Source organism: Cellulomonas cellasea, from assembly GCF_030372105.1.
Taxonomy (GTDB): Bacteria; Actinomycetota; Actinomycetes; order Actinomycetales; family Cellulomonadaceae; genus Cellulomonas_A; species Cellulomonas_A cellasea_A.
Genome location: NZ_JAUDBQ010000012.1, coordinates 1 through 113,442 on the forward strand (window position 1 = coordinate 1; position 113,442 = coordinate 113,442).

Here is a 113,442-nt window from a genome sequence, read left to right on the forward strand (position 1 = left end):
GCATGAGGGCCACGCACGCACGTCAGCCGCGCGCGAGCTGGAACCCCGCCCGCCGCGCCGCCCACATCACCGTGCGAACGCGGTTGCTCGGCGCGGTGGTGGGGCTCGCCGGGCTCACCGTGCTGATCGCCGGCGCGGCCGCCTACGCCCTGCAGATCCAGAGCACCGACGCGCGCATCGACAAATCACTGAGCCGCGCCGTGGAGGTGCTGCGCATCACGGCAGACGAGGGGCCGAACCCCGACCAGGGGTCGAAGGCCAGGTTCACCTCGGTCGACGACGTGCTCGAGAAGGCCGTGCAGATGCGCGGCCTCACCGAGAACGAGGGAGTGATCGCCCTCATCGACGGCGAGCCGCGCTGGTTCGCCTCCCGCCCGGTGGTGCTGCGGCTCGAGGACGACCTCGAGCTGCTCGACCTGCTGCGCGAGCTGCCCACCGACGAGGACGTCGAGCTGCGCACCGTGCGCACCACCATGACGGAGTACCGGATGGTCGCGGTGCCCGTCATGGTCGGCGGCGACCCGTCCACCGGGCTGTTCGTCGTGGCTGTCGACCGTGGCGACGAGCTGGCCAGCCTCGGCTCGACGTACTTCACGTACGCCACGATCGCCCTGGGGTCGCTCGCGGTGATCGCCGCCGTGGCCTGGTTCGTGGTGGGGCGGCTGCTGAGCCCTGTCCGGCTGCTGCGCGACGCGGCGCGCAGGATCACCGAGTCCGACCTGTCCGAGCGCATCCCCGTCTCCGGATCCGACGACCTGTCCGACCTCGCCGCCACCGTGAACGCGATGCTCGACCGGCTGGAGAACGCGTTCGGCTCCCAGCGCGAGCTGCTCGACGACGTGGGCCACGAGCTGCGCACGCCGTTGACGATCGTGCGGGGGCACCTCGAGCTCATCAACGCGCGCGACCCGGAGGACGTGCGGGCCGTGCAGTCGCTCGCCCTGGACGAGCTGGACCGGATGCACCGGCTGGTCGACGACCTCATGACGCTGGCCACAGCCGATCGGCCCGACTTCGTGCGGCCGGCGCCCACGGACATCGGGCGGCTCACTGACGACGTGCTGGACAAGGCGCGCAGCCTGGGCGACCGCCAGTGGCAGATCACCGCGCGGGCTGACGTGATGCTCATGGTGGACTCGCAGCGCATCACGCAGGCCTGGCTGCAGCTCATCGCCAATGCCGTCTCGGTCTCCGCCCCCGGCACCCGCATCCGGATCGGCAGCGAGCTGCACGCGGGGCGGGTGCGGCTGTGGGTGCACGACCAGGGCCCGGGGGTGGCGCCCGAGGAGGAGCAGCGGATCTTCGAGCGGTTCCACCGTGGGCGGGCCGACCGCTCCGGGCGCCGCTCCGAGGGCGCCGGCCTGGGCCTGCCGATCGTCGCGGCCATCGCCGCAGCCCACCGCGGGCGGGTGCGCCTCGAGCGGTGGCCCGCGCACGCCGGGCCCGGCTCGGTGTTCCTGCTCGACCTGCCCGCCATCCCCTATGTCGACACCGCGCGCCTGGGGCGCCCCGAGCTCGTGGAGCACAGATGACGCAGATCCTCATCGCCGAGGACGAGGAGCGGATCGCCGCGTTCCTCGCCAAGGGCCTGCACGCCGAGGGGTTCGTGACCAGCACCGTGGCGACCGGCCGGGAGGCCCTCGCGCACGCCCGCACCGGCGAGTACGCGCTGCTGGTGCTGGACCTCGGCCTGGCCGACATGGACGGCCTGGACGTGCTGCAGGAGCTGCGGGCCAGCGGTGAGACGGTGCCCGTGATCATCCTCACGGCGCGCAGCTCCGTGACGGACACCGTCACCGGCCTCGAGTCCGGCGCCGACGACTACATGGCGAAGCCGTTCCGGTTCGAGGAGCTCCTGGCCCGGGTGCGGCTACGGCTGCGCGCGCCGCAGCCCGCCGGCGAGGCCACCACCCTGACCCACGGCCCCCTGCAACTGGACCTGCGGACTCGGCGGATGAAGGTGGCCGGCCACGAGATCGACCTGTCGGCCCGCGAGTTCGCCCTCGCGGAGACATTCCTGCGCCACCCCGGACATGTCCTCAGCCGCGAGCAGCTCCTCTCACAGGTGTGGGGCTACGACTTCGACCCCGGATCGAATGTCGTCGACGTGTACGTGCGGTACCTGCGCAAGAAGCTCGGGGCCGCGCACTTCGACACCGTGCGCGGCGTCGGCTACCGGCTGGTCGACGCGACAGCGACCCGGCCGACGTCGCAGGGCCGTCACGTCGCCCCCCAATGACCCCGCCCCACGCTCAGTTGGTCACGAACCACGTCCGCGAGCGCTGGGCGTAGGGCAGATCGGCGGATCGTGGTGGCGCCAGGTCGACCATCCGGCCGGATGAGGGGGGCGGGGTGCTCCCCCGGCCGACGTGCGTGCCGATGACTCCCCCGGCAGGCCAGCTCGCGGAGCGCTCCGGCGCGGCGGGCCCGCGCGGGCTGGAGCGGGCCAGCTCCGCGGCGGCGAATCCGCCCAGCACCCCCAGGGCGAGCGACGCCCCCGCCCCGAACGCCACCCATCCGTAGGATGCTCGATCTGCCCGCGACGCCATGCGACTCCCACCCTCACCGCAGCCCATCTCCGACGCCGGTGACCGGCACGAGGACGGGCGGACCTGACAACGCCAGGTTGAGGCTTGCCGGGGAGCCTGTCAGGAGATCTGCGTGAGAGTGCTCTCACACTCGTCTTTGGCACACTGGTCGGGTGCGCGACCTGGACCGGCTCCCCAAGGCCCACCTGCACCTGCACTTCACCGGCTCGATGCGCCTGGAGACGTTGCGGGACCTTGCCATCGGCTACGGCGTGCGGCTGCCCTCGGCGCTGCTCGACGGCGACCCGCTGATGGTGCCCGCCAACGAGCGCGGCTGGTTCCGCTTCCAGCGGCTGTACGACGCGGCGCGAGCCTGCGTGCGCGGCGAGGCGGACATGCGGCGCCTCCTCACCGAGGCAGTCGCCGACGACGCCGCCGAGGGGTCGCGCCGGCTGGAGATCCAGGTCGACCCGACGTCCTACGCGCCCTTCGTCGGCGGCCTCACCCCCGCCCTCGAGATCGTGCTCGACGCGGCCCGCTCAGCCGGGCAGGAGCACGGCGTGGAGGTCGGCGTCGTCGTGGCGGCCTCCCGCATGCGGCACCCCCTGGAGGCGCGCACCCTCGCACGGCTCGCCGCGCTGCACGCGGGCGACGGGCCAGGCGAGGTCATCGGGTTCGGGCTGAGCAACGACGAGCGCCGCGGGGACACCTCCGAGTTCGGGCCGGCCTTCGAGATCGCCCGACGCGCCGGGCTCGCGCTCGTGCCCCATGGCGGCGAGCTGCTGGGGCCCGCCCACGTGGACGCGGTCCTGGACCACCTGGCGCCGGACCGCCTGGGCCACGGCGTCCGCTCAGCCGAGGACCCCGCCGTGCTCTCCCGCGTCGTGGACAGCGGGGTGGCGCTCGAGGTGTGCCCGACGTCGAACGTGTCCCTCGGCGTCTACCCCGACCAGTCCCAGGTGCCGCTGCGCGCCCTGGTGGACGCCGGCGCCACCGTCGCCCTGGGCGCCGACGACCCGCTGCTCTTCGGCGCGCGGCTCACGGCTCAGTACGAGGCGGCGCGCACCGTGCACGGGTTCACCGACGCGGAGCTCGCCGAGTTGGCGAAGTCGTCCATCCGGGCGAGCCGGGCCTCCGAGCAGACGCGGGCGCGGCTGCTCGGCGAGGTGGACGCGTGGCTGGCCGAGCCTGATCCGGCTGCCACAGCGACCGACGACGGCCGCTGACCGCCCCTGCCGCCACTTTCGGGGGCGCTGCCGCCGCGCGCGACCGGCCAGGTCAGAGCGCGACGCCGACCAGCACGGGCTCCGGCTCGAGGGTCACGCCGAATCGCTCGCGGACGCCGTCACGCACCTCCCGGGCCAACGCCACCAGGTCGGCCGCAGTGGCCCCACCCCGGTTGGTCAGCGCGAGGGTGTGCTTGGTGGACAGCGCGGCGGGGCCGGGGAGCCCATGTCCGCGGTGGAAGCCCGCCTTCTCGATGAGCCATGCCGCGCTCACCTTGACCCGGTCCTCCCCGGCCGGGTAGCGCGGGGCCTCCTCGGGAAGCAGGAGCGCCTCGTCGCGGCTCAGCACGGGGTTGGTGAAGAACGAGCCGGCGCTGCGCGTGTCCGGGTCCGCGGCGTCCAGGACCATGCCCTTGCGTCCGCGCAGCCCCAGCACGGCGGCGCGCGCGTCCGCCAGGGGGACACGGTCGCCCACGGCCACGTCGAGGGCCGCGGCGAGCTCCCCGTAGGCGATCGGCGCGGAGAGGTCGCCGGGCTTGAGCTGGAAGGTCACGTCGAGGACGACGTAGCGGGGCGTCGGGTACCACGGCGAGCGGTCGTCCCCCGGGGTGAGGCGCATCGACCGCTTGAGCACCGAGGTGCGGTAGCCGAAGCCCAGGTCCGCCAGGGGGAAGGTCCGCACGCGGGCGCGCTCGCGGTCGAAGGCCCGCACCAGCGCGATCGTCTGGGCGACCTCCTGGCCGTAGGCCCCGACGTTCTGCACCGGGGTGGCGCCCGCAGAGCCGGGGATGCCAGAGAGCGCCTCGAGGCCGACGAGCCGCCGTTCGACCGTGTGCGCGACCACGTCGTCCCAGCGGGCGCCCGCGGGCGCGGTCAGGGTGGTCCCGGCGCAGGCGGACTCATCGGGGGTGGTGACAGCCGTCCGGAGGTCGCGCACGACGACACCGTCGAACCCCTCGTCCGAGACGAGCAGGTTCGACCCGCCGCCCAGCACCAGCACCGGCTCCCCGGCGGCGTCGGCCTCCCGCACCGTCGAGATGAGCTCGGCCTCGTCGGAGGCCTCGACATACCGCCCCACCGGTCCGCCGACCCGCAGGGTGGTGAGTTGGGCGAGGGCCGGGGTCTCGGTGGAGGTCGTCACGTCACCAGGCTAGTTCCCCGATGCTGGGCGGTCGCTCCCGGCGTCCGGTGACGAGCCTGTCGCATCCTGCGCCGTGGGCGGGCGCACGGCGTGCAGCACGAACAGCCCGACCAGCACCGGGACAGCGATCGCCAGCAGCGCGTGCCGGTACCCGACCAGGCCGGCGAGCAGCCCGAGCACCGGCGGCCCCGCGAGGAACGCGGAGTACCCGATGGTGGCCACCACGCTGACCCGGCCCGCGGCGTGGGCCGGGTCGTCGCTCGCCGCGCTCATCCCGACGGGGAAGCCGAGCGCCGCGCCCATCCCCCACAGCACGATGCCGATCAGCGCGAGCCACAGCATGCCCGTCGGGGCCAGGGTGAAGATCCCCAGCCCGACGAGGGACAACAGCGCGCACAGGCGCAACGTGGCGACCCGTCCGTACCGGTCGAGGAGGGGTGTGCCGAAGAACCGCATGGCCGTCATGGCCGTGACGAAGACGCCGAAGGCCATGGCCCCGATCGCGTCAGTGGTGCCGAACCCGTCGACGACAGCCAGTGCGACCCAGTCGTTCGCGGAGCCCTCGGTGAGTGCTGCGGCGAGCACCACGAGCCCGATCAGCAGGGTGCGCGGCTCGAGCCAGCTCCCGAAGGCGCGCCGCGCGCGGCTCGGCGCCTCCACGGCGGTGGCCGGGTCCGCGCCCGTGGTGTCGCCCTGCCGCGCGGAGTCCGCTGCGCCGACCTCGCGCTCGGGCAGGAACCGGCGCACAGCGAGCGCCACCCCGATGCTCGACGCGAGCACGGCGACGGGGATGTGCACGCCCACGGGCACGCCCAGCCCGGCGGCCACGGCGGCCAGGCCGGCCCCGACGGCCGTGCCGATCGAGAACCCCGCGTGGTACCGCGGCATCACGGTGTGGCCGAGCTTCTGCTCGACGGCCGCGCCCTCCAGGTTCATCGACGCGTCCCACGTCCCCGTGCCCACCCCGAAGACCACGGCGCCGGAGGCCACCACGAGCACCACCCCGCCGGTGACCCCCACTGCCGCGAGGGCCAGACCGACGGCGTTGACCAGCGCGAACGTCAGCACGGTGCGCCGGGCGCCGAGCCGTGTCACCACCATCCCGGACAGTGGCAGCGCGATGAGCGAGCCGATGGCGCCCACCAGCAGCAGGGCGCCCATCTGCTCAGGGCTCAGGCCCAGCGCGTCACGGACCGCGGGCAGCCTCGACGCCCAGCTCGAGAAGTTGAACCCGTTCAGCGCGAAGACCACGAACACCGCGGCGGAGGCTGCGCGCAGCCGGGGATCGTCCGTCCGTCTGGCGGTCATGTCTGCGACTCCTCTGTCGTAGTGCGGGCTCTGCGGTGGTGCGGGCTCATGCGGCCGCGCCTGTGGTGCTGGGGGCCGATGCGGTCAGGGACGTTCCGCGCAGCCCACGGCGGCGGGCTCGCGGGCCAGGTCGGGGGTGACGCCAAGAGGGAGAGCGGCCCCGTCGGCGGACCTCGCCATCGGGACGCCGGGGGTCGGCACTGAGCCCGGGGCGTCCGCGTGCAGGCTAGCCGCACCCGGGGCGCGCACCGCGGAGGGCGTGAGCGTGGCGGATGGCGTGCGCGCGTCGGAGGGCGCGAGCGCGTCGGAAGGCGCGAGCGGCGCCACGCGGCGGGACAGCGCGATGCTCACCACCATCGCCACCGCGATGAGGGTCAGGGCGCGGCGGGCGCCCATGGAGTCGGCGGCGAGGCCCAGCAGCGGCGGCGCGGCGATCGACGCCACCGAGGAGAACGCCGAGACGACGGCGACCCGGCCTGCGGCGAGCATCGGGTCGTCCGACGCGGCGGCGATGCCCAGGGGCACAGCCAGCGCCGCGCCGAATCCCCAGGCGGCCACGCCGATCGCGGCAGTCTCGAGGGTGGGCGCGAAGCCGAACAGCAGCAGCCCCGCGAGCGACACGCAGCCGGAGACGCGCAGCACCGGCACCCGCCCGAGCCGGTCGATGAGCCGGGTGCCCAGCAGCCGCACAGCCGTCATCGCGCCGACGAACAGCCCGAAGACCACGGCGCCGACGGCCTCGGTCTGGTCGAAGCCGTCCACCACCGCCAGCGCCAGCCAGTCGTTGGCCGATCCCTCGGACAGCGCGGCGGCCATGATGACGACGCCGATCAGGAGGGTGCGGGGCTCGCGCCACGCGTCCAGTGCCGAGCCGATCGCGCGCCTGCGCGCCGGGGCCGGGTGGCCGGCGGGCTCGGGCAGCACCTCTGCGGCCACGACGCGTGCGGGCGACGGCTCGAGCACCGCATGCGGCAGCGAGGCGAGCCGCCAGGCGGTGCCGATCGCGGCAGTGACGATGAACTGGCCGAGGATCGGCACGGCCAGGCTCGAGGCGAGGGCGCCGATCAGCGAGCCCAGCACCGCGCCGATGGAGAAGGCCGCGTGGAACTGCGGCAGCACGGTGCGGCCCATGCGCCGCTCGACGGCGGCGGTCTCCACGTTGAGGGGGACGTTGCCGAGGGCGAAGGAGACGCCGTTGAGGAAGATGCCCGCGGCCAGCAGCGGCACCGACCCGACGGTGGGCCCGACGCCGATGAGCACGTAGGCCGCGGCGAACCCGACGGTGGACAGCAGCAGGGAGACGCGGCCGCCGAACCGCGTGACGATGATGCCGGAGACGGTGGCGGTGGCCAGCGCCCCGACGGAGCCGGCCAGCAGCACGAGTCCGAGCTGCCCGGCGGTGAGGTCGAGCGCGTCGCGCACGGCGGGGATGCGGGCGAGCCAGCTCGAGAACATCAGGCCGTTGAGGGTGAACAGCCCGAGCAGCGCCAGGCGGGTGCGCGCGAGTGCGCGGCTGCCGTGGGCCTCGTGGTCGACGGCGGGGGACGCGGCGCGCGCGCCTCGGACTCGCGGGTTGCGCACAGCTCACTCCAGGTCGGTGGCGCGGTGATGACGAATCGATTCGACCACAGCGGACGGCGACGTGTCGAATCGATTTGATCGGCGCATCCGCGCGACCGGTACGCTGACTGTCCGAGACCTCCCACGCAGCGCCCGCCCAGGCCTGCCGCATGCCATCCGAAGGACGGTGAACTCCCCTGTCGAGCGATCGCCCGACCCTTGCCGACGTCGCCGCGGCCGCCGGAGTGTCGGTGTCCACCGCGTCGCTCGCGTTCTCCGGCGCCGGGCCCATCGCGGCCGCCACCCGGGAGCGAGTCATCCGCGCCGCCGAGGAGCTCGACTACGCGGGGCCGAACCCCCTGGGACGCCAACTGCGCAGCGGCAAGTCCGGCATCGTCGGCGTCGTGGTCGGCGACGCGCTGCGCCGCTCGTTCCGCGACCCGGTCTCGGTGCAGATGCTCGACGGGCTCGTGCGCACCCTCGAGCCGCTGGGCCTCGGCGTGCTGCTGATCCCCGACTCGGGCGGAGCCGAGCAGCGCGGCGTCGACCCGTTGGTGGAGACCGCCGCCATGGACGTCGCCGCGATCATCTGGGGCGGCACCGTGGAGAACCCGAACCTCATGGCCCTGCGCCGCCGCGGCATCCCCACCGTGGTGGTCGAGGGCCAGGCCGTCGACGACGTGGCAGCGATCGGCATCGACGACCAGGCCGGCACCGCCGAGCTCGGGCGGCACCTGCTGGAGCTCGGCCACCGGCGCATCGCCACCGTGACCCTCCCCTTCAACGAGTTCGGCCGCGCCGGGCTCGTCGACGAGCGGCGCAGCGCAGAGCTGTCCTGGGAGATCACCCGGCGGCGCATCCAGGGCGTCCGCGACGCCGGCATCGAGCCCGTCGCCGTCTGGGAGTCCCCCGCCTCACTCGTCGAGCACGGGACGGACGCCGGCCGCGCGCTGCTCAGCGGGCCCGATCGGCCCACGGCGATCCTCGCCCAGTCCGACCTGCTGGCCTCAGGCGTCGTGCTCGCCGCCCGCGAGCTCGGGCTGCGCGTGCCCGAGGACGTCTCCGTCGCCGGCTTCGACGGGCTGGACCTGCCCTGGCTCGCCCCCGACCAACTCACCAGCGTGGTCCAGCCACTCGCCGAGAAGGGCGCGGCAGTGGGCCACGCCATCGAGGCGCTGCTCGAGGGCAGGGTGCCCCCGCCGGTGATGCTGCCCGTGTCCTTGCGGCTCGGCACCACGACGGGGCCCCCGCCCGCCTGATCCCGCCCGCGTAGCCCGGGCTGGGCCCGGCGCCCCCGCTGGCGCCGGGCCCGCCGGTCAGCTCAGCCCGGCCCGCACGAACGGGTTGGCCCCGCGCGAGGCCATGACGTGCCAGGACGTGGCGCCCACGTGCTGCACCTGGAAGTAGCCGAAGCCGAAGCCCGTGTCGATCAGGCTCGACGCCGCGACCACGCCGCCGCCCGCAGGCAGCGGCGCCCCGCCCAGGTGCTGCCCGCCGCCGAGCGCCTGCTGGGCGACGCGCACCTGCTCGATCAGGCCCTGCGCGCGAGCCCGGTCCGAGCGGCCGCCACGGTCGGCGAACGCCGTCGCGAGCTGTGCGGTCCCCTCGAGCCACACGCCCTGGGGGTGCACCTGGATGTCGTTGTAGCGGGCCGTCGACACCAGGCTCGCCGAGCTGAACGTCACGCCCGACACCGCGGCGCCCGCCGGCATCTGGGAGGTCGCGGGACCCGCCACGTCGCGTGCGGCCAATGTGCTCGCCGCCCAGTCGAGCGCCTTGGCGTACCGCTTCTCCCGTAGGGCCAGCCAGCTCCACGTCTGCGGGTCGAGCGGCAACGGCGCCCGGTTGATCTCCGTGCCGTCATTCGTGCCCGTGTAGAAGTACCCGCCCGCGGGCTCCCACATACGGTCCACGAAGGCCCGGGCCACCTTGGCCGACTCCCGCCACCGGCGCCCGGCGCCTGCCTGGTGGAGCAGCGTGAAGAACGCCGTGACGTCGATGTTGTGCTCGGTGGAGCCGTTCGGGATCGACTCGTCGGCGCCGTTGACGCCGAAGGTGTAGCCGCCCAGCGGGAACGCGGACGTGGTGCGGTCGACGATCCACTCGGCGATCCGCACGGCGCCGTCCAGATGGCGGCGGTCGCGGGTGCGCTCATAGAGCTGCGCCAGGGCGATGCCGGGCCACGCCATGTCGCCCACGGCCGTGCCGAGGAACCCGAACTGCCAGCCGACATTCGCGGCGCCGTCGGCCCGGACCAGCCCGTCGGGCTGCGGCGACCCGTCGTAGAACGTGTACGGGCCCACGTTGTACGCCTGCCGCAGCCTCCCGTCGGCGAAGTCCGGGTCGTGCTCTTGGGCGAACAGCAGGCCGTCGCCCAGCGCCAGCGCATGCGGGTCGACTCCGCGCCGGGCGCTGAGCAGCGCGCAGATGGCCAGCGCGTTGTCGTAGACGAACGCGGTGCTGAACAGGCCGAGCTCGTCGGCGTAGGACTGCGCGAGCCGGGGGCCGGTGTTCACCGCGGGATAGGCGTCGGCGGCGGACCGCAGGAATCCCAGGGCCGCGCTCTCGCTGCCCCGAGAGCCATGACCGGAGCCGAGGGGACGCGGACTGCCCGGCGTTGCCGCCGTCGCGGAGGACGCCGCGGCGGCGCCGAGCCAGACAGCCGCGGCGCCGGCGCTGGTGGCCGCGAGGAAGCCCCTGCGGCTGAGGGAACGCCCTGCGCCGGCGAACGGGCGCGTGGCGGACGGTGTGACTGTGGATGGTGACGCTGTGGACGGTGACGCTGTGGGTGACATGGCCGCTCCCCTGTCCTGGTCGCGTCGTTGCGACCTGCCGCATCGTCGCGGCTTGGCGACACGGTAGCGATGTCAGGAGGAATCCGACAGATCGGACGCACCGTGTCGCGGAGCTTCGCGGTTCGCGACGCGCGGGCGGGAGCCGCGTGCGGGCGGGCTCCGTGTGGGCGGGCTCAGCCCAGGCGGACGACTGCCTGCGCCTTGCCGAGGACGCGCGCGCCCTCGCAGGTCACAGTGAGGTCGACGCGCGCTGTCCCGGCCTCGGGGTCCAGGCTGCCGATGGCGGCGGTGACCTCGACGGTCGCGGCGCCGGGATCGGGCACCGGGACCGGCCGGGTGAAGCGCACCTGGTAGTCGATGACAGCCGCCGGGTCACCGGCCCAGTCCTCGACCACGCCGACGGCCGCGCCCATCGTCCACATGCCATGCGCGATGACGCCGGGCAGGCCGACCTCTGTCGCGAAGCGGTCGTTCCAGTGGATCGGGTTGAAGTCGCCGCTGGCTGCCGCGTACCGCACGAGGCGGGCGCGGTCGACGGTGAGGGCCCGCTTGCCGACGACCTGGCCGACTTCGAGGTCGGCGAGCGTCGGGCGGGGGGCGCTCATGCGTCCTCCCCGCGCACGGCCAGCGTGGACCGCACCGTCGCGACGGGCTCGTTCGCCTCGGTCGCGATCTCGGCGCGGGTGCTGACCATCGACAGCCCGGCGCGCTCGGTGATCGCGTCGACATGCAGGACCGTGACGAGACGGTCTCCCGCATGGATCGGGCGGTGGTGCGTGAACCGCTGCTCGGCGTGGACCACGCGACTGAAGTCGATCCCGGCTGCCGGGTCCTGGATCAGCTGCGCCTCGGCGCGCTGCGCGACGAGCACCGCGAACGTCACCGGTGCGATGACGTCGGGATGCCCGAGCGCACGCGCGGCCGAGGCGTCAGTGTGTGCTGGGTGGGCCGCGCCCACCGACTCAGCGAACTCGCGGATCTTCTCCCGCCCGACCTCGTAGAAGGCGTTCGGCGGGTACTCGCGTCCGATGAACTCGGTGTTGACGGCCACAGGCGCTGAGATCAGCGGGTCTCGCGGTGCACCGTGTGACGACCGTCACGCGGGCAGAACTTCTTCATCTCCAGGCGGTCGGGGTCGTTCCGACGGTTCTTCTTGGTGATGTAGTTCCGCTCCTTGCACTCGGTGCAGGCGAGCGTGATCTTCGGGCGAACGTCAGAGCTCTTGCTGGCCATGGTCTTGCCACCTCTCGCGCCGCCGGGGCGCTGCGTACGGGTTGCGCACGTCGCCGGCCGACGTGCGTGTGTGTCCTGTTGGTAGCGGGGGCGGGACTCGAACCCGCGACACCACGATTATGAGCCGTGTGCTCTAACCACCTGAGCTACCCCGCCATCTATCGGTGATCCGGGGGTTGTGCGGCGGACGAACCGTCGCACAACCCCCGGACACCAACAGAGCCCCGAAAGGGAATCGAACCCTTGACCTTCTCCTTACCATGGAGACGCTCTGCCGACTGAGCTATCGGGGCAGCGCGTGCAAGGCTACAACGTCTGGGGCCCTGCAGTGAAATCGGGGCCCGGCGCCGCGAAACCATGGGCCAGAACGGCTTCCAGATCCCGAGACGCGCATGGCCCAGGTGGGTGATCTGCACGCGTGAGACCGCACGGATCCTGCCCGGGGGTCTCGCCCTCTGGGCCCGCCTACGCCAGAGTACGTCCGTGCCCACAGACGACGACCTCCGCGTGGAGATCATGGATGCGGACGTGCGCGCCGCCAAGCAGGACTGGCTGGCCGCACGCGACAGCGGCGCGCCGACGTCCATCGTCGACGCGACGTTCTGGCTGTACACGCGCCTGATGTCGACCCAGGCCCAACAGATCGCCGACGCGTTCCGCAAGGCGCGCGACTGTTCCTGACCTGGCCGGCCCGCCCAGTCGAGCCCACCGCCACCTAAACGTTTCGCATCGTCGCGAGCCTCAGGGACCGCGTGCCAGCATCCCCGGCATGCCTACCCGACGGCGCTCTGCGCCCGCTGCCGCCCTCGCCCTGCTGTGCGCCCTCACGGCCCTCACCGGCTGCACCAGCGCCGCCGAGACGGTCGAGCCTCCCCCGACGCTCGAATGGCCGGAGGCGCTCGCGCTGGGCGCCGACACACCCGACCCGTTCTGGGTCGTGTGGACCGCCGTCGCCGAGCAGGGCGACGCGGCAGTCGACGCGCTCCAGCCGTCCATCGACGAGCTCGGCGCGGCCGGGTACACGGTCGAGGCCTGGGACCCCAGCTGCCAGTCCGGCGCCGAGGAGCAGCTCGCCGCGCTCACCGGGTTCACCGATGTGGTGGCCGTGGGCGTCCCCTTCGCCTCGGAGCAGGACGCCGGCGTCTTCGACACGCTGTTCGAGGGATCGGTGGTGTCCGTCACCCCCGGCGCCTACACCTGCGCGAGCTGACAGCCCCCTCGCCGTCCCACCCGCACCCAGACGCACGAACGGGCGCCCTCTCCGAAGAGAGGGCGCCCGTTCACGTGTGGCGGGTGAGGGATTCGAACCCCCGTAGGCGTTGCCAGCTGATTTACAGTCAGCCCCCTTTGGCCACTCGGGTAACCCGCCAGGGTCGCATCGCCGCGAACGGCGTGCGGATGGAAGGATAGCAACGAATCCGGGGTGCTCATGCATCGTGCCCGCGGATGTCCATCGGATCACGGCGCCCACCAGCGCGCCGGCAGGGAGGGAACCATGGCGAGCGAGTCCTCGTTCGACGTCGTCAGCAAGGTCGACCGGCAGGAGGTCGACAACGCGCTCAACCAGGCCGCCAAGGAGGTCTCGCAGCGCTACGACTTCAAGAACGTCGGCGCGTCGATCGCCTGGAGCGGCGACAAGATCGTGATGATCGCGAACTCCGAGGAGCGCGTGCTCGCGATCCTCGACGTGCTCCAGACCAAGCTGATCAAGCGGGGGATCTCCCTCAAGGCGATCGACACCGGCGAGGGGACCCCGAAGGCGTCGGGTCGCGAGTACCGGCTCGAGGCGAGCCTCAAGGAGGGCCTCGACAGCGAGACCGCCAAGAAGATCGGCAAGCTCATCCGCGACGAGGGCCCCAAGGGTGTGAAGTCGCAGATCACCGGCGACGAGGTGCGCGTCACGGCCAAGAGCCGCGACGACCTGCAGGAGGTCATCGCCATGCTCAAGGCGGCCGACCTGGACGCGGCGCTGCAGTTCACGAACTACCGCTGACGCGACGCGCGACCAGCAGCGCCCCGGTGTGGACCACACCGGGGCGCTGTGTCGTCTCCAGGGCGTTGTCTCTGGGGCGCCCCTCAGGCGACGGGAACGGCGTCTTCGGCGTCGGCGTCGGCGCTGGCCTCGGCGTCAACGTCTGCGTCAGCGACTGACGTGAAGCGGGCCAGGGCGAAGGCGCCCAGGTCCACCCCCGGCACGTCGGGCTCCTCGCCCAGCGCCAGGGCGGCGAGCACCTGCCCGATGCCCGGCGTGAACTTGAACCCGTGGCCGGAGAAGCCCGCCCCGACCACCACCGGCCCGGCCTTGTCGAGCAGGAACCGCTCGTCGGGGGTGGTCGTGTACGTGCAGCTGATCGGCTCGGGGGCGTCCGCGTCGAGGCCGGGGAACCAGTCCCGCACGTAGTCGCGCAGGTCGGCGAGCCGGCCGGGCTCGGCGGCGAAGTCCCGCTCGTCGGGGTCGACCACCGGGCCCGTGCCGTGGTGGCCGACCTTCACCCCCACGCCGGGCGTGTGATGGCCGTAGACGCCGCGCACCGGGTACCCGGGATCGGCGCCGAGGTCGCCGCGCGCCGCCGCGTGGCCGGCCGGGTCCACGTGGTGGATGAAGCTGGGCCAGCCGTCGTCGGCGACGTGCGCCTCGTCGAGCACGGGGAAGTGCGCGGGCTGCTCCTGCGTGACGACCAGCTCGGGGAGCGCCTCGAAGCCGGGCACGTCGGCGAGCAGGCCCGCCGACCAGGCGCCGACGGTCACCACGGCAGTGCGGGCGCGGAGCTCCTCGATGACCGGCTCGCCCTGCTGGTCGGAGGTGGCGACCTGGAGCAGCACGCCGTCCTCGACGACGTCGAGGGACAGCACCTGGGCGCCATGCCGCACCTGCGCGCCGTGGCGGGCGGCCTCGGACTGCAGGGCGGCGACGGTGCGGTCCGCGTGGGCCCGCCCGGCGACGGGCTGCACGATGGCGCGATCGTCGAACCGGATGCCCGGCCACAGGGTCTGCGCCTCGAGGCCCGTCATGTACTCGAAGGGGACGTCGCAGTCCTCCAGGGTCTGCGCGAGGTCCCGCAGCGCGAGCACCGGCCCGTGGTCGACGCAGCCGTTCAGGGTGAGGAGCTGCTCGCCGGACTCCTCCTGCAGCACGTCCCACCAGCGGTGCGCGTGCTGGGCGAGCCGCACGTGGTTCGGGTCCGCGTAGCCGAGCCGGAAGATGCGGCCGGCGCCGTGGGAGGCGCCGCGCACATGCCCTGGCGCGAACCGCTCCACCAGCGTGACCTGGACGCCGCGCCGCGCGAGCGCCCAGGCCGTCGCCGAGCCCATCGCCCCGCCGCCGATGACGACGACCTCCACCTGCTGCCCCTGGGTCCCCATGCTGTCCACCTCTGGTCGCCGGCCGTGTGCCGTCCGACACCGTATCGGCGGGCGGGGAGCGCGCCGAGGGGCGGTTCACCCACAGGACAGCACGGCCGAGTACGCCCGAGGCGCTGTGGGTGGGCCGACGCCAAAAGTGCGCCGATCAGTGCGGGGGCAGCCCGGACATCCGCTGCAGCCGCGCGATCCGCTCCGTCATCGGCGGGTGGGTCTGGAAGAGGCGGCCCACACCAGCGCCGCGGAACGGGTTGGCGATCATCAGGTGGGAGACGTCGACGAGCTCGCGGTCCTGCGGCAGCGGGCGCGCCTGAGTGCCGGCCTCGAGCTTGCGCAGCGCGGAGGCGAGGGCGAGCGGGTCGCCGGTGAGACGGGCGCCGTCCTCGTCGGCGTCGTACTCGCGCGTGCGGCTGATGGCGAGCTGGATGAGCGTCGCCGCCACCGGCGCCAGCAGGGCCGTGGCCAGCACCGCGAGCGGGTTCCCGCCGCGCTCACGGTCGCCGCCACCGCCGAAGATCAGCATGACCTGGGCCGCCGACGTGATCACGCCGGCGACGGCCGCGGCGACGGACGACGTGAGGATGTCGCGGTTGTAGACGTGCATGAGCTCATGGCCCAGCACGCCCCGCAGCTCGCGCTCGTCGAGGATGTGCAGGATCCCCTCGGTGCAGCAGACCGCCGCGTTGCGCGGGTTGCGGCCGGTGGCGAACGCGTTGGGCGCGGCGGTCGGTGACACGTACAGCCGGGGCATGGGCTGGCGCGCGGCGGTGGAGAGCTCGCGGACGATGCGGTACATCGCCGGCTGCTCGAGCTCGCTGACCGGGCGGGCGTGCATCGCCTTGATCGCGATCTTGTCGGAGTTCCAGTAGGAGTACGCCGTCATGACGACCCCGAAGAACGCGAACAGCCAGATGTAGCGCCCGCTGCCCACCAACGCGCCGATGCCGAGCAGGACCGCCCACAGCACGCCGAACAGAGCCGCCGTCTTCAGGCCGTTGAAATGTTGGTGCCCCATCGGGATGAACCTCCTAGTCGTACCTCGGACAACGCCCAATCGAGCCGTGTGGTTCCCCTACTCTGAGCGCGCCCCACCCCATCTTCGAGGAGCTTCCCTGTGCGTACGAGCCGCGTCCTTGCCTTGGCAGCCCTGAGCGCCCTGGCGCTCGCGGCCTGTGCCCCCGCCGACGAGACCCCCGCGGAGGCGGCCGACGGCGCCCTCGCGACGGTCACCGCCGGGAAGCTCACCATCGGCACGTCCGACCCCGGCTACGGGCCGTGGATCATCGACAACGACCCGTCGAACGGCGAGGGCTTCGAGTCGGCGGTGGCCTACGCCGTCGCCGCCGAGCTCGGCTTCGACGCCGCGGACGTCGTGTGGACGCCCGCCAGCTTCGAGCAGATCATCGCCCCGGGCGCCAAGAGCTTCGACTTCGCGATCAACCAGGTCTCGATCAGCGACGAGCGCCGCGCCAACCTCGACCTGTCGCCGAGCTACTACGACACGGCGCAGGCAGTCGTCGCGCTCGAGGGCAACGCCGCCGCGAAGGCCACGACGGTCGCCGAGCTGGCCGGCCTGCGGATCGGCGCGATGGTCGGGACCACCAGCCTCACGGTCGCTGCCGACGCGATCGCGCCCACCACCGACGTCGCGGTCTTCAACGACAACGACCAGGCCAAGCAGGCGCTCTCCGCGGGGCTCGTCGACGCGATCGTCGTCGACCTGCCCACCGCGCTGTACATCACCGGGGTCGAGCTCGAGGACGGCGTGCTCGTGGGCCAGCTCCCCGCCGGCGACGACCCCGACCAGTTCGGCCTGGTGCTCGACCAGGGCTCATCGCTGACCAGCGCGGTGTCGGCGGCCGTCGACGCGCTGCGGGCCGACGGGACCCTCGCCAAGCTCGAGGCCGAGTGGCTCACCGACGCGGCCGGCGCGCCGGTCCTGCGGTAGTGGTCGACGCGCCGCCCACGGCAGGCTGGGCGCCCTCGGCCGTCCAGCGTGAGCGCCTCGCCTACCGGCGGGCCCGTGGGCGGCGCTCCACGCTGGTGGCGCTCGTCTCGACGCTCGCCTGCGCGGCGGTGGCCTGGCTCGCGCTGACCAGCGCCCCCGGATGGCCGCGGGTGCGCGCGTCGTTCTTCGACCCCGAGGTCGCGCTCGAGTCGCTGCCCCGGGTGCTGGAGGGCCTGTGGCTCAACGTGCGCGTCATGGCGGTGTGCGCCGTGGTCATCGTCATCGTGGCCCTCGCGCTGGCGCTGGCCCGGACCCTGCGCGGCCCGGCCTTCCTGCCGCTGCGGATCGCCGCCACGGCGTATGTGGACGTGTTCCGCGGGCTGCCGCTGCTGCTGGTGCTGCTGCTCGTCGGATTCGGCGTGCCCGGGCTGCGACTGCAGGGCATCCCCGCGTCGGCGGTGGTGCTCGGCGGAGCCGCGCTGGTGCTGACCTACTCGGCGTACGTCGCGGAGGTCTTCCGCGCCGGCATCGAGTCGGTGCACCCGTCGCAGGTCGCCGCCGCCCGGGCCCTGGGGCTCACACGCGGCCAGGCGCTGCGGCACGTCGTGCTCCCCCAGGCCGTGCGGCGCGTCATCCCGCCGCTGCTCAACGACCTCGTCGCCCTGTCGAAGGACTCCGGGCTCATCTCGATCCTCGGCGCCGTGGACGCGGTGCGCGCCGCGCAGATCCAGACGGCGACGCACGCCAACTTCACGCCCTACGTCGTCGCCGGAGTGCTGTTCGTGCTGCTGACCATCCCGCTGACCCGGTTCACCGACGCCCTCGCGCGGCGCAGCGGCTGGCTCGGCGCCCAGGGCGCCCTCGCCGGCGCGGGGCCGCTGCGATGACCGGGCTGACGCGCGCGGCCGAGCCCGTGGCAGCCGGTCCCGCATCGGAGCCCGAGGGTGGCTCCCGCGCGCTGCTGCGGGTGCGCGGCGTGCGGAAGGCCTTCGGCGAGCACGTCGTGCTCGACGACTTGGACCTCGACGTGCACGCGCACCAGGTGGTGGTGCTCGTGGGCGCCTCGGGCTCCGGCAAGTCGACGCTGCTGCGCTGCGTGAACCTGCTCGAGGAGGTCGACGACGGTGTGATCGAGGTCGAGGGCCGCGACGTCACCGACCCCCGGGCGGACGCGGACGCCATCCGGGCCCGGATCGGCACCGTCTTCCAGGCCTACAACCTCTTCCCGCACCTGCGCGTGCTCGACAACGTGACGCTCGCGCTGCGCCTCGTGCACCGCATGCCACGGCCCGACGCCGACCAGCGCGCGCTGGCGATGCTCGAGCGGGTCGGCCTCGCCGACAAGGCCCGCGCGTTCCCCGACCAGCTCTCGGGCGGGCAGCAGCAGCGCGTCGCGATCGCCCGCGCGCTCGTGGCCCAGCCCGCGCTGATGCTGCTCGACGAGGTGACCAGCGCACTCGACCCCGAGCTCGTGGGCGAGGTGCTCGACCTGCTCGGCGAGCTCAAGGACGAGGGCACCACGATGCTCGTCGCCACCCATGAGATGGCCTTCGCGCGGCACGTGGCCGACGAGGTGGTGTTCCTCCACGAGGGGCGGGTTCATGAGCAGGGCCCGCCCGAGCAGGTGCTCGACGACCCGCGCGAGGCGCGCACCCGGGAGTTCCTGCGGAGGTTCCGCGAACGCGACGGGCGGATCTGACAGCCAGTTCTGAGAACCGGCTCCGACATGCGACAGGGCCGCCGGGGAGATCCCCGGCGGCCCTGCTCGTGAGCCGTCAGCCGTCAGGCGTCAGCCGTCAGGCGGTGCGGCGGCGGTGCACCAGCACGAGCGCCCCGAGCCCCAGCAGCAGCGCGGCGACGAGCGCGAGCCCCGCGGCGACGGCGCCGGTGACCGGCAGCGAGCCGACAGTCACCTGGGCGGAGTCACTGGCCAGGACCTCGGACGACGACGGGTCGCCGCCGTCCGTCCAGCCCACCGACGCGGTGTTGACCACCGCGCCCGACGCGCCGGGGGTCGGGCAATTGGCGCCCGGTTCCTGACGGGATGTCGGAAACCCTGGCGTCAGCCCTGCGGGCGCACCGTGCCCAACGCGATCTGGACCATCTCCTCGCGCGGGACGACCTTGATCCGCTCGCGCCCATGCGGCTCGCCGAGGGCGCGCTCGAACGCGTCGAGCTGCTCCCAGCCGGACCACTCGATGGGCTGCACGCCACGCGCGACGAGGAAGTCGACAATCGCCTGCGGGTCGCGCTCCGCCGCGGTGACGAACTCCTCCGAGGGGCTCTCGACGCCGCCCGCGTCCTCGACGAGGTGCCGGATGGTCTCCGAGGCGTCCGACTTGGTGTGGCCGATGAGGCCGACCGGCCCGCGCTTGATCCACCCAGTGGCGTAGACGCCGGGGACGGGCTCGCCGTCCACGTCCACGACCCGGCCCTCGCGGTTCGGGATGACCCCGCCGACCTCGTCGAACGGGATGTCCACCAGCGGGGAGCCGAAGTAGCCCACCGCGCGGTAGACCGCCTGCACCGGCCAGTCGTGCGTCACGCCCGTGCCGGTGACGTTGCCGTCGCCATTGAGCGCGGTGCGCTCGGTGCGCAGGCCGACGACCTTGCCGTCCTCGCCGAGCACCTCCACCGGCTTGTGCAGGAAGTGCAGGTGGATGCGCCGGCTCGCGGTGAACTCCTCCGGCTCCTTGAGCGTCCAGTCTGTGAGGGTCTTGACGACCTGCTTGGTCTGGTTCGAGGAGTGGATCGCGGCCATCGAGCCCTCGTCGAACTCGAAGTCCTCCGGGTACACGATGACGTCCACGTCCGGCACATGGCCCAGCTCGCGCAGCTCCAGCGGGGAGAACTTCACCTGGGCGGGGCCACGACGCGCGAAGACGTGCACGTCGGTGACCGGGGACGCCTTGAGGCCCTCGTAGACGTTCTCCGGGATCTCGGTGGGCAGCAGGTCGTCGGCGTGCTTGGCGAGCACGCGCGCCACGTCGAGCGCGACGTTGCCGGCGCCCAGCACCGCGACCTCGCGGGCCTCCAACGGCCACGTGCGCGGGGCGTCCGGGTGCCCGTCGTACCAGGACACGAAGTCCGCGGCGCCGAACGAGCCGTCCAGGTCGATGCCGGGGATCGCCAGCGACGCGTCACGGATCGAGCCGGTGGAGAAGATCACCGCGTCGTAGAACTGGCGCATGTCCTCGAGCTTGAGGTCCACGCCGTACTCCACGTTCGCGAGCAGCCGGATGTCGCCACGCTCGAGCACCTTGTGCAGGGCCACGATGATCTGCTTGATCCGCGGGTGGTCGGGGGCCACGCCGTAGCGGACGAGCCCGAACGGCGCGGGCAGCCGCTCGAAGAGGTCGATGCTCACATCGAGCCCGGTCTTCGAGAGGATGTCGGCCGCGTAGATGCCGGCGGGGCCGGCTCCGACGATGGCCACACGCAGGGGTCGGTTCGTGCTCACGGGACGCGGGTGCCTTCCGGTCGAGGAGCCCACGCAGCGGGGTGCTCGGCGGGGGCGCCCTCGGACGAGTCCGCTGGCACGCCGCGCGGCAGGCTGCCGGGCGCGATGATGCCCGGCCAGTGTACGGCGGCTACCAAGGGCAGCCTGAGTTGGGGGCCACGATGCGGACAGATCGGACACATCCGCGCGGCGCGGCGGCTGGACGCATCGCACGTCCGCCCACCCCCGGGACGTAGGTTCAGCAGGTGACCACCGACTCCCCCGCCGCCAAGCCTGCCGCCAGCGGCTCGGACCCCGGCGCCCTCGACCGGGTGGGCCTCGCCACCGGCCTCAGCGCGTACGTGCTTTGGGGGATGCTGCCGCTGTACTTCCCGCTGCTGCAGCCCGCCGGGGCCGTGGAGATCATCGGGCACCGCATCATCTGGTCGCTCGGCTTCTGTGTGCTGCTCCTCGCCGTGACCCGCGGCTGGCGGCCGTTCGCCACCACGCTGCGCTCCCGGCGCACCCTGGGCCTGCTGGTCATCGCAGCCGTCGTGCTCGCCATCAACTGGCTCGTCTTCGTGTACGGGGTGCTCTCCGACCAGGTCGTCGACGCCGCGCTCGGGTACTTCATCAACCCGCTCGTCACCGTCGCCCTGGCGGTGCTCGTGCTGCATGAGCGGCTACGCCCCGCGCAGTGGGCGGCCGTCGGGATCGGCGCCGGCGCCGTGGTGGTCATCACCGTCGGATCGGGCCGGCTGCCGTGGATCGCCCTCGCCCTCGCCGGGTCCTTCGGCCTCTACGGGCTGCTGAAGAACCGGGTGGGCCGCACCGTCAGCGCCGTGTCAGGCCTCGCCGTCGAGACCCTCGTGCTGGCGCCCGTCGCCCTCGGCTACCTCATGGTGCTCGAAGTCTCCGGGAACGGGACGTTCCTGTCGGAGGGCGGCTGGCATGTCGTCGCCCTCGTCGCCTCGGGCGTCATCACCGCCGTCCCGCTGCTGCTGTTCGGCTCCGCGGCGCGCCGCCTCCCGCTGAGCATCGTCGGGATGATGCAGTACCTCGCGCCTGTGATGCAGCTCGCCATCGGTGTCGTGGTGTTCCGCGAGGCGATGCCCCCGGCCCGGTGGTGGGGGTTCAGCCTGGTGTGGCTCGCGCTCATCGTGCTGAGCGTCGACGGCCTGCGCGCGCGGCGGTCCCACATCCGGCCACGGCCCGCCGTCGCCGACGATGCGGCGATCGCGGAGCCCATCGCCGGGGAGCCCGCCAGCGCGGAGCCCCTCACCAGCGAGGCGCCAGGCGGCGGGCCGACCGGCCCGTCCGTCACGGCTGCGGAGCGTCCACCACGACCACAGTGACGTTGTCCCGCCCTCCGGCGGCCACCGCGGCGGCCACCAGCGCCTCCGCGGCATCCTGGGGGTGCGGCCGTGAGCGCAGCAGGCCCGCGATCATCGCGTCGTCCAGCTCGCCCGTCAGCCCGTCGGAGCAGACCAGCATCCGGTCCCCCGGCTCCACCGGCAGCAGCAGGTAGTCGGCCGCGAGCGACGAGGCCGCGCTCAACGACCGGGTCACCACATGCCGGCGGGCGTGGTGCGCGGCCTCGGCCGGCGAGATGTGGCCCGCGTCGACCAGCTCCTGCACCTCCGAGTGGTCCACGCTGAGCTGCTGCAGCACGTCGCCCTGCAACCGGTACGTGCGCGAGTCGCCAAGGTTCACCATGAGCCAGTGCGGCACACCGTCCCGCGAGGTGAGGACCACCCCGGAGATGGTGGTGCCCGGGCTGCGGCCCAGCGTCGGCGGCAGCGCCTGCAGCAGCGACCGCGCCGCCTCGAGCCGGCGCTGCACATCCGGCTCCCGCACGTCCTGCGCGGTGACCAGCCGGCGCACGGCGCTCACCGCCGCGGCGCTCGCCACCTCGCCGGCCGCATGGCCGCCCATCCCGTCGGCGACCATGAAGACCGGGGGCTCGGCCACGAAGCTGTCCTCGTTGGACGCCCGACGGGTGCCGATGTCCGTCGCGGCGCCCCACACGGGCTGGGAGCTCATCGGGCCTCCACCCGGAAGGAGCGCTCACCGAAGCGCACCGACCACCCCGGGCCGATGTGCGCGCGGTCGCCCGCCGGGAGGGCGGACAGCGAGCCGTCTGGCGCCATGAGCACCGTCCCGTTCGTCGAGCCCCGGTCGATGAGCCACAGGCCCGAGGGCTCGGGGCCGAACACCAAGTGCAGCTTGGAGATGGACCGTGACGGGTCGTCGATGGCGACGGCATGGGCCAACGGCGCGGCGTGCGCGTCCGCGGGCCCCCTGCCCACGGCGCCGTCACCGACCACGTCCACCCGCTCGCCGGTGTCGAAGACGAGCCGCACCGCGACGGCCGACGGGGTGGGCACGGGGGCGGGCTCGAAGACGGGGGCGAGTGCGGGGCCGGGCGCGGACGCGGACACGGGCACCGGACTCGGCGCGGACGCGGACACAGTCACTGGACCCGGCGCGGACGCGGGGACGGGCGACGGGCTCGGCCGATCCGACGCGGGAGTAGCCGACGCGGGAGCGGCTGGCGCGGGAGCAGCCGACGCGGGAGCGACCGACGCATGAGCCGGTGCGGGCCGCACGAAGACCGCGGGCGCGGCAGCCGTGCCCCGCCGCGTGACCGGCGCGGACGTCGAGCGCCGCAGCACCAGCGTCCCCGCGGCCTGGTCGTGCCAGCCACGCTGGGCGGGGCCCCGGTCCCAGGCGCCGGAGCCGGCCACGACGTACGCGCCGACACCGAAGACCAGGCCGCCGAGGCCGACGACCACGTTCCGCAGCAGCACCCGGCCCACGCCCGCGGGGAGGCCGGTGTCCGACGAGACGGTGCGGATGCCCAGCAGCAGGTTGCCGAGGGTCATCCCCGTCCGCGCCTCCGCGATCCACTGCGTGATCGCCACGACGCCCCCGAGCGCGAGGGCGATGAGCGGCGGGGCCAGGATGGCGAGGCCCTCCTGCGGCCCGATCACGACTCCGGCGAGGACGAGCCCGCCAAAGGCCACGGACCCGGCGGCGAGTTGGTCGACCAGCAGGGCGACGACGCGGGGCCCGATGGCGGCCACCTGGTCCGGCGGCACGGCGACGACTCCGCCCCGGGGCGCCGGCGAGACCTGCGGCGACGGTGCCGTGTCCGAAGGCGGTGCCGTGTCCGAAGGCGGGGCCGTGTCCGGGGACGGCGCCGCGCCGGGGAGGCCAGCACCGGTCGAGTGGCCAGTGCCTGGCGGGCGGAGCTCTGCGGTCATCGTCAGTCCCGTCCGTCAGCCCGTGGGCATCTTCAGGAGGCGCGGTCCACGAGGGACTCCGCGAACGACACGAGGGCGTCCTTGACCGGCCCGGCGGGCAGCGGGGCCAGCTCGGCCACGGCAGCCCGGACCAGCGCGATCGCCCGCGCGCGCGTCTCGTCCACCACCGGGTGGCCGCGCAGCCCCGCGACGGCCCGTGCGAGGTCGTCGTCCGAGGACAGGTCGGAGTCGAGCAGCTCCACGAGCTCGCGCTCGGCGTCGGTCCCCTCGGGGGATGCGGCACGGCGGCGCAGCAGCAGCGCGGGCATCGTCGGCACGTGCTCGCGCAGGTCCGTGCCGGGCGTCTTGCCGGTGACGCTCGCGTCGGAGGTGAGGTCGATGACGTCGTCGGCGAGCTGGAAGGCGACGCCGACCTTCTCCCCGAAGCTGGTGACGATCTGGACGACGTCCGGGCGGCAGCCGGCGAACATCGCGCCGAACCGCGCGGAGGTGGCGACCAGCGAGGCGGTCTTGTCGGCCAGCACCTGCAGGTAGAACTCCACCGGGTCGTCGCCGGGGCGCGGCCCCACGGTCTCGTGGAGCTGGCCCAGGCACAGGCGCTCGAAGGTCGTGGCCTGGATCCGCACGGCCTCCGGCCCGAGCCCGGCGACCATCACCGAGGCGCGCGCGAACAGCAGGTCGCCGGTGAGGATGGCCACCTGGTTGCCCCACACCTCATGCGCCGCCGGGGCTCCGCGCCGCACGGGCGCGGAGTCCATGACGTCGTCGTGGTAGAGCGAGGCCAGGTGCGTGAGCTCGACGACGACGGCCGCGTCGAGCACCTCGCGCCGCTCGCCATCGCCGAGCTGGGCGGCGAGCAGCGTCAGCAGCGGCCGCAGCCGCTTGCCGCCCGCGTTGACGAGGTGCCGCGAGGCGTCGTCAGCGAGCGTGTCGGCGTGGCTGACAGCGTCGCGCAGCCGCTCCTCGACGAGCGAGAGCCGCCCCGTCAACAGGTCGGCCAACGCCGGATCGGTCAGCGGGAGGGAGGTTGCAGAGCTCACGGGATGAACTTAGCCGCCTCGGCCACCAGATCGAGAACCGAGGACGGAAGCACGCCGAGCGCGATGGTGATCAGGGCGCATGCCCCGACCGCCACGGCGGTGAGCCCCTGGGCGGACACGACGGTGGTGGTGGAGGTGACGGGCTTGCCGTCGCCGTCCTCCTCGGAGCCCGCCGGAGCCGTGAAGAACATCAGCACGATGATCCGCACGTAGAAGAACACGGCTGCGGCGGAGGCGAGCACGCCGATGAGGGCGAGCGGCCAGGCGCCCGCGGCGACAGCCGACGAGAACACCGTGAACTTCCCGATGAAGCCGGCCGTCAGCGGGATGCCCGCGAACGACAGCAGGAACAGCGTGAAGGTCAGCGCCGTCCACGGGTGGGTGCGGCCGAGGCCCGCCCACTGGGACAGGTGCGTGGCCTCGCCGATGACGACACCGCCGTCGGCGCTGGCGTCGGCGCCGGCCTCGGAGCCCTCGACCGTCGAGCCCTCGCCCGCGGCGACCGCGACCGCCACTGGGGCGACGCTCCGCTCACGGACCAGCGAGACGATGCCGAAGGCGCCCACCGTGGCCGCGCCGTAGGCGATCAGGTAGAACAGGACGCCCGCGATGCCCTCGGAGTTGAGCGCGATCACACCGGTCAGCACGAACCCGGCGTGCGCGATCGAGGAGTAGGCCAACACGCGCTTCATGTCCGTCTGGACGATCGCGACGACGGTGCCCACGACCATCGTGAGGATGGCGACGGCCCACATGCCCGCCTCCAGGTCCCACTGCAGGCCGGGCAGCACCACGTAGAAGACGCGCAGCAGGGCGCCGAAGGCGGCGATCTTGGTGCCCGCGGCCATGAACCCGGTGATGGGCGTCGGGGCGCCCTGGTAGACGTCGGGCGTCCACTGCTGGAACGGGACGGCGCCGACCTTGAACAGCAGGCCGACCAGCACCAGCACGGCGCCCACGATGAGCAGGCCGTCGAGCCCGGCGACGGTCTGCGTGGCGGCGGCGATGTCCGAGTAGCGCAGCGAGCCGGAGAACCCGTAGAGCAGCGCGATGCCGAACAGCAGCAGCGCGGAGGCGAAGGACCCCAGCAGGAAGTACTTCATCGACGCCTCCTGGCTCAGCAGGCGGCGGCGGCGCGCCAGCCCGGTGAGCAGGTACAGCGGCAGCGAGAGCACCTCGAGGGCCACGAACAGCGTGAGCAGGTCGCCGGTGGCGGGGAAGATCAGCATGCCGCCGGTGGCGAAGAGCATCAGCGGGTAGACCTCGGTCTGCTGCAGGCCCTTGCGCAGGGCCACCTCTTCGTAGTCGGAGCCGGGGATCGCGGAGGCCTGGGGCGCGAACGCGTCCTCCCCCGAGCGGGTCCGGTCGGCGACGACGAGGAAGGACAGCAGCGCGAAGATCGCGATGGTGCCCTGCATGACCACCGTGGGGCCGTCGACGATGACCGCGCCGCCCAGCACCACAGTGCCGCCGGTGGCGCGGACGTCCGCCCAGAGCACCGCGGCGGCGATGAGCGCCCCCGCGGTCGCCAGAAGCGACAGCGTGAGCTGCGCCTGGCGGCGGTGCTGCCGTGGCGCGAAGGCCTCGACGAGCACGCCGATGACGGCAGCGCCGAGCACGAGGAGGATCGGGGTCAGCTGCGACCAGGCGATCTCCGGTGCGATGAAGGCCGCGTTCACTTGTCAGTCCCCTCAGTCGCCGCGTCGTTGACCAGCACAGTCGACGGCACGTCCTCAATCCCTACCTGGTCGAGCGTGATCTGGGCCGGCTCGTTGACGAACTCGAGCGCGGGCGCGGGGTAGAAGCCGATCACGAGCATGATCGCGATCAGCGGCCCCACGGCCCACTTCTCACGCCCGGACAGGTCCGGCATCGTCTCGAGGCCGTCCTTGACGGGGCCGGTGAAGATCCGCTGGTAGGTCAGCAGGATGTACAGCGCGGCGAGCACCACGGCGAACGCTGACACCACGGCCGCCGGGCGGTCCCGGGCGAAGGTGCCGATCAGCACCATGAACTCGCTGATGAACGTCGACAGGCCGGGCAGTGACAGCGCCGACAGGCCCGCCACCAGGAACGTCCCGGCGAGCACCGGCACGACCTTCTGCAGGCCGCCGAAGTCGGAGACCTTCCGCGAGCCACGCCGCGAGATCAGGTAACCGGCGAGCAGGAACAGCGCGCCGGTGGAGAGCCCGTGGTTGACCATGTAGAACGACGAGCCCGCGACGCTCATCGACGTGAAGGCGAAGATGCCCAGCACGATGAGGCCGAAGTGCGAGACCGACGTGTAGGCGATGAGCCGCATCAGGTCCTGCTGCGCGATGGCCAGCAGCGCGCCGTACAGGATCGAGATGACTGCCAGCACGATGACCACCGGGGCCGCCCACTGCGCCGCGTTCGGGAACAGCGGCAGGCACAGCGTGAGCATCCCGAAGGTGCCGACCTTGTCGAGCACGCCGACCAGCAGCACCGAGGTGCCCGCGGGGGCCTGCTCGGCGGCGTCGGGCAGCCAGGTGTGCACCGGGAACATCGGCGCCTTGATGGCGAATGCCAGGAAGAACGCGACGAACAGCCAGCGCTCGGTGTCCGTCGACAGGTCGAGGCCCACGAGGTTCTCGGTGAGGAAGCCCTGCGGGCCGCCGGGGCCCTCGAGGAAGAGCACGATGACGCCCACGAGCATCACCAGGCCGCCCGCGAGCGAGAACAGCAGGAACTTCACGGCCGCGTAGCGCCGCCGCACCCCGCCGAACTGCCCGATCAGGAAGTAGACCGGGATGAGCATGGCCTCGAACAGCACGTAGAACAGGAAGACGTCACGCGCCGCGAACACCGCGACCATGAACACCTGCGTGAGCAGGATCAGGGCCATGTAGTGCCGGAGCTGGTTGGTGACGACGTCCTTGGTGCTGCCCTGCTCGTTCCAGGCCGCGAGCAGCACCAACGGCACGAGGACGACCGAGAGCAGGACGAGGAGCAGCCCCACCCCGTCGACGCCCACCGCGTAGCTGACCCCCAGGGCGGGGATCCACGAGTGGGTCTCGACGAGCTGGTGCACGCCGGCCTGGGCCGTGTCGAAGGACACGACCGCGCCGACGGCGAGGAGGACCTCAGCGAGGGAGAAGCCGAGCGCGACCGGCCGCACAAGGCGAAGGCGCGTGGCAGGGAGGGCCCACACCGCTGCGGCTCCGAGGAGCGGCAGGACGATGAGGGCTGTGAGCCAGGGGAATCCGGAGGACATCGACGCTGCTCTCTCTCAGATCCGGGGGGCCATGACGGCGACGACGAGGACGACGAGCCCGATGAGCATCATGGCGGCGTACTGCCGCACGAAGCCCGTCTGCAGCTTGCGGATGACGTCGCCGCTGCGGACCACCAACCGGGCCAGGCCCGAGAACCCGCCGTCCACGACCTGGCGGTCGAGGTAGACGAGCGAACGGGTCAGGTGCTGGCCGGGCTCGACCAGCAGCGCGTCGTTGACCGCGTCCTGGTACAGGTCCGCGCGTGCCGCGCGGGTGAGCGCCGAGCCAGGCGGTGGGGTGATGGGCACAGGGGATGCGGCGTACTGGCGCCATGCGAGCACCAGGCCGACCACGACGAACAGCATCGTGAGGGTGATGATCAGCCACACCGGCAGCACCGGCGCGTCATGCGTGACATGCCCGGTGACGGGCTCCAGCCATGTCTGGAAGCCGCCGACGACCAGCAGGCCACCGAGGGCGACCGAGCCGATCGCGAGCACGATCATCGGCACCGTCATCAGGCGCGGCGACTCGTGCGGGTGCTGCTCGCCGCCGTCGGCCTTCGGGGCCCAGCGGCGCTTGCCCTCGAAGGTCATGAAGAACATCCGCGACATGTAGAACGCGGTGATGCCCGCGCCGATCAGCGTCACGGCGCCGAACACCCAGGCGCGCCACTCGGCGCCGTCCACGGGCACGAACGCCGCCTCGATGATCCGGTCCTTGCTGAAGTACCCGGAGAACGGCGGGATGCCGAGGATCGCGAGCCAGCCGAGGCCGAACGTGACCCAGGTGATCCGCATGTAGCGGGCCAGGCCGCCGAACCGGCGCATGTCGACCTGGTCGTCCATGCCGTGCATCACGGATCCGGCGCCCAGGAACATGCCGGCCTTGAAGAAGCCGTGCGTGACCAGGTGGAAGATCGCCAGCGCGTAGCCGATCGGGCCGAGGCCCGCCGCGAGGATCATGTAGCCGATCTGCGACATGGTCGACGCCGCGAGGGCCTTCTTCATGTCGTCCTTGGCGCAGCCGACGATCGCCCCGAAGAGCAGCGTGATCGCGCCGATGATGACCACGACCAGGCGGGCGTCTGGGGCGCCGTCGTAGATCACGCCGGAGCGGACCACGAGGTAGACGCCCGCGGTGACCATCGTCGCCGCGTGGATCAGGGCGGAGACGGGCGTGGGGCCCGCCATCGCGTCGCCGAGCCAGGACTGCAGGGGGAACTGCGCCGACTTGCCGCACGCCGCGACGAGGAGCACGAGGCCCATCGCCGTGAGCGTCGCGGTGGACGCGCCGGGGACCCCGGCCTCCACGTCGGTGAAGCTGACGCCGCCGAACGTGGCGAACATGAGCATCAGGGCGACCAGCAGGCCGACGTCGCCGATGCGGTTGGCGATGAACGCCTTCTTCGCCGCGACCGCGTACGCCAGGTTGTGGTTCCAGAAGCCGATCAGCAGGTACGAGGCCAGGCCCACGCCCTCCCAGCCGACGAACAGCAGGAGGTAGCTGTCGGCCAGCACCAGCAGCAGCATCGCCGCGATGAAGAGGTTGAGGTACGCGAAGAACCGGCGCTTGGCAGGGTCCTCGGCCATGTACGCGATCGAGTACACGTGGATCAGCGAGCCGACGAACGTCACCAGCATCACGAAGGTGAGCGACAGGGGGTCGAGTCGCAGGCCCGCGCTGAGGTCGAACGAGCCGACGGATATCCAGTCGAACATGTGCAGGTCGAGGACCCGCTCGGCTGCCGGGCGTCCCAGCAGGCCGATGATGTTCAGCAGGCCGACCACGAAGGCGCCGGTGGACATCGCCACGGCGAACCACGGTCCCCAGCGGTCGGAACGGCGCCCGGCGAGCAGCAGCACCGCGGCGCCGAACAGCGGGAGCACGACCATCAGCGGCGCGAGCGCGAACACTCCGCCTTCGACGGTCTGCGCCACGGCGGCGGGCGTGTCTGCGGCCAGGGCGAGGGGGGTCAGGGTGTGCACGTGCCGGCCCTCAGCTCTTCAGCAGGTTGACGTCGTCGACCGAGGCCGAACGGCGGGTACGGAAGATGGCCACGATGATCGCGAGCCCGATGACGACCTCGGCGGCCGCGACGACCATGACGAAGAACGCCATCACCTGGCCGTTGAGGTTGCCGTGGATGCGGGCGAACGTCACGAGCGCGAGGTTGGTCGCGTTGAGCATCAGCTCGATGCCCATGAACGCGATGATCGCGTTGCGGCGCACCAGCAGGGTGGCGGCGCCGATGCTGAACAGCAGCGCCGACAGCACCAGGTAGTGGGTGAGGGTCATGGCGTCTCCTCCGTGCCCCGCGGCGAGGTGATCGGTGTCGTCGGGCCGGACGTCTCGCCGACGTCGCCTGCCTCCTGGACGGGCGGGCCGATGTCGGCGCCACCGGTGAACGGCTGGATCTCCGCACGGAAGCCCGCGGTGCCGGCCTGCTGGCCACGGATGCGCAGCACGCGCGAGACCGACTCCTCGATCGGGCGGCCCTGCGGGTCGAGCGCGGGCACGTCCATCGCGTTGTGGCGGGCGTAGACGCCGGGCGCGGGCTGCGGGGTGAGCGAGCCACCGCCGAGCACGCGCGACTCCTGGCGCTCACGCTGCCCGACGCGCGGGATGAGGCGCTGGCGGTGCGTCAGCACGAGGGCGCCCAGCGCCGCGGTGACCAGCAGCGCGCCGACGACCTCGAACGAGAACACGTACTGCCCGAAGATGATCCGCGCGACGCCCACGGGGTTCGAGTCGGCGTTCGCCGCCTCCAGCCCGACCGGCGCGCCGTAGCTCGCCCGGCCGACGACGCCCACGAGCACGCTCGCCAGGCCGATGCCGGCGAGGATCCCGATCCAGCGCTGCCCGCGCAGGGTCTCCACCAGGGAGTCCGAGGCGTCGACGCCGACGAGCATCAGCACGAACAGGAACAGCATCATGATCGCGCCGGTGTAGACGACCACCTGCACGACGCCGAGGAACGGGGCGTCCTGCGCGACGTAGATGAACGCGAGGGAGATCATCACGACCACCACGGACATCGCGGCGTGCACGGCCTTGCGGGCGAACAGCAGGCTCAGCGCGGCGATGACCATGACGGGCGCGAGGACCCAGAAGAGCACGGCCTCACCCGTGCTGGTGACGCCGGTGTCGCTGAGGACCGTCGGCAGCACCGAGGCGAGGGGGCTCATCGGTTCTCCGGGTTGTGGGCGTGGGCCAGGCGCTCCGCGGCGCGCTGGGCGCCGGGCAACGTCGGGTCGTCGGGGCGGTGCTCGGCGACCCACTCGACCTGCGCGGGCGCGGGGCCGGTGATCTCGCCGCGGTAGTACTCGGTGTCGGACGTGCCGGGCGCCATGGGGTGCGGCGCGGCCAGCATGCCGTCGAGCATCGGGGCCAGCAGGTCGTTCTTCTCGTAGATCAGGCCCTCACGGGTGGGGCCCGCGAGCTCGAACTCGTTGGTCATCGTGAGCGCGCGCGTCGGGCACGCCTCGATGCACAGGCCGCAGAAGATGCAGCGCAGGTAGTTGATCTGGTAGACGCGGCCGTACCGCTCGCCGGGCGACATCTGCTCGCCGGGCGAGTTGTCCGCGCCCTCGACATAGATCGCGTCCGCGGGGCACGCCCACGCGCACAGCTCGCAGCCGATGCACTTCTCCAGGCCGTCCGGGTACCGGTTGAGCTGGTGGCGGCCGTGGTAGCGCGGCTGCGGCGGGACCTTCTCGTACGGGTACTGCTCGGTGATGACCGGGCGGAACATGTTCGAGAACGTGACGCCGAAGCCGCCGACCGGGGCCAGCACCTCCCGGATGCCCGAGCGCTTCGGGATCAGGGACTCGTACGCGCCGGGGGTCGCGACCTCGCCGCCGGGCTTGCTCGGCGTGACGTCCTTGGGCTGGTCAGCCACGGTGCGCCTCCTGGGTGACCTGGGGGGTCTCGGTCGGGTCGCCCGCGCTGCGGGAGCGGCGCGGGGACGGGGGCAGTGCCTGGCCCGGCAGCGGCGGGACCGGGTAGCCGCCCGCGAACGCGTCGATGACCACCGGGTCCTCGACGGTGCCGCGGGGCGGGCCCTCGGGCTCGGGCCGGGGCTTCTCGGGGATGAGGAACGAGATGCCGACGGCGACGACCACGATGCCCGCCAGCACGAACAGGATCGTCTGCAGGTCCACGTCGGTGAAGTTCCGCACGCCCTGCACGATCGACACGCACACCACCCACGCGAGCGCGATGGGGATGAGCACCTTCCAGCCGATCTTCATGAACTGGTCGTAGCGGAAGCGCAGCGCCGAGCCGCGGATCCACACGAACACGAACATGAACAGCCAGACCTTCGCGACGAACCACAGCACCGGCCACCAGCCGGTGTTGAACATGCCGTCGTTGATCCACGAGATGGGCCACGGGGCGCGCCAGCCGCCGAAGAACAGCGTCGTCGCCACGGCCGAGACGTTGATCATGTTGATGTACTCCGCGAGGAAGAACCACGCGAACTTCATCGACGAGTACTCGGTCATGTAGCCGGAGACGAGCTCGCCCTCGGCCTCGGGGAGGTCGAAGGGCAGGCGGTTCGTCTCGCCCACCATCGCGATGATGTAGATGACGAAGGCCGGCAGCAGCGGCAGGAACCACCAGACCTGGGTCTGGGAGCCGACGATCTGCGAGGTCGACATCGACCCCGCGATGATGAACACGCTGACCAGGGACAGGCCCATCGCCAGCTCGTAGGAGATCACCTGCGCGGTGGACCGCACCGCGCCGAGCAGCGGGTACGTCGAGCCCGAGGACCAGCCGCCGAGCACGATGCCGTACACGCCCACCGAGGTGCACGCGAGGATGTACAGCACCGCGACGGGGAAGTCGGTGAGCTGCAGCGGCGTCACGATGCCGAACATGCTCACGCTGGGCCCGAAGGGGATCACCGCGAACGTCAGCAGCGAGCAGAACACCGCGATCATCGGCGCGACGAGGTAGACGAGCTTGTCCGCCGCCTTGACGGTGATGTCCTCCTTGAACAGGAGCTTCATCGCGTCGGCCACCGGCTGCAGCAGGCCGACCGGCCCGTGCACGTTGGGGCCGGGGCGCACCTGCATGCGGGCGACGACCTTGCGCTCGAACCAGATCGCGATGAGGACGCTGACCAGCAGGAAGACGACGATCGCCACGGCCTTGAGCAGCCAGATCCAGGCGTTGTCGTTGCTGAAGTCCGCGACGGTCGGATCGCCGACCGCTGTGGGGAGCGATGCGCCCACTGCACTGAGCAGACTCATGCCCGCACCTCCGCGTCCGTGACGTCGATCTGGGTCCCGGGAGCCAGGCGCACGAGCGCCCCTGGTCCGGCGTGCAGGGTCTCGCGCACGGCCGAGCCGGGCGAGTTGGTGGGCAGCCAGACGACGTGGTCGGGCATGTCGGTGACGACCACCGGCAGCTCGATCACGCCGGCGTCGGTGCTCACCGCGAGCAGGCCGCCGTCGACGACGCCCACGCCCTCGGCGGTGGCGGCGGACACCCGCGCCACGGGCCGCTTGGCGGTGCCGGCGAGGAACGCCTCGCCGTCCTGCAGGCGGCCGGAGTCGAGCAGCAGGTGCCAGGTCGCCAGGACCGCGTGGCCGGGCGCGACAGCCGGCGGCTCGGCGGCGGCAGCGGCGGGCGCGGCGACCCGGGCGCCATCCCAGGCGCCCAGCTGGTCGAGCTCGGCGTGCACCTGGGCCAGCGTGCCCACGCCCAGCGTGACGCCCAGGGCGTCGGCGAGGCGGTCGAGCACGCGGTGGTCGCCCACAGCCGTGGAGGTCAGCGCCTGCGGGAAGGGCCGCGGGCGACCCTCCCAGGTGACGAAGGTGCCACCCTTCTCCACCGGCGGCGCGACGGGCAGCACCACGTCGGCCAGCGCGGTGACCTCCGAGGAGCGCACCTCCAGCGACACGACGAACGGCGCGGCGGCCAGCGCCTCGCGGGCGGCGGCCGGGTCCGGCAGGTCGCGCAGGTCCACGCCGCCGACGACGAGCGCCCCGAGCCGGCCCGTGCGGGCGGCCTCGAGGATCTCCGTGGCGGTGCGGCCAGGCGCGGTCGGCAGCGAGTCGACCTCCCAGGCGGCGGCGACGTCGACCCGGGCTGCGGCGTCGGCGACCGGGCGGCCGCCCGGCAGCAGGCTGGGCAGCGCGCCGGCCTCGACACCGCCACGCTCCCCCGCACGGCGGGGGATCCAGGCGAGGCGGGCGCCGGTGCGCTCCGCGAGGCGCAGCACGGCGGTGAGCCCGCCGGGGACTGCGGCGAGCCGCTCCCCCACCAGGATCACGGCGCCCGGCTGGGCGAGGTCGGTGGCGAGCGCGCTCAGCGTCGGCACGTCGGAGCCGGGCTCCACCGCGTCGAGCACCTCGGCCTCGGTGCCCGGGGCGGCGGCGACGAGCGTCCCGTCGAGGCGCTCCAGGCCGCGGCTGGCGAACGGCGCCACCGAGACGACGCGGGTGGTCCCCGCGAGGACCCCCTTGCGCAGGCGCAGGAACGTGACCCCGGCCTCCTCCTCCGCCTCGAGCGCGGCGAGGAGCACGACGGGGGCCTTCTCCAGGTCGGCGAACGTGACCTGCATGGCCCGGCCGGCGACGTGGTGGCCCAGGAAGGCCTCCTCCTCGGCGGACAGCGGGCGGCTGCGCAGGTCGACGTCGTTGGTGCCGAGGGCCGTGCGGGCGAACTTGCCGTACGCGTAGGCGTCCTCGAGGGTCACCCGGCCGCCGGGCAGCACGCCCACACCGGCGGGGGCGCCGGCCTCGGCGGGCTTCAGCGCGGCGCGCAGGCCCTCCGCGGCGACGTCCAGCGCCTCGACCCAGCTCGCGACGCGGAGCTCGCCGGTCGCCTCGTCGCGGACCAGCGGGGTGGTGATGCGGTCCGGCGCGGACTGCCAGGTGAACGCGAAGCGGTCCTTGTCGGTGATCCACTCCTCGTTGACCGCCGGGTCCTCGCCCGCCAGGCGGCGCAGCACGACGCCCCGACGGTGGTCGACGCGGATCGCCGAGCCGCACGAGTCGTGCTCGGAGACGCCCGGGGTGGACACCAGGTCGAACGGACGGGCCCGGAACCGGTAGGACGCGCTGGTCAGGGCGCCCACCGGGCAGATCTGCACGGTGTTGCCCGAGAAGTACGACGCGAACGGCTCGCCGGACTCGTCCTCCTCGGCGGGGCCCACGGGCACCTCGCCGCTGGGCGCGCCGGCCGGGGCCTCGAAGCCGAGCACCTCGGGGGCGAAGCGGCCGATCTGCTGGTTGGCGCCGCGCTTCTGCAGGTCGATGAACGCGTCGCCGGCGATCTCCTTGGAGAACCGCGTGCAGCGCTGGCACAGGATGCAGCGCTCCCGGTCGAGCAGGATCTGCGTGGAGATCGCGATCGGCTTGGGGAACGTGCGCTTGACGTCCACGAACCGCGTCGTCGCGCGCCCGTTGCTCATCGCCTGGTTCTGCAGGGGGCACTCGCCGCCCTTGTCGCAGACCGGGCAGTCGAGCGGGTGGTTGATGAGCAGCAGCTCCATCACGCCGTGCTGGGCCTTGTCGGCCTCGGGCGAGGTGTGCTGCGTCTTGACCTGCATGCCCGGCGACGCCTCGAGCGTGCAGGAGGCCTGCGGCTTGGGCATCTTCGCGAGCTTGCCGTCACGGCCCGGCGCCCACACCTCGACGAGGCACTGGCGGCACGCGCCCGCGGGGGCGAGCAGCGGGTGGTCGCAGAACCGCGGGATCTGGATGCCGACCTGCTCGGCCGCGCGGATGACGAGCGTGCCCTTGGGCACCGCCACCTCGAGGCCGTCGATGGTGAACGTCACGGCGTCCACGGGCGCCGGCGTCGCGGCGGGCGTCCCCTGCGAGGCTGCCCCCGAGCCGGGCTTCGGTGTCGTGATGGTCATGCGTGGACCCCCGCCAACTGCCCGGCCGGACGGCGCGGGGTGTAGGTGAACTTCGAGCTGCGCTCGGGCGGGAACAGCTCGTCGGCGGGCGTGTGCGTGCCCGCCTCGAACTCCTCCCGGAAGTACTGGATCGCCGAGGTGATGGGGCTGGTGGCCCCGTCCCCGAGCGCGCAGAACGCGCGGCCCAGGATGTTGTCGCACAGGTCGAGCAGCAGGTCGATGTCCGCGCTGGTGCCCTGGCCCGCCTCGATGCGGTGCAGCACCTGCGACAGCCAGAACGTGCCCTCGCGGCACGGCGTGCACTTGCCGCACGACTCGTGCTTGTAGAAGTCGGTCCAGCGCGTCACCGCGCGGACCACCGACGTGGTCTCGTCGAAGATCTGCAGCGCGCGCGTGCCCAGCATGGACCCGGCGGCGGCGACGGACTCGTAGTCGAGCGGGATGTCGAGGTGCTCGGCCGTGAAGATCGGCGTCGAGGACCCGCCGGGCGTCCAGAACTTCAGCTCGTGGCCCTCACGGATGCCGCCCGCCATCTCCAGCAGGCGGCGCAGCGTGATGCCCAGCGGCGCCTCGTACTGGCCCGGCCGCTGCACGTGGCCCGACAGCGAGAAGATGCCGAAGCCCGGCGAGCGCTCGGTGCCCATCTCGCGGAACCACTGGGCGCCGCCCTTGAGGATCGCGGGCACGGAGGCGATGGTCTCGACGTTGTTGACCACCGTGGGCCGCGCGTACAGGCCCGCGACGGCGGGGAACGGCGGCTTCAGGCGCGGCTGGCCGCGGCGCCCCTCGAGGGAGTCGAGCAGTGCCGTCTCCTCGCCGCAGATGTAGGCGCCGGCGCCGGCGTGGACGGTGATGTCCAGGTCGAAGCCCGAGCCCATGATGTTCTTGCCGAGGTAGCCGGCCGCGTAGGCCTCCTCCACCGCGCGCATCAGGCGGCGGTAGACGTGCACGACCTCGCCGCGCAGGTAGATGAAGGCGTGCGAGCAGCCGATCGCGTAGGACGTGATGATCGCGCCCTCGAGGAGCAGCTGCGGGCTGGCCATCATCAGCGGGATGTCCTTGCAGGTGCCCGGCTCGGACTCGTCCGCGTTGATGACCAGGTAGCGCGGTCCGCCGTCGGGCGCGGGCAGGAAGCCCCACTTCATGCCCGTGGGGAACCCGGCGCCGCCACGGCCGCGCAGGCCGGAGTCCTTCACCGCGCTGATCACGTCGGCCGGGGTCTGCGCGAGCGCCGCCCGGAGCCCGGCGTAGCCGCCGCCGTCCAGGTAGGTCCGCAGCGCCCAGGACCTCTCGAGTCCCCAGTCCTTGGTCAGGACGGGGGTCAGGGTCGTCACGTCGGTCATCACGACTCCTTGGCCTGGTCGGAGCTCTGCTTCTTCTGCTGGTCCTCAGCGGAGGAGTCCTTCGCCGAGGTGGGCTTGCGCTCCGCGCTCGACTGCGGGCCGCCGACCTCGGGCGATGCCGCAGCGGGCGCCGTGGTGTCGGGCTTCGTGGCCGCGGGCTTCGTGGCGGCGTCGCCGGGGAACGCCGGGGCGGTCCACCCCTCCGCCGCGGCGAGCTGCGTGCCGCGCTCGGTCTCCGGGCCGCCGCTCGGGCCCTCGTCGGCGAGGCCGTCGGGGAAGCCCGCGAGCACCCGCGAGACCTCCTTGAACGAGCAGATCTTGCCGGGCCCGCGCGTCGAGGTGACGGGCTCCCCCGCGCGCAGCTTGTCCACCGTCTCGACGGCGGACTGCGGGGTCTGGTTGTCCAGGAACTCCCAGTTGACCATCACCACGGGCGCGTAATCGCACGCCGCGTTGCACTCGATGCGCTCGATCGTGACCTTGCCGTCGGCCGTGGTCTCGTCGTTGCCGAGGTCGAGGTGCTCGGAGAGCTCCTCCCAGATGGCGTCGCCGCCCATGATGGCGCACAGCGTGTTGGTGCAGACCCCCACGGTGTACTCGCCGTTGGGCCGGCGCTTGTACTGCGAGTAGAACGTGGCCACCGCGGAGACCTCGGCGGCGGTCAGGTCCAGCGTCTCCGCGCAGAACGCGATGCCGGCGGGGCTGACGAAGCCGTCCTCGCTCTGCACCAGGTGCAGCAGCGGGAGCAGCGCCGAGCGGGGCTGCGGGTAGCGGGCGACGACCAGGGCCGCGTCGGCGGCGAGCCGGGCGCGGGTCTCCTCGTCGTACCGGGCGGCCGGGCGCGTGCCGGCGGGCAGTGCGCTGTTCTCGACGGACATCAGCGGTCCACCCCTCCCAGGACGGGGTCCAGCGAGGCCACCGCGACGACGACGTCGGCCACCTGGCCGCCCTCGCACATCATGGACACGGCCTGCAGGTTGTTGAACGACGGGTCGCGGAAGTGCGCCCGGTACGGCTTCGTGCCGCCGTCGGAGACGAGGTGCACGCCGAGCTCCCCACGGGGGTGCTCCACCGAGACGAACGCCTGGCCGGCGGGGACCCGGAAGCCCTCCGTCACCAGCTTGAAGTGGTGGATCAGGGCCTCCATCGAGGTGCCCATGATCTCCCGGATGTGGTCCAGCGAGTTGCCCATGCCGTCGGAGCCGATGGCGAGCTGCGCGGGCCAGGCGATCTTCTTGTCCTCGACCATGACCGGGCCGGGGCCCATCGCCTGCAGGCGCTCAAGCGTCTGCTCGATGATGCGGATCGACTGGTAGCACTCCTCGAGGCGCAGGACGACCCGCGACCACGCGTCGGCGTCCGTCGACGTCGGGATGTCGAAGTCGTACGTCTCGTAGCCGCAGTACGGCGCGGCCTTGCGGACGTCGTACGGCAGCCCGGTGGACCGCAGCACGGGGCCGGTGATGCCCAGGGCCATGCTCGCGGGCAGGCCCAGGTAGCCGACGCCCTTGAGGCGCGCCTGCAGGATCGGGTTGGCCAGCATGAGGTCCTCGAGCTGCCCGAAGTCCTTCTTCATCACCGTGATCGCGTCGCGGACCGCGTCCAGGGCGCCCGGCGGGATGTCCTGCACGACGCCGCCCGGGCGGATGTACGCGTTGTTCATGCGCAGCCCGGTGATCAGCTCGAAGACCCGGAGCACCTGCTCACGGGCGTTGAAGCCGACGATCATGATGGTCGTGGCGCCCAGCTCGTTGCCGCCGGTGGCCAGGCACACGAGGTGCGAGGCGATGCGGTTGAGCTCCATCATCATCACGCGGATGACTGTGGCCCGCTCCGGGATGTCGTCCGTGATGCCGAGCAGCTTCTCCACGGCCAGGCAGTAGCCGGCCTCCTGGAAGATGTTCGCCACGTAGTCCATGCGGGTGCAGAACGTGACGCCCTGCGTCCAGGACCGGTACTCCATGTTCTTCTCGATGCCGGTGTGCAGGTAGCCGATGCCCGCGCGGGCCTCGGTGACCGTCTCACCGTCGATCTCGAGCATGAGCCGGAGCACGCCGTGCGTCGACGGGTGCTGCGGGCCCATGTTGACGACGATGCGCTCCTCGCCGAGGCGAGCAGCCTCCTCGGCGATCTCGGACCAGTCGCCGCCGGACGCCTCGAACGACGGCACGCCGGTGGCCTGGTCGTCGATGATGTGGCCGGTGGCCGTGGGCTTGCCCTGAGGGGGTGTCTGAGGGGACATCAGCTGTACGACCTCCGCTGGTCCGCGGGCGGCACGGTGGCGCCCTTGTACTCGACCGGGATGCCCCCGAGGGGGTAGTCCTTGCGCTGGGGGTGGCCCGGCCAGTCGTCGGGCATCTCGATGCGCGCGAGCGCCGGGTGCCCGTCGAAGACGATGCCGAAGAAGTCCCAGGTCTCGCGCTCGTGCCAGTCGTTCGTCGGGTAGACCCCGGTGGTGGACGGCACGTGGGGGTCGGCGTCGGGGACGGCGACCTCGAGGCGCAGGCGACGGCTGTGCGTCACCGACACCAGGTGGTAGACGGCGTGCAGCTCGCGGCCGGTCTGCTCCGGGTAGTGCACGCCGGAGACGCCCAGGCTGAGCTCGAAGCGCAGGTCCTGGTCGTCGCGCAGCATCTGGGACACCTCGACGAGGTGCTCGCGGGCCACGTGCAGCGTGAGCTCGTCGCGGTCCACGACCACCGAGGGGATCGCGTTGGCGAACCCGGTGCCGGAGGCGTCGAGCAGCTCGATGAGGATGTCGACGACCTCGTCGAACCAGCCGCCGTAGGGGCGCGGGCTCGCGCCCGGCAGCGCCACGGTCGTCACCAGTCCGCCGAAGCCGGACGTGTCGCCGGAGCCGGGGCCGCCGCCGAACATGCCGTGGCGGACCTCGATGACCTCGGGCTCGGGCGAGCCCAGCGGGCCGACGTGCTGCGAGCCGCCCTCGAGGGCCGCCTCGCTCGTGCTCTGGGCGGCCAGCGCCTCAGACGTCGTCGTGTCGCCCGGCTTCGCGGCCGCGGCCGCGCTTGCCTTCTCGGCGGACACCTCGGGGGTCTTGTCCCCCTCGGGCGCCCCGGACTTCTCACTCATGCCAACAGGCCCTTCATGTGCGACGTCGGCGTGGCCTTGAGGGCCGCGGCCTCGGCGGCGCGGGCCGCCTCCTTGCGGTTCACGCCGAGCGGCTCCGCCTGGATCTGCGTGTGCAGCTCGAGGATCGCGTTGATGAGCATCTCGGGCCGCGGCGGGCAGCCGGGCAGGTAGATGTCGACGGGCACGACGTGGTCCACGCCCTGCACGATCGCGTAGTTGTTGAACATCCCGCCCGACGAGGCGCACACGCCCATCGACAGGACCCACTTGGGCTCGGGCATCTGGTCGTAGACCTGCCGCACCACGGGCGCCATCTTCTGGCTCACCCGGCCGGCGACGATCATCAGGTCGGCCTGGCGCGGCGAGGCGCGGAAGACCTCCATGCCGAACCGGGAGATGTCGTAGCGGCTGGTGCCGGTCGCCATCATCTCGATCGCGCAACAGGCCAGGCCGAACGTGACCGGCCACAACGAGCCCTTGCGGAAATACCCGACGAGGTTCTCGACCGTCGTCAGCAGGAACCCTGAAGGCGCCTCTTCGATACCCATGTCAGATCACCCCTAGTCCCACTCGAAGCCGCCGCGGCGCCACTCGTACACGAAGGGCACCGTGATGAGGGCCAGGAAGCCCAGCATCGCGACGAGCCCGAACGTGGCGAGCTCCGTGAAGTTCACGGCCCACGGGTACAGGAAGACCACCTCGATGTCGAAGATGATGAAGGTCATCGCGACGAGGTAGTACTTGATCGGGAACCGGCCGCCACCGACGGCATGCGGTGTCGGCTCGATGCCGCACTCATATGCGTCCAGTTTCGCGCGGTTGTAGCGCTTCGGCCCCAGGATCGCGCTGGCGCCCACGCCGCCGAGGGCGAGCACCGCGGCGATCCCCATCATGAAGAGGAGCGGGACGTACGGGTTGGTCATTGCTCGACTCTCCCGGTCGTGGTGTGGACGCTTTCGCGCAGGACGAAAGTCAGGGATGGCTGGGGTTGCGGTCGAGCGTCTCCCGAGGTGAGGAGGCTGCACCGGGACCTAGGTCCCGGCGTGACCCGCAACGTTGAGGGTGTGTGCATCATGCCGCCGGCGCCAGCCGGGCGAGCGCGGAGATGGTCCGGTCGACCATGTCACCGCCCCGCGGCTCGTAGCAGTCGGACAGGAGCTTGAGCACGAAGCGCATGAGCAGCGGGCGGGGCAGCCCGTAGCGGGTGCACACGTGCATCACCTGGGGGTGCTCGATGAGCTTCACGAAGATCCGGCCGAGCGTGTAGTACCCGCCCAGGTCATCCTTCATGCGGGTCTGGTACGCGGCCAGCGCGCGCTCACGCCCGGCGGCGGAGCCGCGCGCGGCGGCCTGGACCACGGAGTCCGCGGCGAACCGGCCAGCCTGCAGGCCGTAGGCGATGCCCTCGCCGTTGAACGGGCTGATCATGCCCGCGGAGTCGCCGGCGAGCATCAGGCCCCGCCCGTACAGCGGGCCCCGGTTGAAGCCCATGGGCAGCGCGGCGCCGCGCACCTCGCCGATCTGGTTCTCCGGGGTGAAGTCCCACTCGGCGGGGGCGTTGGCCATCCACTTGCGGAACAGGTCCTTGTAGTCGACCTTCGTCGCCGCGGCCGTGGAAGACACCGAGCCGAGGCCGACGTTCGCCGTGCCGTCGCCCAGGGAGAAGATCCAGCCGTAGCCGGGCATGAGGTTCGAGCGCCCCGGGGCGCCGTCCCACAGCTCGAGCTGGCTCTCCATCCACGGGTCGTCGTGGCGCGGCGTGCGGAAGTACGTGCGGACGGCGACCCCCATGGGCCGGTCCATCCGCTTCTCGAGGCCCAGGCCGGTGGCGAGCCGCGCGGACACGCCGTCCGCCGCGATGACCACGGGGGCCCGGTAGGTGACGTCCTCGCCGGCGCGCTTGCCGTCGCTGCCCACGGGGCGGGCGGTGACGCCGACCACGCGGCCGGTGCGCTCGTCGAGCAGCGGGCCGGTGACGTTGGTGCGCTCCAGCAGCTTGGCCCCGGCGGCGCGGGCGTGGGACGCGAGCATGTGGTCCAGGCTCATCCGCGAGCGGGCCAGCCCGTAGGACGGGTAGCTCGACAGCTCGGGCCACGGCAGCTCGAGGCGATGCCCGCCCCCGACCACGCGCAGCCCGCGGTTGCGGATCCAGCCGTCCTCCTCGCGGAGGGAGACGCCCATCGCGGCGAGCTCCTTGACCGCGCGGGGCGTCAGGCCGTCGCCGCAGACCTTGTCGCGGGGGAACTCCGCCTTCTCGAGCAGGAGGACTTCCAGACCCGCGGAAGCGCAGTGATAGGCAGCGCTCGATCCCGCAGGACCTGCGCCGACGACGATGACGTCGGCGTCATCGCTCCTTGCGTCAACCACTGTCCCGCCCTACTTGTGAAGACGTTCACATCCCAACCTGGCCGAGTGTAGCCAGGGCCACAGACCATGTCTGCGAAGGCTTACCTCACTTGCCCGTGACACCGCGTGACGAGCGGTGTCACACCACCGGGCGGACCGCCCGATGCAGCGCGACGATCCCCCCGGAGAGGTTGCGATAGGCCACGTCACGCCACCCGGAGTCCTTCAGCAGGCGCCCCAGCCCGAGTTGGTCGGGCCACTCCCGGATCGACTCCGCCAGGTACACGTACGCGTCCGGCTCCTTGGAGACGGCCCGCGCCACCGGCGGCAGGGCGCGCATGAGGTACTCGGTGTAGACGGTGCGGAACGGGGCCCACGTCGGGCGGGAGAACTCGCACACCACCAGGCGGCCGCCCGGGCGCGTGACCCGCAGCATCTCCTCGAGGGCGGCCTGCGTCTCCGCGACGTTGCGCAGCCCGAAGGACATCGTCACCGCGTCGAAGGACTCGTCGGCGAACGGCAGGTGCACCGCGTCGCCCGCGACGAAGCCCAGGTCGGGGCGCCGGCGCTTGCCCACGCCCAGCATCCCCAGCGAGATGTCGCACGGGACCACATGCACCCCGGAGTCGGCGAGCGGCTCGCTCGACGTGCCGGTGCCGGCGGCCAGGTCGAGCACGCGCTCGCCCGGCTGGGCGCCCACGGCCGCGAGCGTGGCCCGGCGCCAGTAGCGGTCCTGACCCAGGGAGATCACGTCGTTCGTCAGGTCGTAGCGGCGGGCGACGCCGTCGAACATGGCGGCGACCTCACGAGGGTCCTTCTCAAGACTGGCGCGTGGCATGCGCCCATCGTCTCAGGTCCGCGGCGGTGGGACGTACCCTGATCGCGATGACCAGCACCATGCCCGACGCCGTCCCGCACCCGCTCGTGGTCCGGACGGTGCCGCTCGACGACCTCCCCCGCACCTCCGGCGACAGCGCCGACCCCGCCGACCTGCTGGGCCTGCTGCCCGCCGACGCGCCCCTCGCCTGGGTGCGGCGCGGCGACGGCATCGTCGGCTGGGGCGAGGCGCTGCGGGTCGACGTCGCAGGGCGCGACAGGTTCGCCGACGCCGAGCGCGCCTGGTCCGAGCTGCTCGCGCACGCGATCGTGCGCGACGAGGTGGGCCTGCCCGGCACCGGCCCGGTGGCGTTCGCGTCCTTCGCCTTCGACGAGGGCTCCGCAGCGGGCGGGGTGCTCGTGGTGCCGCGCGTCGTCGTCGGCCGCCGCGGCGCCCGGAGCTGGCTCACCACCATCGACACCGGCGCCACGCTGCGCGCCACCCCCACCCTCGCCGAGCTCGCCACCCCGCAGCCCGAGCCTGTGAGCCCCGGATCCGTCACCTACACCGACGGCGCCGTGCGCTCCGAGGACTGGCTGTCCGTGGTCGAGCGCGGCGTCGAGGCCATCCGCGCCGGCGAGGTCGACAAGGTGGTGCTGGCCCGCGACGTGTACGCCACCACCAGCGAGCCGCTCGACGTGCGGTGGCCGCTGCGGCGCCTCGCCGCGCGCTACCCCTCGTGCTGGACGTTCAGCGTGGACGGCCTGATCGGCGCCACGCCCGAGCTGCTGGTCCGCTCCGAGAAGGGCCTGGTCACCTCGCGGGTGCTCGCCGGGACGATCCGGCGCACCGGCGACGACGACGCCGACCTGGCGCGCGCCGCGACGCTCGCGCACTCGTCGAAGGACCTCGAGGAGCATGAGTACGCGGTGTCCTCCGTCGCCGAGGCGCTCGCCCCGTTCTGCACGTCCACCAACGTGCCCGACGTGCCGTTCGTGCTGCACCTGCCCAACGTGCTGCACCTCGCCTCCGACGTGACGGGCGTCCTCGCGGCGAACCCGTCGAGCCTCGCGCTCGCCGCCGCGCTGCACCCCACCGCCGCCGTGTGCGGCACCCCCACCACCGCGGCTGCCCAGCTCATCAACCGCATCGAGGGCATGGAGCGCGACAGGTACGCGGGCCCCGTGGGCTGGCTCGGCGCGGACGGCGACGGCGAGTGGGGCATCGCGCTGCGCTCCGCGCACGTCGACCAGCAGGACCCGCGCCGGGTGCGGCTGTTCGCGGGCTGCGGCATCGTCGCCGCGTCCGAGCCCGCCGCCGAGCTCGCCGAGTCCGAGGCCAAGCTGGTGCCGATGCGGGACGCGCTCGGCGCCGACTGACGGCGCCGAGCGCGTCCCGCGTCACGGCTTGGGCGTGCTGACCCCCTCCGGTCAGTTCCCGTTCTGCTGCTGTTGCTGCTGTTGTTGCTGCTGGAACCACTCCCAGAGCTGCTCGGGCGTCACATCCGAGCCATTGCGCTCCTGCCCCGGCTGGGTGGTGCTGCCCGGCGTCGGGGTGGTGGGCGCGCTCGTCGACGTCTCCTGACGGGTGGCGAGCGTCGCCTCGACATCCTTCGTCTGGCCGTCCCGCACCAGCGTCAGGGTGACCTTGGAGCCGGACGTCAGCTCCCGCACGTAGGCCGTGAGCGACTCCGCGCCCGCCACCGGCTTGTCGTCGATCGCCACGATCACGTCACCGGGCTGGACGCCCGCCTCCGCGGCCGGCGAGCCATCCGTCACGGCCTGCACCACAGCGCCGCGACGGGTCACGCCGTCGGCGGTGGCCGTGCCGTCCGTCATCGAGACCCCGAGGAACGCGTGCTCCGCGGATCCCGAGTCGATGAGCTGCGTGCCGATCTGCTTGGCCAGGTTGACCGGGATCGCGAAGCCCAGGCCGATCGACCCCGACTCGCTCGACAGCGTGGCGATCGAGGACGTGATGCCGATGACCAGGCCCTGGCCGTCGAACAACGGGCCGCCGGAGTTGCCCGGGTTGATGGCCGCGTCGATCTGGATGGCGTTGGTCACGGCCTCGCCGCCAGACTCCGACGTCGACACCGGGCGGTCCACCGCCGAGACGATGCCGGTGGTCACCGTGTTGGACAGGCCCAGCGGGTTGCCGACCGCCATGACGGCCTCGCCCACCTTCACGTCGGCCGAGTTGCCCAGCGTCGCGGGATCCAGGTCGTCCGGGGCGTCCAGCAGGCGGATCACGGCGAGGTCGGTGGCCGAGTCGGTGCCGACCACCTCGGCCTGGAACAGGCGGCCGTCGGTCAACGTCACCTCGATGCCGTTGTCGACGGCGTCGCCGACCACGTGGTCGTTGGTCAGGATGTTGCCGTCGTCGTCGATGATGACGCCCGAGCCCTGGCCGGCGCCGCTGGAGGTCTGCACCGCGATCGCCACGACCGACGCCTGCACCGCCGAGGCCACCCGCTCCCAGTCGGGGTTCTCCACGCTGGAGCCCTCGACCGGCGCGGACGGCGACTCGGAGGAGCCCTGGCCGATGGTCGCCAGCGACGAGCTGGAGCCGTTGTCGTCACGCAGCACGAGCGCCATCAGGCCCGCGGTCACGATGCTGGCCAGCAGCGCGGCGGCGATGGCCACGCCGACGAGCGGGCCCCAGATGGACCGGCGCCGCGGGGGCTGGCCGCCGGGGCCGCCGGGGCCGCCGGGCTGGCCCGGGCCGGGGCCGCCGGGATAGCCGGGGCCGCCAGGCTGGTCGGGGCCGCCGGACTGGCCGGGGCCGCCAGGATGGCCGGGGCCGCCGTAGCCGCCGCGCTGGCCGGGGCCCTCGCCCGCTGGCGGGTGGGCTTGGCCGGGGCCCCCGGCGCCGCCCGACCATCCGCCCTGGGCGCCGTGCGCCGTCGGCGCGGCGGGGTGCGGCGGCTGGAACGGGTTGGTCGGATGCGAGGGCTGCTGGCCCTGGTGTCCGGGCTGCCCCTGCTGGGCGGTGGGGCGAAGAACCTGCGTGTCCGCGTCGCGAGGCTCGGCCGGGCGCTGCTGGTCGGCAGGGCGCTGCTGCTCGGCCGGGCGCTGCTGGTCGGCAGGGCGCTGCGGCTCGGCCGGGCGCTGCTGGTCGGCAGGGCGCTGCGGCTCAGCGGGGTGGTGCTGCTCGGCGGGGTGGTGCGGCTCCGCGCCACTGTGCGCGTCTGGCTCGACGGGCTGGGCCGGCTGCTGTGGCTGGTCGGGCTGCGCGGAGCGCGGGTCGTCCGGGGTGCTCATGGGTGGCCTCCTTAATGCCCACCATGAGACATGTCGGCGCTGGGCGCATCCTTCAGGATTCCTGGGAATCCGCTAAGAATCGCCCTCGCACGGTGACAGTGCCCGCCACCTGGGAAAACGCCCGCGGGCGTCAGTTCAGCGAGCGCCGGATCGCGTCATCGGCGGAGGCCCCGAGCCGTGCCATCAGGGCGCGGCGTCCAGCCCGGTCCACCCGCACCTCCACCACGCTGACGCCGGGCCCGGGCGCGGCGAGCGCGGGAGCCAGCCCGTCGACGTCCGTGACCCGTGTGTGGCGGACCCCGTAGGCCGCGCACAGCGCTGAGAGGTCCGCGCCGTGCGGTGTCGCGAAGACCCGCTCGAACACGTCGGCGTGCTCGGGCGCCCCGTGCTCGAGGGTGGCGAAGATCGACCCGCCGTCGTCGTGCGCCACGACGATCTGCAGGTCCACGGCGGGCTCGAACGGCCCGCGCAGCAGGCCCCCCGCGTCATGCAGGAACGTCAGGTCGCCGAGCAGCGCGCGCACCCGCCGCCGGGGCAGCGCGAGGGCGACCCCCAGCGCTGTCGAGACGAGCCCGTCGATGCCCGCGAGCCCCCGGTTGGCCAGCACGGTGCGGGGCTCGTCCCACGCGGCCACCAGGTCGAGGTCGCGCACGGGGTTGCTGGAGCCGACCACCAGCACGTCGTCGGCGCGCGTGGCCCGGGCCACGTCGCGGGCGAGCGCCGGGCCGCTGACCCGGGTGCCGCTGCGGGACGGCGGCGTGGGCGCGTCGAGCACGTCGTCGATCGCGGCGAGCGCCGCCTTGCCCGCGGCCTGCCAGGCGGCGAGCCAGCCGGGCGGGCCCGCATGCGGATCGGCGCCGGCGCGCATCGAGGCGGGGATCGCGGTGTGCGCCTCGGCCGCGCGGCGCGGCGCGTCAGGCCAGTCGCGGCCCGACGGCGCGATGACGATCACCTCGACGTCGGCGCGGCCCAGCAGATGCTGCACGGGGCGGGTGAGGGTGGGCCGGCCGAGCACCACGGCCCGGCGCACCGCCCCCCCGAGCTCCGCGTGGGTCAGCAGCAGCCGGTGCGCGGGGACCGCGTGGGCGCTGCCGAGGGCCCCGGACGACGGCTCGGCCAGCAACGGCCAGCCATTCGCCTCCGCGAGCTCGCGGGCGGCGGGCCCCGCCCCGTCACCGGCGACCACCACGGTGGGCAGGCTGCTCGCGCGGCGGGCCGTGGGCGCCGGGCCGTCGGCGTCGGGCGACTCCGCTGCCGGGGCGAGGCGCTGCGGGACACGGGTGAGCCCCTCCACACTCGGCTCCGGCCAGGCCGAGGACTGCGGGACGAGCGGCTCCCGGAAGGCCAGGTCGAGGTGGACCGGGCCCGGGATCCCGCTGCGCGCCCCCGTCGCCGCGGCGACCGCCCGGGAGAGCAGGTTGCGCAGGTCGGCGTCCTCGCCGGGCCGGCCGGTAGGCGCTGGGACATCGGCGGCCAGGCGCGTCGACGTGCCGAAGATGCCGGCCTGGGCGGTGGTCTGGTTGGCGCCCGTGCCGCGCAGCTCATGCGGCCGGTCGGCGGTGAGCAGCATCAACGGCAGGCCGGCGTGATGGGCCTCGAGCACTGCGGGGTGCAGGTTCGCCACGGCCGTGCCCGAGGTCGTCACGACGACCACGGGCCGCCGGTCGCCGATCGCGTCATGCGCCTTGGCCAGGCCCAACGCGAGGAATCCGGCGGCGCGCTCATCGGTGCGCACATGCAGGCGGATCGCCGGCGCGCCGGCGGGGCGCTCCCCGTCTGGCCGGGCCGCGTCGGCCAATGCGTACGCGAGCGGCGCGCTGCGCGAGCCGGGCGCCAGCACCGCGTCCCGCACCCCGAGGGCCGCGAGCGCCTGCACCAGCACGCGCGCCGCCTGGGTGGCGGGGGCGTCGTGGTCGTCGGCGGGACGCGGGCCCGGCGTGGAGGTGCTCGTCACGGTCTTACCGTAAACCGGGGCCGCTCGATCGCCCGCCACCGCTGGCCCCATCAGCCACGGGCCGCGCGGGGCGCCACCGCCTCGATCTCGGCCAGTCGTGCGAGCCAGCGGTCGCGCGCGCCGGGCTCGGCGGCGACGGCGGCCAGCAGCCCAGGGTCCGCGTCGGGCCGGCGCACGGCGATCTGCCCGTCCACGGGGAGCAGCGGGTCGGCGGTGACGTCGGCGGTGAGGAGCTGGGCGGTGGCGAGCCCGCACGCGTACGGCAGCTCAGGGAGCGCTGCCGCGAGCGCCAGGCCCGCGGCGAGCCCCACGGAGGTCTCCAGCGCGGAGGAGACCACGACGGGCAGCCCCACCTCGGCGGCCAGGTCCAGGCAGGCGCGCACCCCGCCGAGCGGCTGCACCTTGAGCACCACGATGTCCGCCGCCTCGGCGCGCACCACGGCGAACGGGTCCTCCGCGCGGCGGATCGACTCGTCGGCTGCGATCAGCACGTGCGTGGCGCGGCGCACGGCGGCCAGGCCCGGCACATCGGCCACAGGCTGCTCGGCGTACTCGAGGCCCCCCGCGGCGCGGTCGAGCACCCGCAGCCGGGCGATCGCGGTGTCCACGTCCCACCCGCCGTTGGCGTCCACCCGGATCGCGCCGCTGGGCCCGAGGGCGTCGCGCACCGCCTCGAGCCGCTCCACCTCGTCCCGCTCGGACTGCCCTGGCTCGGCGACCTTCACCTTGGCGGTGCGGCAGCCGCCCGAGGCGCTGACGATGCGGTGCGCCGTCGCGGCGTCCACGGCCGGCACTGTGACGTTCACCGGGATGGCGTCGCGCACCGGGGCGGGCCAGCCGACCTCGGCGGCCTCCCGCGCGGCCCGCAGCCAGCTCGCGGACTCGGCGGCGTCGTAGTCCCAGAACGGGCTGAGCTCGCCCCAGCCCGCGGGCCCCCGCCACAGCATCCCCTCGCGCACGGTGATGCCGCGGAACCGGGTCCGCATCGGGATCTGGAAGACGTGCGGGGCGGCGGTGTCGAGGGGCACGGCCCCAGCCTAGGAGGGCCGTCCCAGCGGCTCGAACCGGCGCCGCGGGACCAGCCGACGCAGGTCCGCTGGCTAGGGTGTGGGACGTGAGCGACCTCCCCCCTCAGGTGTCCGAGACCTTCGACCCGACGCGCTGGCGCGCCGTCGCCGGCTTCGAGGACCTCACCGACCTCACGTACCACCGCGGTGTCGAGCGGACCTCCGGGCCGGACGGCGCCAGCGAGCGCGACCTGCCGGTGGTACGCGTGGCCTTCGACCGGCCCGAGGTCCGCAACGCGTTCCGCCCGCACACCGTCGACGAGCTGTACCGCGTGCTCGACCACGCCCGGATGAGCTCCGACGTGGGCACGGTGCTGCTCACCGGCAACGGCCCCAGCCCGAAGGACGGCGGCTGGGCGTTCTGCTCCGGCGGCGACCAGCGCATCCGCGGCCGCGACGGCTACCGCTACACGTCCGACCCCGACGCCGAGCACGCCGACGCCATCGACCCCGCGCGCGCGGGCCGCTTGCACATCCTCGAGGTGCAGCGCCTCATCCGCACCATGCCCAAGGTGGTCGTCGCGGTGGTGGGCGGCTGGGCCGCCGGGGGCGGGCACTCGCTGCACGTCGTCGCCGACCTCACGATCGCCTCGCGCCAGCACGCGCGGTTCATGCAGACCGACGCCAATGTCGGGTCCTTCGACGGCGGCTACGGCTCGGCGCTGCTCGCCCGCCAGGTCGGGCAGAAGCGCGCCCGGGAGATCTTCTTCCTCGCCCGCGAGTACTCGGCCGAGGACGCCCTAGCGTGGGGCGCCGTCAACGACGTCGTCGACCACGACCAGCTCGAGGACGCCGCGCTGGAGTACGCCCGGATCATCGCCACCAAGTCGCCGCAGGCCATCCGGATGCTGAAGTTCGCCTTCAACCTGGCCGACGACGGGCTGGCCGGCCAGCAGGTCTTCGCGGGCGAGGCCACGCGGCTCGCGTACATGACGGATGAGGCCGTCGAGGGGCGCGACGCGTTCCTGCAGCGCCGGGACCCGGACTGGTCCGGCTTCCCGTACGCGTACTGAGCCGGCACGCGTACTGAGCCGGCACGGGTGCTGAGCCGGCCGAGGTGCTGAGCGCGCGTCAGCGCTCGGCGAACGCCCACGCGGCGACATCGAGGACCTGGCTGACCAGCAGCACGCCCCCCAGCATCAACGCGAGCAGCACGCCCCCGGCGACGAGCACCGCCGCGACGCCGTGGTTGTCGTGCTCGATGGCCTCATGCGAGTCGAGAGTTGTCATGCGACCAGCCTGACGACGACGCCGTGGCGACACATCGGCCCACCGGCCGAGCCCGCCGAGGCGGCCCTCCACCCTGCCGGGGGCGCCACGTCAGCCCCCGGGCGCAGGCCCGGCGCCGCAGGTCCACCCCAGGCAGGACAACCCGGCCCGGGCGGCCACGCCGCATGCTCACACCCCGCATGGTCACACGCCGCAGGGTCAGCTGACGGTGAGCGAGCCCTTCCCGGCGGGGACCAGCTCAACCCAGGTGTTGCCCGGCGCCAAGGTCACCGAGGCGCCCTCGGCGGTGACGAGCCGCAGCGGCGCGTCAGGCGCGTCCTTCTGCCAGCGGGCCGCGAGGGTCTTGCCGCCGGTGGCCACAACGGCGTCACCGGAGCCCACGAGCGAGTAGGTCGGCACCGCGGCGCCGCCCTGGGCGCCATACCCCGTGTCCGGGTGGTCGGCGGTGATCGCCACGACGTTGGTCGCCGAGAGCCGGGCGCCGCTCGCCGCGGTGGCCGGGTTCGACCCCTCGGAGCGCAGCCACGCCGAGCCGTCCCAGGTCCAGCTCGGGCTGGAGGCGGCCGAGAGCCGGAACGCGAGCGTTCCCGCGGGCGTGCCGCCGGTGACCGCCGAGGCGCGCTCCAGGCTGCGGGCGAAGTCGAACTGCTCCTGCGGCGCGGCCTGGTGCTCGCCGTCCATCTGGTCCCAGAACACCTGCGGGTTGCCGTACACGTTGTGCGGCGCGGACCGCCCGCTCACCCGGTACATGCCCCCGACGCCGCGGTCATGGCTCAGGGACTGCACCCCGGAGGCGGCGACCTCCTCGAGGATGCCGGGCTGGCCGCCCGAGTACGCGAGCAGCCCGTGCAGCGGCGCGACGATCAGGGGGTCCATCGGGCGCACCGAGCGGATGGGGCCGACCTCCCCCGGCACCTGCGAGTGGAACACCGCGACGAACCGCGACACGTCGAACTCGACGATCGTCTCCCACACCACGTCCGCCTGGTCGAGCCCCGCCTGCGGCCGCGCGACGGCGGTGTTCTCGATCTTCACCGCGAGCGCGGGCCGGGCGGCGGGCTCCCCCGCGACACCCGTCAGCGGCCACGTCACGGGGATCACCGGCGCGGGGGCGGCGGCCTTCGCGGCCTCGATCGTCGGGGGGACGACGACCGGCTCCTCGACGCGCGGCATGGGCGCCGGCGAGGAGCAGGACGCGAGCACGAGCACCGCCGCGAGCCCCAAGCCGGTGACCGCCGTCGTGCGCGCCCGCCGTGCCGTCCCCCGCGCCGTCCCTTGTGCCGCACCTCGTGCCCAGCGCATGAATCCCCCTCGTCGCGGCGCTCGCCGCAGTGTCAGCTGACGGTGACGGAGCCCGACCCGTTCGGGACGAGCTCAACCCAGGTGTTGCCCGGAGCCAGTGTGACGTTCGTTCCGTCGGCTGTGGCGAGGGTGAGCGGCGCGTCGGTGGCCGACTTGGTCCACGTCGCCGCGATCGTCTGGCCGCCGGACGCCACGAGGGCCTCGCCGGAGCCGACGAGCTTGGTCTCCGGGACGGGGCTGCCCGCCGGGTCGACGGTGCCCGAGTCGACGAGGTCCACGCGCAGCACCACCACGTTGGCGGCGGACAGCCGCTGGCCCGAGGCGGCGGTGGCGGGGACGCCCGACTCCGACCGCAGCCAGGTGGACGTGGCCGCGTCCCACTCCCAGCCCGGGTTCGAGTAGGACGAGATGTGGATGCCCACCGACGTGGCGGGCGTGCCGGCCGTCACGGCGCTCGACTGGGCCACGGCGCGCGCGAAGCTGAACTGCTCCGCGGGCAGGTTCTGGTGGTCGGCGTCGGCCTGCTCCAGGAACGTGGACAGCGAGCCGAACACGTTGTGCGGGGCCTTCGCGGTGGACGCCCGGTAGAAGCCGTCGTCGCCGCGGTCGTGGCTGAGGATCTGCACACCCGAGTCGGACAGCGCCGTCACGAAGCCGGCCTGCCCGCCGGAGAACGCCACCAGGCCCTTGAGCGGCGCGGTGATGGCGGGGTCCATCGGGCGGATCGAGCGGATGGGCCCGACCTCCTCGGGGATCTGCGAGTTGTACACGGCCACGAACCGGGTCACGCCGCCCTCGACGACCTGCTCCCAGACCACGTCGGCTTGGTCCAGGCCCGTCTGGGGGCGGACCTCCTTCGGGTTCTCGATCTTCACCGCGACGGCGGGGCGGTTCACCACGTCGTCGGCGGCGACGCCGGTGAGCGGCCAGCGGTCCGGGACCACGGGCTCGGGGGCGGCGCCCTTCGCGGCGTCGATGGCGGCGTCGGCGGTCACCGGGTCGCTGGGCGCGCCCGATCCGCACGCGCCGAGCGCGAGGCTGGCCCCCACGGCCAGCAGTGCTGCGGCGCGGACACGACGGGCAGCCGGCGACGACCTCCGCAGACGGGCTGTCATAGACACGGCTGAACTCCTTCCGCTGCCCGGCCGGTCTGCCGGGCGACCGCCACACTGTAGGGCCCCGACCTAGGCTGAGGGCGTGAGCCGTGCCGTCTGCCTGCTGCCCGTGTCCTCGTCGACGTCCAGTCTCCGCGCCCTGACGGCGGCGCTCGCAGCAGCCCTCGACGGCTCCGGGCCGGCGGTGCTGCCGGTGGCCGAGGGCGTCGCGGACGCCGCGTCCGACGCCGGCCTGACGGTCCCGGACGACGTGGCGGTGGTCATCCGCACGTCCGGATCCACCGGCGCCCCGCGCGGCGTGCTGCTCACCGCGGCGGCGTTGCGCGCGTCGGGCGAGGCGACTGCGGAGCGGCTCGGCGGCCACGGGCGGTGGCTGCTCGCGCTGCCCACCGAGCATGTGGCGGGCCTGCAGGTGGTGGCCCGCTCGCTCCTGGCGGGGACGACTCCCGTCACGCTGGCCCCGGGCCCGTTCCGCGCCGAGGCGTTCGCGCGGGCCGTCGAGTCCCTCGACGCGGGCCCGTCCGGGCGGCGGTACACGTCGCTGGTGCCCACGCAGCTCCACCGCCTGCTCGAGTCGCCCGCCGGAGTCGAGGCGCTCCAGGCCTTCGACGCCGTGTTGCTCGGCGGCGCCGCGGCCTCCCCCGCACTGGTCGAGGCGGCGCGCGGCGCCGGGGTGCGTGTGCTGACGACCTACGGGATGAGCGAGACGTGTGGCGGCTGCGTGTACGACGGCCAGCCGCTGGACGGCGTGCGCGTCGACGTCGACGCCGACGGCCGCGTGCTGCTAGCCGGGCCGGTGCTCGCCGCGGGGTACCTGGGGCGGCCCGACCTCGACGCGGAGGCCTTCGTGCTGCGCGACGGCGTGCGGTGGCTGCGCACCAGCGACCTCGGCGAGCTCATGCCCGACGCCGACGCCGCCGGCGGCATGCGGCTGCGGGTGCTGGGCCGCGTCGACGACGTCCTCGTGACCGGCGGCGCCAAGGTCGCGCCCGCCGCCGTGGAGGGCGTGCTGCACACCCTCGACACCGTCGCCGAGGTGTGCGTCGTGGGCGTCCCCGACGCCGAGTGGGGGCAGGCCGTCACGGCGGTGGTCGTGCCCCGGCCCGGCACCGACGGCCCAACCCTCGCCGAGGCGCGCGCCGCCGTGGCCGGCGCCCTGGGCTCGGCCGCCGCGCCCCGGCGACTGCTCGTCGTCGGCTCGCTGCCCGTGCGCGGCCCCGGCAAGGTCGACCGCAGGGCCGTCGCGGAGGGCGCTGCAGCCGCCCTCGCCGAGCATCTGGACGCCACCGACGACGAGCCCGACGACCCTCACGGCCACGACGCCGTGGCGCGTCCGCACGGCGGCGCCCGGTAACGTCCGGGGGTACCCACATCCGCACCGGCCCGCCCGGCGCACCCGCCCGCCCATCTGGCCTCGTCCACGATCGGCGACCGAACAGGAGCACGATGGCCACCTCGTCCGAGTGGATCGCAGGCGCCCGCCCCCGCACCCTTCCCGCTGCCGCCGCCCCTGTGCTGGTGGGCACGGGCGCCGCCGCGCAGTTGGGCGCCGAGAACCTGGCGCGCGGGCTGCTCGCCCTCGGTGTCGCGCTCGCCTTGCAGGTGGGCGTCAACTACGCGAACGACTACTCCGACGGGGTCCGCGGCACCGACACCGACCGGGTGGGCCCCATGCGGCTCACCGCCACGGGCCTGGCCCGACCGGCGCAGGTCCGGCTGGCGGCCTTCGCGGCCTTCGGCGTCGGCGCGGTGCTCGGCCTCGCGCTGGTGGCGCTGTCCGGGCAGTGGTGGCTGCTGGCCGTGGGCGCGCTGTCCATCGCGGCGGGCTGGTACTACACCGGCGGCTCGCGCCCCTACGGCTACCGGGGGCTCGGCGAGGTCGGGGTGTTCGTGTTCTTCGGCCTGGTCGCGGTGCTCGGCACCACCTACACGCAGGCGGGCCGCATCTCGTGGCCGGCCGTGGCAGGCGCCGTCGCGATCGGCCTGCTCGCCTGCGCGCTGCTCATGGCCAACAACCTGCGGGACGTGCCCACCGACGTGCTGGTCGGCAAGCACACCCTGGCCGTGCGGCTCGGCGAGTACCGCGCCCGCCGCGTGTTCGCCGCGATGGTGATCCTGCCGATCCTGCTGGCGATGGCCTGCGCGTTCGTGGCGCCGTGGTCGCTGATCGTGCTGTTCCTGGCCCTGCCCGCCGGCCTGCTGGCCGTGACGGTGCTGCTCGGGGCGCGTGGCATCGCGCTGGTGCCGGTGCTGGTCGGCACCGGGCTCTACGAGCTCGCGTTCGGCGTGCTGCTGGGGATCGGCCTCGCGCTCTAGCCGTCATCCCCTGGGACGAGGGGCCAGCGCCCTGCCCGCCCACGGGCGGAAGCCGATCGGTCCGCCAGGCTGACGCGCCCGGCACGCCGCAGGGCGGAGCCTGGGCCGATGACGCTCTACTCCCACGGCCGGCAGGTCCGTCCTCGACACCGCCGTGGTCGCCGTGCCCTGGTGCTCGTGCTCGTGCTGGCGGCCGCGCTGCTGAGCGGGGCCGCGCTCGCGATCGCGCAGGGCCGCGGCCCGGGCGCCGCCGCGGGGTCGGCCCCGCCGGCGCAGGACTCCCCCGCGCCCGTCCAGGCGCGCGGCGACGCTCCCCCCGCTGACCCTGGGCTCGACGGGGTCGACCTGGAGTTGGCCCGCCGGGTCGCGCAGGCCAAGGCCGCGGCGGCCGACGAGGGCGTGGCGCTGACGATCACCTCCGGGAAGCGCTCGGAGGATGAGCAGCAGGCGCTGGTCGACGCGGCGGTGCACCGGCACGGCTCGGTGGAGGAGGCCAAGCGGTGGGTGCTGCCGCCGGAGTCCTCGGCCCATGTGCGGGGCTTGGCGGTGGACGTCGGCCCGACGGACGGGGCGCTGTGGCTCGGCGAGCACGGGCTCGACTTCGGGCTGTGCCGCACCTACGCCAACGAGATGTGGCACTTCGAGATGCTGCCCGACGGCGCGAACTCCTGCGCACCGATGCACGAGGACTCGTCGTCAGGATGGTGACGGCGGCGGCCGGGCCGGCGCACGGGCTAGGAGGCGCCCTGCTCGCGTTCGGCGGCGTCGAGGGCGGCGTCCTCGATGTCGGCGTCGTCGGGGGCCGGGCCGCCCGCGCGCGCGGACCGGGCCACCGCGCGCCGCTCGACGAACTGCGCCGCCTCCTGGCGCTGCCGGCCCAGGAGCACATACGACAGCGCCCAGGCGACGAAAGCGGCCAGCAGGACGGCCAGCCAGGAGCCCATCCCGGCCCAGACCAGGAGGGCGAGGCTCACGGCGAAGAGGCCGAGCCTCCACAGGGAGTACGTCACGACAGGCACGGCATCAGGGTATGCCGCCCGCGGGATCACATGGGCGCCGGCGCCGGGCGGGCCGCGGCGGTCCCCCCAGCGCAGGCGAACTAGGCTGAGGCGATGCGCAACCTCCTCGCCTTCGCGGCGGTCGGGCTCATCGTCTACACGATCTTCGACGTGCTGCGCAGCGAGGACTCCGAACGATTCGGGGTGAACCGGTTCGTCTGCCTGGCGTTCATCGTGGTGCTCCCCGTGGTGGGCTCCATCGCGTGGCTCGTGCTGCGCCAGATGGCCCGGTCCTCGCATGCGGGCCAGCGCCCGGCGGGGGCGCCGCGGTCGTCGGGCCCCGTCGCCCCGGACGACGACCCGGAGTTCCTCTGGCGGCTCGAGCAGCAGCGCCGCCGCGCCGACCGCGACCGTGCCGCCGACGACCGCCCGGACGAGCCGCGCACCGAGCTCTGACGGGCGCCGAGGCGTTCTGACGCGCCGGGCTCTGACGCGCGCAGGGCTGACCGCCCCGCGCGCGTCACCGCGTCACAGTCCTCCGTAGGAGTGCAGCCCGTTGGGGATGAGGTTGACGACTGTGAAGTTGGCGATCACCGCGGCGTAGCCGACGAAGACGAAGTACGCGGCCCGGCGCCCGCTCCACCCGCGCGTGGTGCGCGCGTGCAGGTACGCCGCGTACACGACCCACGCCACGAACGTGCCGACCTCCTTGGGGTCCCAGCCCCAGTACCGGCCCCACGCATGCTCGGCCCAGATCGAGCCGCCCACCAGCGCGAACGTCCATCCCACGAAGCCGATGGCGTTGAGCCGGAAGGACTGCGCCTCCAGCGCCCGCGGTGAGGGCACGGTGCGCAGCCACGCCCACGCGGGCCCGGTCACGCGCCAGCGGTGCAGGGCACGGCGCAAGCCGTCGGCCCGCCGCCAGGGCTGCTCGAGGTGGCTGCGGCCCGACTCGCGGGAGTCCTTGAGCACCTGCAGCGCGGCCGCGGCGAAGGCCACGGTGAACACCCCGGTGGCCAGGATCGCGACGCCGACGTGCAGCACCAGCCAGTAGCTGTCGAGGGCGGGCTGCACCGCGTCGGCCTGGATGAAGAAGACCAGCAGCGCGAACGCGAGGGCCAGCACCGAGATGCCGAGCACGATGACGCCGACGAACGGGATGAACCGCTTGCGCTCGATGAACACCAGCACGGCGACGGCGGTGAGCACGCCCACGAGCGTGAACTCGTACATGTTGGCCGTGGGCGAGCGGCCCGCGGCGACGCCCCGCGCGATGATGCCGGCGAGCAGCAGCACCCCGCCGAGCAGCGTTGTGCTGCGGGCGATCCCGGCGGCCTTGGCCCCGTCACCGCTGGGCAGGTCGTCGACGGGCAGGTCGTCGGCGGGCAGGCCGTCGGCGGGCGGGCCCGGGACGCCGGCCACCGACGCCGTGCCGTCCGCGGCGGACGTCGCCGCGCCCGCCAGCACCGGCTCGGGGGCCTCCGCGCGGGAGGACAGCTCGGCCTGGCGGGCGAGCGCGAAGGTGTACGCGAGGAGCGCGATCGTCAGTGCGGTCGCGGAACCCCACACGAGCAACGTGCTCAGGTCGCCGACTGTCATCTCTGGGCCTCTTCTGCGGGTCGTGCCGGGGCGGGGTGGACGGGTGCGTCGTTGCTGGTGGCGTCCGGCCGACCGGAGAGACCGACGGCGGGCTGATCGGGGAGGGCGCTGAGCTCCGGAAGCGCGCTGAGCACGCGGTCGAGCTCGTCCTGCAGGCCGACGTCGTCGCTGCGGGCGAGCGCCCCGGCCGTGACCACTGTACGGAGCGGGTCGTCGCCGTCCACAGCAGCGCGGACCCACACGCGGCGGCGCGGCACGAACAGCGACGCGCACAGCCCGGCGATGGCCAGCAGGGCGAAGACCAGCAGGTAGGGCAGCGCCGGGTCGTGGCGCAGGTCGAGCGCCACGAAGCGCGGGACGCTCTCGAAGGTCAGCGTGCCGAGCCCGTCGGGCAGGTCCACCGTCTCGCCGGGGCGCACGTGCAGCGTCACGGGCTGCCCTTGCGCGTCGACGGCCTGCTCCATGTTCGTGTCGTCGAGCTGGTACACGTTCTGGGGGATGCCGCTGTCCAGGCCCAGGTCGCCCTTCCACACCGCGAGCACCAGCACGGGGTCGTGCGGCTGCGGGTCCACGGACCGCCAGATCGTCTCGGTGACCTGCTGCGCCGTCGGCAGCAGCGACCCCACGAGGCCGAATTGCTCCTGCCCCCCGGAGACGTCGGGCACCTTGATGACGCCCTGTGACGTGTACACCGTGTCCTGCGGCAGGAACGGCACCGCGCCGGCGAACGCCACCTCGCCCGCGGCGTCCCGCACCACGACCTGGGGCGCGTACCCGTTGCCCTGGAGGTAGACCTTGGCGCCGCCCGCTGTGAGCGGGTGGTTGACCTTGATGGTCGCGGCCTCGGGCTCGGCGTCCGGCTCGTCGAGGGTGACCTCGGCCAGGAAGTCGCGCGACTGCAGCGTCTGGGCGTCGAAGCGGGAGGTGAAGCGGTCCAGCGTGAGCCGGAACGGCGCGAGGCTCTCGGGCTCGAACGCGATGCCGGACTCGAACGTGTCGTAGTCCGTCTGCGCGTTGACGAAGGTGCCGCCCTCGACGATGAGCACCTGGCCGCGGAAGTGCAGCATCTGGCCGGTCGCCACCGACACCAGCAGCCCCACCAGCGCCAGGTGGAAGACGAGGTTGCCGGTCTCGCGCAGGTAGCCGCGCTCACCCGACACCGACCACACGCCGGGCTGCTCCTCGCGCGCCTCGGTGCGGAACCGCGGCAGCGGTCCAGGCCCGCGCAGCGCCCGCTCGGCGGTGCGAACCACCTCCTCGGGGCTCGCGGTCGACTGCGCCGAGCCCTTGGCGGGGAACCTGTCGAATCGGCGCGGGGTGCGCGGCGGGCGGGAGCGCATCGCCCGCAGGTGCACCTTCGCGCGCGGCAGGATACAGCCCACCAGCGAGACGAACAGCAACAGGTAGATCGCGGAGAACCAGGCCGAGCCGTAGACGTCGAAGAACCCCAGCCGGTCGAGCCACGGCCCGGAGCCCGGGTGGTCCAGCAGGTACTGCGCGACGTCCGACGGCGACTGCGGCCGTTGGGGGAACACCGATCCGGGCACCGCGGCCACGGCCAGCAGCATGAGCAGCAGCAGCGCGACCCGCATGCTGGTGAGCTGCCGCCACGCCCAGCGCAGCCAGCCGACGACGCCCAGCCGGGGCAGCGTGGGTGGCGCCGCGCCATCGGCGGAGAACGCGTCCTCGAGCCCCTCGGGCGTGTACGTGGTCGTGCGGTCGTCGCTCATCACACCACCGGGACGAAGAGGTCGGGGCCTGTGAGCAGGCCTTGGAGCCAGAGGGCCCAGGACGCCCACAGGCCGGTGGCCAGCGCGATCCCGAGCACCACGAGCAGCCCGCCGCCGATCCGCATGACGGCGAGCCGGTGGCGGCGCAGGAACCCGAGCGCGCGGCGGCTGCGCGAGGCTCCCAGGGCGAGGAGCAGGAACGGCAGCCCGAGCCCGACGCAGAACGCGATGGACAGCACGGCGCCGCGCCCCGCGGAGCCACCGTCGAGGGACAGCGCGGTGATGGCCACGAGCGTCGGGCCGATGCACGGGGTCCAGCCCAGGCCGAAGACGAGGCCGAGCAGCGGCGCGCCCCACAGCCCGGCGCGCGGGCTCAGATGGGGGCGGCGATCCTGCTGGAGGAACGGCACGAAGCCCATGAACGCCAAGCCCATGAGGATGACGACCACGCCGAGCACCCGGGTCAGCCAGCCCTGCCCGTCTTGCAGGGCGGCGCCGACTGAGCCGGCCAGCACGCCCAGCGCGACGAAGACGAAAGTGAACCCGGCGATGAACAGCGCGACGCCCGCGAGCAGGCGGCGCCGGTCGACCGCTGGCGCGGGCAGGTCGGGCGAGGGCGCGCCGGGCACGGCGCCGGGGCGGGTGGCTGAGCCGGCCTGGCCCAACGGCGCCAGCACCCGGGGCGCGCCGGGCGAGGCGACGGTGGCGCCCGACATGCCGCCCAGGTAGCCCAGGTAGCCGGGCACGAGCGGCAGCACGCACGGCGAGGCGAACGCGACGAAGCCCGCCACCAACGCGACGGGCACCGCGAGCAGCATCGAGCCGGAGAACGCTGTGGTGGCGAACGCCTCGCCGATGCCGGCCGTCATGGCGTGGCGGCCTGGGCCTCGGCCAGGACGTCGTCGACGAGGCCGCGCAGGGTCGAGGCCTCGACGGCGCCGAGCACACGCGCGGCGACTCGGCCCTCCTGATCGAGCACGACGGTGGTGGGCACGGCCTGCACCGGCACGGCGCCTTGGAGCTCGGCGATCGCGGCACGGTCGCCGTCGGCGATGCTGGGGTACGGGATCTCGAAGGTGCGCTGGAAGGCCTGTGCGGCGCCTGCGTCGTCGGTGCCGTTGATGCCGAGCACCCGCACGCCCTGGTCGGCGTAGTCGGTGGCGAACGCGGCCAGGTCGGGCGCCTCGGCGCGGCACGGCGGGCAGGCGGCGTACCAGGTGTTCAGCACGACGACGTCGCCGCGCCAGGCGGTCAGGTCGTGCTCGACGCCCTCGAAGTCCGTGCCGACGATGGCGACGGGCTCGGAGCGGTCGTCCACGGCCCAGGTGCGTGTCGAGCCGTCGCCGGACTGGTAGCCCTGGTCGGCCACGTCCGTGGCGCCGCCCGCGTCCTCGGCGCCGCAGCCGGCCACGAGCAGCAGGCCCGCCACGACGGCTCCGGCGACGGCGGCCCGACCACGCAGCCGCCTCATGCTCCGGGCACTCCGGCGACGCCGGGGAGCAGCGACCCGGCAGGCTCGCTGTAGTCGATCCCCACGAGTTGGTCGTCCTCGAACCGGAGGCTGGTGAGCGAGGCCACCGAGCACTCCCGGCGGCGCGGGTCGTGCCACAGGCGGCGCTTCTCGAGCGCGCGGCGGGTGACCCAGATGGGGAGCTGGTGGCTGACCAGCACGGCCTCATGCCCGCGGGCCGCCTCGCGGGCGGTGTCCACGGCGGCGAGCATCCGGTCGACCTGCTCGCGGTAGGGCTCGCCCCAGGACGGGCGGAACGGGTTGCGCAGCAGCGGCCAGTGGCGCGGGTGGCGCAGCGAGCCGTCGCCGACGCCGAACGTCAGGCCCTCGAACTGGTTGATCGCCTCGAGCAGGTTCGCGTCGACGCCGATCGGCAGGCCGAAGGCCGCGGCTATCGGGCCGGCGGTCTCTTGAGCGCGCTGCAGGGGCGACGCGGTGACGACTGTGATGTCGCGGCGCGCGGTCCCGGACTCGCCGGCGAGGTGCGCGGCGACCATGTCGGCCATCGCCCGCCCGCGCTCCGAGAGCCGGAACCCGTCGAGGCGGCCGTAGAGCACGCCGGTGGGGTTGTGCACTTCACCGTGACGCAGCAGGTGGACAGTGGTGGCGACCATAGGACCAGTGTCCCAAACCCGGACGTGTGCTCTGTGCCGTTCCGGTGTGGCGGGGGCCACGGCGTGTCGGCGTCAGGCGGCGGGGCTCCCGCGCAGGGCGTCGGTGACGGCCTGCATCGCCGATCCGAGGGCGTCGAGCTGGTCGGCGGTGAGCACGTCGACCAGGTGCTCGCGCACCGCGCGGACGTGGCCGGGCGCCGCGGCGACGAGCCGCTGCCAGCCTGCCTCGGTCATGGTGGCGTTGACCCCGCGGGCGTCCTCGCGGCAGGCCGTGCGCTCGACGAGCCCGGCGGCCTCCATGCGGCGGATGGTGTGGGTGAGCCGGCTGCGGGAGTGCGCGAGCCCGTCCGCGAGCTCGGACATGCGCATGGTGCGCCCGGGCGCCTCGGAGAGCCGCACGAGCACCTCGTACTCCCCCAGCGAGAGGCCGGAGTCGGCGTCGAGCTCGCGTGCGAGGACGTCGTTGAGCAGCGCGTTGCCGTCGCGGAACGCGCGCCATTGGGCCTGCTGCTCAGCCGAGAGCCAGCGCACTTCCTGCTGGTCGGCCTCGGCTGGCGATGAGGTCGCCACCTGCTCTGTCATGTCTCCTCCGCTCCAAGAGTCGGCACCTCCGCGGCTTCGATGAGCCGTCCAGGGGTTGCGCGTCTGCCGTAAGTCTAGTAGAAATCTCAACTAAACCAATGTTGATCGTTCAACTACGTAGGAGCCTCTCATGAGCACAACCACCACCGCCCTCCCCGCCGGCCTCACCGCGGGCGTCTGGACCATCGACGCGTCGCACAGCGAGGCGGCCTTCGCCGTGCGCCACGCCGGCATCTCGAAGGTGCGCGGCACCGTCGCCATCACCGAGGGCGCCCTCACCATCGGCGACGACCTCGCCAGCAGCTCGGTGACCGCCACGCTCGACCCCGCCACCGTCAGCACCGGCGACGCGGGCCGCGACGGCCACCTCAAGACCGCTGACTTCTTCGAGATCGAGACGTACCCGACCTGGACCTTCACGTCCACGTCCGTGCGCAGCGACGGCGGCGACTTCGTCATCGCCGGCGACCTGACGCTGCACGGCGTGACGCGCCCCGTCGAGCTCGCCACCGAGTTCAACGGCACCGCCGTCGACGCCTACGGCAACACCCGCGCCGGCTTCAGCGCCACGACGACGATCTCCCGCAAGGACTTCGGGCTGACCTGGAACGCGGCCCTCGAGGCCGGCGGCGTCCTCGTCTCCGACAAGGTCGCGATGACCATCGAGATCTCGGCGATCCGCCAGGCCTGAGCCTGAGCAGCACGCAGCACCCGACGGGGACCGCACGCCTGGCGTGCGGTCCCCGTCGGCGTCAGCGGCCGGCGCTGGACCGGCGATGGTCATGGAACGCGAGGATCTGCAGCTCCGAGCCCAGGTCCACCGAGCGCAGGTCCACACCGACGGGCACCCGCAGCGGGCGCGGCGCGAACGACAGGATGCCGCTGACCCCGGCCTCCACCAGGCGGTCGCACACATCCTGCGCGGCCTCCGCGGGCGTCGCGATGACGGCGATCGTCGCCTCCAACCGGCGGACCACCCCCGCGAGCTCCTCGAGCGGCTCCACGACGAGGCCCGCCGTGCGCGTGCCCACCACCGCCGGGTCGGCGTCCACCAGGCCCACCACCACGAACCCGCGGTCCGGGAACCCGGAGTAGCGCGCGAGCGCCCTGCCCAAGTTGCCCACCCCGACGATGACCACCCGGCGCTCGCGCGTCAGGCCCAGCGTCGCCTCGAGCTCGGCGCGCAGCGCCTGCACGTCGTAGCCGACCCCGCGGCGGCCATGGGCGCCCATCAGCGACAGGTCCTTGCGGAGCTGCTCGGGCCGCACGCCGGCCAAACCCGCCAGCACCCCCGACGACGCCGTCACCACGCCCCGGGCCACCAGCGTCCCCAGCGCCCGCAGATACCCCGGCAGCCTCGCGATGGTGGCGGGCGGCACTGACCGCGCCTCGCGTGCCTCCGCCGGCTCCGAGATCCCGTCCGATTCACCCGGCGCCCTGCCGCCGACCTCCCGCAACGCCACCTGGCCCCCTCGTCCTCGAAGTCGCCCAGGCTAGGCGGTCGCCTCCGCCCGGGCCTAGGACCTCCGGGAGCGACCCGTCAACGCCGAGCGCACCCGGTCCTCGTCGATCCGCCAGTAGCCCTGCCGCACCCCGTCGACCTCGACCACCGGCACCAGCTCGCCGTACTCCTCGCGCAGCGACACACCGCCCGGGCCCGGCAGGTCGACGTCCACCTCGGCCCACTCGGCGCCCGCCTCGGCGCAGACCCGGCGCACCAGCTCGCGGGCGTCGTCGCACAGGTGGCATCCGGGGCGGGTGAAGAGCCGCACACGGGCAAGGGGCTGTTCGGCAAGTGGCACCACCCCAGCCTAGGCGCCGTCGATACAGTGGCCCGGTGCCCGACCAGAACACGCCCGATGCCACGGACGACCTCGCCCCCGCCGGGAAGAGCCAGGTGGCCGCGTTCTTCGACGTCGACAACACGATCATCCGCGGGGCCAGCGCCTTCCACCTCGCCGTCGGCCTGTACCGACGCGGCTTCTTCCGCAAGTGGGACATCCTGACGTTCGCGATCCACCAGTCGCGCTACCTGATGTTCGGAGAGAACAAGGCCCAGATCGACGAGGTCCGCTCGCGCGCGCTGGAGATCATGGCCGGCCACTCGGTCGCCGAGGTCACGGCCATCGCCGAGGACGTGTACGACGAGGTGCTGTGCCTGCGCATCTTCCCCGGCACCCAGAAGCTCCTCGACGAGCACATCGCCGCCGGCCACCAGGTGTGGCTCGTCACCGCCACCCCCGTGGAGATCGGCGAGCTGATCGCCCGCCGGCTCGGGGTCACGGGCGCCATCGGCACCGTCGCGGAGCACCAGAACGGCTTCTACACCGGCCGGCTGGTCGGCGACATGCTGCACGGCAAGGCCAAGGCCAGCGCGGTGCAGGCCATCGCGGACCGCGACGGGATCGACCTGTCCCGCTCCTACGCGTACGGCGACTCCGCCCATGACGTGCCGATCCTGTCGAAGGTCGGCAACCCGTGCGCCATCAACCCCGACGCCCGGCTGCGCCGCCACGCGCGCGACGTGGGCTGGCCCATCCGGGAGTTCCGCGGCAAGCGCCGCGCGGCCCGGCGCGGGGTCAACGCGGCCAGCTTCGCCGGGCTGGTGTGGGTGGCGAGCCTCGTGGTGCGCGCCATCCGGCGCGGCGCGCGGCCCTGAGCCACCTCCCCCGCCTGGAGCCGCGCTCCCTACACTGACGCGGTGCCCGTCACCGTCCGCCCCGCCCTGCCCGCCGACGCCGAGGCGCTCGCCCACCTCGCCGCCGTGACGTTCCCGCTCGCGTGCCCGCCGGACTCGACGCCGCAGGCGCAGCAGGCCTTCATCCGCGCGGTGCTCTCCGTCGAGCGCTTCACCGACTACCTGGCCGATCCGGCCCGCACACTGCTGCTGGCCCACGACCCCGACTCCGGCGACGAGCCGCTGGGCTACACGATGCTGGTGGACGGCGACCCCGCCGACGCGGATGTGCGCGCCGCGATCAGGCTGCTCCCCACCATCGAGCTGTCCAAGTGCTACGTGCTGCCCGGCCACCACGGCCAGGGCGTGGCGTCGGAGCTGATGGCGGCGTCACTGCGGGCCGGCCGCGAGCGCGGCGCCGTGGGCATGTGGCTCGGCGTGAACCAGCTCAACGCCCGGGCGCAGGCGTTCTACCACCGGCACGGGTTCGAGCGGGTGGGCGTCAAGCGGTTCCTCGTGGGCGACCGGCTGGACGACGACTTCGTGCTGGAGCGCGCGCTCTAACTCGTCCGGTGGAGAGCGGCCCCGAGCACCTGCCGGCTCTAGGGTGACTGGCCATGCAGGTGGGCGTGTGCCAACGACTCGCCGACCAGCAGGGCGGATCACACTGGTGGTACCAATTAGCCCCTGCGGACCCGATGGCAGCGCAGATGCCCGCCACGGTCGGAAAGCTCACGAAGCCACCAGCGTGGTGCGCACGTCCACGTCTGGGCAGAAAGAAACCCGCCCCCAGAGGGGACGGGCGGTATGCCTGCACGCTAGAACGAGATCAGGTCCCTCCTCAAGCCCACAGTCGCGTGGCGCGCTGCGGACGCACGCAAGCCGGCCACCCGATCAAGGTGTCGCATCGGCGTCACGGTGACGCCTCGGCCCGGGCGCCAACCTCCTGCTCGCCCCTCGTCGTGGCGATGGGCCAGCCGTCGTCGTCCCACGCCAGCGTGCGGATCGCCAGCCGGAAGTCGCCGCCCGCCGCCGCGTCGTAGTAGTGGAACGCCAGGTGGCCGCCCGAGACGGACTCCCCGCCGGGCCCGATCATGTCGCCGCGGGTGGCCAGCAGCGGCTCGCCGCCGTCGGAGGTCATCGCGACGCCGGACCTGTCGACGTACGGCCCGGTGACCGCGCGGGACCTGCCGACGGCCATGTTGTAGGTCGAGTCGCTGCCGCGGCAGCACGCGTCGCGGGAGACGAGCAGGTAGAACCAGCCGTCGCGGTGGATCAGCGCCGGGGCCTCGATGGCATTCGGGGCGCCGATCCGGGAGGCGATCTGCAGGGGCGGGGCCTGCGGGTCGGCGGGCAGGCCGCTGGGCCAGGCGAGCTGGACCAGGTGGATCCCGCCCCAGAACGAGCCGAAGGCCATCCAGGGCGTGCCGTCGGCGTCCTCGACGATCGCGGGGTCGATGGCGTTGAAGTTGTCCTCTCCGGGGGTGGAGCGCAGCACCTCGCCGTGGTCGACCCAGCCACGGGTCGGGTCCCCGGGGTCGAGCGTCGGGTTCGTCAGCAGCCCGATGGCGGAGCGGTTCGAGCCGAACGTCGAGGCCGTGTAGTAGAGGTAGTGCGTGCCGTCGTGCTCGTAGACCTCGGGCGCCCAGAAGTTGGTGACGCCGGGCACCACGTCCCGCACCCAGGCGGGCTCGGTGGCGGCCGTCCACAGGGTGCCAGCGTCCGCCCAGTCGAGGCCGTCGGGCGAGGTGCGGACCTGGATGGCCCCGTTGCCGACGCGCTCGTCGCCGGTGGAGAACACGAGCCACGCCTCGCCGTCAGCGCCGGCGAGGAGCGCCGGGTCGTGGGTGCGGAGCTCGCCGGTGAGGTCGAGGGCGCGCGCGGCCGGGCCGTCGGGCAGGTCGGGGCCCGGGACCGCATCGGGCCCGGTGGCCACGCAGGAGGCCGCGGCCAGGGCCAGCACGAGTGCCAGCCCGGCCCCGGCGCCGCGACGCCTGACCTCCGCGATGCTGACCGGCCTCCGGGCCGCGCGCGTCGTCGGCATGCCCGTCAGACCCCGAGCCGGATGACGTTCCACGACACCGGCGGCACCCGCACGGTGAGGCGCCCGCCGTCGACGGCGGCGCTCGCGTTGGGCTGCGGCAGCACGGACGTCGCGTCGTCGGCGGTGGCGGCCCAGGTGTGGTCGGGGTTGGCGAGCGTGGTGGCCCCGAGCAGGCGCAGGCCAGGGATGGAGCGGGTGTCGACGCTGAGCTCGACGTGCTCGGTGAGGGAGCGGTTGACGGCGAACAGCGCCACCTGGCCGGCGTCGTCGTCGTAGGTGGCCACCGCGTCGACCACCGGCACGTCGCCGAACTGGGCGGTCGGGTAGGTGGGCGCGTCGATGGCGACGCGGAGCACGTCGCCCGTGGCGAGCTGAGAAGCTTGCGCGAACGGGTGGAAGGTCGTCTGCCGCCAGGAGCGGCCGCCAGGCTCCGTCATGATCGGGGCGATCACGTTGACGAGCTGCGCGAGGCTCGCGGAGTGCACGCGGTCCGTGTGGCGCAGCAGCGAGATGAGCAGGTTGCCGACCACCACCGCGTCGGCCACGTTGTAGCGGTCCTCCAGCAGCACCGGGGCGACGGGCCAGTCGTGGCCGGTGGGCGGCTTGGACTCGGCGCGCTTCTGGTACCAGACGTTCCACTCGTCGAAGGAGATGTGGATGCGCTTGGACACCTTCTTGTGGGCGCGCACCGCGTCGGCGGTGGCGGTGACGGACTCCACGAAGTGGTCCATGTCCACGGCCGAGGCCAGGAACGACCCGAGGTCGCCGTCCTCCTCCCAGTAGTAGGCATGCGCCGAGATGAGGTCGACGTGCTCGTACGCCTCCCCCAGGACGATGCGCTCCCACTCGCCGAATGTGGGCATCACGACGCCCGACGATCCGCAGGCCACGAGCTCGAGGTCCGGGTCGACCATGCGCATCGCGCGGGCCGTCTCGGCGGCGAGCCGCCCGTACTCGTGGGCGGTCTTGTGGCCGATCTGCCACGGGCCGTCCATCTCGTTGCCCAGGCACCACATGCGGATGCCGTGCGGGTCCTCGGTCCCGTTCTTGCGGCGCTGGTCGCTCAGGCGCGTGCCGCCGCGCACATTGCAGTACTCGAGCAGGTCGAGCGCCTCCTGCACGCCGCGGGTGCCGAGGTTGACGGCCATCATCGGCTCGACGTCGGCCTTGCGCGCCCAGCGCATGAACTCGTCGACGCCCACCAGGTTCGGGTCGGAGGAGTGCCAAGCCAGGTCGAGCCGCACGGGCCGCTCGCCGATCGGGCCGACGCCGTCCTCCCAGCGGTAGCCCGAGACGAAGTTGCCGCCCGGGTAGCGCACGGTGGAGACCCCGAGCTCGCGGGTCAGCTCGAGCACGTCGCCGCGGAACCCGTCCTCGTCGGCGGTGGGGTGGCCCGGGTCATGGATGCCGGTGTACACGCACCGGCCGAGGTGCTCGACGAACGACCCGAAGGTCCGGCGGCGCACCGGCCCGACACGGAAGGCGGGGTCGAGGGTCAGCGAGACGGGCAGCATGCGTCCTCCTTGGACAACGGGGTGAGAGCAGGTCAGCGGGGGTGTCGGTCAGCGGATGGGTGTCGGTCAGCGCAGGGCGGGCGGCGGCGGAGGCGGCCCGCTGGGGGTGAGGGCGAGCCAGCGGACGCCGTGGGGCGGGACGTCGAGCAGCAGGTCGCCGTGGGCGGCCACACCGAGGCGGTCGGCGTCGTCGTCCCACAGGTCCCGTGCGGTCCAGGCGCTCGCGGCGGCCTGGTGGCCGAGGACGGAGGACAGCGGGACCCGGCATGTCCGCGCACGGTCGCCCGTCCAGAACACGGCGGTGTAGCGGGTGTCGTCGGCGGGCGAGCGCGCGCCCCACACGATGACCTCGCCCGCGTCGGCGCCGTCGCCCAGCGGCTCCCGGAGCAGCTCGCCATTGCCGGTGGAGCACCGCAGCACGTGCCCGACGGCGGGGGTGGCCAGCAGCTCGATCACGGCGGGGTCGCTGGTGGGCAGGTCGCCGCCCATCATCAGCGGGGAGCGGGACATCACCCACAACGTCAGCAGCGTGCGCTGCTCGTCGGCGGTGAGCCGGCTCTGGCGGTCCTCGCCGCGCTCGGCCCGGATGCCGATGCGCCCGAGCGGCAGCATGTCCGCGTCGGCCCAGGCTCCGGGGCGCTGATGCGGCGCCCAGCGCGCCATCCGGGTGAATTGGGCGTGCACGTCGGGCCAGCGGTCCCACAGGTCGTCGGAGACCCGCCACATCTGGGCGTGGGCCGCGAGGTGCGGGGCGTGGGCGGTGGACAGGCCCGTGCCGGGTGACAGGGACAGCACGATGTCGCGCCCACTGCGCCGGATGGCGCGCGCCAGGGCCTCGATCTCCCGCGGGTGGTACGGGGCCAGCATGTCGTCGACCTTGAGCAGGTCGACGCCCCAGGACGCGAGCTGCGCCACCTGGGAGTCGACGTAGGCCTGGGCGGCCGGGTGGTCGTGGTCGAGCCCGTGGTTGTCGGGGTTCCAGGCGCAGGCGGAGTCCAGGTCGGCGGCGTCGCGCGCGGTCCACGACGTGCCGAGCACCGGCAGGCCGCGCTGCACGGCGAGCCGGGGGATGCCGCGCAGCAGGTGCACGCCGAACTTCAGGCCCAGGGCGTGCACGCGGGCGGCCAGGGGCGCGAACCCCTGCCCGTCGGCGGCGGAGGGGAACCGGTTCGGCGCCGGGAGCTGGCGGCCGTGGTCGTCGAGCGTGAGCGGGGCGTCGGCGTTGTAGCCGTGGGCACGTGCTGTGGGGTCGTACCAGGCGATGTCGACCACCACCGTGTCCCAGCCGTGCGGGAGCAGGCGCTCGGCCATGAACTCGGCGTTGGCCAGCACCTCCGCCTCGGTGACTGTCGTGCCGTAGCAGTCCCAGCTGTTCCAGCCCATCGGCGGGGTCGGCGCGATCGAGGCCATGAGCCGGCTCCTCTCCCGACGGCGCCATCGCCAGTCGCTCGGTTCTCTACATCGTTGTAGAGGCATCATGCCGATGTCGCCCGATCCCGTCAACAGCCGATCCGGGGCGCGCCGGCCCGCGTCGGTTTCGCCGCGTGGATCACTGTTACCCGATCGTGGCTTGACCATCCCGGCACCGCCATGCCATGTTGTGCAACGTTGTAAAACAACCTCAGAGAGGTCAACGACGACCCGACGCACCTGCGCCCCCGACCCCCGTGGGCGCATCAGCGCACCACTCCCGGACGGGGCATCGCCGCCCACCCGGGACCGCGCCTGACGGGCCGCCCCACGACCTCACAGCAGCTTCGTGACATGGGAGGCAGGCACAGATGAAGAAGACGAGGCTCCTGACCTTGTCGGTGTGCGCCGCGCTAGTCGGCACACTCGCACTGACGGCATGCGGCAGCGACGGCTCCGGCGAGGAGGGCGGCGAGAAGAAGCTCACCTTCATGTTCCGCGGCGGCCCCGACGAGAAGAAGGCCTACGAGGCCGCGATCGCCAAGTTCACCGAGGACACCGGCGTCGCAGTCGAGGTCATCGTCACCGACGCCGACCAGTACGCCACCAAGCTGCAGGCCGCCGTCGCGGGCAACAAGGTCCCCGACGTGTTCTACATCGAGCAGGCCAACCTGCAGTCCTACGTGAACTCCGGCGTGCTCAAGGACATCACCGTCGACCTCGACAACCTCTGGGAGTTCGGCGTCGACTCCTACCGCTACGACGGCAAGGTGCAGGGCCAGGGCGCCCTGTACGGCCTGCCCAAGGACGTCGGCCCGTTCTCCTTCGGCTACAACAAGACGATGTTCGAGGCCGCGGGCATCCCGCTGCCCAGCGTCGACGAGCCGTACACCCTCGACGAGTTCGTCGACGTGGCCAAGAAGCTCACGCTCGACACCGACGGCGACGGCGAGCTGGACCAGTGGGGCACCGGCCTCAACGTCCAGTGGAACCTGCAGCCGTTCGTCTGGAGCAACGGCGGCGACTGGACCAACGAGGACAAGACCAAGGTCACCGTCGACACCCCCGAGTTCGCCGAGGCGCTCCAGTGGTTCGCCGACCTGCAGAACGTGCACGGCGTCACCCCGTCGGCCGAGCAGGCGCAGACGCTCGACACCTACCAGCGGTGGATGGCCGGCGAGATCGGCTTCTTCCCCGTCGGCCCCTGGGACGTCAGCACCTACGCGAAGCTCGACTTCGACTGGGACCTGATCCCCTACCCCGCGGGCAGCACCGGCAAGTCGGCCACCTGGGTCGGCAGCCTGGGCATCGGCGTCTCGAACACCAGCAAGCACCCCGCCGACGCCGCCAAGCTCGTCACGTACCTCTCGGCGGACGAGGCCGCGCAGAAGACGCTCGTGGACGCCGGCGTGCAGATCCCCAACCTCAAGGACATGGCTGACACCTGGGCGGCAGAGGCCACCACCAAGCCCGCCAACCGCCAGGAGTTCCTGGACATCGTGCAGGACTACGGCCGCCCGATGCCCGCCGCCGTGACCTACGGCGCCCAGTGGTACGACGACCTGTGGACGAACATCCAGCCGGTGCTCGACGGCAAGCAGACCGCCGCCGCGTACCTCAAGGAGGCGCAGCCCAAGATGCAGTCGTTCCTCGACCAGTCGATCGCGCAGGCCGAGCAGGCCGCGGCCGGCAAGTAACCGCTCCGCACGCCGTCCCCGCCGCCCGGCGCCACCCCCTCGCCGGGCGGCGGGGACTCTCGGAAAGGACCACGAGATGTCGCAGAGCGCGAGCCTCACGACACCCCCGGAGACCGTCCCGGGCGCCCCGCCCCGGAAGCCCGCCGCGCGGCGACGGACCGGCAGCCGCCTGCACCGGGTCGAGCAGCGCTGGGCGCTGGCCTTCGTGGCCGCCCCGGTGATCGGCTTCCTGGTGTTCACCGTGTACCCGATCGGCTTCTCGGTGTACGCGTCGCTGACCAGCTGGAACGGCCTGGGCCCGATGACGTTCATCGGCCTCGACAACTTCGTCAACATGTGGGGCGACGAGTACTTCCGCACGTCGCTGTACAACACGTTCTTCTACATGATCGGCATCCCGATCGGCCTGGCCCTCGCGCTGGGCCTCGCGCTCGCGCTGAACCGCAAGATCCCCGGCAGGACCGCGCTGCGCACCATCTACTACATCCCGGTGATCTCCTCGCTCGCCGCCATCGCGATCCTGTGGCAGTGGGCCTACAACGGCGACTTCGGCCTGGTGAACCAGGTGCTCGGGATGGTGGGCATCGACGGCCCCAACTGGCTGATGAACACCTCGACGGTCAAGCCCGCGATCATCATCCTGGCGATCTGGAAGGGCCTGGGCTACTCGATGCTGCTGTACCTGGCGGCCATCCAGTCGGTGCCCGCCTCGCTGCTCGAGGCCGCGGCGCTCGACGGCGCGAACGCCTGGCAGCGGTTCCGCTCGATCACCCTGCCGATGGTGGCGCCCGTGACGTTCTTCCTCGTCGTCACGAACATCATCGCCGGGTCCCAGATCTTCACCGAGATCAACATCATGACCCCGACGGGCGGCCCCGAGTACGCGTCCGCCTCGATCGTGTTCTACATCTGGCAGAAGGCGTTCAAGTACCAGCAGATGGGCTACGGGACGGCGATGGCCCTGGTGCTGGGGATGCTCGTCTTCGTCATCACCCTCATCCAGTTCCGGCTCAACCGCCGCAACAGCTTCTCGATCGACTGAGGGCAGGAGACGACTATGAGCCGCACGAACCCCCTGGGCGCCCGGGCCCAGAACCGCCTCGTCAACACCGCGGTGCTCGCCCTGCTGATCGTGGGCGCGCTGGTGATGATCGCCCCGCTGCTGTGGATGCTGACCACGGCGCTCAAGACGAAGGCCGAGGTCTTCGCCCTGCCGCCGGTGTGGATCCCGGACCCGCCGCAGTGGGAGACCTTCACCCGGATGTGGACCGAGGCCCCGGTGCTCTCCGGCATCCGGAACAGCCTGATCGTGGCGCTGAGCGTGACGATCGTCGGGTCCATCACGTCGTCGCTGGCGGCCTTCGCGCTGGCGAAGCTGCACCTGCCGGGGAAGAACGTCATCTTCCTGGGGCTGCTCGCCGGCCTCATGGTGCCGTTCCCGGCGCTGATGATCCCGCAGTTCGTGATGTTCTCGAAGGCGGGCTGGGTGGACACCCTGCTGCCGCTGATCGTGCCCTACCTGTTCGGAAACATCATCATGATCTTCTTCCTGCGGCAGTACCTGTCCTCGGTGCCGGACTCGATGATCGAGGCCGCGAAGATCGACGGCGCGTCCTACCCGCAGATCTTCCGGGTGATCGTGCTGCCGATGATCCGCCCGGCCATCGCCGCCCAGTTCATCCTCTGGTTCATGACGATCTGGAACGACTACCTCGCGCCGATCATCTACCTGAACACCCCGTCGCGGCAGACGCTGCAGGTGGTCATCGCGAACCTCAACGTCCAGTACGCGACGCAGCGCGACTACCCGCTGATCATGGCGGCGTCCGTGGTGGCGCTGCTGCCGATCCTCGTGGTGTTCCTCATCTTCCAGCGCCAGATCATCGAGTCTGTGGCGCTCACCGGCTCGAAGGGCTGACATGACCAGCATCGACGACCCGGCCGACGTCACCGGCTGGGGGGCCCGTCACGCCCACGACCCGACGGCCGTGCGGGATGCGGACGGCACCCACTACCTGTTCTCCACTGACGCCTATGCGGACGGGCCGGTGCGGGCCGGGGTGCAGATACGCCGGTCCCGCGACCTGGTGGACTGGGAGTTCCACGGCTGGGCGCTGCCCGGGGTGCCGGAGGCGGGCGCGGCCTGGTCCGGCGCCGTGGGGTTGTGGGCGCCGGAGGTGGTGCGCGTCGGCGACGAGTGGCGGATGTACTGGTCCGCGTCGACATTCGGCTCGCGCACGTCGGCCATCGGCCTGGCGGTGGCGCCCGGCCCCACCGGCCCGTGGGCCGATCGCGGCCTGGTGGTGACGAGCCTGCATGACGTGGACGGCCCCAACGCGATCGACGCGAACGCGGTGGCCGACGCCGACGGCCGGCACTGGCTGGTCTACGGGTCCTTCTTCGGCGGGATCCACGTGATCGAGCTCGACCCCGCCACCGGCCTGGCCGCGGGTGGCGAGCCCGCCGACGGGCGCCGGCCCGGCACGTGCCTGGCCCGGCGCCCCCGAGCCGTGGAGGGCGCCGTCGAGGGGGCGTTCGTGCTCCCCCGGCCCGGCGGCGGCCACGCGATGCTCATCTCCTACGACTCGCTGTTCTCCACGTACCACCTGCGCGTCGGCGTCGCCGACGAGGTCACCGGCCCGTACCGGGACCACGCCGGGCGAGCGCTCACCGAGGACGACGCCGATCCGGCGATCCTGCTCGCGAGCCATGCCCTCGCCGGGGGCCGCGTCTGGCTGGCGCCCGGCCACGCGTCGGTGCTGACGCTGCCCTCCCCCGTGGACGGCGAGGATCTCCACCTCCTGGTGCACCACGTGCGCGACGGCGCGGACCCCGCCCAGCACGAGGCGCAGGTGCGCCGCCTGCTGTGGACCCACGGGCGGTGGCCGGTGGTGTCCCCGCAGCCGTGGGCGGGCGACCGTGAGACCCATGAGCTCGCGCCGGACGCCCGGACGCTACTGGGCGTCTGGGAGGTCGTGTCCTTCGACGGCCCCACCGACAAGGTGGCCCGCCCGCGCACGGTGCTGGTCGGCGAGGACGACCTGCGCGATGTCGCCCAGCACGGCCCGGGCCGCTTCACCTGGCCTCGAGACTCGGCGGTGCTGGGCACCGTGGCGTTCATGTCCTGGGATGCCGTGCGCGAGCGCGCCGCCTGGTCGTTCTCCGGCCTCACAGCGGACGGGCGGGCCGCGTTCGGCACGCGCGTCGCCGATGCGTAGGCTGCCAGCCGAGACGAGGAGGTCCCGTGACGAGCGCCCCGCACAGCCCTGACCGGGCGCTGAGCCCCGCAGGCCGGGGCCCGGGCCGCGCCGCCGCCGAGGCGGCACGGGATGAGCCTGCCGTCGGTTGGACGGGCCGCGTCATGACAGTCCTGCGGGTCGTGGCACATCTCGTGGCCGTGAACCTGCTGGTGCTGGCCGGGACTCTGCTGGGCGGCGTCCTGTTGGGCGCCTTCCCGGCGCTGGCCGCCGGCAGCGCGGCGCTCCGGGGCGTCGTCTCCGGGGCGCCCTCCGAGCGGCTGTGGCACGACTTCTGGTCGACGTACCGCGCGTCGTGGCGCCGGCTGAACCTGCTGGGAGCCCCGTTCTGGTGCGTCGGCGCGGTGCTGGCCGTGGACGCGCTCGTGCTGGCCAGCGCACAGGACGGCGCGCCCGTGGCGCTGTGGGCCGGGTTGGCGGTGATCACCGCCTACGGCGCCGTGGCGTTGGCGTTCCTGCTGCCGTCAGCGCGCCGCGGCGAGGGCGCCGTGCGCACGTGGCGGTTCGTGGCGCTGGCCCCGGTGCTGTCCCCCGCCACGTCGGCGGCGGTGCTCGTGACGCTCTGCGCACTGGCCGTCGTCGCGGCCTGGGCGACGGTGCTGCTGCCACTGATGGGAGTGAGCCTGCCGCTGCTGCTCACCGGCTGGCTCGTGGAGCACCGCCTCGACGCGCTGGAGGCCGCTCAGGCGCCGCCGGAGCCGGAGAGCCCGGCGACCAGCGGCGCAGCGCCCACGCCCGCCGTCGACTCCCGCACGACGATCGAGTAGTCGGCCACCACCTGCTGATAGGGCAGCGCCTCGCTGCCGCCCGCGATCCGCGCGACGAGCAGCTCGACGGCGGTGCGCGCGATCTCCTCACGCCCCGGGGACACGGTGGACAGCGTGGGCGAGGAGTACGCCGCGTCGTCGATGTCGTCGAAGCCGATGACGGCGATCTGCTCGGGCACGGCGACCCGGCGGGCGTGCAGCACGTGCAGGGCGCCCAGGGCCAGCGCGTCGTTGAGCGCGAAGACGGCGTCCACCTCGACGCCCGAGTCGAGCATGCGGTGCATCGCCTCGGCGCCCGTCGAGCGGTGCCACAGCCCCGCCTCGCCGATCAGCGCGGGGTCGAACGGCAGCCCGGCGGCCTCGAGCGCCTCCCGGTAGCCGCGCACGCGCAGCGCCGCCGAGCCGATGGACTCGCCCTCGTGGGCGCCGATCACGGCGATCCGCCGCCGGCCCAGGTCGATGAGGTGCTGCGTCGCCGCGCGGGCCGCCTCGACGTTGTTCATCGTCACGTGGTCGGCCGGGGCGCCGAAGACACGCTCGCCGAGCAGCACCATCGGGAAGTCCACGGCGAAGGAGTCGGTGTCCTCAGGCCCCAGGTCGAGTGGGGAGAAGATCAGCCCGTCGGTGAGGTGCCGGCGCTGGCCGGACAGCACCTCGAGCTCGCGCTCGCGCACTGCGCTGGTCTGCTCGATGAGCACGGTCAGGCCGGCGCCCTCGGCGGCGCGGATCACGGAGTCCGCGAGCTCGGCGAAGTACGGCAGGCTCAGCTCGGGCACCGCCAGGCCGATCATCCCGGTGCGCCCCTGGCGCAGGTTCCGCGCGGAGATGTTCACCTGGTAGCCGAGTTGCGCGATCGCGTCCTCGACGCGGGCGCGGGTGGCCGGGCGGATGTGGGGGTACCCGTTGACCACGTTCGAGACGGTCTTGATCGATACCCCGGCCAGCTCGGCGACATCGTGCATCGTCGCCCCGCTGCCGCGCCTGGTGCTGCTCACGCTGCCTCCCGTGGACCCGCCCGTGCGGGCGCTGACTCACTGTGCCAGAGCGGGGCGGCGCGGAACGGCCGAATGGAGCGATCTGGCGGGCCAACAGTACATCGATGGAGAACAGCGTTGCCCCCACGATCACCCCACCAACGACTCAGGCCCGGCATGAGAGCCGGGCCCGAGTACGTGCTGCCTACCGCGTGAGCGGAAGGATCACTTCTTGTTGCGACGCTGGTGACGCGTCTTGCGCAGCAGCTTGCGGTGCTTCTTCTTAGCCATCCGCTTGCGGCGCTTCTTGATGACGGAGCCCATAGGTCCTCGCTAACTGAAGGTGGTCGGGCGCTCGGCGCCCTGCCAGGTGATGGTCGATCGACGCGCGGCACGGTCGAACGCCCACGCACGGGAAAGTCCGCTCATACATTACGCGATCCGAGGGCACTGATGCGACGCGCGGGCGCCCGAGGGCTCAGGAGGTCATCCTGTCCCGCTCGACGACAGCCGTGCGCAGGTAGTGGTCCAGCGCGTCCTGCGGCACCCGGAACGAGCGCCCCACCCGCACCGCGGGCATCTCGCCAGAGTGCAGCAGCCGGTACACGGTCATCTTCGACACGCGCATGACGTCGGCGACCTCGGCGACGGTGAGGAACCGCACGCGTGGAGGGTGTTCGTTCGCCATCGTCGCTCTTCCCGCGGGGCCGGCCTACGCGCCGGCATCGTCGCGGCCGTGCCCTGGCCGCTGGTCCACCCTAGGCCCTGGCCCGGGCGGGCGAAAGCGGCGACGAGGCAGATCACCCGACCGAGTCAGCGGGTCAGTCGAGCTCCGGATCGAGCCCCAGCAGCGGGAACACCGCTGCCCGGGTCGCGCGCACCGCCCGGTCCACGTCGTCCGCCGGGTCGTACCCCGCCGACCAGGGCCGGAACTCGGCGTCCACCCCGTCGGTCATCCGCGCGGGGGCCCGGCGGCCATACCGGGCGACCACCTCCGCCTGCCACGCCTCGGGCAGTCGCAACCCCGGGTCCACCGGGCGGTGCACCGCCTCGGCGATCACATGCGCCCACGCGCGCGGCACCACGTCCACCACCGCGTACCCGCCGCCGCCCAGGGCCACCCACCGGCCGTCCGCCACCTCATGCGCCAGCGCGTGCACCATCTCCACCGCGCGGCGCCCCGCGTCGATGCTCACGTCGAGGTTGGTGATCGGGTCCTCGACATGGGCGTCGCAGCCGTGCTGGCTCACCACCACCTGCGGCCGGAACGCCCGCAGCACCGGGGGCACCACGGCGTCGATGGCCCGCAGCCAGCCGGCGTCGCTCGTGCGGGCGGGGAGCGCGACGTTCACGGCGGATCCCTCGGCACCCGGCCCGCCCGTCTCGCGCGGGTGCCCGGTGCCGGGGAAGAGCGTGTGGCCGCTCTCATGGACCGACACGGTCAGCACCCGCGGGTCGTCCCAGAACACCGCCTGCACGCCGTCGCCGTGGTGCGCGTCGACGTCCACATAGGCCACCCGCTCGGCGCCCGCGGCGAGCAGCGCCCGGATGGCCACCGCGGCGTCGTTGTACACGCAGAAGCCCGAGGCGGCCCCCGGCATCGCGTGGTGCATCCCGCCGGTGAGGTTCACCCCGTGCTCCGCCTCGCCGCTCCACACCGCCATCGCGACGTCCACGCTGCCGCCGACCACCCTCGCGGCAGCCTCGTGCATGCCCGGGAAGACGGGATCGTCGGCGGTGCCCAAGCCGCGCAGCGCGTCACCCGCCCCGCCGGGCTCGGACGCGGCCCGCACCGCGGCGACATACGCGGCCTCATGGACCGTCTCCAACACCGCGTCGGTGACCGGCTCGGCGCCCACCACCCGCATGCCCGGGCCGTCCAACAGGCCCAGCGCGTCGGCCAGCCGCATCGTCAGGTCCAGCCGCAACGGCGCCATCGGGTGGCCGTCGCCGAAGTCGTAGCCGAGCAGTGCGGGCGACCACACGACCTGCACGTCCGCTGACATGGGGCCACGCTAGCGTCCTGCGGCGGGGCCGACGTGACAGAGTTGCCCCTGTCCACGCGTGCGCGTACGGGAGGTGCGATGGCTCGGGGCCTCCCCGGGGCGATGTGGTCGGGACGGGAGCTGGTCGACAGGCTCGCCCGACAGTCGCCCGCACGACTGGCGATCGGCGTCTTCGGCGGTGTCGTCGCGCTGTTCACCGTGTTGCTCTCCATGCCCTGGGCCACCGCCACCGGTGAGCGGGCGCCCTTCGTCGACGCGCTGTTCACCGCGACGTCGGCGGTGTGCGTCACCGGGCTGGTGACGGTGCCGACCGGCTCGTACTGGTCCGGCGCCGGGCTGGTGGTCATCGCGGTGGCCATCAAGGTGGGCGGGCTCGGCGTCATGACCCTCGCGTCGATCCTCGGGCTGGCGGTGTCGCGCCGCATCGGGCTCACGCAGCGCCTGCTGACCGCGTCCGAGACGAAGACCACCCGGTTGGGCGAAGTCGGCTCCCTGGTGCGCACCGTCATCGTCACGTCCTCGGTGCTCGAGATCGCCATCGCGCTGGCCCTGTTCCCGCGCTTCGCGATGCTCGGCGAGGACATGGGCGAGGCCGCCTGGCATGCCGCGTTCTACGCCGTCTCCTCGTTCAACAACGCGGGATTCGTGCCCACCGTGGACGGCCTCACCCCCTACGCCACCGACTGGTGGGTGCTGCTGCCCATCATGATCGGCGTGTTCGTCGGCGCGCTGGGCTTCCCCGTGCTGCTCAACATCGGCCGACGGCTGCGCACACCGCGCCGGTGGAACCTGCACGCCAAGCTGACGCTCACCACCAGCGCGATCCTCGTCGTCGTGGGCGCCGTGTTGATCGGCGCCTTCGAGTGGACCAACCCCGGCACGCTCGGGCCGCTCAGCGTCGGCAACAAGCTGCTGACGGCGCTGTTCTCCGGCGTGATGCCCCGCTCGGGCGGGTTCTCCACAGCGCCCGTCGGCGAGATGCACGAGGCGACGTGGCTCATCAACGACGCGCTGATGTTCGTGGGCGGCGGCTCCGCCTCCACGGCCGGCGGCATCAAGGTCAGCACGCTCGCGGTGATGCTCCTGGCGATCGTCGCGGAGGCGCGCGGCGACGAGGACGTCGAGGCGTTCGGGCGGCGCATCCCCCGCGCCGCGCTGCAGGTCGCCATCGCGGTCTCGCTGGTCAGCGCGTCGCTGGTGCTCGTGGCGAGCCTCTTGCTGCTGGAGATCACCGGGTGGACGCTGGACGTGGTGCTGTTCGAGGTCATCTCCGCGTTCGCCACCTGCGGGCTGTCCACAGGCGTCACGGAGCAACTGCCCGAGGCCGGCAAGTACGTGCTCACCGTTCTCATGTTCATCGGCCGCACCGGCACGATGACGCTCGCCGCGGCGCTCGCGCTGCGGAACCGCCGCCGGGTCATCCGGTTCCCCGAAGAGAGGCCGATCATTGGTTGACACCGAGCTCACGGGCGCCACGGCGCACGGACGCGGGCGGTCCGCGAAGAAGGACGCGGGTGTGCTCGTCATCGGGCTGGGACGCTTCGGCTCGTCCATCGCCACCACCCTGGACCGCCTGGGCCAGGACGTGCTCGCCGTCGAGCGCAGCCCCGAGCTGGTGGCGCAGTGGGCCGGGCGCATCCCCCTCGTGGAGGCGGACGCGGCGAACCCGGACGCCCTCGACCAGCTCGGCGCCCGCGACTTCGGGGTGGCGGTGGTCGGCGTCGGCTCCTACCTCGAGGCCAGTGTGCTGATCACCGGCAACCTGGTGGACCTGGGCACCCCGCAGATCTGGGCCAAGGCGATCTCCACCGAGCACGCGCGCATCCTGCAGCGCATCGGCGCGCACCACGTGGTGCTGCCCGAGGCGGACGCGGGCTCGCGGGTCGCGCACCTCGTCTCCGGCAAGATGCTCGACTACATCGAGGTCGAGGACGGCTTCACGATCGTCAAGATGCGGCCCCCGCGCGAGACCCAGGGGTTCACCATCGAGCAGTCGAAGATCCGCGACAGGTACGGCGTGACGGTCATCGGCGTGAAGAGCCCGGGCCGGGAGTTCGTCTACGCGCAGCCCGACACCCGCATCGCCGCGAACGACCTGCTCATCGTGTCCGGCCACGCGGACCTGCTGGAGCGGTTCGCCGCGCGGCCCTGAGCGAGCGCCCGGGCATCCGGGCCATGGGACACGAGAGGCCCGGCAGGAGTGCTCCTGCCGGGCCTCTCCGCGTCGAGGGCGGCTACTTCACCGCGCCCGAGGTCACACCCGAGATGATCTTGCGCTGCATGAACATGAACACGAGCAGCAGCGGCAGGCTCATGAGGATGATGTACGCGAAGATCAGGTGCCAGTTGTTCAGGTACAGCCCCGCGCTGGCCACGTTGTAGAGGTTCAGCGGCAGGGTGTCGAGCGACCCGCTGAGCACGAAGAACGCGTAGAACACGTCGTTCCACACGTACAGGCAGATGAGGATCGTCGCTGTCGAGAGCACCGGCACCAGCAGCGGCAGGATGATCCGGGCGAAGACCTTGACCGGCCCGGCGCCGTCGACGCGGGCGGCCTCCTCGAGCTCCACCGGGATGGTCCGCACGAAGCCCGTGACGAAGAAGATGACGACCGACATGTAGATGCCCGCGTAGACGCAGATCATGCCGATGGCGCTGCCGGACATGCCGATCTGCCGCAGCAGCAGCACGATCGTCACGACGGCCGGCGGCAGCACGACGCCGGAGATCGCGGCGCCGTAGGCCACGGTCATCGCGCGGCTCGCGCGGCGGGCGAGCACCCAGGCGGCCATCGAGCCGAACAGCAGCACGGTGAGCACCGACGGCACCATGACGAGCAGGCTGCCGACGAAGCCGGCGGTGATGTTGCCCCGCGTGAAGATCTCGGTGATGTTCTCCCAGAGCTGCCAGTCGCTGGGCAGCGACAGGTTCGGGGACAGCGCCTCGGCCTGGCTCTTGCCGGCGGTGACGACCATCATCCACAGCGGCAGGCCCAGCAGGAGCAGGACCAGCAGCACCACGAACGTCGGCTGCACGCGCGACCAGAGGCTGCGCGGCGCGACGGCCTTGCGTGACACGCTTGCAGTGCTCACAGCACGTTCTCCCGTCGACGGAGCATCCCGATCACCGGGAACGCGAGGGCCGCAACCACCACGAAGAGCACCAGGCTCATCGTCGTCGCCTGGGCGAACAGGCCCTGGCCGAAGGTGCGGAAGATGAAGATGTTGAGGATCTCGGTGGTGCGCGCCGGGCCGCCGCCGGTGGTCGCCTGCACGATGTCGAAGCCGTTCATCGACCCCAGCAGCGCCGTGGCCACGTTGAAGGTGAGCGCGGGGGCCAGCAGCGGGAACCGGATCTTCCAGAACGTGGTCCAGGTGCTCGAGCCGTCGAGGCGCGCGGCCTCCAGGACGTCCTCGTTGATGGTCTTGAGGCCGGACAAGTAGATGAGCATCGACAGGCCCATCCACTTCCAGGCGTGGATCACGGCGACCACCACGATGGTCCAGGTGGTGCTGCCCAGCCACGCGATCTCCACGTCGCCGCCGGTGAAGAAGCCGATCACCTGGTTGAGCGGGCCCGTGGTCTTCAGCAGCGCCTGGAAGATGTACCCGACGGCCAGCGCGGACATGATCACGGGGATGAAGAACATCACCCGGGCGGCGCGGTTGAGCCGGTTGTCCTTCTCCAGCAGCAGCGCGAGGAGCAGGCCGAACACGTTCTGGAACACCGCGACGAGGATCGCGTAGATCAGCGTGATCTTCAGCGAGGACAGCAGCGTGCCGTTCGACACCAGGCCCTGGAAGTTGTCGAGGCCCACGAACGAGATCTCCGACTTGAAGCTCGACCAGTTCGTGAACGCGTAGACGAAGTTGTAGATCGTCGGGACGAAGAAGAAGATCCCGAGGACGGCGAACGCGGGGATGAGGAACCACAACGGGTGCGTGCCCCGGGGCTTCCTCCCAGCGGGCGGGAGGTCCTGGCGTCGGCGCCGTCGGACCCTGGGGGCCTCGACCTGCGCGTCCTGCATGGTCACCATGTCGTGATGTCCTCACCCCGGGCTGATGGGGCCGGGCTCGCGGCCCGGCCCCATCACGCGGACTTGTGTGTGTGGGTCAGAAGCCGTCGATGCCGGAGGCCTTGGCGAGCTCCACGAACTGCTGCTGGGTCGCCTCCGCCGCCTGCTTGGGCGTCTTGACGTTGTTGATGACGTCGACGACGTTCATCCACAGGTCCGGGTTGGCCACTGCCTGCGCCTGCATCGAGCCCACCGAGTCGGACAGCGACGCGTGCACGTCGAGCAGCGCCTGCGGCACCGACGACGGCGACTCGACGCCGGTCATCAGGGAGACGGTGTTCTGCTCCTCGATGAAGGTCGGGTAGTACTCCGTCATCCAGAACGTGAGGAACTGGCGGGCGGCTGCCTCACGCTGGGCGTCGCCGGTCTTGAACGCGACGATCGCGTTGGACTGGTCGGGGTGCGAGGTGGCGACGTTGCCCGAGGGCGAGATCGGGAAGTAGCCGATCGTCTCGTTGAGCGTGGCGGTGTCGGCCTTGGCCTGGAGCTGGCCGAAGAGCGCGTTGATCTGGACGGCCATGGCGGCCTTCCCGTTCAGCAGCGCGTCGCCCTGGTCCTCGAAGGTGGCGGTGACGATGTCCGAGTTGAACAGGCCCTCGTCGATGAGGTCCTTGAGCGTCTGGATCGCGTCGACCATCACGTCGTCGGCGAGGGACGCCTCATTGGCGTTGACCTTGTCCCAGTACCCGTCGGCGGCGGCGTCCGCGAGGAGCACCTGCGGCCACCACTGCGTGGACCAGCCGGCGCTGGCCTGCTCGAAGAACGGCGTGACGCCGGTGGTCTCCTTGATGGTGCGCGCCTTGGCGACCATGTCCTCGAAGCTGGTCGGCAGCTCGGTGATGCCGGCGTCGGCGAACACCTGCTTGTTGTAGTAGACGCCCTGCACGCTGGGGCTCGAGATGAGCGCCGCGTAGCGGGTGTCGTTGAGGATGCCCGTGAGGTCCTGCAGGTCCGGGTCCATGTCCTCGATCCACGGCGCGTCATCGAGCACCTGGAGGTTGTTCGCGGCGTTGATCGCCGTGAGCATCGAGGAGGTGGGCTGCCAGAACGCCAGGTCGGGCTTGTCGCCGGTGGCGACCTTGGTCTGGATGCCGTTCTCGTACGGGTCGGGGATCGTGACGATCTCGACCTTCGCGCCGGTGGCGTCCTCGAACGCCGCGACGACGCCCTCGGGGATCGCGTTGCTCGCCTGGGCCGCCCACAGCGTGAGCTCGACCCCCTCGAGCGAGGCGGTGGCCTCCGGCCAGGTGATGTCGCCCGTGTCCGCCGTGCCGCCCCCGGCGCCCGGGTCGCTGCACCCTGCCACCAGGAGCCCCGCTGCTGCCAGCGTGGCCGTGGTCATCAACAACCTCTTCATTGAAGCTCCTTGAACTGGGTCGACGTCCCGGAGGATGTCAGCCATATCTGTGTGCGTTCTGCCTCTTCCGCCCCGCGGGACGGCTGAGGTCAGGACTGTGGGCGGATGCGCAGCACCCGCGCGGTCCGTGTGGCGCTGGGCGTCACGTGCAGCACGCCGTCCGCGCGCGACCAGCGCGTGGCCCAGCTGCTGGTGGGGGGGAACAGCGCCTCGACCTGGACGTCCTGGCCCGCGAGGTGCGCAAGCGGGAGGTCGATCTCCCCCGCCTCGTCGCCGCGCGTCCAGACCGTCAGGTACGTGGCGTCCTCGCCGGCCAGGCCGAGGGCCACCTCGGGGGCGTCCCAGGCCGGCAGCCCGAGCGGCCACACGGGCAGCGACCGGGCCAGGTCCTCGCGGATCCCCTGGTGCGTGCGCACGGCCTGCCGCACGGTGGCGAGCTGCTCGGGCGTCATGAGGTCCAGGCGGCCGGAGAGGTAGAGGCGGCCGAGCATGCCGGTGGCGAGCGTGAAGAGGATCTCCTCGTCGCTCATGTCGGGCTGCGGGTAGGCCCAGTTGCCGGCCTGCTCGGGCAGCAGCGACGCGGGGGCTGCGGCGGCGACCGGCGGGTAGAGCAGCAACTCCTGCTGGTCGGAGGTGGACTGCAGGTGCAGCCGGGTGAGCATCGCGTAGTCCATGCGCTGGGCGCCGGACGCGCAGTTCTCGATGACCAGGCCGGGGTGGCGCTCGAGCACGCCCTCGAGCCACGCCAGGTGCGCGCGGTTGTGGGCGAGCAGCCCGGCGCCGAGGCTGGGGGCGTCGAGGTCGGTGCCCGGGCCCGCGGTGATGTTGTAGTCGAGCTTGAAATACCGCACGCCCAGGTCCAGCACCAGCGAGTCGACCACGCGGTCCAGGTGGGCGCGGGCCTCGGGGCTGCGCAGGTCCAGGTGGAAGCGGTCGTGCTCCACGACCCGGTGCCCCTCACGCTGGAGGAACGCCGAGTCGGGCAGCTTCTGGGCCATGGGGCTGCGCACCCCGATGACCTCGGGCTCGAGCCACAGGCCCGGCGCCATGCCCGCCGCGCGGATGTGGTCCAGCACCGCGGCCAGGCCCCCGTCGGGGAACCGCACGGTGGACGGCTCCCACTCGCCGACGCTGTCCCACCAGTCGGTGAGCGAGTCGTCGTACCAGCCGGCGTCGATGCAGAAGTACTCGGCGCCGGCCGCGGCGGCCGCGTCGATCAGCGGCAGCAGCTTGGCGGTGGTCGGGTCGCCCATGAGGGTGTTCATGTAGTCGTTGAAGATGACCGGCAGGCCCTCGGGCTGGGGGCGCTCGGCGCGCAGTGCGCGGCGGTGCCCGGTGAGCGCCTGCAGGGCGCCCTGCCAGCCGTCGCCGACGGCCACCGAGACGGGCACGGTGGTGAACGACTCCCCCGGCGCGATGGGCTGGGTCCAGTGGTGCTCGGTGTCGCAGGGGCCCATGAGCACGAGCGCCAGCTCGCCGTCGCGGCCGCGCAGGCGCTCGCCGAGCTCGGCGTGCCAGGCGCCGTTGTGCTCGACCTGCCAGGCCCATGCGGCGCCGGTGGCGCGGTTCTCCAGCACGCCGGTGGGCATGCGCTCACTCGACGACCAGGTGCTGCGGCTGGTGAGGCCCAGCGCGCCGCGCGCGTCCTGGTTCTGGTGCGAGGGCAGGCCCATCTGGACGAGTCCGCGCTGGCTGCGCACGGGCACCCGCTCCCAGCGGCTCTCGCCCAGCCAGTCGCCGTAGCCGGTGTGCAGGTCGACGTCGTCGATGCTGTCGCCGTCGGCGCTGAAGGCGCCGGTGGCGAGGGAGGTCACCGCGAGCAGCACGAGCGGGTCGGAGCCCTCGTTGACGACCTCGGTCCAGGCCTGGACGGCGGCGGCGCCCTCGGCGGCGCGGAGCGTGGAGCGCACGCGCAGCCCGCTGACCGCGTCGAGCTGCTCGACGACCAGGCTGTGCCAGCCCGCCGACTGCTGCGTCGTGTGGGTGGCGTAGCGCAGGCGATCGCCGATGGCGGAGGCGGTGTGGCGCAGGTTGGCGCGCGCGTGGCCGTGGCCGAGGGCGAAGACCTCCACCAGGGGCTGCGCCGGGACGAGGGTGGGCTCCGCGCTCTGCGAGGGGCCGGCCTGCAGGCTGGCGAGACGCACCGGGGCGTCGTCGTCGGAGACGAGCACAGCGCTGACGGCGCCAGTTCCCCAGTGCAGGATGGTCCGGTTCATCAGGGCCGAGCTCCTCATCGTCGAGCGGTCGCTGCGGTGCGACACGCCCTCATGAAAGCGTTGATCAGAAACGTTGGCAAGCCTGTGCCATCACAGCCTGATAACGCTTTCATGACGATCGACTCTCAGCCCCGCATGGACCTGCGGAAACACGCGGGCGCGCGCAGGCGGAGACTCCACCCGCTCAGGCGCCCAGCATGTGAGACGGGCTAGTCGCGGGCTCCCGCGGGCGGCGCCGCGCTGCCACGCACCAGGAGCTCCGGCACAGCCGTCGAGCGCGCCGTCGACGTGCCGGTCAGCATCAAGTCGGACAGCATCCCGAAGGCCCGTCGGCCCAGGCCCACGAAGTCCTGCGCCACAGTCGTCAACGGAGGCGACCACATCGCCGCGAACGGCTCGTCGTCGAAGCCCACCACGCTCACATCGCCCGGCACCGCGCGCCCCGCGTCCGCGAACGCGCGCATCAGCCCGATCGCGAGCTGGTCGTTGCCCGCGAGCACCGCCGTGACCCCCGGGTCGCGCGCGAGCAGCATCCCCGCCTCATAACCCGACGACGGCTCCCACCCGGCCGCCACGGGCTCCGGCACCGGGGCGCCAGCCGCCTCCAACGCCTCCCGCCAGCCGATCGTGCGGCCGACCTCCGGGCCCGTCGACGGGATCGACACATGGTGGACCGTGCGATGCCCCAGCCCCAGCAAGTAGCGCACCGCGTCGCCGGCCGCCGAGCGGTCGTCCACCTCCGCATGCGGGCGGGCACGCTCCCCCGGCGTCGCCGACGACACCGTCACCACCGGCACCGACGACGGCAGCGCACGCGACGCCGCCAACGCCGCAGAGTCGAACTCCAACACCACGGCGCCCGCCACGGCCTGCCCCAGCACCAGGCTCACCGCCGCGTCGACCACCACCGGGTCATCCGACTCCACCACAGTGATCACCACGAGGTACCCGGCGGCGCGCGCGGCCTCCTCCACCCCCTGCAACGTCGCCGCGTAGCCGTACCGCATCGTGTTGCCCGCGAGCACCGAGATCATCGACTGGCGTCCGCTCACCAACGCCCGGGCCGCCGCGTTCGGGCGGTAGCCGAGCGTCTCGATGGCGGCCATCACCTGCGCGCGCTTCGCGTCCGACACCGGTGTGGAACCCGTCAGCACCCGCGACACCGTCGGCACGGACACCCCCGCCACCCGAGCGACGTCGGCGATCACGGGGGGCTTGCGGCGGGCGGGCACAGTCACACGCGAACCTTAGCGAGGCGCCGCGGCACGGGCTTCGTCTGAGTACGGATCCGGGCGCCGGCGCACGCGACGCCGGCGCCCGGGTCCTCCCGCCTCAGCGTGGCCGCGGGCCTCCCCCCTGACCCGGCGCCGGCCCGTCGGCGCGGCCCTTCGGGAGCACCGTCAGCGCGTCCGAGCCTGTCGACCCGGCCACTGTCGCCGAGCCCAGGTAGGCGGCCGTGACGGTGTGCGAGCCCACTGGGAGGTCGCGTGGCAGGGGCACGATCGCCAGGCCGAGCCAGAGCGGGACCTCGCCGACGAGCCGGTCGCCGATCTGGACCCGCACCCGGCCGGTGGCCTTCGGCGCCGGGCCCCCGCCAGCGGGCCGTGCGGCGCGCACGTGCACGGTCGCCAGTGCCGGTTGGCCGCTGCGCACACGGTCGGGGAGGACGAGCACCGTCGTGGTCGACGCCGCTGGCTGCGGCTCCACCGTGCCGGGCGCGAGCCGGATGAACGTGATCGACTGCGCCGGGAAGTCGTAGGCGAACGCCTGTGAGATCCCCTCGACGGTGCGCGCCACCGGGACCACCCGATCGGGGTCGGCCATGGTGTTGCGGTCGCTGAGCGAGGTCGCCGTCATCTCGGTGACCGTCGCCGTGGAGGCCACGGGCGCCCCGTCGACGCGCACGTCCGAGCGGATCGTCTCGGGCGAGGAGTTCACCACCTTGAGGATCGTGTCCCCGGAGGCCTGGTCGCGGGTGACGACGTGGTGCAGGTCCTCGTCGGTGGTGGTGTCGGTGAACGTGGTGACCAGCGTCCCGTCGAGGTAGGTCCGCACCGTGGTGCCCGCGACCTCGATCTTCACGCGGTACGTGCGACCGGTCTCGATGGTGGTGGTGCTGCCCGCCACCTCGACGGCGGCGCCACCGGTGGCCTGCTGGATCGCCGACCGGGTGTTGTTCCAGCCGCCGAGGTTCCACCAGTAGTAGTGCCCGGAGTCCTGGACGCCGAACATCACCAGGAAGCCCTCGTCCCCGGCGATCTTCCGGGCGTCGAGCTCGAGGGTGTAGTCCGTCCAGGCCGCCGCCGGGCCGGTGCTGCGCGCGTCCTCCACGGCGACGTTCGTCTGCCGGTACTCGCCGTCGGTGACGGCCCAGGTCCCGCCGGTGGGCGTCCACCCGGCCGCGTCTGAGGCGAAGTCCTCGGAGTAGAGGACGTCGCCCGTGGCGGTGTCGGTCACCCGCAGGTTGTCGTAGGCGGCCTGCGTGCGCCACGTCGACAGGCCCACCCCGCCGCTGACCTCTGCCGGGCCGGAGCCGCCCGCGCCGGTGAGGGTGCTGGACAGCACCTGGTCGCCCTGGTTCGTGGCGAACAGCTTCTGCACGTGATAGTTCGCCGAGCCGTACGCCCGGACGTTGTCGAACCAGATCGCGTCGGGCGACCACTGCACGTAGTCCTCGTTGGCGAGCAGCGGCGCGTACGACGCGAGGTCGATGACGTCGGAGTTCCGCTCGATGCCGGTCATGAACGCGGCCTCGGCGAGCGCGTTGCGGAACGTGTTGCCGCGTGAGGCGTACTCGCCGATGAACACCTGCGGCCCGGCGCGGTCGTAGTCGTCGTAGCGGTGGGTGTTGGCGAGGAACCACTCCGGGGAGTTGTAGTAGTGCTCGTCGACCAGGTCGGCGCCTTGGTCGCGGGCGAAGTCCCACAGCTCCTCGAACCAGGCGCCCGCGGAGGTCTGGCCGGAGTTGGAGATGATCTTCAGGTCCGGGTAGGCGGCCTTGAGCGCGTCGGCGAACTGCGGGTAGTAGTCGAGGAACTCGCGTTGCACCTCCTCGTTGCCCAGGCCCAGGTACTCGAGCCCGAACGGCTCGGGGTGGCCCAGCGACGCGCGCACGGCGCCCCATTCGGTGTCCACGCCGCCGTTGGCGAACTCGACGAGGTCGAGCGTGTCGTCGATCCACTCCTGGAGCTGCTCGGGGTCGCTGATGGGCGGCGGCCCCCCGCAGCCGTTGACGCCGACGGACACCACGGGCAGCGGCTCGGCGCCCAGGTCCTCGGCGAGCTGGAAGTACTCGAGGTAGCCGAGCCCGTAGGACTGGTTGTAGCCCCAGAAGTTGTAGTTGGTGGGCCGCTCCTCCACCGGGCCGATGGTCTCCTTCCAGCGGTAGGTGCGGCGGCGGTCGTAGTTCGGCGCCTCGTACGGGTCGAAGGTGCCCACGTTGGTGACGCAGCCGCCGGGGAACCGCACGAACTGCGGACTCATGTCCTCGATGAGCTCGGCGAGGTCTTTGCGCAGGCCGTTCTCCCGGCCGCGGAAGGTGTCGACGGGGAACAGCGACACCATGTCGAGGCGCACCGTCCCCGTGCCGTCCGCGAGCACGGCGAGGCGCCCCGCGTCGGTGGTGGCCGTCGCGGTGATCTCGGCGGTGACCTTCGTCCAGGTGTCGGAGGCGGCGACGACCTGGGCCTCGCCGAGCACCTGGGTCCCGGCCACGTCCTCGATCCGGACGGTCAGCGGCCGGTCGTGGTCGGCGGTGCGCCGCACGAATGCGGAGAACCGGTAGGCCTTGCCCTGCTCGACGTGCACGCCGGAGTTGTATCCCGCGTTGCGGACCCCGACCCCGGCGCCCGCGCCCGTGCCCGGCGCCGTGAGGTCCATCTGCAGGTAGACGCGGTTGTCCTCGTTGAGCCGCTCGGCGTCGTCGACTGTGCGCACCGTCCCGGCGGCGCCGCCCCGCTGCACCGTCTGCCAGGAGGTCAGCGGTGTGTACGAGGCGTTGTCGGCGGTGGAGTACTCGAAGGACCGGTTCTGCACCAGCTCGGCGTACAGGCCGCCGTCGGCCGCCCGGTTGATGTCCTCGTAGAAGACCCCGTACAGGTCGTCGCTCATGTCGAGCGTGGGCCCGGTCGCGTCCACGGCGAGGCCGGCCCGCTCGGCGCGGATCGCCTCGAACGTGAGCTTCACGGCCTGGTCGCGGCCGCCGACGACGAGCACGCCGTCCGGCCCGACGCCCACGTAGGCGGGCTCGGGCCCGACGACCTCGAGGACGAGGCGCCCACCTCCGGCGTCCAAGAAGCGCAGATCGGCGGGTGTCGCGCCCGCCGCGCCCAGCACCAGCGCGCCGTCGGCCACCACCACCGGCCGCGGCGCGCCCGCGCCGCCCGACGCCCCATCCGAGGCGGCGAGCCGCACCACGCCGTCGGCGGCCGTCCCGGTCACCGTCAGCCCCGTCACCGTCGTCCCGCGGCTCGCCGCGAGGGCCAGCCCGTGCCCGCCGGCGACCACGAGGTTCCGCAGGTCACCGGGCCCCCGCAGCGTGATCTCGCCAGCCGGGACCACCGGCTCCCCCTCCGGCGCCACCAGTGCGAACCAGTCGAAGACCGCCTGGTGCCGGGTGCCGTCCTGCGCGGCCAGCGCGTACAGGCCGATCTGCGCCACCGGGAACGATGCCTCCACGGTGGCGGCCGTCGCCCAGGCGCCGTCGGCCCAGTAGCTCGTGGTGATCGTGTCGCCGACGCGCTCGAGCCGCAGGATCTCCGAGGTGGAGCCCGGTCGCGCGGTGAATGACGACGAGTACACGGCCGCCGTCTCGAAGCCGTTCTCGACCACCACCGGCCCGCCCGCGGCGAAGCCCACGTGGGACAGCCCGGCCCGCACGTAGTTGTCCTGGTCCTGCCAGGCGATCAGCCCGGCGCCTTGGAAGTCCTTCACCACCGGGGCCGTGACCTGCGTGATCGCGGTGAAGTCACCCGCCGGGACGTCCACGAGCACGATGTTGCGGGCCGTGTTGGTGGTCTGCCAGGTGTCCCCGGTCAGCGAGTTGAGGGTGAGCGCGCCGGGGTTCGAGGTGAGCGACAGCGCGTCGGGCTCCTCGTCGTGCACGGACCAGTCGGTCCCGAGCGTGGTCGCGGAGAAGTCGTCCACCCAGGCGCCGGCGGGTATGACGCCGCTGGGCGGGGCCTCGGCGGCGCGCATGGCTCCGGGCTGCTGGCCCTGGGCGCGTGCGCCACCGCCGGCAGCCGCGGCGTCGAGGCCGAGTGTGAGGGCGAGGACGGTGGCCGCTGTGGCGGCCGTGAGGGTGAACGCCGATCGGGACAACGCTGTCCGGACCGGACGGGAGTCGGTTCTTGGCATGATCATCGTGCTCCAACCACTCGGCGAGGGTGTTCCTGGAGCCCAGAGATGGGCCGGTGCGGGAGGTCCTCCTTCCGTCGGCGGCTACATCGATGGAGAGCCCGCGCGGGGGAGGTCGCACTCCCCCGCGCGGGTGTCCGCGCTAGGTGCGGCGACGGATGATCAGGAGCCGCTGGAGGACCACGAAGACCAGCAGCAGCGCGCCGATCACGATCTTGGTCCACCACGAGCTGAGGGTGCCCTCGAAGCTGATGATGGTCTGGATGGTGCCGAGCACCAGCACGCCCAGCAGCGAGCCGATGACGAACCCCGAGCCGCCGGTGAGCAGCGTCCCGCCGATCACCACCGCCGAGATCGCGTCCAGCTCGACTCCCACCCCGGTGAGGGCGTAGCCGGACAGCGAGTACATCGCGAAGATCAGCCCGCCGATGGCCGAGCAGACCCCGCTGACCACGTACACCAGCACCTGGGTGCGGGCCACGGGCAGCCCCATGAGCTCGGCGGAGCCCTGGTTCCCACCGATGGCGTACACCGTGCGGCCGAACCGGGTGGAGTGGAGCACCCACGCCGCGATGGCCACGATCACCAGCGCCACGATGACGCTCGGGGAGATGAACGCGTACAGCGTGCGCCCGTCGAACGCCGTCCCGGTGGGCCATAGCCGGATGCGGCTCTGCGACAGGGACACGAAGAACGGGTCCGTGATGGACAGCGAGTTCGGGCTCACCACGAAGCACAGCCCGCGGGCCAGGAACATGGCGGCCAGCGTCGCGATGAACGGCTGCACCTCGAAGACCCGGATGAACAGCCCCACGCCGACCCCGAACACGCAGCCCAGCAGCAGCACCGCCGCGATCACCGGCCCTGGCGCCCACCCGGCGATGAGCAGCCGCGCGGTGACCATCGTGGACAGGGCCATCACCGCGCCCATGGACAGGTCGATGCCCCCGGTGAGGATCACGAACGTCATGCCCACCGCGAGCACGATGAGGAACGCGTTGTCGATGAACAGGTTGAGGATCGTCTGGCTGTCGAGGAACCCGGTGTACCGGGTCGAGCCGATGACGAAGACCAGCACCAGCGTGACCAGCGTCGCGAGCACCGACCCGTAGCGGGCCAGCGGAGACGTCCCACGGGTGCGCGACGTGCGGGTCTGGGAGCCCGTCCGCACCTCCGTCGCGGCCATCAGGCCACCACCTCGACGGCCTCGCCGTGCTCCTGGGCGACGGCTCTGCGCCGGGCCCGGAACTTGCGTTGCACCACAGGCGACTGCAGCAGGCAGACCAAGATCACCACGATGGCCTTGAACACCAGGTTGACCTCCGGGGCGATGCCGAGCGAGATCACCGTGATGCGCAGCGTCTCGATGATGAACGCCCCGATCAGGGTGCCGGTGAGCGAGAACTTGCCGCCCATGAGCGAGGTCCCGCCGATGACCACGGCGAGGATCGCGTCGAGCTCGATCCACAGGCCGTTGTTGTTCGCGTCGGCGGCTGTCACGTTCGAGCTGATAAGGATCCCGGCGATGGCGGCGCACAGGGCGCTGAAGACGTAGACCGTCCAGATGATGCTGCGGGCGCGCACCCCGGCGAGGCGGCTGGCCTCGGGGTTGATGCCCACCGACTCGACCAGCGTGCCGAGCGCCGTGCGCCGCGTCAGCAGCGCCGTGGCCGCCAGCACCACCCCGGCGATGATCGCCGAGACCGGCAGCGTCAGCAGGTAGCCGGCCCCGATCGACTTGTACAGCGGGCTGTTCACCGTGGTGATCTGCCCGCCGGTGACGAGCATCGCGATGCCGCGCCCCGCGGTCATGAGGATCAGCGTGGCGATGATCGGCTGGATGCCCACCACCGACACCAGGAACCCGTTCCACGCCCCGAGCACCAGGCACACGAGCACCGCCGTGCCGATGGCGATCAGCACTGTCGACGCCGCGCCCGGGGTGGGCGACGCGGCGATCTGCGTGCACGCCACGGCGCCCGCGATGGCGACCAGCGCCCCCACGGACAGGTCGATGCCGCGCGTCGCGATCACCAGCGTCATGCCGATGGCCACCAGCAGGATCGGCGAGGTGTTGCGCAGGATGTCGATGAGCGACCCGTACAGGTGCCCGTCCTGCATGCGGACGCCCAGGAAGCCGGGCCGCGCCACCACGTTCACCGCGAGCAGCGCCACCAGGGCCACTAGCGGCCAGAACACGTTCGACCGGATGAGGCTGCGCATCACTCCTGCCCTCCGCTCGCGATGAGCTCGAGGACGTCACGCGCTGTGACGTCCGGGCCGTTGGCGATCTCGGCGACTTTGCGGCGGTCGCGCAGCACCGCGATGCGGTGGCTGAGCCGCAGCACCTCGTCGAGCTCGGCGGAGATGAACACCACCGACATGCCCTGTGTCGCGAGGTCGTGCACGAGCTTCTGGATCTCGGCCTTCGCGCCCACGTCGATGCCGCGGGTCGGCTCGTCGAGGATCAGCAGCCGGGGGGCGGTAGCGAGCCACCGGGCCAGCAGCACCTTCTGTTGGTTCCCGCCGGAGAGGTTCCGCACCAGGGCCTCGGGGTTGGCGGGCCGGATGCCGAGCGCCTCGATGTAGTGCGCTGTCAGCTCGTCCTGGGTGCGCTGCGGCACCCGGCGGGCCCAGCCGCGCGCGGCCTGCAGCCCGAGCACGATGTTCTCCCGCACTGTGAGGTCCTCCACGAGCCCCTCGGCCTTGCGGTTCTCGGAGGAGAACGCGATGCGCTCGGCGATGGCCGCGCGGGGGTTGCGCAGCCGCGCGGGCGCCCCGTCGACCTCCAACGTGCCGGTGTCGGCGTGGTCCGCGCCGTACAGCAAGCGCGCCATCTCGCTGCGGCCCGATCCCAGCAGGCCCGCGAGCCCCACCACCTCGCCGGGGTACACGTCCAGGTCGAAGGCCTCGATGGACCCGCGCCGGCCCAGCCCGATGGCCCGCAGGAACGGGGTGGGGGCGGTGTCCGCGCCGACTGGCGCCGCGGACTCGTCACGGGCCTCGGTGTCCTGCGCGATGTCCTCGAGCACCGCGAGCTCGCGGCCGATCATCATCGAGACCAGCTCGATCCGCGTCAGGTCGCCGGTGCGCCGCTCCCCCACCCGGGCGCCGTTGCGCAGCACGGTGATCCGGTCGGCGATCTCGTCGACCTGCTCGAGGAAGTGGGTCACGAACAGGATCGCGACCCCGTCGTCGCGCAGGCCGCGCATGACGCGGAACAGCTCGGCGACCTCGTCGGCGTCCAGGCTCGATGTGGGCTCGTCGAGGATCAGCACCCGGGCGTCCACCTGCATGGCGCGGGCGATGGCCACGAGCTGCTGCACCGCGATCGAGTGGGCCGACAGCGGGGACGCGGGGTCGATGTCCACGTTCAGGCGGCCCAGCACCTCGGCGGCCTGGCGGCGCATGCCGCGCCAGTCGATGCCGCCGGCCCGGCGCGGCTCCCGGCCCAGCATGATGTTCTCCGCCACGGTCAGGTTGGGGCAGAGGTTCACCTCTTGGTAGACGGTGCTGATGCCCAGGTCCTGCGCCTGTGCGGGCCCGTGGATGGCGACGGGCTGCCCGCCGACGCGGATCTCGCCCGCGTCGGGTGGCCGCACCCCGGTGAGCGCGCGGATCAGCGTGGACTTCCCCGCGCCGTTCTCGCCGAGCAGCGCGTGCACCTCGCCCGCGTAGAGGGCCAGGTCCACGTCGTGCAGCGCCCGGACGCCGGGGAACTCCACCCCGATGCCCGTCATCTGCACCACCGCCTCGGGTGGTCGCTCGGGGAGCCCGGCTCCGGGCGGGGTGGCGGGGTCGGCGGGCTCGGCGTGGTCGGCCTGGTCCATGGCGCGGGTGCCTTCCGGTGGCGCGGGTCGGGGTGCGCGTCCGCGGGCCGGGACAGGACCCGTGCGGGATCGGCCGGAGGGGATCCGGTCGGGCCCGCACGGGTCCTCCCATCCCAGGCGCCTGTGGCGCGCGGGACAGCGGTCAGTACTGCCGCGTGGGCAGGGCCTCGATGGCCTGCTCCTGCGTGAACGTGGTCTCCTCGGTGACGATGCGCGGCTCGACCTCCTCGCCGGCGAGCACCTGCTGGGTGATCTCCATGAGCTGCGGGCCGAGCAGCGGCGAGCACTCGACGATGAAGTTGATCTTCCCGTCGGCGAGCGCCTGCATCCCGTCCTTCACGGCGTCGACCGTGACGATCTTGATGTCCTGTCCGGGCACCTTGCCGGCTGCCTCGATCGCCTCGATGGCGCCCAGCCCCATGTCGTCGTTGTGCGCGTAGACCAGGTCGATGTCGGGGTGCTGCTGCAGGAACGCCTCCATGACCTTCTTGCCGCCGTCACGGGTGAAGTCGCCGGTCTGCGAGGCGATGACGGTGAAGTTCGGCGAGCCGGAGAGGACTTCCTCGAACCCCTCCTTGCGGTCGATCGCGGGGGCGGAGCCGGTGGTGCCCTGCAACTCCACGATGTTGGTGGGCGCCGTGCCGAACTCCTCGACGACCCAGTCGCCGGCCTTCTTGCCCTCCTCGACGAAGTCGGAGCCGAGGAATGTCACGTACAGCGACGTGTCCTCGGAGTCGACGGCGCGGTCGGTGAGGATCACCGGGATGCCGGCGTCCTGGGCCTCTTTGAGCACCGTGTCCCAGCCGGTCTCCACCACGGGCGAGAAGGCGATCACGTCGACCTTCTGCTGGATGTAGGAGCGGATGGCCTTGATCTGGTTCTCCTGCTTCTGCTGCGCGTCGGAGAACTTCAGCTCGATGCCGGCCTCCTCGGCGGCGTCCTGGATGGACTTCGTGTTGGCGGTGCGCCACCCGCTCTCGGCGCCGACCTGCGCGAAGCCCATCACGATCTGCTCGTCGCCCCCGCCGCCATCCGCGGTCGATCCGGAGCCGGAGTCCGAGTCGTTGGCGCAGGCCGTGAGCCCGAGGGCCAGGACTGCTGCGGCGCCTGCCGCCAGGGCGCGCCGCCCGTGCTTGCTGACCATGCTTCTCCTCCTTGAGTCGCACCGGTGCGGGTCCCCTTCGACCCAGGACTCGATGTTAACGCTCACATCAGACAAGTGGGGCAATCAGGAGATTACGGATCGATAACGGGCGCCGCTCACAGCCGCATTCGAGCGCGACCCACCCGACCGACGCAGCCGCCCGGGCGCACAACAGGACAGGGCGCCGATGACGGCGCCCTGTCCTGTGTCCCTACCTGTCAGTCAGCTCATCGACTGGCGCCCACCGGCTCTCCCTCGACGGGAGCCGCCTTCGGCGTCTTCGCCTTCACCGAGCGGTCAGCCGGGGCTGTGGACGCCCGGCGCTTGTTGTAGACGTCGAACGCCACGGCGAGCAGCAGCACCAAGCCCTTGACCATCTGCTGGATGGACTGGTCCACCCCCAGCAGCTGCATGCCGTTGCTCATCACGGCCATGACCAGGCCACCGACCATCGCGCCCATCACGGTGCCCACGCCGCCGGTGACGGCCGCGCCGCCGATGAAGCCGGCCGCGATCGCGTCGAGCTCGAACATGTTGCCCGCCGCGGGCTGCGCGCCGTTGGACCGCGAGGAGTAGACGACGCCGGCCACCGAGGCCAGGAAGCCCATGTTGACGAAGATCCAGAAGTTGACGCGCTTGACCTTCACACCGGAGAGCTGCGCGGCGTTCAGGTTCCCGCCGATCGCGTACACGTGCCGGCCGAAGACCGTGCGCGTGGTGACGACCGTGTAGATCATGATGAGCGCGCCGAGGATGACCAGCACGATCGGCAGGCCACGGCTGCGGGAGAGCTGGAAGGCGAACGCCATCACGAGCGCCCCGATGAGCACCAGGCGCAGCACGAACAGCGGCATGCTCTCCACGGCCTGCTGGTAGGCGATGCGGCCCCGGCGCGAGCGGTAGGCGCTGAACGCGTAGCCGCCGACGCCGATCGCGGCGACGACCAGCGTGAACACGTCGAACCCTTGGCCGCCCAGGAACCCGTTGAGGAACCCGCCGGCGATGACCTTGTACTGGTCCGGGAACGGCGACAGCGAGATGTTGTCGAGCACCTGCAGCGTCATGCCGCGGAACAGGAGCATGCCGGCCAGCGTGACGATGAACGCCGGGATGCCCACGTAGGCGACCCAGAAGCCCTGCCACGCCCCGACCGCCAGGCCCACGGCCAGCGCCGCGAGCACGCCCACCCACCACGGCTGCCCGCCGCGGATGACCAGCACCGCGGACACGGCCCCCGTCAGCGCCACCACCGAGCCCACCGACAGGTCGATGTGGCCGCCGATGATGACGATGACCATGCCGATCGCCAGGATCAGGATGTAGGAGTACTGCAGGACGATGTTCGTCAGGTTGCCCGGGTTCAGGAGCACGCCGTCGGTGAGGATCGCGAACAGGCCCACAATGGCCGCGAACGCGATGAAGATGCCGGACTGCCGCAGGTTCCTGGTGAACATCTGCTGCAGGGATGCCAAAGCGTTCATCGGACCTGCTCCCTTTCCTTGGTCATAAGCTCCATGAGGCTCTCTTGGGTGGCCTCGGCGCTGGGCAGCACACCGGTGATGCGCCCGGCGGAGAGCGTGTAGATGCGGTCGCAGATGCCGAGCAGCTCGGGCAGCTCGGAGGAGATGACGATGACCGCCTTCCCCTCGTCCGCGAGGCGGTTGATGATCGTGTAGATCTCGTACTTCGCGCCGACGTCGATGCCGCGCGTGGGCTCGTCGAGGATCAGCACGTCAGGGTCGGTGTGGATCCACTTGCTGAGGACGACCTTCTGCTGGTTGCCGCCGGACAGCTTGCCCGCGAGGGCCATGACCGTGGGCGCCTTGATGTTCATCTCGCGCCGGTAGTCCTCGGCGACCTTGACCTCTTCGTTGCCGTTGACCCAGCCGCCCTGGGACAGCTTGTCCAGGCTCGCGGCGGACACATTCCGGCGGATGTCCTCGATGAGGTTGAGGCCGTACTTCTTGCGGTCCTCTGTGGCGTACGCGATGCCGTGCCCGATGGCCTCGCTGACCGTGCGGGTGCGGATCTCCTTGCCGCGCAGGAAGACCTTCCCGCTGATGTCGCGGCCGTAGCTGCGCCCGAACAGGCTCATCGCCAGCTCGGTGCGCCCGGCGCCCATCAGGCCCGCGATGCCGACGATCTCGCCGGCGCGCACGTTCAGGCTGGCGCCGTCCACCACGACGCGGCCCGGCTGGGTCGGGTGGTGCACGGTCCAGTCCTCGACACGCAGCACCTCGTCGCCCACGTTCGAGACGTGGTCGGGGTAGCGCTGGTCGAGCTCACGGCCGACCATCCCCTTGATGATGCGCTCCTGCGTGACGTCGCCGCCGCGCATGTCCAGGGTCTCGATGGTGCGCCCATCGCGGATGATCGTGGTCGAATCCGCGATGGACGCGATCTCCCCGAGCTTGTGGGAGATCATGATCGAGGTGATGCCCTGCTCCTTGAGCTGGCGCAGCAGGCCGAGCAGGTGCTCGGAGTCGGAGTCGTTGAGCGCGGCGGTCGGCTCGTCCAGGATCAGCAGCTTGACGCGCTTGGACAGCGCCTTGGCGATCTCGACGAGCTGCTGCTTGCCCACGCCGAGCTGGCCGACGGGCGTCACGGGGAGCTCGTCGAGGCCCACGCGCGCGAGCAGCTCGGCCGCGTCGGCATTGGCCTTGTTCCAGTCGATGAGGCCGCGTGCCGAGCGCTCGTTGCCGAGGAAGATGTTCTCGGCGACGGAGAGGAAGGGGACCAGGGCGAGCTCCTGGTGGATGATGACGATCCCCTTGTCCTCGGAGTCGTTGATCGAGCCGAACTCGACCTTCTCCCCGTCGAACACGATGTCGCCGTCGTAGGTGCCCGCGGGGTAGACCCCGGACAGCACCTTCATCAGAGTGGACTTGCCGGCCCCGTTCTCGCCGCAGATGGCGTGGATCTCGCCGCGCTCGACGTTCAGGGTGACGTCCTGCAGGGCTTTGACCCCGGGGAACGTCTTGGTGATGGAGTGCATCTCAAGAATGTGGTCGCTCATGCGGCCTCGACCGTCCTAGCTCGTGCGGAGTGGGGACCTCGCGGGCGGGCCGGGAGCACGGTGTTCCGTGCCCCCGACCCGCCTGCGGGACGCGCCTGCCTGGTGTCAGGCCTGGCCGCTGGCGACCTGGGCGTCGGTCCAGTAGCCCGAGTCCACGAGGAGCGACTTGATGTTGCCGGCGTAGACGATGTCCGACTCGAGGAGGTAGGACGGGACGATCTTCACCTTGTTGTCGTACGTCTCGGTGTCGTTCGCCTCGGGCTCCTCGCCCTTGAGGTAGGACTGAGCCGCCGTGACCGCCTGGTCGGCGAGCTTGCGGGTGTCCTTGAAGATCGTCGAGAACTGCACGCCGTCGTTGATGAGCTTGATCGAGGCGATCTCCGCGTCCTGGCCGGTCACGATCGGCAGGCCGGCGTCCTGGCCCGGGCCGTAGCCCGCGTTCTGGAGCGCCGTGATGATGCCGCGCGAGATGCCGTCGTACGGGGACAGCACGCCGTCGAGCTTGCTGCCGTCCGAGTAGGTGGACGTGAGCAGGTCCTCCATGCGCTTCTGCGCGGTCTCCTGGAGCCAGCGCAGCGTGGCGGCCTTCTCGATGTCCGTCTGGCCGGACTTCACGACGATCTTGCCGTCGTCCATGAAGGGCTTCAGCGTGTCGATGGCGCCCTTCCAGAAGAAGTGGGCGTTGTTGTCGTCCAGCGAGCCGGCGAAGAGCTCGACGTTGAACGGGCCGGACTCGGCGCCCGCCGCCTTGCCGTCCTCGGCGAGCAGGCCGAGGCCCACGAGCAGCGACGTGGCCTGCTGCACGCCCACGTTGTAGTTGTCGAACGTGACGTAGAAGTCGACGTTCTCCGTGCCGTTGATGAGGCGGTCATACGCGATGACCGGGATCCCCTTCTCGGCGGCGGCGTCGAGCTGGTTGGCCAGCGCGGTGCCGTCGATCGACGCGACGATGAGCAGGTCGACGCCCTTGGTGATCATCTGGTCGATCTGCTGCTGCTGCGTGGGGATGTCGTCGTTCCCGAACTGCAGGTTGACCTCGTAGCCGGCGGCCTTGAGGCCATCCTCCACGGCCTTGCCGTCGGCGATCCAGCGCTCCGACGTCTGGGTCGGCATCGCGACGCCGACGGTCTTCGTGCCGCCGTCGGCTGCGGGGGCGCCGCTCGACTCGCCGCTGCCGCCACCGGCGCCGTCGCCGGCACATGCGGCGAGGGAGAGCGCGAGGGCCGCGCCCAGCGCCACGATCTTGAGGCTCTTCATGTCCGTCTCCTCCTTGAGAGGTGCTGCTGATCGAGCTGGTCAGGGACCGACCGCCCCGGGATGCCCGGGGTGGCGACCGGCTGTTCTGTGTGCGCGGAGGGTGGGCGTCATCGCGCCGGACGAGGCTGGGCTGCGATGCCTGGCCATCCGGCTCGGTCGTGGACCGATGAGTTCGACTCTTCTTCGAGCACGTCGTCAGACTCCCGTTCTTGAGTTCACTTCGTCAAGCCAACAACCGGCTTTCCAGGTTGCAGATGCGTAACAACGGGAGACATGGGACGACTATGCCGTCAAGAGGCGAAGAATTCACCCTCTCAGGGGGATGACAAACGCCCCGACCTCCACGAGGGAGGCCGGGGCGTCAGGCTTTATTCACTTGTCGAACGATCAGCGCCGTTCGTCACTCCATGTCAGATACCTTGCGCGAGGCGGTAGTACGCCGCGTTCCAGCGGATGGCGTCCTTGAACCCGCGCCGCGTCGTGTCCTTGTCGATCACCAGCAGCTCGGTGCGGGCGATCTCCGCGAAGTCCTCCCACACCTCCAGGCCCACAGCCGTCGTGAGCACCGTGTGATGCGCCGCGCCAGCAGTCAGCCAGGCCTCCGCCGACGTCGCGAAGTCAGGCTCCGGCACCCACACCGCACGCGCCACCGGCAGGTTCGGCAGCTCCTCGTCGGGCTCCACGACATCGACCACATTGGCCGTGAGGCGGAAGCGGTCGCGCATGTCGGACAGCGCCACGACGACGCCCTTGCCCGGGTCGGTGTCGAAGACCAGGCGGACCGGGTCCTCCTTGCCGCCGATGCCCAGCGGGTGGATCTCCAGCCTCGGCTTGGACGTGGTCAGCGTCGGGCAGATCTCCAGCATGTGCGCGCCGAGGATCTTCTCCGCGCCGGGCACCATGTTGTAGGTGTAGTCCTCCATGAGCGACGCGCCGCCGGGCAGCCCCTCGCCCATGACCTTCGCGGCCCGCACCAGCAGCGCCGTCTTCCAGTCGCCCTCGGCGCCGAAGCCGTAGCCCTGCGCCATCAGCCGCTGCACGGCCAGGCCCGGCAGCTGGCGAAGCGCGCCCAAGTCCTCGAAGTTGGTCGTGAACGCCGTGGCGCCCAGCTCGCCCAAGAACGCCAGCAGCGCGAGCTCCTGACGGGCGCCGTAGCGCAGCGACTCATGCCGCTCACCGCCCTTGCGCAGCTCGGGGACGACGTCGTACAGCTCCTCGTACTCCGCCACGAGCGCGTCGACATCCGCGTCGGCGACAGCCTCGACGGCCTCCACCAGCTCGTTGACGGCCCACGTGTTCACCGAGACGCCGAACCGCAGCTCGGCCTCGGTCTTGTCGCCCTCGGTCACCGCGACGTTGCGCATGTTGTCGCCGAACCGCGCCAGGCGGGTGTCGTGCATCGTGGCCCAGCCCGCGGCAGCCCGCACCCACGTGCCGATCGACTGCGCGACCACCGGGTTCGAGTGGTGCCCCACCACCGTCTTGCGGGCCACGCCCAGGCGCGACTGGATGTACCCGAACTCACGGTCGCCGTGCGCCGCCTGGTTGAGGTTCATGAAGTCCATGTCGATGCTGTCCCACGGCAGCTCGACGTTGGCCTGCGTGTGCAGGTGCAGCAGCGGGGTGCGCAGCGCGTCCAGGCCCGCGATCCACATCTTCGCCGGGGAGAACGTGTGCATCCACGCGATGACGCCGATGACCTTGTCGTCGGAGTTCGCGTCGAGCGCCGCGCGGCGGATCGACGCCGAGTCCTTGAGCACGGGCTTCCACACGATGTTCACCGGCACGTCCGATGACGCGTCCAGCGCGCGGGCGATCTCCTGCGACTGCTCGGCGACCTGGCGGAGGGTCTCCTCGCCGTACAGGTCCTGGCTGCCGGTGAGGAACCAGACCTCGCGGTCTGCGTACGGCTTGCTCATGCGGATGCTCCTGGTCTCGTGGTGCGGGGTCCAGCTAGGTGGTGCTGGGGCGCCCGGCCAAGCCGGGCGCCCCGTGCGGGCTCAGCGCCCGTAGACGTTCTGGTACCTGTCGTACAGCGAGTCGATGTGCTCCTGGGCGATGGGCAGCGGCTCGCCGAGCTGGCGCGAGATGTGCACCGTGCGGGCCACCTCCTCGACCATGACAGCCGCCTTGACCGCCGCCTTGGCGTCCTTGCCGATGGTGAACGGCCCGTGGTTGCGCATCAGCACGGCCGGGCTGCGGGAGCCCTGGAGCGTCTCGACGATGCCCTGGCCGATCGAGTCGTCGCCGATCAGCGCGAACGGGCCGATGGGGATGTCCCCGCCGAACTCGTCGGCCATCATCGTCAGCACGCACGGCACCGGCTCGGCGCGCGCGGCCCACGCCGTGGCGTAGGTCGAGTGCGTGTGCACGACACCGCCCACCTCGGGCATGTGCCGGTACACGTAGGCGTGCGCCGCGGTGTCCGACGACGGCGAGCGGTCCCCGTCCACCAGGTTCCCGTCGAGGTCGCACACGACCATCGACTCCGGCGTCAGCTCGTCATACGTCACGCCCGAGGGCTTGATGACGAACAGGTCGGCGCCGGCCACCCGCTGGGAGACGTTGCCCGCGGTCCACACCACCAGGCCCCAGCGGGGCAGCTCGGCGTGCAGCGCCGAGACGACCTCGCGGACCCGCGCGACCTCGGCCTGCACCTCGGCGGAGAACTCCGTCAGCCCGCTCACGCGTCAGCCCCCAGACGGTCGGCGCGCGCCTCGCGGCGGATGCCCTTGAGCCGGTGCATGACCTCGTTGGCGCCACGGCCGAAGTAGTCGTGCAGCAGCGTGTACTCGGCGAACAGCGCGTCGTAGCGCTGCGCGTTCTCCTCGATCGGCGTGTAGGCCGCGACGGTGCGCTTGCCCATCGACTTGGCGGCGGTGCGCACATCCGGGTAGGCGCCGGCGGCGACGGCCGCGTGGATCGCGGAGCCGAGCGCGGGGCCCTGGTCGGAGGCGATGGTGCTGAGCGGCAGGCGCGTCACGTCGGCGTAGATCTGCATGAGCAGCGCGTTCTTCAGCAGGCCGCCCGCCACGACCAACTCGGTGACCGGGACGCCGGAGGAGTTGAACGCCTCGACGATGGTGCGGGTGCCGAAGGCCGTGGCCTCGAGCAGCGCGCGATAGGTGTCCTCGGGCTTGGTGGCGAGGGTCTGCCCGACGACGACGCCGGACAGCTCGTGGTCCACCAGCACCGAGCGGTTGCCCGAGTGCCAGTCGAGGGCCACCAGGCCGTGCTCGCCGATCTGCTGCTCGGCGGCGAGCTCGGTGAGGTACTGGTGCACGGACAGCCCGCGCTCGGCGGCGGCCGAGACGTAGGCCGGCGGCACGCCGTTGTCGACGAACCAGCCGAAGATGTCGCCGACGCCGCTCTGGCCGGCCTCGTAGCCCCACAGCCCGTCGACGATGCCGCCGTCCACGGCGCCGCACATCCCGGGGACCTCGTGCAGCTCGTCGCCGTTCATCACGTGGCACGTCGAGGTGCCCATGATCGCGACCATCTGGCCGGGCTCGACGGCGTTCGCGGCCGGGGCCGTGACGTGCGCGTCCACGTTGCCGACGGCGACGGCGATGCCCTCGGGCAGGCCGGTCCAGGCGGCGGCCTCGGCGGTGAGCCGCCCGGCCTCGGCGCCGAGCTGGCCGATCTCGTGCTCGAGCTTCTCGGAGACGAAGCCGGTGAACTCGGGGTTCAGCGCGGCGAGGAAGTCAGTGCTCGGGTACTCGCCGTCCTGGTAGATGCCCTTGTAGCCGGCGGTGCAGGCGTTGCGCACGTAACGGCCGCCGAGCTGCCAGACGATCCAGTCCGCCGCCTCGACCCAGTGCTCCATCGCGTCGTAGACCTCGCGGTCCTCCTCGAGGAGCTGCAGGCCCTTGGCGAACTCCCACTCGGAGGAGATGAGGCCGCCGTAGCGGTTGATCCAGGCCTCGCCGCGCTCGTGGGCGAGGGCGTTGATGCGGTCGGCGTGGGACTGCGCGGCGTGGTGCTTCCACAGCTTGACGTAGGCGTGCGGCCGGTCGGCGAAGGCCGGGAGCTCGCACAGCGGGGTGCCGTCGGCGGTGGTGGGGACCATCGTGCAGGCGGTGAAGTCGGTGCCGATGCCGATCACGTCGTTGACGTCGATGCCGTGCTCGGCCTGCGCGGCGGCGATGGCCGCGGGGACAGCCGTCTTGAGCACGTCCACGTAGTCGGCCGGGACCTGCAGGGCCCACTCGGGCGCGAGCGCCACGGGGGTTCCGGCTGCGGCGGCGGGGCCGGCCGTCAGCTCCTGGTCCATGACCGCGTGGGGGTAGGCGTGCACTCCTGAGCCGAGCTCGGCGCCGTCGTGCACGCGCACGACCACCGCGCGGCCCGAGAGAGTTCCGTAATCCACGCCCACCACGAGGGCTCGCTGCGGGTCCACCGTCATGTTGCTGTCCTTACCGTCGGGCTTCGGCGCCTCGCCCGGGGGACCGGTCTTCCACGTGGAAAGCCGCTGGCGTCCGCCGGGCATCGTGGCCACCAGCGGACGCCGGCGGCCGAGGCTATGTTAACGCTAACATCCGGGTGGTCGTCAAGGGACCGCAGGTCAGCCAGGGCCGGCGCCGGACGTGTCGGGCAGCCACGAGCTGGCCCGCACCACCAACTGCGCCGGCAGCGTGTGCCGCGTCACCGAGCGGCCCTCGAGCGCCGCCGTCAGCGCCTCGATGGTGAGCCGGCCCAACGCCGCGAAGTCCTGCCGCACAGTGGTCAGCGGCGGCACGAAGAACCCCGAGCCCGTCACGTCGTCGAAGCCCACCACCGCCACATCCTGAGGCAGCCGCAGACCGCCCTCCCAGAAGGCCCGCAACAGGCCCAGCGCGAGCTGGTCATTCGCCGCGAACACCGCCGACGGGGCGCCCTCGCGCACCATCGCCCGGCCCACCGCGTAGCCGCGCTCAGCCGTCCAGTCCGCCTCGATCGGATCCGGCGCCGCCACCCCGGCCGCCGCGCACTCCGCACGCCAGCCCGCCAACCGGTCCTGCGCGTCGAACCAGTCCTGCGGGCCCGCCACATGCGCCACATCCCCGCGCCCCACCGCCAGCAGATGCCGCGTGGCCTGACGCGCCCCATCCACCTGGTCCACCGAGACCGTGTGCAGGCGCACCGCCTCCGGCTGGTCCCCCGAGCTGATCATCACCACGGGCACCGGCGCGTCGAACTCCTGCACCGCCTGCATCACCTCGACCTGCGGGGCGATGATGACGATGCCCTCCACCCCCTGGCCCATGAAGTGCTCCAAGGCGCTGTGCATCGTCGCCGCGTCGAACCCGCTGATCGTCGCCACGCTGACGAAGTAGCCCGCGTCGCGCGCCGCCTCCTCCAACCCCACCAGCGTGCTCGTCGGCCCGTACAGCAACGAGCCCGTCGTCACCACGCCGATCGTGCCCGAGCGGCGCGTCACCAACGCCCGCGCGGCGCTGTTGCGGCGGTACCCCAGCTCGCTGATCGCCGCCAAGACCCGCTCGCGGGTCTCCGGGCGCACGCTCGGGTGGTCGTTGAGCACCCGCGACACGGTCTGGTGCGAGACGCCGGCGACCTCCGCGACGTCGCTCATCGCCGGAGGGCGGCGGCGCGCGGCGGAGTGCCCGGCGGACGACGTGCTTCCCGACGACGCTGGGGGCAGGCGATCCGGTGCCATCAGGCGACTAGCCCGCGTACTCGGCGCCGAGCTCGCGCGAGCGGTCCCGCGCGGCCTCGGCGGCGGCCACCACAGCGGCCCGCACCCCATGCGCGTCCAGCTCGCGCACTGCCGCGACAGTCGTCCCGCCCGGGGACGAGACCCGCTCCCGCAGGATGGCCGGGTGCTCGCCGCCCTGCTGCGCGAGGGTCGCGGCGCCCTGCACGGTGCCCACCGCGAGCGTCGTCGCGAGGTCCCGCGACAAGCCGAGCAGCACGCCCGCCTCGGCCATCGCGTCGATCAGGTAGAACGCGTACGCCGGCCCCGAGCCGGAGATCGCGGTGACGGCGTCGAGGTCCTTCTCGGGCGCCTCGACCACGAGGCCCGTGGCGGACAGGATCCGCCGCACCAGGGCCAGGTCGTCCGCGCCGGCATGCGTGCCCGCGGAGATCGCGCTGACGCCGCGGCCCACGACGGCCGGGGTGTTCGGCATGACCCGCACCACGGCGGTGCCCTCGGGCAGCCGCTGCTCGTAGAAGCTGATCGGCAGGCCCGCGGCGATCGTCACCACGAGCGTGCCGGGGCGCAGCACCGGCGCCACCTCGTCGAGCACGTCGCCGACCACATTCGGCTTGACCGCCACGACCAGCACGTCAGCGCCGCGCGCGACCTTCGCGTTCGAGTCGCACGACCGCACGCCGTGCCGCTCGGACAGCTCGTTGGCCCGCAGCGCCGAGCGCTCGGTCACATCGACGTCCTCGGGCGCCCACCCGGCCTGGAGCAGCGCCGAGACGATCGTCTCGCCCATCACCCCGCCGCCGAGCACCGCCACCTGCGGACGCTGCGCGCCCGTCGTCCCGTCCGACATCGTCAGCCTCTCCGTGCCCACCGCGTGCCCGCCGGCTGGCGCCACCCGACGAGCGTAGCCATGCGCGCGTCGTCACCCGCGCAGGGCGCACGCCGCGTGGCCGCTACGGGGTCCGGCGGCGCAACGTCGTCGCGCCCACCACGACCGCCGCCACAATGAAGCCCGCGATCACCAGCACATCGCCGCGCACATCGGCGAACCCCTCCCCCGCGGCCAACCGCTGCAACGCGTCCACGCCGTAGGTCAACGGCAGCACCCGGGAGATCGCCTCCAGCACCGCGGGCATCTGGTCCCGTGGCATGAACAGGCCACAGGTGATGAGTTGCGGGAAGACGAAGAGCGGCATGAGCTGCACGGCCTGGAACTCGGTGCGGGCCAACGCGGACGCGGCCAACCCCAACGTGGCGCCGAGCACCGCGTCCAGCACCGCCACCAGCATCACCACCCACAGCGGCCCGGCGATGTCCATGCCCAGCAGCCCGACGGCGACCCCGGTGAGCACCAGGCCCTGCACCACGGCCAGCAGGCCGAAGCCGAGCGCGTACCCGCCGATCACGTCGCCACGCCCGATCGGCGAGGCCATCAACCGTTCCAGGGTCCCCGAGGTCCGCTCGCGCAGCGTCGCGACGCTCGTGACCAGGAACATCACGATCAACGGGAACAAGCCCAGCAACAGGGGGCCGAACTGGTCGAGCACATCGGAGCCCTCGAACATCCACGCGACCAGCCACAGCAGCAGGCACGGCAGCGCGATCACCAGGGCGAGCGTGCGCCGATCGCCGCGCACCTGCTCGAGCACCCGGCGCGCGGTCGCGAAGGTCAGCGCCGCGCTCATCGTGCGCCTCCCCGGCCCGCCGCGGGCTCGTCCTCGACCAGCGCCAAGAAGGCCGCATCCGCGTCGCTCGTGCCGGTGCGCGCCAGCAGGCCCGGCAGCGTGTCGTCGGCGATCACCCGGCCGTCCCGGAGCAGCAGCAGCCGGTCGCACCGCGTGGCCTCGTCCATCACATGGCTCGACACCAGCAGCGTCGTGCCCCGCTCGCGCAACCGCCCGAACAAGTCCCACAGGTCCCGCCGCAGCACCGGGTCCAGCCCGACGGTGGGCTCGTCCAGCACCAACAACTCGGGGGTGCCGAGCAACGCCGCCGCGAGGGACACCCGCGAGCGCTGCCCTCCGGAGAGCGTGTCGACCCGGCGGTCGGCGCAATCGACCAGGTCCACCTCGGCCAGCACCCTGCTCACGTCGCTGGCCGGGGCGCCCACCACGGCGCCGAGGTACCGCAGGTTCCGCACCACTGTCAGGTCGCCGTACACGCTGGGCGCCTGCGTGACGTAGCCGAGGCGACGGCGCAGGTCAGCGCTGCCCGCCGGGCGCCCCAGCACCTCGATCGAGCCCGATGTGATCATCTGCACCCCGACGACGGCGCGCAGCAGCGTCGACTTGCCGCTGCCGCTGGGGCCGAGCACCCCGACGAGCGCGCCAGTGGGCACCGTCAGGCTCACGCCGTCGAGGGCCAACGTCCCCCGACGCCCGCCGCGGACCACCCGCAGGTCGGTCGCCCGCACTGCTGGCCCGGATGCGGTGAGCCCTGGCCCGCCGCGCTGACCCGTCTCCGCCATACGACGAACACTGGCCGCGCGGCGGGCGTCGTGCAAGGGACCTGCGACTACGTGCTCGTGGCGTCGGTCGAGCCGTCCGTCGAGCCGCCGGTCGAGCCGTCGTCGTCCTGGCTCTGGCCGCCGCGCTGCTGGCCTGGGGCCTGGCGCTGCTCGCTGTCGCCGCCCCCGGGCCCGCCCCACCGGTCCGGTGCGGAACCGCCGCCGAGCATCTGCTGGCCGCTCATGCCGGACTCGCCGCGCGGGCCGTCGCCCGGCGCCGTCACGTGGCCGACGAGCACGCCGCCGAAGAACAGCGCCAGCGCGCCCAGCGCGCCGCCGCCGGCGATGAGGATGCGGCGGGTCCGGCTGGGGCCGGCCGGCTCCGGAGTCGGAGCCGCTGTCTGCGGGCTCTGCGAGCTCTGCGCGGACTGCGGGGTCTGCGCGGTCTGCGGGGTCTGCGAGGTCAGAGGCGTCTGCGGGGTCTCCGGCGTGGAGGACGCCGGCGGGATCCCCGGGTTCGGGGTGTTCTCCATGGTGCTTCCTCTCAGGGGGACGTGCGACGACTCATCAAGGGACGCGGCCAAGCCCCGAGCGGCCAAGGGCGACCACCCGTCTGGCCTGGTCCGCGCATCGATCGTCACGCCGCCGCCTGGACTGGCGCCCGGCACAGCCTGTGCCCCGCCTGAGAGTCCTCCCCCAGTCCCGGCCGGCGGTCCTGGCCAGCGGGCCCCGACCGGATCAGGCCGGCAGCAGGAGCCCGTCCCGCACGAGCCCTCGCACGCCGGGCAGCACGTCGGCGGCGACCTCCGAGGCCGGGACCTCCAGCAGCGCGGCCAGCGCCCCCACGATCTGCCCGAGGCTCAGCTCGCCGTCGCAGGCGCCCACGAGCCCTGCCAGCGCGGCGCCGGTGCGGACGGTGCGCCCCAGGCCCCCGCCCTGCCGCAGCAGGACGATCGACGGGTCGACGTCGCCGGGCGTGAGGTACCGCTCCTCGGTGACGTCGCCGGCGACGACGAGGCGCTCGCGGGCCAGGGCTGCGTCGTCACGGGCCGCGAGCCAGTCGTGGGCGGCGAGGCTCGACTCGATCCAGGGGCCGAGCGGCTGGCGCACGGTCCCGGTGACCTCCTCGAGGCGGCGCAGCGTGGGGGCGCCGTGCTCGGGGCGGCGCAGCGTGACGATCCCGAAGCCGATGGCCTCGACGTCGCGCGACGCGAAGTCGTCGAGCCAGGCGCCGTAGCGCTCCGTCCAGGCCGCGCGGTCGCGGTCCGGGGTGGTGCCGCCGTCGCGGATCCAGGTCTCGGCGTACTGCGCCGGGTCCTGCAGCTCGCGCTGCACCACCCAGCCGTCCAGGCCGGACTCGTCGAGCCACTGGCCCACGCGCTCATGCCATTCCTCGCCGCGCCGCACCTCCCAGTTGCCCAGGAGCTGGGCGACGCCGCCGGGGGCCAGCACGGAGCCGACGCCTGTGATGAGGTCGCGCACGATGGCGTCGCCGGTGCGGCCCCCGTCGCGGTACTCGTAGAGCGGCACGGCGCCACCGTCGGCGCCGGCCTGCGGGGCACGCGGGGTGATGACGAACGGCGGGTTGGACACGACCAGGTCGAACAGCGGCTCGTCGGGCCCCTGCACCGGTTCGAGCATGGACCCGAGGCGGAGCTCGAGCCGGTCCTCCCCCAGCCCGGCGAGGCTCGCGTTGAACCGGGCGAAGGCGAGCGCCCGGCGGGAGATGTCGGTGCCGACCACGTGCTGCGCATGCCGGCTGGCGTGCAGCGCCTGGATGCCGCAGCCGGCGCCCAGGTCGAGCACGCGCCCACGGGGGCCGCGCACGGTGACCTGCGCGAGCGTGGTGGAGGCCCCGCCCACCCCCAGGACGTGGTCGGTGCGCAGCGCGGAGCCGGTGGCGAGCTCGCCCAGGTCCGAGGCGATCCACCAGTCCACGACGCCCGCCGTGCCCGGGCCGCCGTGGCGCGGCGCGTCGTCGTCCAGGCCGTCGACGGCCTCGTACGGGCGCAGGTCCACGCGCGCCCGCACGCCGTCGTCCGGGCCCGCGCCCGCCGCGTCCACCAAGCTGAGGCGCCGGGCCCCGTCAACCGTCAGCGTGCCCAGTGCCCGCTCCGCCTGCGCGCGGGGCACATCCACGCCCAGCACGAACAGGCGCATGAGCGTCGAGCGGGCATCCGCGCGTCCGGCGGTGGCCCGGAGCGCGGGCAGTGCCTCCTCGCGGTGCAGCGCCGCCGAGGCCACCGGGCCCAACAGCTCCTCGACACCGTCCACGGTGTACTGGGCGGCGCCCAGGTCGTGGCGCAGCGCGTCGAGGAGCGCGGGGTCGCCGCCGGGCGTGTCAGTCGCGTCGTTCACCCGACCATCCTCCCGTGTCCCGCGGCGGCCTCAGGCCGAGGTCGCCCGCACCGGCTCCAGGTCCACCACGAGCGGCAGGTGGTCGCTGGCCCGGCGGGCGGCGGCGTCCCGCAGCACCCGGGACCTGCTGGCCGCCAGCTCGGGTGACGCCAGCACCACGTCGATGCGGTGCCGTGGGCTCGGCGCGCGGAACGTCGGCGCGGCGCCATCCCCCGCCGTGTCCTGCGCGTAGCGGGCCAGTCGCTGCCAGGCGGGGCCGCCCGGCGGCTCGTTGAGGTCGCCGACCACCACGATCGGGCCGTCGACCCGGTCGAGATGCGCCTCGACCAGGTCGAGGTGCCGGGCGCGCTCGTCGGGGTGCAACGACAGGTGCAGCACCACCACCTCGACCCCGTCGACGCGCGCGGTCACGAAGCCCCGACGCGTCCACCCCATCCGCCACGGCAGCCGGTGCGCCCGAGGGCGCTCCACGACGCTGTCGGGCCGTGCCAGCAGCGCTGTGGTGCGTGACGCGAAGTCGTCCACCACGACCCGCAGCCCGGTCCGGGCCGCCCACCTGCGCAGCCGCACCCGGCGCAGCGGCCCGCGCGGGGGCTCTTGCACGCCGAGCACGTCCACCTGGGCCAGCCGCACCACCGCCACGGCGGCGGCGTCGTCGAGCCGCAGGCCCTTGAGGTTGTACGACATGACACGCATGGCAGTGGGGCTCAGTCCCGCACCCTCTCCTCGACTCGGGCGGCGCTGGCTATCGGCGCCGGGGCGATCACCCCGGACCCTGCCTCTAACATCCCCTCGCGGTCCACTCGGGCCGCCCGCAGGCGGGACATGATCACGGCGCCGAACGCGATGGCCGTGGCCGTGGACGCGATGGCGATGCGCGCCGGGTGATTCGCCCCGTCGCCCACGCTGATCGCGACGATCGCCGGGGCGATGAGCAGCGCCACCAGGTTCATCACCTTGATCAGCGGGTTGATGGCGGGGCCGGCGGTGTCCTTGAACGGGTCGCCCACGGTGTCCCCGATGACCACTGCGGCGTGCGCGTCGGAGTTCTTGCCGCCGTAGTGGCCGTCCTCGACGATCTTCTTCGCGTTGTCCCACGCGCCGCCCGCGTTGGCCAGGAACACGGCCATCAGCACACCGGTGGCGATGGCCCCGGCGAGGAACCCGGCGAGCGGCCCCACCCCGAGGCCGAAGCCCACGGCGATCGGGGCGAACGCGGCGAGCAGCCCGGGCGTCGCGAGCTCCCGCAGCGAGTCGCGCGTGCAGATGTCCACCACGCGCCCGTACTCGGGCCGCACCTCGCCCGTCATGATCCCGGGGTTCTCGCGGAACTGGCGGCGCACCTCGAAGACGATGGCGCCCGCGGCACGGGTCACGGCGTCGATCGCCAGGCCAGAGAACAGGAAGACGGTGGCGCCGCCGAGGATCACCCCGACCAGCGTGATCGGCGAGATGATCGAGTAGCTGAGCATCGACGCCACGACGTCGGAGGTCACGGGCGCCAGGCCCGCGAGCGACCGGCTCACCGACTCCGCGTAGGCGCCGAACAGCGCG

At 72.7% G+C, this 113,442-nt stretch carries 104 protein-coding genes and 3 tRNA genes (1 of these 107 only partly in view); 27 read left to right on the top strand and 80 right to left on the bottom strand.

Going from position 1 to position 113,442, the window contains the following annotated elements; translation table 11 throughout:
- A partial coding sequence (locus tag QUV83_RS11975) for a sensor histidine kinase (protein ID WP_289564750.1) occupies positions 1–1,532 on the top strand: 1,532 nt, incomplete at its 5' end.
- Positions 1,529–2,239 (top strand): response regulator transcription factor, encoded by a 711-nt coding sequence (locus QUV83_RS11980; RefSeq protein WP_289564751.1) that lies wholly within the window; start codon positions 1,529–1,531, stop codon positions 2,237–2,239. The genes QUV83_RS11975 and QUV83_RS11980, both read left to right, overlap by 4 nt.
- Positions 2,240–2,252: 13 nt before the next feature.
- On the opposite strand, the gene QUV83_RS11985 is transcribed toward QUV83_RS11980, so the two are convergent.
- Entirely contained in the window at positions 2,253–2,513 is a 261-nt protein-coding gene (locus tag QUV83_RS11985; RefSeq protein WP_289564752.1) for a hypothetical protein, read from the bottom strand.
- A 188-nt stretch (positions 2,514–2,701) separates the two neighbouring features.
- Between QUV83_RS11985 and QUV83_RS11990 the strand changes: the two genes are divergently transcribed.
- On the top strand, positions 2,702–3,754 hold the full coding sequence (locus QUV83_RS11990) for an adenosine deaminase (protein WP_289564753.1): 1,053 nt from the start codon (positions 2,702–2,704) through the stop codon (positions 3,752–3,754).
- Between the two features lie 52 nt (positions 3,755–3,806).
- On the opposite strand, the gene QUV83_RS11995 is transcribed toward QUV83_RS11990, so the two are convergent.
- The 3 genes from QUV83_RS11995 to QUV83_RS12005 all read right to left on the bottom strand — a co-directional run bounded on the left by QUV83_RS11995 (position 3,807) and on the right by QUV83_RS12005 (position 7,784).
- Positions 3,807–4,895 carry a UDP-N-acetylmuramate dehydrogenase gene (locus QUV83_RS11995; protein WP_289564754.1) on the bottom strand — a complete coding sequence of 363 codons (1,089 nt, stop codon included), beginning with the start codon at positions 4,893–4,895 and terminating at the stop codon, positions 3,807–3,809.
- Between the two features lie 9 nt (positions 4,896–4,904).
- Complete coding sequence (locus tag QUV83_RS12000; RefSeq protein WP_289564755.1) at positions 4,905–6,203, bottom strand: MFS transporter; 1,299 nt, start codon at positions 6,201–6,203, stop codon at positions 4,905–4,907.
- An 84-nt stretch (positions 6,204–6,287) separates the two neighbouring features.
- On the bottom strand, positions 6,288–7,784 hold the full coding sequence (locus QUV83_RS12005) for an MFS transporter (RefSeq protein WP_289564756.1): 1,497 nt from the start codon (positions 7,782–7,784) through the stop codon (positions 6,288–6,290).
- A gap of 176 nt (positions 7,785–7,960) precedes the next feature.
- Here QUV83_RS12005 and QUV83_RS12010 point away from each other — a divergent pair, with 176 nt between their 5' ends.
- Positions 7,961–9,022: a LacI family DNA-binding transcriptional regulator gene (locus QUV83_RS12010; RefSeq protein WP_289564922.1), complete on the top strand. Its 1,062-nt coding sequence runs from the start codon at positions 7,961–7,963 to the stop codon at positions 9,020–9,022.
- 57 nt (positions 9,023–9,079) lie between these two features.
- Here the strand turns inward: QUV83_RS12010 and QUV83_RS12015 are convergent, their stop codons facing one another.
- The 6 genes from QUV83_RS12015 to QUV83_RS12040 form a co-directional block, all read right to left on the bottom strand.
- Positions 9,080–10,279 (bottom strand): Tat pathway signal sequence domain protein, encoded by a 1,200-nt coding sequence (locus tag QUV83_RS12015; protein WP_289564757.1) that lies wholly within the window; start codon positions 10,277–10,279, stop codon positions 9,080–9,082.
- 452 nt (positions 10,280–10,731) lie between these two features.
- Positions 10,732–11,163, bottom strand: coding sequence for a MaoC family dehydratase (locus QUV83_RS12020; protein WP_289564758.1), 432 nt, complete (start codon positions 11,161–11,163; stop codon positions 10,732–10,734).
- Positions 11,160–11,609 carry an FAS1-like dehydratase domain-containing protein gene (locus QUV83_RS12025; RefSeq protein ID WP_289564759.1) on the bottom strand — a complete coding sequence of 150 codons (450 nt, stop codon included), beginning with the start codon at positions 11,607–11,609 and terminating at the stop codon, positions 11,160–11,162. Before QUV83_RS12025 ends, QUV83_RS12020 begins: the two co-directional genes overlap by 4 nt.
- An 11-nt stretch (positions 11,610–11,620) precedes the next feature.
- Positions 11,621–11,791 (bottom strand): 50S ribosomal protein L33, encoded by a 171-nt coding sequence (gene rpmG, locus QUV83_RS12030; protein ID WP_066582309.1) that lies wholly within the window; start codon positions 11,789–11,791, stop codon positions 11,621–11,623.
- 79 nt (positions 11,792–11,870) lie between these two features.
- Positions 11,871–11,947, bottom strand: a tRNA-Met gene (locus QUV83_RS12035).
- A gap of 64 nt (positions 11,948–12,011) precedes the next feature.
- Positions 12,012–12,084 (bottom strand) — tRNA-Thr (locus QUV83_RS12040).
- A gap of 190 nt (positions 12,085–12,274) precedes the next feature.
- On the opposite strand from QUV83_RS12040, the gene QUV83_RS12045 reads away from it, so the two are divergent.
- Together QUV83_RS12045 and QUV83_RS12050 are read left to right on the top strand one after the other, a co-directional pair.
- On the top strand, positions 12,275–12,472 hold the full coding sequence (locus QUV83_RS12045; RefSeq protein ID WP_289564760.1) for a hypothetical protein: 198 nt from the start codon (positions 12,275–12,277) through the stop codon (positions 12,470–12,472).
- An 88-nt stretch (positions 12,473–12,560) separates the two neighbouring features.
- The gene (locus tag QUV83_RS12050; protein WP_289564761.1) at positions 12,561–13,001 is read left to right on the top strand and encodes a hypothetical protein; all 441 of its coding nucleotides are present in this window, start codon (positions 12,561–12,563) and stop codon (positions 12,999–13,001) included.
- A gap of 77 nt (positions 13,002–13,078) precedes the next feature.
- Here the strand turns inward: QUV83_RS12050 and QUV83_RS12055 are convergent.
- Positions 13,079–13,160: transfer RNA gene (locus QUV83_RS12055), tRNA-Tyr, on the bottom strand.
- A 126-nt stretch (positions 13,161–13,286) separates the two neighbouring features.
- Between QUV83_RS12055 and QUV83_RS12060 the strand changes: the two genes are divergently transcribed.
- Positions 13,287–13,784: a YajQ family cyclic di-GMP-binding protein gene (locus QUV83_RS12060; RefSeq protein ID WP_289564762.1), complete on the top strand. Its 498-nt coding sequence runs from the start codon at positions 13,287–13,289 to the stop codon at positions 13,782–13,784.
- Positions 13,785–13,867: 83 nt separating this feature from the next.
- On the opposite strand, the gene QUV83_RS12065 is transcribed toward QUV83_RS12060, so the two are convergent.
- Positions 13,868–15,154: an FAD-dependent oxidoreductase gene (locus tag QUV83_RS12065; protein WP_289564763.1), complete on the bottom strand. Its 1,287-nt coding sequence runs from the start codon at positions 15,152–15,154 to the stop codon at positions 13,868–13,870.
- Positions 15,155–15,299: 145 nt separating this feature from the next.
- Positions 15,300–16,166, bottom strand: a complete 867-nt coding sequence (htpX, locus tag QUV83_RS12070; RefSeq protein ID WP_289564764.1) for a zinc metalloprotease HtpX — start codon at positions 16,164–16,166, stop codon at positions 15,300–15,302.
- Positions 16,167–16,265: 99 nt separating this feature from the next.
- On the opposite strand from htpX, the gene QUV83_RS12075 reads away from it, so the two are divergent.
- The 3 genes from QUV83_RS12075 to QUV83_RS12085 are packed head-to-tail and all read left to right on the top strand — an operon-like array spanning position 16,266 to position 18,798.
- Positions 16,266–17,099 carry an ABC transporter substrate-binding protein gene (locus QUV83_RS12075; RefSeq protein ID WP_289564765.1) on the top strand — a complete coding sequence of 278 codons (834 nt, stop codon included), beginning with the start codon at positions 16,266–16,268 and terminating at the stop codon, positions 17,097–17,099.
- The gene (locus tag QUV83_RS12080) at positions 17,099–17,986 is read left to right on the top strand and encodes an amino acid ABC transporter permease (RefSeq protein WP_289564766.1); all 888 of its coding nucleotides are present in this window, start codon (positions 17,099–17,101) and stop codon (positions 17,984–17,986) included. Before QUV83_RS12075 ends, QUV83_RS12080 begins: the two co-directional genes overlap by 1 nt.
- Entirely contained in the window at positions 17,983–18,798 is an 816-nt protein-coding gene (locus tag QUV83_RS12085; RefSeq protein WP_289564767.1) for an amino acid ABC transporter ATP-binding protein, read from the top strand. The genes QUV83_RS12080 and QUV83_RS12085 overlap by 4 nt, the downstream gene beginning before the upstream one ends.
- Before the next feature lie 97 nt (positions 18,799–18,895).
- Here the strand turns inward: QUV83_RS12085 and QUV83_RS12090 are convergent, their stop codons facing one another.
- Positions 18,896–19,093, bottom strand: coding sequence for an LPXTG cell wall anchor domain-containing protein (locus tag QUV83_RS12090; RefSeq protein ID WP_289564768.1), 198 nt, complete (start codon positions 19,091–19,093; stop codon positions 18,896–18,898).
- A gap of 68 nt (positions 19,094–19,161) precedes the next feature.
- Positions 19,162–20,559: an FAD-dependent oxidoreductase gene (locus tag QUV83_RS12095; protein ID WP_289564769.1), complete on the bottom strand. Its 1,398-nt coding sequence runs from the start codon at positions 20,557–20,559 to the stop codon at positions 19,162–19,164.
- Between the two features lie 245 nt (positions 20,560–20,804).
- Between QUV83_RS12095 and rarD the strand changes: the two genes are divergently transcribed.
- Positions 20,805–21,893, top strand: coding sequence for an EamA family transporter RarD (gene rarD / locus QUV83_RS12100; RefSeq protein WP_289564770.1), 1,089 nt, complete (start codon positions 20,805–20,807; stop codon positions 21,891–21,893).
- Here rarD and QUV83_RS12105 read toward each other — a convergent pair.
- The 19 genes from QUV83_RS12105 to QUV83_RS12195 form a co-directional block, all read right to left on the bottom strand.
- Positions 21,859–22,581, bottom strand: coding sequence for a PP2C family protein-serine/threonine phosphatase (locus QUV83_RS12105; RefSeq protein WP_289564771.1), 723 nt, complete (start codon positions 22,579–22,581; stop codon positions 21,859–21,861). The genes rarD and QUV83_RS12105 overlap by 35 nt on opposite strands.
- A complete protein-coding gene (locus QUV83_RS12110) occupies positions 22,578–23,639 on the bottom strand; it encodes an RDD family protein (RefSeq protein ID WP_289564772.1) in 1,062 nt (353 codons plus the stop codon). The genes QUV83_RS12105 and QUV83_RS12110 overlap by 4 nt, the downstream gene beginning before the upstream one ends.
- A 197-nt stretch (positions 23,640–23,836) precedes the next feature.
- Positions 23,837–24,844, bottom strand: coding sequence for a polyprenyl synthetase family protein (locus QUV83_RS12115; protein WP_289564773.1), 1,008 nt, complete (start codon positions 24,842–24,844; stop codon positions 23,837–23,839).
- Positions 24,841–26,523 carry an NADH-quinone oxidoreductase subunit NuoN gene (gene nuoN, locus QUV83_RS12120; protein ID WP_289564775.1) on the bottom strand — a complete coding sequence of 561 codons (1,683 nt, stop codon included), beginning with the start codon at positions 26,521–26,523 and terminating at the stop codon, positions 24,841–24,843. Before nuoN ends, QUV83_RS12115 begins: the two co-directional genes overlap by 4 nt.
- The gene (locus QUV83_RS12125; RefSeq protein ID WP_289564777.1) at positions 26,520–28,079 is read right to left on the bottom strand and encodes an NADH-quinone oxidoreductase subunit M; all 1,560 of its coding nucleotides are present in this window, start codon (positions 28,077–28,079) and stop codon (positions 26,520–26,522) included. The genes nuoN and QUV83_RS12125 overlap by 4 nt, the downstream gene beginning before the upstream one ends.
- Before the next feature lie 15 nt (positions 28,080–28,094).
- Positions 28,095–30,068 (bottom strand): NADH-quinone oxidoreductase subunit L, encoded by a 1,974-nt coding sequence (gene nuoL / locus QUV83_RS12130; protein WP_436231912.1) that lies wholly within the window; start codon positions 30,066–30,068, stop codon positions 28,095–28,097.
- A 10-nt stretch (positions 30,069–30,078) separates the two neighbouring features.
- Entirely contained in the window at positions 30,079–30,378 is a 300-nt protein-coding gene (nuoK, locus tag QUV83_RS12135; protein ID WP_066582293.1) for an NADH-quinone oxidoreductase subunit NuoK, read from the bottom strand.
- A complete protein-coding gene (locus QUV83_RS12140; RefSeq protein WP_289564779.1) occupies positions 30,375–31,268 on the bottom strand; it encodes an NADH-quinone oxidoreductase subunit J in 894 nt (297 codons plus the stop codon). Before QUV83_RS12140 ends, nuoK begins: the two co-directional genes overlap by 4 nt.
- Positions 31,265–31,981, bottom strand: a complete 717-nt coding sequence (nuoI, locus tag QUV83_RS12145; protein WP_436231913.1) for an NADH-quinone oxidoreductase subunit NuoI — start codon at positions 31,979–31,981, stop codon at positions 31,265–31,267. The genes QUV83_RS12140 and nuoI overlap by 4 nt, the downstream gene beginning before the upstream one ends.
- Positions 31,974–33,341 carry an NADH-quinone oxidoreductase subunit NuoH gene (gene nuoH / locus QUV83_RS12150; RefSeq protein WP_289564780.1) on the bottom strand — a complete coding sequence of 456 codons (1,368 nt, stop codon included), beginning with the start codon at positions 33,339–33,341 and terminating at the stop codon, positions 31,974–31,976. Before nuoH ends, nuoI begins: the two co-directional genes overlap by 8 nt.
- Complete coding sequence (locus QUV83_RS12155; RefSeq protein ID WP_289564782.1) at positions 33,338–35,959, bottom strand: NADH-quinone oxidoreductase subunit G; 2,622 nt, start codon at positions 35,957–35,959, stop codon at positions 33,338–33,340. Before QUV83_RS12155 ends, nuoH begins: the two co-directional genes overlap by 4 nt.
- Complete coding sequence (gene nuoF / locus QUV83_RS12160; protein WP_289564783.1) at positions 35,956–37,302, bottom strand: NADH-quinone oxidoreductase subunit NuoF; 1,347 nt, start codon at positions 37,300–37,302, stop codon at positions 35,956–35,958. The genes QUV83_RS12155 and nuoF overlap by 4 nt, the downstream gene beginning before the upstream one ends.
- Positions 37,302–38,180, bottom strand: a complete 879-nt coding sequence (gene nuoE / locus QUV83_RS12165) for an NADH-quinone oxidoreductase subunit NuoE (protein ID WP_289564785.1) — start codon at positions 38,178–38,180, stop codon at positions 37,302–37,304. Before nuoE ends, nuoF begins: the two co-directional genes overlap by 1 nt.
- The gene (locus QUV83_RS12170) at positions 38,180–39,544 is read right to left on the bottom strand and encodes an NADH-quinone oxidoreductase subunit D (protein ID WP_289564787.1); all 1,365 of its coding nucleotides are present in this window, start codon (positions 39,542–39,544) and stop codon (positions 38,180–38,182) included. Before QUV83_RS12170 ends, nuoE begins: the two co-directional genes overlap by 1 nt.
- A complete protein-coding gene (locus QUV83_RS12175) occupies positions 39,544–40,392 on the bottom strand; it encodes an NADH-quinone oxidoreductase subunit C (RefSeq protein WP_289564789.1) in 849 nt (282 codons plus the stop codon). Before QUV83_RS12175 ends, QUV83_RS12170 begins: the two co-directional genes overlap by 1 nt.
- The gene (locus tag QUV83_RS12180) at positions 40,389–40,940 is read right to left on the bottom strand and encodes a NuoB/complex I 20 kDa subunit family protein (protein ID WP_289564791.1); all 552 of its coding nucleotides are present in this window, start codon (positions 40,938–40,940) and stop codon (positions 40,389–40,391) included. Before QUV83_RS12180 ends, QUV83_RS12175 begins: the two co-directional genes overlap by 4 nt.
- 12 nt (positions 40,941–40,952) lie before the next feature.
- Positions 40,953–41,315 (bottom strand): NADH-quinone oxidoreductase subunit A, encoded by a 363-nt coding sequence (locus tag QUV83_RS12185; protein ID WP_289564793.1) that lies wholly within the window; start codon positions 41,313–41,315, stop codon positions 40,953–40,955.
- A 148-nt stretch (positions 41,316–41,463) separates the two neighbouring features.
- Positions 41,464–42,759, bottom strand: coding sequence for a geranylgeranyl reductase family protein (locus tag QUV83_RS12190; RefSeq protein WP_066582284.1), 1,296 nt, complete (start codon positions 42,757–42,759; stop codon positions 41,464–41,466).
- A gap of 118 nt (positions 42,760–42,877) precedes the next feature.
- Positions 42,878–43,576, bottom strand: coding sequence for a demethylmenaquinone methyltransferase (locus QUV83_RS12195; protein WP_289564795.1), 699 nt, complete (start codon positions 43,574–43,576; stop codon positions 42,878–42,880).
- Positions 43,577–43,623: 47 nt separating this feature from the next.
- Here QUV83_RS12195 and QUV83_RS12200 point away from each other — a divergent pair, with 47 nt between their 5' ends.
- On the top strand, positions 43,624–44,934 hold the full coding sequence (locus tag QUV83_RS12200) for an isochorismate synthase (protein WP_289564797.1): 1,311 nt from the start codon (positions 43,624–43,626) through the stop codon (positions 44,932–44,934).
- A gap of 51 nt (positions 44,935–44,985) precedes the next feature.
- Here QUV83_RS12200 and QUV83_RS12205 read toward each other — a convergent pair whose 3' ends face one another.
- The 3 genes from QUV83_RS12205 to QUV83_RS12215 form a co-directional block, all read right to left on the bottom strand.
- On the bottom strand, positions 44,986–46,818 hold the full coding sequence (locus QUV83_RS12205) for a S1C family serine protease (RefSeq protein ID WP_289564798.1): 1,833 nt from the start codon (positions 46,816–46,818) through the stop codon (positions 44,986–44,988).
- Positions 46,819–46,948: 130 nt separating this feature from the next.
- Positions 46,949–48,772, bottom strand: coding sequence for a 2-succinyl-5-enolpyruvyl-6-hydroxy-3-cyclohexene-1-carboxylic-acid synthase (gene menD / locus QUV83_RS12210; RefSeq protein ID WP_289564799.1), 1,824 nt, complete (start codon positions 48,770–48,772; stop codon positions 46,949–46,951).
- 50 nt (positions 48,773–48,822) lie between these two features.
- The gene (locus QUV83_RS12215) at positions 48,823–49,800 is read right to left on the bottom strand and encodes an o-succinylbenzoate synthase (RefSeq protein ID WP_289564801.1); all 978 of its coding nucleotides are present in this window, start codon (positions 49,798–49,800) and stop codon (positions 48,823–48,825) included.
- Between the two features lie 86 nt (positions 49,801–49,886).
- Between QUV83_RS12215 and QUV83_RS12220 the strand changes: the two genes are divergently transcribed.
- Positions 49,887–50,852: a 1,4-dihydroxy-2-naphthoyl-CoA synthase gene (locus QUV83_RS12220; protein WP_289564803.1), complete on the top strand. Its 966-nt coding sequence runs from the start codon at positions 49,887–49,889 to the stop codon at positions 50,850–50,852.
- Between the two features lie 58 nt (positions 50,853–50,910).
- Here QUV83_RS12220 and QUV83_RS12225 read toward each other — a convergent pair whose 3' ends face one another.
- From QUV83_RS12225 to QUV83_RS12235, 3 genes are all read right to left on the bottom strand, one after another.
- On the bottom strand, positions 50,911–51,069 hold the full coding sequence (locus tag QUV83_RS12225) for a hypothetical protein (protein WP_289564805.1): 159 nt from the start codon (positions 51,067–51,069) through the stop codon (positions 50,911–50,913).
- A gap of 198 nt (positions 51,070–51,267) precedes the next feature.
- Positions 51,268–52,371, bottom strand: a complete 1,104-nt coding sequence (locus QUV83_RS12230; RefSeq protein WP_289564806.1) for a DUF3048 domain-containing protein — start codon at positions 52,369–52,371, stop codon at positions 51,268–51,270.
- A 32-nt stretch (positions 52,372–52,403) separates the two neighbouring features.
- On the bottom strand, positions 52,404–53,486 hold the full coding sequence (locus QUV83_RS12235; RefSeq protein ID WP_289564808.1) for a DUF3048 domain-containing protein: 1,083 nt from the start codon (positions 53,484–53,486) through the stop codon (positions 52,404–52,406).
- 82 nt (positions 53,487–53,568) lie between these two features.
- Here QUV83_RS12235 and menE point away from each other — a divergent pair, with 82 nt between their 5' ends.
- From menE to QUV83_RS12250, 3 genes are all read left to right on the top strand, one after another.
- Positions 53,569–54,840, top strand: a complete 1,272-nt coding sequence (gene menE, locus QUV83_RS12240) for an o-succinylbenzoate--CoA ligase (RefSeq protein ID WP_289564810.1) — start codon at positions 53,569–53,571, stop codon at positions 54,838–54,840.
- A 92-nt stretch (positions 54,841–54,932) separates the two neighbouring features.
- Positions 54,933–55,802 carry a 1,4-dihydroxy-2-naphthoate polyprenyltransferase gene (locus QUV83_RS12245; protein ID WP_289564812.1) on the top strand — a complete coding sequence of 290 codons (870 nt, stop codon included), beginning with the start codon at positions 54,933–54,935 and terminating at the stop codon, positions 55,800–55,802.
- 108 nt (positions 55,803–55,910) lie between these two features.
- Positions 55,911–56,510 carry a M15 family metallopeptidase gene (locus tag QUV83_RS12250; RefSeq protein WP_289564814.1) on the top strand — a complete coding sequence of 200 codons (600 nt, stop codon included), beginning with the start codon at positions 55,911–55,913 and terminating at the stop codon, positions 56,508–56,510.
- A gap of 26 nt (positions 56,511–56,536) precedes the next feature.
- Here the strand turns inward: QUV83_RS12250 and QUV83_RS12255 are convergent, their stop codons facing one another.
- A complete protein-coding gene (locus QUV83_RS12255; protein ID WP_289564816.1) occupies positions 56,537–56,821 on the bottom strand; it encodes a DUF4229 domain-containing protein in 285 nt (94 codons plus the stop codon).
- A 93-nt stretch (positions 56,822–56,914) separates the two neighbouring features.
- On the opposite strand from QUV83_RS12255, the gene QUV83_RS12260 reads away from it, so the two are divergent.
- A complete protein-coding gene (locus tag QUV83_RS12260) occupies positions 56,915–57,256 on the top strand; it encodes a PLD nuclease N-terminal domain-containing protein (RefSeq protein ID WP_289564818.1) in 342 nt (113 codons plus the stop codon).
- A gap of 72 nt (positions 57,257–57,328) precedes the next feature.
- On the opposite strand, the gene ccsB is transcribed toward QUV83_RS12260, so the two are convergent.
- The 6 genes from ccsB to QUV83_RS12290 all read right to left on the bottom strand — a co-directional run bounded on the left by ccsB (position 57,329) and on the right by QUV83_RS12290 (position 62,835).
- Positions 57,329–58,399, bottom strand: coding sequence for a c-type cytochrome biogenesis protein CcsB (gene ccsB / locus QUV83_RS12265; protein ID WP_289564819.1), 1,071 nt, complete (start codon positions 58,397–58,399; stop codon positions 57,329–57,331).
- The gene (gene resB / locus QUV83_RS12270; protein ID WP_289564820.1) at positions 58,396–60,129 is read right to left on the bottom strand and encodes a cytochrome c biogenesis protein ResB; all 1,734 of its coding nucleotides are present in this window, start codon (positions 60,127–60,129) and stop codon (positions 58,396–58,398) included. The genes ccsB and resB overlap by 4 nt, the downstream gene beginning before the upstream one ends.
- The gene (locus QUV83_RS12275; RefSeq protein WP_289564821.1) at positions 60,129–60,998 is read right to left on the bottom strand and encodes a cytochrome c biogenesis CcdA family protein; all 870 of its coding nucleotides are present in this window, start codon (positions 60,996–60,998) and stop codon (positions 60,129–60,131) included. Before QUV83_RS12275 ends, resB begins: the two co-directional genes overlap by 1 nt.
- Entirely contained in the window at positions 60,995–61,600 is a 606-nt protein-coding gene (locus QUV83_RS12280; protein ID WP_289564823.1) for a TlpA family protein disulfide reductase, read from the bottom strand. Before QUV83_RS12280 ends, QUV83_RS12275 begins: the two co-directional genes overlap by 4 nt.
- On the bottom strand, positions 61,597–62,253 hold the full coding sequence (locus QUV83_RS12285; RefSeq protein WP_289564825.1) for a histidine phosphatase family protein: 657 nt from the start codon (positions 62,251–62,253) through the stop codon (positions 61,597–61,599). The genes QUV83_RS12280 and QUV83_RS12285 overlap by 4 nt, the downstream gene beginning before the upstream one ends.
- 72 nt (positions 62,254–62,325) lie before the next feature.
- Complete coding sequence (locus tag QUV83_RS12290; protein WP_289564827.1) at positions 62,326–62,835, bottom strand: MarR family winged helix-turn-helix transcriptional regulator; 510 nt, start codon at positions 62,833–62,835, stop codon at positions 62,326–62,328.
- A 130-nt stretch (positions 62,836–62,965) separates the two neighbouring features.
- On the opposite strand from QUV83_RS12290, the gene QUV83_RS12295 reads away from it, so the two are divergent.
- Positions 62,966–63,526 carry a YceI family protein gene (locus QUV83_RS12295; RefSeq protein WP_289564829.1) on the top strand — a complete coding sequence of 187 codons (561 nt, stop codon included), beginning with the start codon at positions 62,966–62,968 and terminating at the stop codon, positions 63,524–63,526.
- A gap of 61 nt (positions 63,527–63,587) precedes the next feature.
- On the opposite strand, the gene QUV83_RS12300 is transcribed toward QUV83_RS12295, so the two are convergent.
- A complete protein-coding gene (locus tag QUV83_RS12300; RefSeq protein ID WP_354003944.1) occupies positions 63,588–64,298 on the bottom strand; it encodes a redox-sensing transcriptional repressor Rex in 711 nt (236 codons plus the stop codon).
- Between the two features lie 54 nt (positions 64,299–64,352).
- A complete protein-coding gene (locus tag QUV83_RS12305; protein ID WP_436231914.1) occupies positions 64,353–64,637 on the bottom strand; it encodes a glutaredoxin family protein in 285 nt (94 codons plus the stop codon).
- A gap of 35 nt (positions 64,638–64,672) precedes the next feature.
- On the opposite strand from QUV83_RS12305, the gene QUV83_RS12310 reads away from it, so the two are divergent.
- Both QUV83_RS12310 and QUV83_RS12315 read left to right on the top strand, forming a co-directional pair.
- A complete protein-coding gene (locus tag QUV83_RS12310) occupies positions 64,673–65,494 on the top strand; it encodes an HAD family hydrolase (RefSeq protein ID WP_289564833.1) in 822 nt (273 codons plus the stop codon).
- Positions 65,495–65,536: 42 nt separating this feature from the next.
- Complete coding sequence (locus QUV83_RS12315; protein ID WP_289564835.1) at positions 65,537–66,076, top strand: GNAT family N-acetyltransferase; 540 nt, start codon at positions 65,537–65,539, stop codon at positions 66,074–66,076.
- A 349-nt stretch (positions 66,077–66,425) separates the two neighbouring features.
- Here the strand turns inward: QUV83_RS12315 and QUV83_RS12320 are convergent, their stop codons facing one another.
- The 3 genes from QUV83_RS12320 to QUV83_RS12330 all read right to left on the bottom strand — a co-directional run bounded on the left by QUV83_RS12320 (position 66,426) and on the right by QUV83_RS12330 (position 70,480).
- Positions 66,426–67,556 carry an arabinan endo-1,5-alpha-L-arabinosidase gene (locus QUV83_RS12320; RefSeq protein WP_289564836.1) on the bottom strand — a complete coding sequence of 377 codons (1,131 nt, stop codon included), beginning with the start codon at positions 67,554–67,556 and terminating at the stop codon, positions 66,426–66,428.
- 5 nt (positions 67,557–67,561) lie between these two features.
- The gene (locus QUV83_RS12325) at positions 67,562–69,070 is read right to left on the bottom strand and encodes an alpha-N-arabinofuranosidase (protein ID WP_289564837.1); all 1,509 of its coding nucleotides are present in this window, start codon (positions 69,068–69,070) and stop codon (positions 67,562–67,564) included.
- A 66-nt stretch (positions 69,071–69,136) separates the two neighbouring features.
- Positions 69,137–70,480 (bottom strand): alpha-galactosidase, encoded by a 1,344-nt coding sequence (locus tag QUV83_RS12330; protein WP_289564838.1) that lies wholly within the window; start codon positions 70,478–70,480, stop codon positions 69,137–69,139.
- A gap of 371 nt (positions 70,481–70,851) precedes the next feature.
- On the opposite strand from QUV83_RS12330, the gene QUV83_RS12335 reads away from it, so the two are divergent.
- From QUV83_RS12335 to QUV83_RS12355, 5 genes are all read left to right on the top strand, one after another.
- Positions 70,852–72,177 carry an ABC transporter substrate-binding protein gene (locus QUV83_RS12335; protein ID WP_289564839.1) on the top strand — a complete coding sequence of 442 codons (1,326 nt, stop codon included), beginning with the start codon at positions 70,852–70,854 and terminating at the stop codon, positions 72,175–72,177.
- A 76-nt stretch (positions 72,178–72,253) separates the two neighbouring features.
- Positions 72,254–73,219, top strand: coding sequence for a carbohydrate ABC transporter permease (locus QUV83_RS12340; RefSeq protein WP_289564841.1), 966 nt, complete (start codon positions 72,254–72,256; stop codon positions 73,217–73,219).
- A gap of 15 nt (positions 73,220–73,234) precedes the next feature.
- A complete protein-coding gene (locus tag QUV83_RS12345; protein ID WP_289564843.1) occupies positions 73,235–74,095 on the top strand; it encodes a carbohydrate ABC transporter permease in 861 nt (286 codons plus the stop codon).
- Position 74,096: 1 nt separating this feature from the next.
- Positions 74,097–75,395, top strand: a complete 1,299-nt coding sequence (locus QUV83_RS12350) for an arabinan endo-1,5-alpha-L-arabinosidase (RefSeq protein ID WP_289564845.1) — start codon at positions 74,097–74,099, stop codon at positions 75,393–75,395.
- A 26-nt stretch (positions 75,396–75,421) separates the two neighbouring features.
- Positions 75,422–76,201: a YesL family protein gene (locus QUV83_RS12355; protein WP_289564846.1), complete on the top strand. Its 780-nt coding sequence runs from the start codon at positions 75,422–75,424 to the stop codon at positions 76,199–76,201.
- Here the strand turns inward: QUV83_RS12355 and QUV83_RS12360 are convergent.
- The 4 genes from QUV83_RS12360 to QUV83_RS12375 all read right to left on the bottom strand — a co-directional run bounded on the left by QUV83_RS12360 (position 76,117) and on the right by QUV83_RS12375 (position 79,181).
- Positions 76,117–77,163 carry a LacI family DNA-binding transcriptional regulator gene (locus QUV83_RS12360; protein WP_289564927.1) on the bottom strand — a complete coding sequence of 349 codons (1,047 nt, stop codon included), beginning with the start codon at positions 77,161–77,163 and terminating at the stop codon, positions 76,117–76,119. The two genes, QUV83_RS12355 and QUV83_RS12360, sit on opposite strands and share 85 nt — an antisense overlap.
- A 237-nt stretch (positions 77,164–77,400) precedes the next feature.
- Positions 77,401–77,499 carry a 30S ribosomal protein bS22 gene (locus QUV83_RS12365; protein ID WP_003792170.1) on the bottom strand — a complete coding sequence of 33 codons (99 nt, stop codon included), beginning with the start codon at positions 77,497–77,499 and terminating at the stop codon, positions 77,401–77,403.
- A gap of 154 nt (positions 77,500–77,653) precedes the next feature.
- Positions 77,654–77,863, bottom strand: coding sequence for a helix-turn-helix domain-containing protein (locus QUV83_RS12370; RefSeq protein ID WP_289564847.1), 210 nt, complete (start codon positions 77,861–77,863; stop codon positions 77,654–77,656).
- Between the two features lie 133 nt (positions 77,864–77,996).
- Complete coding sequence (locus tag QUV83_RS12375; RefSeq protein WP_289564848.1) at positions 77,997–79,181, bottom strand: acetoin utilization protein AcuC; 1,185 nt, start codon at positions 79,179–79,181, stop codon at positions 77,997–77,999.
- Between the two features lie 78 nt (positions 79,182–79,259).
- Between QUV83_RS12375 and QUV83_RS12380 the strand changes: the two genes are divergently transcribed.
- The gene (locus tag QUV83_RS12380; RefSeq protein ID WP_289564850.1) at positions 79,260–80,636 is read left to right on the top strand and encodes a TrkH family potassium uptake protein; all 1,377 of its coding nucleotides are present in this window, start codon (positions 79,260–79,262) and stop codon (positions 80,634–80,636) included.
- Entirely contained in the window at positions 80,629–81,333 is a 705-nt protein-coding gene (locus QUV83_RS12385) for a potassium channel family protein (protein WP_289564852.1), read from the top strand. Before QUV83_RS12380 ends, QUV83_RS12385 begins: the two co-directional genes overlap by 8 nt.
- A gap of 82 nt (positions 81,334–81,415) precedes the next feature.
- On the opposite strand, the gene QUV83_RS12390 is transcribed toward QUV83_RS12385, so the two are convergent.
- From QUV83_RS12390 to QUV83_RS12505, 24 genes are all read right to left on the bottom strand, one after another.
- Positions 81,416–82,273, bottom strand: coding sequence for a carbohydrate ABC transporter permease (locus tag QUV83_RS12390; protein ID WP_289564854.1), 858 nt, complete (start codon positions 82,271–82,273; stop codon positions 81,416–81,418).
- A complete protein-coding gene (locus tag QUV83_RS12395) occupies positions 82,270–83,217 on the bottom strand; it encodes a carbohydrate ABC transporter permease (protein ID WP_289564856.1) in 948 nt (315 codons plus the stop codon). The genes QUV83_RS12390 and QUV83_RS12395 overlap by 4 nt, the downstream gene beginning before the upstream one ends.
- Before the next feature lie 76 nt (positions 83,218–83,293).
- Positions 83,294–84,613: an ABC transporter substrate-binding protein gene (locus tag QUV83_RS12400; RefSeq protein WP_289564858.1), complete on the bottom strand. Its 1,320-nt coding sequence runs from the start codon at positions 84,611–84,613 to the stop codon at positions 83,294–83,296.
- Positions 84,614–84,702: 89 nt separating this feature from the next.
- Entirely contained in the window at positions 84,703–86,829 is a 2,127-nt protein-coding gene (locus tag QUV83_RS12405) for a glycoside hydrolase family 36 protein (RefSeq protein ID WP_289564860.1), read from the bottom strand.
- Positions 86,830–87,038: 209 nt separating this feature from the next.
- A complete protein-coding gene (locus tag QUV83_RS12410) occupies positions 87,039–88,067 on the bottom strand; it encodes a LacI family DNA-binding transcriptional regulator (protein ID WP_289564861.1) in 1,029 nt (342 codons plus the stop codon).
- A gap of 94 nt (positions 88,068–88,161) precedes the next feature.
- Entirely contained in the window at positions 88,162–92,184 is a 4,023-nt protein-coding gene (locus QUV83_RS12415; RefSeq protein WP_289564863.1) for an alpha-L-arabinofuranosidase C-terminal domain-containing protein, read from the bottom strand.
- A 142-nt stretch (positions 92,185–92,326) separates the two neighbouring features.
- Entirely contained in the window at positions 92,327–93,370 is a 1,044-nt protein-coding gene (gene yjfF, locus QUV83_RS12420; protein WP_289564865.1) for a galactofuranose ABC transporter, permease protein YjfF, read from the bottom strand.
- Entirely contained in the window at positions 93,370–94,407 is a 1,038-nt protein-coding gene (locus tag QUV83_RS12425; RefSeq protein WP_289564867.1) for an ABC transporter permease, read from the bottom strand. The genes yjfF and QUV83_RS12425 overlap by 1 nt, the downstream gene beginning before the upstream one ends.
- Positions 94,407–96,014 (bottom strand): sugar ABC transporter ATP-binding protein, encoded by a 1,608-nt coding sequence (locus tag QUV83_RS12430; RefSeq protein ID WP_436231915.1) that lies wholly within the window; start codon positions 96,012–96,014, stop codon positions 94,407–94,409. Before QUV83_RS12430 ends, QUV83_RS12425 begins: the two co-directional genes overlap by 1 nt.
- A gap of 142 nt (positions 96,015–96,156) precedes the next feature.
- Entirely contained in the window at positions 96,157–97,158 is a 1,002-nt protein-coding gene (locus tag QUV83_RS12435; RefSeq protein WP_289564868.1) for an ABC transporter substrate-binding protein, read from the bottom strand.
- A gap of 227 nt (positions 97,159–97,385) precedes the next feature.
- Entirely contained in the window at positions 97,386–98,639 is a 1,254-nt protein-coding gene (mmsB, locus tag QUV83_RS12440) for a multiple monosaccharide ABC transporter permease (protein WP_289564869.1), read from the bottom strand.
- A complete protein-coding gene (mmsA, locus tag QUV83_RS12445) occupies positions 98,636–100,174 on the bottom strand; it encodes a multiple monosaccharide ABC transporter ATP-binding protein (RefSeq protein ID WP_289564871.1) in 1,539 nt (512 codons plus the stop codon). Before mmsA ends, mmsB begins: the two co-directional genes overlap by 4 nt.
- 105 nt (positions 100,175–100,279) lie before the next feature.
- The gene (chvE, locus tag QUV83_RS12450) at positions 100,280–101,431 is read right to left on the bottom strand and encodes a multiple monosaccharide ABC transporter substrate-binding protein (RefSeq protein ID WP_289564873.1); all 1,152 of its coding nucleotides are present in this window, start codon (positions 101,429–101,431) and stop codon (positions 100,280–100,282) included.
- 410 nt (positions 101,432–101,841) lie between these two features.
- Positions 101,842–103,350 carry an L-arabinose isomerase gene (araA, locus tag QUV83_RS12455; protein ID WP_289564874.1) on the bottom strand — a complete coding sequence of 503 codons (1,509 nt, stop codon included), beginning with the start codon at positions 103,348–103,350 and terminating at the stop codon, positions 101,842–101,844.
- 81 nt (positions 103,351–103,431) lie between these two features.
- Positions 103,432–104,118, bottom strand: coding sequence for an L-ribulose-5-phosphate 4-epimerase (locus QUV83_RS12460; protein WP_289564876.1), 687 nt, complete (start codon positions 104,116–104,118; stop codon positions 103,432–103,434).
- Positions 104,115–105,836, bottom strand: coding sequence for a ribulokinase (araB, locus tag QUV83_RS12465; protein WP_289564879.1), 1,722 nt, complete (start codon positions 105,834–105,836; stop codon positions 104,115–104,117). Before araB ends, QUV83_RS12460 begins: the two co-directional genes overlap by 4 nt.
- A gap of 159 nt (positions 105,837–105,995) precedes the next feature.
- Positions 105,996–107,003, bottom strand: coding sequence for a LacI family DNA-binding transcriptional regulator (locus tag QUV83_RS12470; protein ID WP_289564880.1), 1,008 nt, complete (start codon positions 107,001–107,003; stop codon positions 105,996–105,998).
- A 91-nt stretch (positions 107,004–107,094) separates the two neighbouring features.
- Positions 107,095–107,979, bottom strand: a complete 885-nt coding sequence (gene proC / locus QUV83_RS12475) for a pyrroline-5-carboxylate reductase (protein WP_436231916.1) — start codon at positions 107,977–107,979, stop codon at positions 107,095–107,097.
- A 58-nt stretch (positions 107,980–108,037) separates the two neighbouring features.
- Positions 108,038–108,769, bottom strand: coding sequence for an ABC transporter permease (locus tag QUV83_RS12480; RefSeq protein ID WP_289564881.1), 732 nt, complete (start codon positions 108,767–108,769; stop codon positions 108,038–108,040).
- The gene (locus QUV83_RS12485) at positions 108,766–109,551 is read right to left on the bottom strand and encodes an ABC transporter ATP-binding protein (RefSeq protein WP_289564883.1); all 786 of its coding nucleotides are present in this window, start codon (positions 109,549–109,551) and stop codon (positions 108,766–108,768) included. The genes QUV83_RS12480 and QUV83_RS12485 overlap by 4 nt, the downstream gene beginning before the upstream one ends.
- 47 nt (positions 109,552–109,598) lie before the next feature.
- Positions 109,599–110,063: a hypothetical protein gene (locus QUV83_RS12490; RefSeq protein WP_289564885.1), complete on the bottom strand. Its 465-nt coding sequence runs from the start codon at positions 110,061–110,063 to the stop codon at positions 109,599–109,601.
- 205 nt (positions 110,064–110,268) lie between these two features.
- Positions 110,269–111,888 (bottom strand): DUF7059 domain-containing protein, encoded by a 1,620-nt coding sequence (locus QUV83_RS12495; RefSeq protein WP_289564887.1) that lies wholly within the window; start codon positions 111,886–111,888, stop codon positions 110,269–110,271.
- A 30-nt stretch (positions 111,889–111,918) separates the two neighbouring features.
- Positions 111,919–112,575: an endonuclease/exonuclease/phosphatase family protein gene (locus QUV83_RS12500; RefSeq protein WP_289564889.1), complete on the bottom strand. Its 657-nt coding sequence runs from the start codon at positions 112,573–112,575 to the stop codon at positions 111,919–111,921.
- A gap of 20 nt (positions 112,576–112,595) precedes the next feature.
- Positions 112,596–113,442 carry the end of a sodium-translocating pyrophosphatase gene (locus tag QUV83_RS12505; RefSeq protein ID WP_289564890.1) on the bottom strand. 1,493 nt of this gene lie beyond the right edge of the window, so the window shows 847 of its 2,340 coding nt (coding positions 1,494–2,340); its start codon lies beyond the right edge, outside the window; the stop codon is at positions 112,596–112,598.

What these genes read in the sequence shown, in the direction of transcription:
- QUV83_RS12480 (WP_289564881.1), bottom strand. Translation starts at nt 108,769, where the DNA reads ATGAGCGCGGCGCTGACCTTCGCGACCGCGCGCCGGGTGCTCGAGCAG.
- nuoK (WP_066582293.1), bottom strand. Translation starts at nt 30,378, where the DNA reads ATGACCCTCACCCACTACCTGGTGCTGTCGGCGCTGCTGTTCAGCATC.
- QUV83_RS12430 (WP_436231915.1), bottom strand. Translation starts at nt 96,014, where the DNA reads ATGGACCAGGCCGACCACGCCGAGCCCGCCGACCCCGCCACCCCGCCC.
- QUV83_RS12325 (WP_289564837.1), bottom strand. Translation starts at nt 69,070, where the DNA reads ATGCTGCCCGTCTCGCTGACCCTCGACCCCGCCTTCCGTGTCGGGCCG.
- QUV83_RS12105 (WP_289564771.1), bottom strand. Translation starts at nt 22,581, where the DNA reads ATGAGCTCCCAGCCCGTGTGGGGCGCCGCGACGGACATCGGCACCCGT.
- araB (WP_289564879.1), bottom strand. Translation starts at nt 105,836, where the DNA reads ATGACGGTGGACCCGCAGCGAGCCCTCGTGGTGGGCGTGGATTACGGA.
- QUV83_RS12375 (WP_289564848.1), bottom strand. Translation starts at nt 79,181, where the DNA reads ATGTCAGCGGACGTGCAGGTCGTGTGGTCGCCCGCACTGCTCGGCTAC.
- QUV83_RS12050 (WP_289564761.1), top strand. Translation starts at nt 12,561, where the DNA reads ATGCCTACCCGACGGCGCTCTGCGCCCGCTGCCGCCCTCGCCCTGCTG.
- QUV83_RS12290 (WP_289564827.1), bottom strand. Translation starts at nt 62,835, where the DNA reads ATGACAGAGCAGGTGGCGACCTCATCGCCAGCCGAGGCCGACCAGCAG.
- QUV83_RS12280 (WP_289564823.1), bottom strand. Translation starts at nt 61,600, where the DNA reads ATGAGGCGGCTGCGTGGTCGGGCCGCCGTCGCCGGAGCCGTCGTGGCG.
- QUV83_RS12500 (WP_289564889.1), bottom strand. Translation starts at nt 112,575, where the DNA reads ATGTCGTACAACCTCAAGGGCCTGCGGCTCGACGACGCCGCCGCCGTG.
- QUV83_RS12195 (WP_289564795.1), bottom strand. Translation starts at nt 43,576, where the DNA reads ATGCCACGCGCCAGTCTTGAGAAGGACCCTCGTGAGGTCGCCGCCATG.
- htpX (WP_289564764.1), bottom strand. Translation starts at nt 16,166, where the DNA reads ATGGGGCACCAACATTTCAACGGCCTGAAGACGGCGGCTCTGTTCGGC.
- QUV83_RS12340 (WP_289564841.1), top strand. Translation starts at nt 72,254, where the DNA reads ATGTCGCAGAGCGCGAGCCTCACGACACCCCCGGAGACCGTCCCGGGC.
- QUV83_RS12125 (WP_289564777.1), bottom strand. Translation starts at nt 28,079, where the DNA reads ATGTCCTCCGGATTCCCCTGGCTCACAGCCCTCATCGTCCTGCCGCTC.
- QUV83_RS12065 (WP_289564763.1), bottom strand. Translation starts at nt 15,154, where the DNA reads ATGGGGACCCAGGGGCAGCAGGTGGAGGTCGTCGTCATCGGCGGCGGG.
- QUV83_RS12365 (WP_003792170.1), bottom strand. Translation starts at nt 77,499, where the DNA reads ATGGGCTCCGTCATCAAGAAGCGCCGCAAGCGGATGGCTAAGAAGAAG.
- QUV83_RS12170 (WP_289564787.1), bottom strand. Translation starts at nt 39,544, where the DNA reads ATGTCCCCTCAGACACCCCCTCAGGGCAAGCCCACGGCCACCGGCCAC.
- QUV83_RS12350 (WP_289564845.1), top strand. Translation starts at nt 74,097, where the DNA reads ATGACCAGCATCGACGACCCGGCCGACGTCACCGGCTGGGGGGCCCGT.
- QUV83_RS12425 (WP_289564867.1), bottom strand. Translation starts at nt 94,407, where the DNA reads ATGCGCAGCCTCATCCGGTCGAACGTGTTCTGGCCGCTAGTGGCCCTG.
- QUV83_RS12020 (WP_289564758.1), bottom strand. Translation starts at nt 11,163, where the DNA reads ATGAGCGCCCCCCGCCCGACGCTCGCCGACCTCGAAGTCGGCCAGGTC.
- QUV83_RS12435 (WP_289564868.1), bottom strand. Translation starts at nt 97,158, where the DNA reads ATGGTCAGCAAGCACGGGCGGCGCGCCCTGGCGGCAGGCGCCGCAGCA.
- QUV83_RS12330 (WP_289564838.1), bottom strand. Translation starts at nt 70,480, where the DNA reads ATGGCCTCGATCGCGCCGACCCCGCCGATGGGCTGGAACAGCTGGGAC.
- QUV83_RS12405 (WP_289564860.1), bottom strand. Translation starts at nt 86,829, where the DNA reads ATGAACCGGACCATCCTGCACTGGGGAACTGGCGCCGTCAGCGCTGTG.
- QUV83_RS12415 (WP_289564863.1), bottom strand. Translation starts at nt 92,184, where the DNA reads ATGCCAAGAACCGACTCCCGTCCGGTCCGGACAGCGTTGTCCCGATCG.
- QUV83_RS12235 (WP_289564808.1), bottom strand. Translation starts at nt 53,486, where the DNA reads ATGACAGCCCGTCTGCGGAGGTCGTCGCCGGCTGCCCGTCGTGTCCGC.
- QUV83_RS12225 (WP_289564805.1), bottom strand. Translation starts at nt 51,069, where the DNA reads ATGACAACTCTCGACTCGCATGAGGCCATCGAGCACGACAACCACGGC.
- QUV83_RS12395 (WP_289564856.1), bottom strand. Translation starts at nt 83,217, where the DNA reads ATGGTGACCATGCAGGACGCGCAGGTCGAGGCCCCCAGGGTCCGACGG.
- araA (WP_289564874.1), bottom strand. Translation starts at nt 103,350, where the DNA reads ATGAGCAAGCCGTACGCAGACCGCGAGGTCTGGTTCCTCACCGGCAGC.
- yjfF (WP_289564865.1), bottom strand. Translation starts at nt 93,370, where the DNA reads ATGGCCGCGACGGAGGTGCGGACGGGCTCCCAGACCCGCACGTCGCGC.
- mmsA (WP_289564871.1), bottom strand. Translation starts at nt 100,174, where the DNA reads ATGAGCGACCACATTCTTGAGATGCACTCCATCACCAAGACGTTCCCC.
- QUV83_RS12380 (WP_289564850.1), top strand. Translation starts at nt 79,260, where the DNA reads ATGGCTCGGGGCCTCCCCGGGGCGATGTGGTCGGGACGGGAGCTGGTC.
- mmsB (WP_289564869.1), bottom strand. Translation starts at nt 98,639, where the DNA reads ATGAACGCTTTGGCATCCCTGCAGCAGATGTTCACCAGGAACCTGCGG.
- QUV83_RS12335 (WP_289564839.1), top strand. Translation starts at nt 70,852, where the DNA reads ATGAAGAAGACGAGGCTCCTGACCTTGTCGGTGTGCGCCGCGCTAGTC.
- QUV83_RS12320 (WP_289564836.1), bottom strand. Translation starts at nt 67,556, where the DNA reads ATGCCGACGACGCGCGCGGCCCGGAGGCCGGTCAGCATCGCGGAGGTC.
- QUV83_RS12490 (WP_289564885.1), bottom strand. Translation starts at nt 110,063, where the DNA reads ATGGAGAACACCCCGAACCCGGGGATCCCGCCGGCGTCCTCCACGCCG.
- nuoF (WP_289564783.1), bottom strand. Translation starts at nt 37,302, where the DNA reads ATGACCGACGTGACGACCCTGACCCCCGTCCTGACCAAGGACTGGGGA.
- nuoH (WP_289564780.1), bottom strand. Translation starts at nt 33,341, where the DNA reads ATGAGTCTGCTCAGTGCAGTGGGCGCATCGCTCCCCACAGCGGTCGGC.
- QUV83_RS12285 (WP_289564825.1), bottom strand. Translation starts at nt 62,253, where the DNA reads ATGGTCGCCACCACTGTCCACCTGCTGCGTCACGGTGAAGTGCACAAC.
- QUV83_RS12360 (WP_289564927.1), bottom strand. Translation starts at nt 77,163, where the DNA reads ATGCACGATGTCGCCGAGCTGGCCGGGGTATCGATCAAGACCGTCTCG.
- QUV83_RS12345 (WP_289564843.1), top strand. Translation starts at nt 73,235, where the DNA reads ATGAGCCGCACGAACCCCCTGGGCGCCCGGGCCCAGAACCGCCTCGTC.
- QUV83_RS12085 (WP_289564767.1), top strand. Translation starts at nt 17,983, where the DNA reads ATGACCGGGCTGACGCGCGCGGCCGAGCCCGTGGCAGCCGGTCCCGCA.
- QUV83_RS12295 (WP_289564829.1), top strand. Translation starts at nt 62,966, where the DNA reads ATGAGCACAACCACCACCGCCCTCCCCGCCGGCCTCACCGCGGGCGTC.
- QUV83_RS12060 (WP_289564762.1), top strand. Translation starts at nt 13,287, where the DNA reads ATGGCGAGCGAGTCCTCGTTCGACGTCGTCAGCAAGGTCGACCGGCAG.
- QUV83_RS12185 (WP_289564793.1), bottom strand. Translation starts at nt 41,315, where the DNA reads ATGACCAACCCGTACGTCCCGCTCCTCTTCATGATGGGGATCGCCGCG.
- QUV83_RS12230 (WP_289564806.1), bottom strand. Translation starts at nt 52,371, where the DNA reads ATGCGCTGGGCACGAGGTGCGGCACAAGGGACGGCGCGGGGGACGGCA.
- QUV83_RS12000 (WP_289564755.1), bottom strand. Translation starts at nt 6,203, where the DNA reads ATGACCGCCAGACGGACGGACGATCCCCGGCTGCGCGCAGCCTCCGCC.
- QUV83_RS12275 (WP_289564821.1), bottom strand. Translation starts at nt 60,998, where the DNA reads ATGACGGCCGGCATCGGCGAGGCGTTCGCCACCACAGCGTTCTCCGGC.
- QUV83_RS12260 (WP_289564818.1), top strand. Translation starts at nt 56,915, where the DNA reads ATGCGCAACCTCCTCGCCTTCGCGGCGGTCGGGCTCATCGTCTACACG.
- nuoE (WP_289564785.1), bottom strand. Translation starts at nt 38,180, where the DNA reads ATGTCCGTCGAGAACAGCGCACTGCCCGCCGGCACGCGCCCGGCCGCC.
- QUV83_RS12205 (WP_289564798.1), bottom strand. Translation starts at nt 46,818, where the DNA reads ATGAGCACCCCGGACGACCCGCGCTCCGCGCAGCCCGACCAGCCACAG.
- ccsB (WP_289564819.1), bottom strand. Translation starts at nt 58,399, where the DNA reads ATGACAGTCGGCGACCTGAGCACGTTGCTCGTGTGGGGTTCCGCGACC.
- QUV83_RS12245 (WP_289564812.1), top strand. Translation starts at nt 54,933, where the DNA reads ATGGCCACCTCGTCCGAGTGGATCGCAGGCGCCCGCCCCCGCACCCTT.
- QUV83_RS12155 (WP_289564782.1), bottom strand. Translation starts at nt 35,959, where the DNA reads ATGACCATCACGACACCGAAGCCCGGCTCGGGGGCAGCCTCGCAGGGG.
- QUV83_RS11980 (WP_289564751.1), top strand. Translation starts at nt 1,529, where the DNA reads ATGACGCAGATCCTCATCGCCGAGGACGAGGAGCGGATCGCCGCGTTC.
- QUV83_RS12370 (WP_289564847.1), bottom strand. Translation starts at nt 77,863, where the DNA reads ATGGCGAACGAACACCCTCCACGCGTGCGGTTCCTCACCGTCGCCGAG.
- rpmG (WP_066582309.1), bottom strand. Translation starts at nt 11,791, where the DNA reads ATGGCCAGCAAGAGCTCTGACGTTCGCCCGAAGATCACGCTCGCCTGC.
- resB (WP_289564820.1), bottom strand. Translation starts at nt 60,129, where the DNA reads ATGAGCGACGACCGCACGACCACGTACACGCCCGAGGGGCTCGAGGAC.
- chvE (WP_289564873.1), bottom strand. Translation starts at nt 101,431, where the DNA reads ATGAAGAGCCTCAAGATCGTGGCGCTGGGCGCGGCCCTCGCGCTCTCC.
- QUV83_RS12470 (WP_289564880.1), bottom strand. Translation starts at nt 107,003, where the DNA reads ATGAGCGACGTCGCGGAGGTCGCCGGCGTCTCGCACCAGACCGTGTCG.
- QUV83_RS12175 (WP_289564789.1), bottom strand. Translation starts at nt 40,392, where the DNA reads ATGAGTGAGAAGTCCGGGGCGCCCGAGGGGGACAAGACCCCCGAGGTG.
- QUV83_RS12140 (WP_289564779.1), bottom strand. Translation starts at nt 31,268, where the DNA reads ATGAGCCCCCTCGCCTCGGTGCTGCCGACGGTCCTCAGCGACACCGGC.
- QUV83_RS12180 (WP_289564791.1), bottom strand. Translation starts at nt 40,940, where the DNA reads ATGGGTATCGAAGAGGCGCCTTCAGGGTTCCTGCTGACGACGGTCGAG.
- QUV83_RS12485 (WP_289564883.1), bottom strand. Translation starts at nt 109,551, where the DNA reads ATGGCGGAGACGGGTCAGCGCGGCGGGCCAGGGCTCACCGCATCCGGG.
- QUV83_RS12400 (WP_289564858.1), bottom strand. Translation starts at nt 84,613, where the DNA reads ATGAAGAGGTTGTTGATGACCACGGCCACGCTGGCAGCAGCGGGGCTC.
- QUV83_RS12250 (WP_289564814.1), top strand. Translation starts at nt 55,911, where the DNA reads ATGACGCTCTACTCCCACGGCCGGCAGGTCCGTCCTCGACACCGCCGT.
- QUV83_RS12200 (WP_289564797.1), top strand. Translation starts at nt 43,624, where the DNA reads ATGACCAGCACCATGCCCGACGCCGTCCCGCACCCGCTCGTGGTCCGG.